Origin of the sequence: Paraburkholderia antibiotica, assembly GCF_012927125.1 — a bacterium.
GTDB lineage: Bacteria > Pseudomonadota > Gammaproteobacteria > Burkholderiales > Burkholderiaceae > Paraburkholderia > Paraburkholderia antibiotica.
The window spans coordinates 402,505-516,269 of record NZ_JABBFZ010000003.1; the positions used below are offsets into that span (position 1 = coordinate 402,505).

Annotated in this window: 90 protein-coding genes, 1 tRNA gene, 1 other RNA gene and 1 riboswitch (1 of these 93 running past the window's edge); of the genes, 50 read left to right on the plus strand and 42 right to left on the minus strand. The window is 65.4% G+C overall.

Features of this window, described 5'->3' with window-relative positions; genetic code table 11:
• Positions 1-1,600 carry the 5' portion of a hypothetical protein gene (locus HHL14_RS08665; RefSeq protein ID WP_169497172.1) on the minus strand. It extends 419 nt beyond the left edge of the window, so the window shows 1,600 of its 2,019 coding nt (coding positions 1-1,600); the start codon lies at positions 1,598-1,600; its stop codon lies beyond the left edge, outside the window.
• Here HHL14_RS08665 and HHL14_RS08670 point away from each other — a divergent pair.
• The gene (locus tag HHL14_RS08670; RefSeq protein ID WP_169497173.1) at positions 1,599-1,844 is read left to right on the plus strand and encodes a hypothetical protein; all 246 of its coding nucleotides are present in this window, start codon (positions 1,599-1,601) and stop codon (positions 1,842-1,844) included. The two genes, HHL14_RS08665 and HHL14_RS08670, sit on opposite strands and share 2 nt — an antisense overlap.
• 440 nt (positions 1,845-2,284) lie before the next feature.
• Here the strand turns inward: HHL14_RS08670 and HHL14_RS08675 are convergent, their stop codons facing one another.
• The 4 genes from HHL14_RS08675 to lptF all read right to left on the minus strand — a co-directional run bounded on the left by HHL14_RS08675 (position 2,285) and on the right by lptF (position 7,733).
• Positions 2,285-4,519, minus strand: a complete 2,235-nt coding sequence (locus HHL14_RS08675) for a hypothetical protein (protein ID WP_169497174.1) — start codon at positions 4,517-4,519, stop codon at positions 2,285-2,287.
• Positions 4,520-5,061: 542 nt separating this feature from the next.
• The gene (locus tag HHL14_RS08680) at positions 5,062-5,442 is read right to left on the minus strand and encodes a sirohydrochlorin chelatase (protein ID WP_169497175.1); all 381 of its coding nucleotides are present in this window, start codon (positions 5,440-5,442) and stop codon (positions 5,062-5,064) included.
• A gap of 41 nt (positions 5,443-5,483) precedes the next feature.
• Complete coding sequence (lptG, locus tag HHL14_RS08685) at positions 5,484-6,632, minus strand: LPS export ABC transporter permease LptG (RefSeq protein WP_169497176.1); 1,149 nt, start codon at positions 6,630-6,632, stop codon at positions 5,484-5,486.
• A 3-nt stretch (positions 6,633-6,635) separates the two neighbouring features.
• Positions 6,636-7,733 carry an LPS export ABC transporter permease LptF gene (lptF, locus tag HHL14_RS08690; protein ID WP_169497177.1) on the minus strand — a complete coding sequence of 366 codons (1,098 nt, stop codon included), beginning with the start codon at positions 7,731-7,733 and terminating at the stop codon, positions 6,636-6,638.
• Between the two features lie 137 nt (positions 7,734-7,870).
• Here lptF and HHL14_RS08695 point away from each other — a divergent pair, with 137 nt between their 5' ends.
• From HHL14_RS08695 to HHL14_RS08705, 3 genes are all read left to right on the plus strand, one after another.
• Positions 7,871-9,382, plus strand: a complete 1,512-nt coding sequence (locus HHL14_RS08695) for a leucyl aminopeptidase (RefSeq protein WP_169497178.1) — start codon at positions 7,871-7,873, stop codon at positions 9,380-9,382.
• An 88-nt stretch (positions 9,383-9,470) separates the two neighbouring features.
• On the plus strand, positions 9,471-9,893 hold the full coding sequence (locus tag HHL14_RS08700; protein WP_169497179.1) for a DNA polymerase III subunit chi: 423 nt from the start codon (positions 9,471-9,473) through the stop codon (positions 9,891-9,893).
• 221 nt (positions 9,894-10,114) lie between these two features.
• The gene (locus HHL14_RS08705) at positions 10,115-10,963 is read left to right on the plus strand and encodes a DUF2486 family protein (RefSeq protein ID WP_169497180.1); all 849 of its coding nucleotides are present in this window, start codon (positions 10,115-10,117) and stop codon (positions 10,961-10,963) included.
• A gap of 171 nt (positions 10,964-11,134) precedes the next feature.
• Here HHL14_RS08705 and HHL14_RS08710 read toward each other — a convergent pair whose 3' ends face one another.
• Both HHL14_RS08710 and ilvD read right to left on the minus strand, forming a co-directional pair.
• Positions 11,135-11,473 (minus strand): c-type cytochrome, encoded by a 339-nt coding sequence (locus HHL14_RS08710; RefSeq protein WP_169497181.1) that lies wholly within the window; start codon positions 11,471-11,473, stop codon positions 11,135-11,137.
• A 191-nt stretch (positions 11,474-11,664) separates the two neighbouring features.
• Complete coding sequence (ilvD, locus tag HHL14_RS08715) at positions 11,665-13,338, minus strand: dihydroxy-acid dehydratase (RefSeq protein WP_169497182.1); 1,674 nt, start codon at positions 13,336-13,338, stop codon at positions 11,665-11,667.
• A 219-nt stretch (positions 13,339-13,557) separates the two neighbouring features.
• Here ilvD and HHL14_RS08720 point away from each other — a divergent pair, with 219 nt between their 5' ends.
• Both HHL14_RS08720 and lgt read left to right on the plus strand, forming a co-directional pair.
• Positions 13,558-14,598, plus strand: coding sequence for a LysR family transcriptional regulator (locus HHL14_RS08720; protein WP_169497183.1), 1,041 nt, complete (start codon positions 13,558-13,560; stop codon positions 14,596-14,598).
• Between the two features lie 186 nt (positions 14,599-14,784).
• The gene (gene lgt / locus HHL14_RS08725) at positions 14,785-15,690 is read left to right on the plus strand and encodes a prolipoprotein diacylglyceryl transferase (protein WP_169497184.1); all 906 of its coding nucleotides are present in this window, start codon (positions 14,785-14,787) and stop codon (positions 15,688-15,690) included.
• Positions 15,691-15,847: 157 nt separating this feature from the next.
• Here lgt and HHL14_RS08730 read toward each other — a convergent pair whose 3' ends face one another.
• The 5 genes from HHL14_RS08730 to HHL14_RS08750 all read right to left on the minus strand — a co-directional run bounded on the left by HHL14_RS08730 (position 15,848) and on the right by HHL14_RS08750 (position 18,316).
• On the minus strand, positions 15,848-16,573 hold the full coding sequence (locus tag HHL14_RS08730) for an SIMPL domain-containing protein (RefSeq protein WP_169497185.1): 726 nt from the start codon (positions 16,571-16,573) through the stop codon (positions 15,848-15,850).
• A 139-nt stretch (positions 16,574-16,712) separates the two neighbouring features.
• Positions 16,713-17,171, minus strand: coding sequence for an EVE domain-containing protein (locus HHL14_RS08735; RefSeq protein ID WP_169497186.1), 459 nt, complete (start codon positions 17,169-17,171; stop codon positions 16,713-16,715).
• Between the two features lie 151 nt (positions 17,172-17,322).
• Positions 17,323-17,504, minus strand: a non-coding RNA gene (gene ssrS, locus HHL14_RS08740) — 6S RNA.
• A 141-nt stretch (positions 17,505-17,645) separates the two neighbouring features.
• Positions 17,646-17,960: a cell division protein ZapA gene (locus HHL14_RS08745; protein ID WP_169497187.1), complete on the minus strand. Its 315-nt coding sequence runs from the start codon at positions 17,958-17,960 to the stop codon at positions 17,646-17,648.
• Positions 17,957-18,316, minus strand: coding sequence for an ATPase (locus HHL14_RS08750; protein WP_169497188.1), 360 nt, complete (start codon positions 18,314-18,316; stop codon positions 17,957-17,959). Before HHL14_RS08750 ends, HHL14_RS08745 begins: the two co-directional genes overlap by 4 nt.
• Before the next feature lie 218 nt (positions 18,317-18,534).
• Positions 18,535-18,793: riboswitch (cobalamin riboswitch) on the plus strand.
• A gap of 88 nt (positions 18,794-18,881) precedes the next feature.
• Between HHL14_RS08750 and HHL14_RS08755 the strand changes: the two genes are divergently transcribed.
• The 6 genes from HHL14_RS08755 (at position 18,882) to cobC (ending at position 25,547) form a co-directional block, all read left to right on the plus strand.
• Complete coding sequence (locus HHL14_RS08755; RefSeq protein ID WP_169497189.1) at positions 18,882-20,873, plus strand: TonB-dependent receptor domain-containing protein; 1,992 nt, start codon at positions 18,882-18,884, stop codon at positions 20,871-20,873.
• Between the two features lie 51 nt (positions 20,874-20,924).
• On the plus strand, positions 20,925-22,001 hold the full coding sequence (locus HHL14_RS08760; protein ID WP_169497190.1) for a FecCD family ABC transporter permease: 1,077 nt from the start codon (positions 20,925-20,927) through the stop codon (positions 21,999-22,001).
• Positions 21,998-22,852: an ABC transporter ATP-binding protein gene (locus HHL14_RS08765; RefSeq protein WP_169497191.1), complete on the plus strand. Its 855-nt coding sequence runs from the start codon at positions 21,998-22,000 to the stop codon at positions 22,850-22,852. Before HHL14_RS08760 ends, HHL14_RS08765 begins: the two co-directional genes overlap by 4 nt.
• Before the next feature lie 40 nt (positions 22,853-22,892).
• A complete protein-coding gene (gene cobT, locus HHL14_RS08770; protein WP_169497192.1) occupies positions 22,893-23,954 on the plus strand; it encodes a nicotinate-nucleotide--dimethylbenzimidazole phosphoribosyltransferase in 1,062 nt (353 codons plus the stop codon).
• Between the two features lie 241 nt (positions 23,955-24,195).
• Positions 24,196-24,972: an adenosylcobinamide-GDP ribazoletransferase gene (locus HHL14_RS08775; protein WP_169497193.1), complete on the plus strand. Its 777-nt coding sequence runs from the start codon at positions 24,196-24,198 to the stop codon at positions 24,970-24,972.
• Entirely contained in the window at positions 24,957-25,547 is a 591-nt protein-coding gene (gene cobC / locus HHL14_RS08780; protein WP_169497194.1) for an alpha-ribazole phosphatase, read from the plus strand. The genes HHL14_RS08775 and cobC overlap by 16 nt, the downstream gene beginning before the upstream one ends.
• Positions 25,548-25,778: 231 nt before the next feature.
• Here the strand turns inward: cobC and HHL14_RS08785 are convergent, their stop codons facing one another.
• From HHL14_RS08785 to cobU, 4 genes are all read right to left on the minus strand, one after another.
• Positions 25,779-26,735: a cobalamin-binding protein gene (locus tag HHL14_RS08785; protein ID WP_230412960.1), complete on the minus strand. Its 957-nt coding sequence runs from the start codon at positions 26,733-26,735 to the stop codon at positions 25,779-25,781.
• A 212-nt stretch (positions 26,736-26,947) separates the two neighbouring features.
• Complete coding sequence (gene cobD / locus HHL14_RS08790; protein ID WP_169497195.1) at positions 26,948-28,162, minus strand: threonine-phosphate decarboxylase CobD; 1,215 nt, start codon at positions 28,160-28,162, stop codon at positions 26,948-26,950.
• Positions 28,155-29,096, minus strand: coding sequence for an adenosylcobinamide-phosphate synthase CbiB (gene cbiB / locus HHL14_RS08795; protein WP_169497196.1), 942 nt, complete (start codon positions 29,094-29,096; stop codon positions 28,155-28,157). Before cbiB ends, cobD begins: the two co-directional genes overlap by 8 nt.
• The gene (gene cobU, locus HHL14_RS08800; protein WP_169497197.1) at positions 29,096-29,650 is read right to left on the minus strand and encodes a bifunctional adenosylcobinamide kinase/adenosylcobinamide-phosphate guanylyltransferase; all 555 of its coding nucleotides are present in this window, start codon (positions 29,648-29,650) and stop codon (positions 29,096-29,098) included. The genes cbiB and cobU overlap by 1 nt, the downstream gene beginning before the upstream one ends.
• Positions 29,651-29,841: 191 nt before the next feature.
• Here cobU and HHL14_RS08805 point away from each other — a divergent pair, with 191 nt between their 5' ends.
• Positions 29,842-31,374: a cobyric acid synthase gene (locus HHL14_RS08805; protein ID WP_206002261.1), complete on the plus strand. Its 1,533-nt coding sequence runs from the start codon at positions 29,842-29,844 to the stop codon at positions 31,372-31,374.
• 122 nt (positions 31,375-31,496) lie between these two features.
• Here HHL14_RS08805 and HHL14_RS08810 read toward each other — a convergent pair whose 3' ends face one another.
• On the minus strand, positions 31,497-31,916 hold the full coding sequence (locus HHL14_RS08810; protein ID WP_169497198.1) for a PaaI family thioesterase: 420 nt from the start codon (positions 31,914-31,916) through the stop codon (positions 31,497-31,499).
• Positions 31,917-32,170: 254 nt separating this feature from the next.
• Here HHL14_RS08810 and HHL14_RS08815 point away from each other — a divergent pair, with 254 nt between their 5' ends.
• A complete protein-coding gene (locus tag HHL14_RS08815; RefSeq protein WP_169497199.1) occupies positions 32,171-32,824 on the plus strand; it encodes a ParA family protein in 654 nt (217 codons plus the stop codon).
• A gap of 305 nt (positions 32,825-33,129) precedes the next feature.
• Here the strand turns inward: HHL14_RS08815 and panD are convergent, their stop codons facing one another.
• The 4 genes from panD to HHL14_RS08835 all read right to left on the minus strand — a co-directional run bounded on the left by panD (position 33,130) and on the right by HHL14_RS08835 (position 35,941).
• Positions 33,130-33,516 (minus strand): aspartate 1-decarboxylase, encoded by a 387-nt coding sequence (gene panD / locus HHL14_RS08820; RefSeq protein WP_008924033.1) that lies wholly within the window; start codon positions 33,514-33,516, stop codon positions 33,130-33,132.
• Between the two features lie 42 nt (positions 33,517-33,558).
• Positions 33,559-34,392 carry a pantoate--beta-alanine ligase gene (gene panC / locus HHL14_RS08825; protein WP_169497200.1) on the minus strand — a complete coding sequence of 278 codons (834 nt, stop codon included), beginning with the start codon at positions 34,390-34,392 and terminating at the stop codon, positions 33,559-33,561.
• Positions 34,393-34,842: 450 nt separating this feature from the next.
• Positions 34,843-35,736 carry a segregation and condensation protein A gene (locus HHL14_RS08830; RefSeq protein WP_169497201.1) on the minus strand — a complete coding sequence of 298 codons (894 nt, stop codon included), beginning with the start codon at positions 35,734-35,736 and terminating at the stop codon, positions 34,843-34,845.
• Between the two features lie 19 nt (positions 35,737-35,755).
• On the minus strand, positions 35,756-35,941 hold the full coding sequence (locus HHL14_RS08835) for a DUF3460 family protein (protein WP_169497202.1): 186 nt from the start codon (positions 35,939-35,941) through the stop codon (positions 35,756-35,758).
• Between the two features lie 308 nt (positions 35,942-36,249).
• Here HHL14_RS08835 and HHL14_RS08840 point away from each other — a divergent pair, with 308 nt between their 5' ends.
• Positions 36,250-38,106 (plus strand): autotransporter assembly complex protein TamA, encoded by a 1,857-nt coding sequence (locus HHL14_RS08840; RefSeq protein ID WP_407945271.1) that lies wholly within the window; start codon positions 36,250-36,252, stop codon positions 38,104-38,106.
• Between the two features lie 42 nt (positions 38,107-38,148).
• On the plus strand, positions 38,149-42,588 hold the full coding sequence (locus HHL14_RS08845) for a translocation/assembly module TamB domain-containing protein (protein WP_169497203.1): 4,440 nt from the start codon (positions 38,149-38,151) through the stop codon (positions 42,586-42,588).
• Positions 42,589-42,758: 170 nt separating this feature from the next.
• Here HHL14_RS08845 and metG read toward each other — a convergent pair whose 3' ends face one another.
• Together metG and HHL14_RS08855 are read right to left on the minus strand one after the other, a co-directional pair.
• Positions 42,759-44,891: a methionine--tRNA ligase gene (gene metG / locus HHL14_RS08850; protein WP_169497204.1), complete on the minus strand. Its 2,133-nt coding sequence runs from the start codon at positions 44,889-44,891 to the stop codon at positions 42,759-42,761.
• Between the two features lie 426 nt (positions 44,892-45,317).
• The gene (locus HHL14_RS08855; RefSeq protein ID WP_169497205.1) at positions 45,318-45,971 is read right to left on the minus strand and encodes an OmpA family protein; all 654 of its coding nucleotides are present in this window, start codon (positions 45,969-45,971) and stop codon (positions 45,318-45,320) included.
• Between the two features lie 345 nt (positions 45,972-46,316).
• Here HHL14_RS08855 and apbC point away from each other — a divergent pair, with 345 nt between their 5' ends.
• The 5 genes from apbC (at position 46,317) to HHL14_RS08880 (ending at position 51,987) form a co-directional block, all read left to right on the plus strand.
• Positions 46,317-47,405 carry an iron-sulfur cluster carrier protein ApbC gene (apbC, locus tag HHL14_RS08860; protein ID WP_169497206.1) on the plus strand — a complete coding sequence of 363 codons (1,089 nt, stop codon included), beginning with the start codon at positions 46,317-46,319 and terminating at the stop codon, positions 47,403-47,405.
• Positions 47,406-47,558: 153 nt separating this feature from the next.
• Positions 47,559-48,095, plus strand: a complete 537-nt coding sequence (locus tag HHL14_RS08865; protein ID WP_169497207.1) for a superoxide dismutase family protein — start codon at positions 47,559-47,561, stop codon at positions 48,093-48,095.
• A gap of 206 nt (positions 48,096-48,301) precedes the next feature.
• Positions 48,302-48,871, plus strand: a complete 570-nt coding sequence (gene dcd, locus HHL14_RS08870; RefSeq protein ID WP_169497208.1) for a dCTP deaminase — start codon at positions 48,302-48,304, stop codon at positions 48,869-48,871.
• A 90-nt stretch (positions 48,872-48,961) separates the two neighbouring features.
• On the plus strand, positions 48,962-51,247 hold the full coding sequence (locus tag HHL14_RS08875) for an arginine/lysine/ornithine decarboxylase (RefSeq protein WP_169497209.1): 2,286 nt from the start codon (positions 48,962-48,964) through the stop codon (positions 51,245-51,247).
• A gap of 2 nt (positions 51,248-51,249) precedes the next feature.
• The gene (locus HHL14_RS08880) at positions 51,250-51,987 is read left to right on the plus strand and encodes a lysozyme inhibitor LprI family protein (protein ID WP_169497210.1); all 738 of its coding nucleotides are present in this window, start codon (positions 51,250-51,252) and stop codon (positions 51,985-51,987) included.
• 25 nt (positions 51,988-52,012) lie between these two features.
• Here the strand turns inward: HHL14_RS08880 and HHL14_RS08885 are convergent, their stop codons facing one another.
• The 4 genes from HHL14_RS08885 to zwf all read right to left on the minus strand — a co-directional run bounded on the left by HHL14_RS08885 (position 52,013) and on the right by zwf (position 57,421).
• On the minus strand, positions 52,013-52,939 hold the full coding sequence (locus HHL14_RS08885; protein WP_169497211.1) for a bestrophin family protein: 927 nt from the start codon (positions 52,937-52,939) through the stop codon (positions 52,013-52,015).
• A gap of 183 nt (positions 52,940-53,122) precedes the next feature.
• A complete protein-coding gene (locus tag HHL14_RS08890) occupies positions 53,123-55,039 on the minus strand; it encodes a bifunctional transcriptional regulator/glucokinase (protein ID WP_169497212.1) in 1,917 nt (638 codons plus the stop codon).
• Positions 55,017-55,715 carry a 6-phosphogluconolactonase gene (gene pgl, locus HHL14_RS08895; protein ID WP_169497213.1) on the minus strand — a complete coding sequence of 233 codons (699 nt, stop codon included), beginning with the start codon at positions 55,713-55,715 and terminating at the stop codon, positions 55,017-55,019. The genes HHL14_RS08890 and pgl overlap by 23 nt, the downstream gene beginning before the upstream one ends.
• 242 nt (positions 55,716-55,957) lie before the next feature.
• A complete protein-coding gene (gene zwf / locus HHL14_RS08900; protein ID WP_169497214.1) occupies positions 55,958-57,421 on the minus strand; it encodes a glucose-6-phosphate dehydrogenase in 1,464 nt (487 codons plus the stop codon).
• A gap of 623 nt (positions 57,422-58,044) precedes the next feature.
• Between zwf and HHL14_RS08905 the strand changes: the two genes are divergently transcribed.
• The 4 genes from HHL14_RS08905 to HHL14_RS08920 all read left to right on the plus strand — a co-directional run bounded on the left by HHL14_RS08905 (position 58,045) and on the right by HHL14_RS08920 (position 62,513).
• Positions 58,045-59,292, plus strand: coding sequence for an ABC transporter substrate-binding protein (locus HHL14_RS08905; RefSeq protein ID WP_169497215.1), 1,248 nt, complete (start codon positions 58,045-58,047; stop codon positions 59,290-59,292).
• A gap of 226 nt (positions 59,293-59,518) precedes the next feature.
• Positions 59,519-60,457: a carbohydrate ABC transporter permease gene (locus tag HHL14_RS08910; protein ID WP_169497216.1), complete on the plus strand. Its 939-nt coding sequence runs from the start codon at positions 59,519-59,521 to the stop codon at positions 60,455-60,457.
• Positions 60,447-61,304, plus strand: a complete 858-nt coding sequence (locus tag HHL14_RS08915) for a carbohydrate ABC transporter permease (RefSeq protein WP_169497217.1) — start codon at positions 60,447-60,449, stop codon at positions 61,302-61,304. Before HHL14_RS08910 ends, HHL14_RS08915 begins: the two co-directional genes overlap by 11 nt.
• A 93-nt stretch (positions 61,305-61,397) precedes the next feature.
• Positions 61,398-62,513 carry an ABC transporter ATP-binding protein gene (locus tag HHL14_RS08920; RefSeq protein ID WP_169497218.1) on the plus strand — a complete coding sequence of 372 codons (1,116 nt, stop codon included), beginning with the start codon at positions 61,398-61,400 and terminating at the stop codon, positions 62,511-62,513.
• A 125-nt stretch (positions 62,514-62,638) separates the two neighbouring features.
• On the opposite strand, the gene HHL14_RS08925 is transcribed toward HHL14_RS08920, so the two are convergent.
• Positions 62,639-63,559 carry a LysR family transcriptional regulator gene (locus HHL14_RS08925; protein ID WP_169497219.1) on the minus strand — a complete coding sequence of 307 codons (921 nt, stop codon included), beginning with the start codon at positions 63,557-63,559 and terminating at the stop codon, positions 62,639-62,641.
• A gap of 202 nt (positions 63,560-63,761) precedes the next feature.
• Here HHL14_RS08925 and HHL14_RS08930 point away from each other — a divergent pair, with 202 nt between their 5' ends.
• Positions 63,762-64,910, plus strand: a complete 1,149-nt coding sequence (locus HHL14_RS08930; protein ID WP_169497220.1) for a hypothetical protein — start codon at positions 63,762-63,764, stop codon at positions 64,908-64,910.
• 57 nt (positions 64,911-64,967) lie between these two features.
• Here the strand turns inward: HHL14_RS08930 and HHL14_RS08935 are convergent, their stop codons facing one another.
• The 3 genes from HHL14_RS08935 to trxB form a co-directional block, all read right to left on the minus strand.
• The gene (locus HHL14_RS08935) at positions 64,968-65,627 is read right to left on the minus strand and encodes a glutathione S-transferase family protein (protein WP_169497221.1); all 660 of its coding nucleotides are present in this window, start codon (positions 65,625-65,627) and stop codon (positions 64,968-64,970) included.
• Between the two features lie 392 nt (positions 65,628-66,019).
• Positions 66,020-66,796 carry a Smr/MutS family protein gene (locus HHL14_RS08940; protein ID WP_169497222.1) on the minus strand — a complete coding sequence of 259 codons (777 nt, stop codon included), beginning with the start codon at positions 66,794-66,796 and terminating at the stop codon, positions 66,020-66,022.
• Between the two features lie 235 nt (positions 66,797-67,031).
• Positions 67,032-68,033 (minus strand): thioredoxin-disulfide reductase, encoded by a 1,002-nt coding sequence (gene trxB, locus HHL14_RS08945; RefSeq protein ID WP_169497223.1) that lies wholly within the window; start codon positions 68,031-68,033, stop codon positions 67,032-67,034.
• A gap of 338 nt (positions 68,034-68,371) precedes the next feature.
• Here trxB and HHL14_RS08950 point away from each other — a divergent pair, with 338 nt between their 5' ends.
• The 4 genes from HHL14_RS08950 (at position 68,372) to HHL14_RS08965 (ending at position 72,467) form a co-directional block, all read left to right on the plus strand.
• Entirely contained in the window at positions 68,372-70,678 is a 2,307-nt protein-coding gene (locus HHL14_RS08950; protein ID WP_169497224.1) for a DNA translocase FtsK, read from the plus strand.
• A gap of 118 nt (positions 70,679-70,796) precedes the next feature.
• Positions 70,797-71,546 (plus strand): outer membrane lipoprotein chaperone LolA, encoded by a 750-nt coding sequence (gene lolA, locus HHL14_RS08955; protein WP_169497225.1) that lies wholly within the window; start codon positions 70,797-70,799, stop codon positions 71,544-71,546.
• A gap of 296 nt (positions 71,547-71,842) precedes the next feature.
• Complete coding sequence (locus HHL14_RS08960; protein ID WP_169497226.1) at positions 71,843-72,073, plus strand: hypothetical protein; 231 nt, start codon at positions 71,843-71,845, stop codon at positions 72,071-72,073.
• Between the two features lie 166 nt (positions 72,074-72,239).
• A complete protein-coding gene (locus HHL14_RS08965; protein WP_169497227.1) occupies positions 72,240-72,467 on the plus strand; it encodes a hypothetical protein in 228 nt (75 codons plus the stop codon).
• 172 nt (positions 72,468-72,639) lie between these two features.
• Here HHL14_RS08965 and cytX read toward each other — a convergent pair whose 3' ends face one another.
• On the minus strand, positions 72,640-73,956 hold the full coding sequence (gene cytX / locus HHL14_RS08970) for a putative hydroxymethylpyrimidine transporter CytX (RefSeq protein WP_169497228.1): 1,317 nt from the start codon (positions 73,954-73,956) through the stop codon (positions 72,640-72,642).
• Between the two features lie 309 nt (positions 73,957-74,265).
• Here cytX and HHL14_RS08975 point away from each other — a divergent pair, with 309 nt between their 5' ends.
• The 3 genes from HHL14_RS08975 to HHL14_RS08985 all read left to right on the plus strand — a co-directional run bounded on the left by HHL14_RS08975 (position 74,266) and on the right by HHL14_RS08985 (position 77,221).
• Positions 74,266-75,579 (plus strand): replication-associated recombination protein A, encoded by a 1,314-nt coding sequence (locus HHL14_RS08975; protein ID WP_169497229.1) that lies wholly within the window; start codon positions 74,266-74,268, stop codon positions 75,577-75,579.
• Between the two features lie 64 nt (positions 75,580-75,643).
• Complete coding sequence (serS, locus tag HHL14_RS08980; protein WP_169497230.1) at positions 75,644-76,939, plus strand: serine--tRNA ligase; 1,296 nt, start codon at positions 75,644-75,646, stop codon at positions 76,937-76,939.
• 191 nt (positions 76,940-77,130) lie between these two features.
• A tRNA-Ser gene (locus HHL14_RS08985) sits at positions 77,131-77,221 on the plus strand.
• Between the two features lie 318 nt (positions 77,222-77,539).
• Here the strand turns inward: HHL14_RS08985 and HHL14_RS08990 are convergent.
• Entirely contained in the window at positions 77,540-79,081 is a 1,542-nt protein-coding gene (locus tag HHL14_RS08990; protein ID WP_169497231.1) for a methyl-accepting chemotaxis protein, read from the minus strand.
• A 325-nt stretch (positions 79,082-79,406) separates the two neighbouring features.
• On the opposite strand from HHL14_RS08990, the gene HHL14_RS08995 reads away from it, so the two are divergent.
• The 11 genes from HHL14_RS08995 to HHL14_RS09045 all read left to right on the plus strand — a co-directional run bounded on the left by HHL14_RS08995 (position 79,407) and on the right by HHL14_RS09045 (position 89,875).
• Positions 79,407-79,850 (plus strand): (2Fe-2S)-binding protein, encoded by a 444-nt coding sequence (locus HHL14_RS08995; RefSeq protein WP_169497232.1) that lies wholly within the window; start codon positions 79,407-79,409, stop codon positions 79,848-79,850.
• Entirely contained in the window at positions 79,831-82,113 is a 2,283-nt protein-coding gene (locus tag HHL14_RS09000) for a xanthine dehydrogenase family protein molybdopterin-binding subunit (protein ID WP_169497233.1), read from the plus strand. The genes HHL14_RS08995 and HHL14_RS09000 overlap by 20 nt, the downstream gene beginning before the upstream one ends.
• A 70-nt stretch (positions 82,114-82,183) precedes the next feature.
• On the plus strand, positions 82,184-82,546 hold the full coding sequence (locus HHL14_RS09005) for a c-type cytochrome (protein WP_169497234.1): 363 nt from the start codon (positions 82,184-82,186) through the stop codon (positions 82,544-82,546).
• Between the two features lie 141 nt (positions 82,547-82,687).
• Entirely contained in the window at positions 82,688-83,761 is a 1,074-nt protein-coding gene (locus HHL14_RS09010) for a porin (protein WP_169497235.1), read from the plus strand.
• 39 nt (positions 83,762-83,800) lie between these two features.
• Positions 83,801-84,784 (plus strand): AraC family transcriptional regulator, encoded by a 984-nt coding sequence (locus HHL14_RS09015; RefSeq protein WP_230412962.1) that lies wholly within the window; start codon positions 83,801-83,803, stop codon positions 84,782-84,784.
• A gap of 413 nt (positions 84,785-85,197) precedes the next feature.
• Positions 85,198-85,983, plus strand: coding sequence for a type I methionyl aminopeptidase (gene map / locus HHL14_RS09020; RefSeq protein ID WP_169497237.1), 786 nt, complete (start codon positions 85,198-85,200; stop codon positions 85,981-85,983).
• A 179-nt stretch (positions 85,984-86,162) separates the two neighbouring features.
• Positions 86,163-86,696 carry a GNAT family N-acetyltransferase gene (locus tag HHL14_RS09025; protein WP_169497238.1) on the plus strand — a complete coding sequence of 178 codons (534 nt, stop codon included), beginning with the start codon at positions 86,163-86,165 and terminating at the stop codon, positions 86,694-86,696.
• A gap of 366 nt (positions 86,697-87,062) precedes the next feature.
• Positions 87,063-87,908 carry a septum site-determining protein MinC gene (minC, locus tag HHL14_RS09030; RefSeq protein ID WP_169497239.1) on the plus strand — a complete coding sequence of 282 codons (846 nt, stop codon included), beginning with the start codon at positions 87,063-87,065 and terminating at the stop codon, positions 87,906-87,908.
• Between the two features lie 103 nt (positions 87,909-88,011).
• Complete coding sequence (minD, locus tag HHL14_RS09035) at positions 88,012-88,827, plus strand: septum site-determining protein MinD (RefSeq protein WP_167036735.1); 816 nt, start codon at positions 88,012-88,014, stop codon at positions 88,825-88,827.
• A gap of 14 nt (positions 88,828-88,841) precedes the next feature.
• Positions 88,842-89,096, plus strand: a complete 255-nt coding sequence (gene minE, locus HHL14_RS09040; RefSeq protein ID WP_090542927.1) for a cell division topological specificity factor MinE — start codon at positions 88,842-88,844, stop codon at positions 89,094-89,096.
• 467 nt (positions 89,097-89,563) lie between these two features.
• Positions 89,564-89,875: a YXWGXW repeat-containing protein gene (locus tag HHL14_RS09045; RefSeq protein ID WP_169497240.1), complete on the plus strand. Its 312-nt coding sequence runs from the start codon at positions 89,564-89,566 to the stop codon at positions 89,873-89,875.
• Positions 89,876-90,135: 260 nt separating this feature from the next.
• Here the strand turns inward: HHL14_RS09045 and HHL14_RS09050 are convergent, their stop codons facing one another.
• Positions 90,136-91,641: a chloride channel protein gene (locus tag HHL14_RS09050; RefSeq protein WP_230412963.1), complete on the minus strand. Its 1,506-nt coding sequence runs from the start codon at positions 91,639-91,641 to the stop codon at positions 90,136-90,138.
• 325 nt (positions 91,642-91,966) lie between these two features.
• Here HHL14_RS09050 and waaC point away from each other — a divergent pair, with 325 nt between their 5' ends.
• Both waaC and HHL14_RS33520 read left to right on the plus strand, forming a co-directional pair.
• A complete protein-coding gene (waaC, locus tag HHL14_RS09055; protein WP_169497241.1) occupies positions 91,967-92,980 on the plus strand; it encodes a lipopolysaccharide heptosyltransferase I in 1,014 nt (337 codons plus the stop codon).
• A 584-nt stretch (positions 92,981-93,564) separates the two neighbouring features.
• Positions 93,565-93,696 (plus strand): hypothetical protein, encoded by a 132-nt coding sequence (locus tag HHL14_RS33520; protein ID WP_256701762.1) that lies wholly within the window; start codon positions 93,565-93,567, stop codon positions 93,694-93,696.
• A gap of 69 nt (positions 93,697-93,765) precedes the next feature.
• On the opposite strand, the gene HHL14_RS09060 is transcribed toward HHL14_RS33520, so the two are convergent.
• The 6 genes from HHL14_RS09060 to ppc form a co-directional block, all read right to left on the minus strand.
• Entirely contained in the window at positions 93,766-93,945 is a 180-nt protein-coding gene (locus tag HHL14_RS09060) for a hypothetical protein (RefSeq protein ID WP_169497242.1), read from the minus strand.
• Between the two features lie 148 nt (positions 93,946-94,093).
• The gene (locus HHL14_RS09065; RefSeq protein WP_169497243.1) at positions 94,094-95,401 is read right to left on the minus strand and encodes an MFS transporter; all 1,308 of its coding nucleotides are present in this window, start codon (positions 95,399-95,401) and stop codon (positions 94,094-94,096) included.
• Between the two features lie 498 nt (positions 95,402-95,899).
• The gene (locus HHL14_RS09070) at positions 95,900-96,337 is read right to left on the minus strand and encodes a TonB family protein (RefSeq protein WP_407945272.1); all 438 of its coding nucleotides are present in this window, start codon (positions 96,335-96,337) and stop codon (positions 95,900-95,902) included.
• A gap of 551 nt (positions 96,338-96,888) precedes the next feature.
• Complete coding sequence (argH, locus tag HHL14_RS09075; protein ID WP_169497245.1) at positions 96,889-98,295, minus strand: argininosuccinate lyase; 1,407 nt, start codon at positions 98,293-98,295, stop codon at positions 96,889-96,891.
• Positions 98,296-98,503: 208 nt separating this feature from the next.
• On the minus strand, positions 98,504-99,316 hold the full coding sequence (locus HHL14_RS09080) for a helix-turn-helix transcriptional regulator (RefSeq protein ID WP_169497246.1): 813 nt from the start codon (positions 99,314-99,316) through the stop codon (positions 98,504-98,506).
• A gap of 227 nt (positions 99,317-99,543) precedes the next feature.
• A complete protein-coding gene (gene ppc, locus HHL14_RS09085) occupies positions 99,544-102,828 on the minus strand; it encodes a phosphoenolpyruvate carboxylase (RefSeq protein ID WP_169497247.1) in 3,285 nt (1,094 codons plus the stop codon).
• Between the two features lie 553 nt (positions 102,829-103,381).
• Between ppc and hemC the strand changes: the two genes are divergently transcribed.
• From hemC to HHL14_RS09105, 4 genes are all read left to right on the plus strand, one after another.
• Complete coding sequence (gene hemC, locus HHL14_RS09090; RefSeq protein ID WP_169497248.1) at positions 103,382-104,389, plus strand: hydroxymethylbilane synthase; 1,008 nt, start codon at positions 103,382-103,384, stop codon at positions 104,387-104,389.
• Entirely contained in the window at positions 104,389-106,392 is a 2,004-nt protein-coding gene (gene hemDX, locus HHL14_RS09095) for a fused uroporphyrinogen-III synthase HemD/membrane protein HemX (RefSeq protein ID WP_169497249.1), read from the plus strand. Before hemC ends, hemDX begins: the two co-directional genes overlap by 1 nt.
• A gap of 2 nt (positions 106,393-106,394) precedes the next feature.
• Positions 106,395-107,585 (plus strand): heme biosynthesis protein HemY, encoded by a 1,191-nt coding sequence (locus tag HHL14_RS09100; RefSeq protein WP_169497250.1) that lies wholly within the window; start codon positions 106,395-106,397, stop codon positions 107,583-107,585.
• Positions 107,586-107,904: 319 nt separating this feature from the next.
• Complete coding sequence (locus HHL14_RS09105) at positions 107,905-110,676, plus strand: HAD-IC family P-type ATPase (protein ID WP_169497251.1); 2,772 nt, start codon at positions 107,905-107,907, stop codon at positions 110,674-110,676.
• Here the strand turns inward: HHL14_RS09105 and HHL14_RS09110 are convergent.
• Together HHL14_RS09110 and HHL14_RS09115 are read right to left on the minus strand one after the other, a co-directional pair.
• Positions 110,597-111,478 (minus strand): hypothetical protein, encoded by an 882-nt coding sequence (locus HHL14_RS09110; protein WP_169497252.1) that lies wholly within the window; start codon positions 111,476-111,478, stop codon positions 110,597-110,599. The genes HHL14_RS09105 and HHL14_RS09110 overlap by 80 nt on opposite strands.
• Before the next feature lie 29 nt (positions 111,479-111,507).
• On the minus strand, positions 111,508-113,765 hold a 2,258-nt coding region (locus HHL14_RS09115), incomplete at its 5' end, for a type VI secretion system Vgr family protein (protein WP_169497253.1).

Below are 113,765 nucleotides of genomic sequence, written 5' to 3' on the forward strand. Positions count from 1 at the left end.
CGACGCCGACGCCGTTGTCCATCTCCTGCGCACCCTTGAGCACATACAGGAAGTTGCGGATCGGCTCGGTGCGGCCGCTGACCTGATAGAGGTTGTCGAGCAGGCCATACGCGTATTGCCAGTCGACCGGCAGGTGCACGTTGTGCGCGCCCGAACCGGGATTGAGCAGAATCTGCAGGTAGTACCACTGGTTCGACTTCACGTATTGCGCGACCGAGCTGCCGAACATGCTATTGGCGGTGGGGAAGTTCAGGATATGCGGCGACACGTTGAAGATGACGCGCCAGTAGCCGCACCAGCCGCGCGCTTCCGGTTTCGGTGCGTGCTGGAGATTGACCCATGCGCTCGGGCAGCTCTGTTCGAGCGAGTACTCCTGCGCGAGCTCCCACGACTTCAGCAGTTGCCATTGCGCGGTGCCGTAAAGGTTCTCCTGCTGTGCGATCGTGTAGCTGCCGTTCGTGCCGGCATTGGGCGGCGCGAATTGCTCGCCGAACGCGATGCCCCAGCTATACAGGTCGTTGAAGATGTTGCCGGTCTTGCCTTGCGCGTAACTGGCGCCGCCCTGCGCCAGTTGGGTCTTCATGTTGAAGGTCGCGCTGCCGCTGCCTTCGCCCGCGTACAGCTTGTTCAGATTGCTGTTGGTGAAGTAGTCGCCCCACGCGTCTTTCGGATGGATGCGCGGCACCCAGTGATTCCAGTCGGGCAACTGCAAGCCGATCGGAATCTCGCGCAGGTTGATCTGGCCTCTGGTCGCGACCACGCTTCTGTCGACCACGCCGTTCGGGAAGATCGCGGCCAACGTGTCGAGATCGTTCTCCGACACGGCGCCGAGGCCCGCGCCGCAGGTCCAGTCGCTGAGCGGCGCCGAGTCGAGCCCGGGACCGGGTTGATACGGAGGATTCCACGGCCGGCAGTTGGCTCCCGGCGTCGGATACCGGTTCTTCAGGCTGCGGATATAGCTTGCGATCTGCGCGCCCTGAATGGCGCTCAGCCCATGAAACTGGCTGCGTACGATGATCGAATTGTTCGAGTAGTTGAACTTGAACAGGTCGCTGCCGCTCGCGCTATGACAGTCCATGCAATGCGCGCGTAGCTGATGGCTCGGGTTGATCGGCGATTCGTTGAGGGTGGCGCTTTGCCAGAGTTGCTTGCCGGTGGCGACATCGCTCGCGTTCGCGAGCGGCGCGGTCCACGCGGTCGGGTCGTCCTGCGTGAAGCTCGACGCGGCAATCAGTGGATTGCCGGCGCTATCGAGCAGATTGAACGACAGCACGCGATAGCCGGAACTCACGCCGTCAGTGCCATTGAAACGGAAGCTGATCGTGTTGGTGCCGTTCACCGCGCCTGTGATCGGCACGTTCAGGCTGATCGTGTCGTAGCCGCCGCCGATGCCGCCATACAGCTTCGCGTTGCCGAGCACGGTGACGCTCGCGTTGGTCAGCGTGATCCAGCTGCCGCCGTTGATCTGAACGGAAGCCTTGCCGTCGTACGACAGGTTGTTGACCTGCATCGTCAGCACCTTCGCCGATGCGCCCGCCGAAATTTTCAGCGTGGCGCTGACGGTCTGGCTGCTGCCCGCGCTCATGACTTCGAGCGGCATGACGATCGTGCTCGACGACGGGCGCGTTCTCGATGACGAGGACATGGCGTGGTCGATGGGCGTGTCGACTGCGCCGCTGCTGACGCTCGCATTGCTTTCGCCCCCGCCGTTTGCGCTGCCCGCGCCGTCCCCGCCGCTTGCGCCGCCTCCACCGCACGCGCTCAACAAGGTTTCGCTCAATACCGAAATGACGACCATACGATTAAGTCGTTTCATTATTTGCCTCTCGCAGAGAAAGCGGTAGCGCGGCATTACGTAAATGCCGTATCGCTTGAAACGATGAGTAAAGAGGATCGCCCGATTAAATTAATTATCGGGAGCAATACTCGACAGAATCAGAGGACGCAAAGAGTGCGTCGCGCGGCTGCGCGAAAAGGATAGAAGGTCGTGTGGCGAGGCACGCGGAACGCGCCTCGCCAGTTGACATTGCCTCGTATAGGTATGCACTGCATATTAGCCAATTTCCGCCAATTTCAAAGAAAAATTAACACTTTTCTTTGTCATTCGCGTAATGCGATGATTCGAATTTATTGGCCGGTTGAGTGGCGATTTGATTGATTTAACATTCGCCTCAATTAGGAATTGGGATTGCGGTTTTGAGATGAATGAAAGCCGCGAATTATGGTCGACCGCCCGCAATTGCGCGGGCGGTTCTTTTGGTTTTGTCGCGGCTCCGACGACGCGTCAGTTGCCGAGCAGATTCGAATAGTTACCGCTCGGGTACGCCGAATTGAGCCACGTGACGAGCCGGTTCAGTTGCGTGCCGTCGACTCCTTCGCCGCGCATCAGCGGCACCTTATTCCACATCCAGGTCGGGAAGTTTTCGACCGTCCCGCCCGATAACGTGCCGGGCACGTAGTCGAGCGCGCACAGGCTGCGAATGCTCCAGCCGCACGTCGTCTCGTAACTCACCGTATTCGGTTGGCCTTCGCGCTGCCAGTCGCTCAGGTTGAAGCTCGTCGTCGTGTCGACCCAGTTCGCGAGGAACGCGTTGACGACCGCCTGCTCGGTCGCGACGCTCGTGCCTTTCCACACGCCGTTCTGGCCGCCGCTCCAGACGTCGAGCGGGCTCGTGTCGCGCGTGGTCCAGCCCTGGTTGACGTTGGCGACGCCGACGCCGTTGTCCATCTCCTGCGTGCCCTTGAGCACGTAGAGGAAGTTGCGGATCGGCTCGGCACGGCCGCTGACCTGGCGGAGGTTGTCGAGCAGGCCATACGCGTACTGCCAGTCGACCGGCATCTGCACGTTGTGCGCGCCCGAACCGGGATTGAGCAGAATCTGCAGGTAGTACCACTGGTTCGACTTCACGTATTGCGCGACCGAGCTGCCGAACATGCTATTGGCGGTGGGGAAGTTCAGGATATGCGGCGACACGTTGAAGATGACGCGCCAGTAGCCGCACCAGCCGCGCGCTTCCGGTTTCGGTGCGTGCTGGAGATTGACCCATGCGCTCGGGCAGCTCTGTTCGAGCGAGTACTCCTGCGCGAGCTCCCACGACTTCAGCAGTTGCCATTGCGCGGTGCCGTAGAGGCTTTCCTGCTGCGCGATCGTGTAGCTGCCGCTTGTGCCTTCGTTCGGCGGCGTGAAGTTGTCGCCAAACGCGTCGCCCCAGTAGTACAGGTCGTTGAAGATGTTGCCGGTCTTGCCTTGCGCGTAGCTGACGCCACCCTGCGCCAGTTGGCTTCGCATGTTGTACGTCGCGTTGCCGGTCCCTTGGCCGGCGTACATCTTGTTCACGTTGCTGTTGGTGAAGTAGTCGCCCCATGCGTCTTTCGGATGGACGTGCGGCACCCAGTGATTCCAGTCGGGCAGTTGCAGCGCGATCGGAATTTCGCGCAGATTGATCTGGCTTTTGGTCGCGACCAGGCTTCTGTTCACCGCGCCGTTCGGGAAGATCGATGCGAGCGTGTCGAGATCGTTCTCCGACACGGCGCCGAGGCCCGCGCCGCAGGTCCAGTCGCTGACCGGTGCGGAGTCGAGTCCGGGACCGGGCTGGTAGGGCGGATTCCACGGCCGGCAGTTGGCGCCCGGCGTCGGATACTGGTTCTTCAGGCTGCGGATATAGCTCGCGATCTGCGCGCCCTGAGTGGCATTCAGCCCATGAAACTGGCTACGCACGACGATCGAATTGTTCGAGTAGTTGAACTTGAACAGGTCGCTGCCGCTCGCGCTATGGCAGTCCATGCAATGCGCCTGTAGCTGATGGCCCGCATTGATCGGCGATTCGATGAGCTGCGCGCTTTGCCACAACTGCTGGCCGGCGGCGATATCGCTCGCGTTCGGCAGCGGCGCGGTCCACGCGGTCGGGTCGTCCTGCGTGAAACTTGAAGCGGCGATCAGTTTGTTGCCGCCGCTATCGAGCAGATTGAACGACAGCACGCGATAGCCGGAGCTCACGCCGTCGGTCGTATTGAAGCGGAAGTTGATTGTGTTCGCGCCGTTCACCGCGCCGGTGATCGGCACGTTCAGGCTGATCGTGTCGTAGCCGCCGCCGATGCCGCCGTACAGCTTCGCGTTGCCGAGCACAGTGACGCTTGCGTTGGTCAGCGTGATCCAGTTGCCGCCGTTGATCTGGATCGAGCCTTTGCCATCGTACGACAGGTTGTTGACCTGCATCGTCAGTACCTTCGCCGCGGCGCCCGCGGGCACCTGAAGCGTGGCGCTGACGACCTTGCCGCTGCCCGCGCTCATCACCTCAAGCGGCATGATCAGCGCGCCCGAGGCGGAGAGCTGCGCGATCGTCGGCGAGGAGTCGGTCGAGCCCGTTGCGGCGGGCGATGCGATCGAACTGCCGCCCTGCGAGCTATCCGTGCCACCGTTGCCACCGCCACCGCCACCGCCGCATGCGCTTAGAACCGTCGCACTCAGAAGTGCGATGCTCCATACCTTAACTATTAAAACGCGATCGAGTTGTCTCATTAATTGTCTTTTGGAAAATTGGGCGGTATGGCATCACGGATGCCGTATGGCCAGCGGAGTTAAATGGCAAGCGTTGTCCCACGCAATTGCTTCTCGCGAAGCAGTGCTCAAGGGCGCTAATTGACGGGAAATTGCATCACGCGAATGCACGCAATGACGGACGACCGTCGCGGCAGCGCAAGCACGATGTGCCGTGCCTTCTGGCGCGGCTTGGCCTGAAGTCTACGTACCCTTTGTGTCAGATCGAGTACGGCATCTTAGATAACTTCGATTCGTTTCAAAAAAAGAAAATTGTATCTTTTCTTAAATTCGCATAATGCGATGATTAAATCCAATTTATCTCTAAAATTTAAATGGAATTAATTTTATGTTTGGAGATATTCGAATTGGTGAATTGATTTTGAGATGAAAGAGGTTTGAAACTTCTTTTGCGGATTCATTGTGGGTCATTGTGCGGCCTATTCCGGTCCATTCCGGTCGCGTCAATAGGGCGGGGGGCGCCCCGCGAGCGTGGCGCCTCGACGACCGGAATGGAAAGGGAATCAGAGTTGCCGCAGGCAGTACTGCGCGAGCGCATCCAGCACGGCGTCATCCTCGCCGACCGCCACCGCGCAGCGGATCTCGACGGCGGGATGGGTGGCGCGGCATTGATCGATGAGCGCCGGCAAATCCTTGCGAATGTGGCCGCCTTGCCCGAAGAACACCGGCACGACGGTGATCGTGTCGCAGCCTTGCGTGATGAGTTGGGCGGTGGCCGTCGGCAGATCGGGTTCCATCAATTCGAGGAAAGCGACAGCGACGGCCTGCGCGTCGCCGCTCGCCGCGCGCGCGGTGCGCAGCTTGTCGGCGAGTCGCTCGAACGGCTCGCGCCAGCGCGCATCGCGCGCGCCGTGGCCAAACAGAATCAGTCCATGCATCGCCATCGTGTCGACTCCCGATTCCGATGAGGGTCTCGCGGCCTGCCTCAGTGCCGGTCGACCCACTTCAGGCCGACGAGCCCGAGCACCAGGTAGATGAGCCCCGGCGTTGCCGCCGTCAGTGGTGCGGGCCACGTATTGAGCGTGCCGATATGCGAGAACAGCGTGTTGAACAGCTGGAAGCTCATGCCAAGCATGATGCCGCCGAACACCTTCACGCCGACCACGCCGGCGCGCGTATGCAGATACGCGAACGGCAGCGACAGCACCAGCATCACGAACACCGCGAACGGATACAGGATCTTGCGCCACAGCGCGATTTCATAACGCTGCGTGTCCTGATGGTTCTCGGTCAGATGCTGGATGTAGCGGAACAGATTGAACATCGACATCCGGTCCGGCGACACCAGCAGCACCGACAGAATCTGCGGCGTCAGCTCCGAGCGCAGCGAATACTCGGGCAACGTGACCTGATTCGCGCGATACACCGGATTGAGCGCATCGGCGGGCGTGCTCGAAGGCGGCGGCACGTCGACCAGTTGCGTGTCGGTCACGCCGGTCAGCAGCCAGTGGCCCGGCGGCTGATAGCGGCCGCTTTGCGCGATCCGCACGTTCGAGAGCCGGAATTTCGAATCGAATTCGTAGATGCGCACGTTGCTGATCGTTGCGTCGGGCCGCAGTTCGCCGACGTTGACGAAGCGCGTGACCTGCTCGCCGTCGGCGCGCTCGGTCAGCGTGTCCTTGACCCACACGCCCGACTGGAAGTTGCTCGACACCGACGAGCCGAGCGCCTCGAGCCGCACGCGCTCGGACAGCTGATCCGTGTACGGGCCGACCACTTCGCCGATCAGGTAGGTGAGGAACACGAGCGGAATGCCGATTTTCAGCAGCGAGCGCAGCGCCCGGTTGGTCGCGAGACCCGATACGCGGAAGATCGTGTATTCGGAGTTCGCGGCCATCTGCGCGAACACGTAGATCGCGCTGATCAGCGCGGCGACCGGAATGATTTCGTAGAAGCGCGACGGCGTTTGCAGCGCGACGCGTAGCACCGCGTACTGGAACTTGTAGTTGCCGTGGCCGATCGAATTCAGTTCGTTGATCAGGTCGAAGAAAAAGAACAGACCCGAAAAAGCAAACAGGATGAAGACGAACGTGAGATAGATCTGACGCGCGAAATACCTTTCATAAATGCGCATCGGTCAGGCTCCCTGCGAACGGCTGAACATGGCGCGCGTGAAGAGCGGCCGGTTGCGCACGCGTAGCCAGAAGATGACCGTGACGATCGCCGCGACGATCACGTGCAGGATCACGAGCCCGAGCCCGAACGACATCTTGCCCTGCTCGATCCACGCCTGCACGACGTTCAGCAGGTTCGAATAGGTGAGGTAGATCAGCACGGCCATCACGAGGTTGATCGTGCGGCTGCGCCGCGGATTCTGGTGGGCGAGCGGAATCGCCAGCAGCATCAGGTTGATCGCGATCAACGGCAGGCCCGCGCGCCACGCGAATTCGGCGAGATTCTCGTTGGTCGGATTGCGCAGCAGCGTGAGCGTCGGCAAGCCGGTGGTGGTCGGCGTATTGACGACCGGCTGGCTCTGGATCTTCACGCCGTAGCGCTCGAACTCCATGATGCGGAAGTCGGGGTGGCCCGGCTCGCCGTCGTAGCGGCGGCCGTTTTCCAGCACGACGAAGCGGTCGCCGTTCTTGTGCGTCTCGACGTGGCCATTCTTCGACACCACCACGTTGACCTTGCCGCCCTCGGTGCTGGTCACGAACACGTTTTCGACGTGCCCCTGGTCGGGCGACATCTTCTCGATGAAGAACACCCGGTGCGTGGTGGGCGATTCGCGGAATTGCCCCGGCGCGAGCAGCGAGACCTCGTCGCGCTGCTGGAAGCGCGCGCGGATCAGCTTGCTCTGCTGGTTCGACCACGGCCAGCCGACGAACACGAAGAAGCAGATCAGGATGATGATCGGCGTGGCAAAAATACCGATCGGCTTGATGAATTGCGTGAGACTCACGCCCGAGGACAGCCACACGACCATCTCGGAGTCTTTGTACCAGCGCGTGAGCACGAACAGGATCGACACGAACAGGGTCGCGACGAGCATGATGGCCAGATAGCCGATCACGGTGAGGCCGATCAGGACCAGCACGTCGCGCGGGTCGATCTCGCCCGAGGCCGCGAAGCCGACGATGCGGATCATCATCGTCGTCAGCACGAGCGTGAGGAGAACCATGAACACGGCACCCGCCGTGTACGCGAGTTCACGCTGAAGGGAGCGTTCGAAGATCATTATTGATGACGAGAGGGGGCGCTCACGGCAACGCGCGGGTTCGGTCCCGTCACGCCTCCGGTGCAGCCGCCGCGGGAAAAATAGCGGATAATTGCGGCTTTCATCCTAAGCCCTGATTTTATCCGAGGACAAGCGCGATGGACTTTAGCATAAAAGCCTGTGATTGGACCAAAGGCTCGACGAACGGTTTCCTGACCGGGAAATCCGATTGCATCGTGATCGGTGTGTTCGAGTCGCAAACGCTCTCGGGCGCTGCGCTGGAGATCGATGAAGCGACGCGCGGCCTGCTCACGCGCATCATCAAGGCGGGCGACATGGACGGCAAGGCCGGCACCACGCTGTTCCTGCACGAAGTGTCGGGCATCGGCGCATCGCGCGTGCTGCTCGTCGGTCTCGGCAAACAGGACGCGTTCAGCCAGAAAGCCTACGGCGACGCGGTGCGCGCCGCGTGGCGCGCGCTGCTCGGCACGAAGATCGTGCAGGTCACGTTCACGCTCGCGCAACTGCCGGTGCTCGAGCGCGGCTCGGACTGGTGCGTGCGCGCCGCGATCCTCGCGCTGCGCGAGCTGACCTACCGCTTCACGCAGATGAAGAGCAAGCCGGACAACACGCCGCGCGCGCTCAAGCGCATCGTCTTCAGCGTCAACACCGGCGACGAAAAGGCTGCCAAGCTGGCCGCGAAGCAGGGCGCCGCGCTCGCCAACGGCATGGACCTGACGCGCGACCTCGGCAATCTGCCGAGCAACGTCTGCACGCCGACCTACCTCGCGAACACCGCGAAGAAGCTCGCGAAAGACTGGAAGCTGAAGGTCGAAGTGCTCGGCGAGAAGCAGTGCGAAGCGCTGAAGATGGGCTCGTTCCTGTCGGTCACCGCGGGCGCGGTCGAGCCGGCGCAGTTCATCGTGCTGCAGTACCAGGGCGGCGCCGCGAAGGCCGCGCCGGTGGTGCTGGTCGGCAAGGGCGTCACGTTCGATACCGGCGGCATCTCGCTGAAGCCGGGCGAGGGCATGGACGAGATGAAGTACGACATGTGCGGCGCGGGCTCAGTGCTCGGCACGCTGCGCGCGGTCGCCGAGATGGGCCTGAAGATCAACGTGGTCGGCATCATTCCGGCCGTCGAGAACATGCCATCGGGCACGGCCACCAAGCCGGGCGACATCGTCACCAGCATGAAGGGCATCACGATCGAGGTGCTCAACACGGACGCCGAAGGCCGCCTGATCCTGTGCGACGCGCTGACCTACGCGGAGCGCTTCAAGCCGGCCGCGGTGATCGACATCGCGACGCTGACGGGCGCCTGCATCATCGCGCTCGGCCATCACAACAGCGGGCTGTTCTCGAAGGACGACGCGCTCGCGGGCGAGCTGCTCGATGCATCGCGCGAAGCGTCCGACCCGGCATGGCGCCTGCCGCTCGACGACGAGTATCAGGACCAGCTGAAGTCGAACTTCGCGGATGTCGCGAACATCGGCGGACGTCCGGCGGGCAGCGTGACGGCGGCGTGCTTCCTCGCGCGCTTCACGGACGCGTACCCGTGGGCGCACCTCGACATCGCGGGCACCGCGTGGAAGAGCGGCTCGGCGAAGGGGGCGACCGGCCGGCCGGTGCCGCTGCTCGCGCAGTTCCTGATCGATCGCGCCGGGCAATGACGCAGTGCGGTAAGCGCGCGCACGGCGCGCGGCAAGCGAGGCGTCAAGCCGGGCATCAGGCTGAGCATCAAGCGGGGCGGAGCGGCCGATGACGAGAATCGACTTTCACTCGAACGTCGGCGATTCGCTGCTGTACGCGTGCCGCCTCGTGCGCAAGGCGTATCTGGCGGGCCAGCCGCTCGTCGTGCTGGCCGAGCCCGCGCGTCTGCGGGCCTTCGACGAAAAGCTGTGGACCTTCTCGCCGCTCGATTTCATCCCGCACTGCATGGCGGGAACGCCGCTTGCGGCCGACACGCCGGTCGTGCTGGCCACGAATCTCGACGACGTGCCGCATCACCAGGTGCTGCTCAATCTCGGCGCGACGGTGCCGGCGCAGTTCGCGCGCTTCGAAAGATTGCTCGAAGTGGTCGGTAACGCACAGGACGAACTGGTCGCGGGCCGGGATCGCTATCGCTTCTATCGCGATCGCGGCTATGCTTTGAACAACTACAAGCAGGGCGGCGACGCGTGATTTTTCGCGCGGCGCGGCGGGTCCGGTAGCTTGACGGGCCGGCGCGTAGCACGAGGTCCGCCCTGTCCGGCATTGCCGATACCGTCTGTTATTCCGCGCTGCACCTATCGTCGGGCGTCGCTGCTGCGAGGTGATGACGTCTGAGGTGGCGCTAGCGGTGGCTGCGGCGCGCGGCATGCGGACAGCCCGCTTTGGCTTCGACTCAAACACGGAGAGCGCACGTGTCCGATCCCAACGACAATTCGATTCCAGTCCTGAACGAGGTCATCGTGCCGGGTCGCGCGTCACAGACGCGCGATACGTCGGCCGATGCCGGCGCAGCGGTCGCGCCTGCAGCCCAGTCGGGCGCTGAACCCGCCGCTCAGGCCGTTCCCCCGTCTCCGACACCGCGCGAGCCGACGTTTCGCACGGAGCCCGCGTTCGTGCCGCCTCCGGCGCAACAGGCCGAACCGGTGCTCGCGCCCGAGCCCGTGCTCACGCCGGAACAGATGGTGTCGCCGGCGCCTGTGCTGGCGCCGGCGCCGCTGTCCACGGCGCCGGCCGTGCATCAGGACCGGCCGCCGGCATCGACCGAGGCGCAAGCCGAGCTGCATCAGCCGCACGTGGCCGATCACACGCATGCGAAACAGCGCCAGCGTCCGCATCACGGTGTGCATGTCCGCCATGGGCATGAAGACGTGCATGAAGACACGTCGGTGTCGCCGGGCGTGTTCGATCGGACCGAGCCGGCGATCCCGCTCGAAGCCGGCGCGACCGTGCCACCCGATGTCGGCAGCGAGGCCGCGCAAGACGTGCCTCGTGACGTGCCTCAAGACGCCGCGCAAGCCGCCGAGCCGCCGCTCGATACCGACGCGATCGCCGAACGTCTGCGTGGCCGCTTCGCGAGCTTCCTGACGGGCGACGGGCGCGGCATCATCGAGGCGCGTTGCCGCGATGCGTTGCAGCAGCACACGAACCTGCTGGTGACGCAGATCACCCGCGAAGTCGCGCAGACGCTCGAAGCCGAGATGACCGGCTGGGTACGCGAAGCGGTGGAAGAGGAGCTGGCGCGGCACGCGGGCCGCGCGTGAGAGCGTGGGAAGGGGCTGCGGGAAGGATTACCTGAAGGACTGCCTGAAGGATTACCTGAAGGACTACCCGAGGCGGAGCAGGGAACGGCGCAGCCGCCGGGCGCCGTGAGCAAATCACGTCATTCGGCGGTCGTGCGCCTTTATCGCAACTTTTCCATCAACACGCCGCAATTACTTCAGCGTCAACACCCAGGCCGCCAATGAGGCCGCCTGATCGGGCGTCAGCTGCGTATTCGCGGGCATCGGCACCTGGCCCCACACGCCGGTGCTGCCGTCGAGAATCTTGTGCTTCAGGTAGGTGGCCGCGTCCTCGCGTCCCGCGTATTTCATGGCGACGTCGTGCAGCGCGGGCCCCATGAACGGACGCGTGACCGAGTGGCAGCTCATGCAGTTCTTCTGCTGCGCGAGCGCGAGGCCGGTGGCGGTCTCTGCATGGGCGGGACGGGCGACGCTCAGGGCGGCGGCAAGCGCAACAGCGGCGGCTACGGCTGCATACGACAGCGATTTCATTGTGGTCTCCGCCGGTGCGAAAGCCCGGCCTGTGGTGCACGCATTATAAGAGCAAAGGGGCGCACGTTTTTTTCGTGCGCCCCTTTGCATTGTGGCGTCGCGCGACGGTGGCCGGCGCCGCTTTGGGCGCTTTGTTCGGCACTGTTATCGGCTGTGGTTGACCTCGCTCAACCCGCCGTTCAATTCACCTCTCAACCCGTCACCGCCCCCCGGTTCGCCGGCTGCGCAAGCGTGAAGTACTTCGCCATCACGCCGCGCGTGTAACGCGGCTGCGGCGCCTGCCATGCGGCGCGGCGGCGCTGCAGTTCGGCGTCGTCGATGTTCAGTTGCAGCAGCAGTTTGTGCGCGTCGATCGTGATCGAGTCGCCCTCCTGCACCAGCGCGATCGTGCCGCCGACGAACGCCTCAGGCGCCACATGCCCGACCACCATGCCCCACGTGCCACCCGAGAAGCGGCCGTCGGTGATCAGGCCGACCGTCTCGCCGAGCCCCTTGCCGATGATCGCCGAGGTCGGCGCGAGCATCTCCGGCATACCGGGCCCGCCCTTCGGGCCAAGGTAGCGCAGCACGACGACATCGCCGGCGACGATCTTGTCCGCGAGGATCGCTTCGAGCGCGCTCTGCTCATCGTCGAACACGCGCGCCGGGCCCGTGATCACCGGATTCTTCAGCCCGGTGATCTTGGCGACCGCGCCGTCGACGGCGAGATTGCCTTTCAGGATCGCGAGGTGGCCCTCGGCGTACAGCGCCTTATCGATCGGGAAGATCACCTGCTGATCGGCGCGCGGTTTGCTGGGCACGTCCTTCAGTTCTTCGGCGATTGTCTTGCCGGTGATCGTGATGCAGTCGCCGTGCAGCAGGCCCGCATCGAGCAGGATCTTCAGCACCTGCGGGATGCCACCGGCCTTGTGCAGATCGGTCGCGACGTACTGCCCCGACGGCTTCAGGTTGCAGATCACCGGCACCTTCTTGCGCATCCGCTCGAAGTCCTCGATCGTCCATTCGACCTCGGCCGCATGCGCGATCGCCAGGTAGTGCAGCACCGCGTTGGTCGAGCCGCCGGTCGCCATGATCAGCGCGACCGCGTTTTCGATCGACTGCTTCGTGATGATGTCGCGCGGCTTCAGATCCTTCTTGACCGCTTCGACGAGCACGCGCGCCGACTCGGCCGCCGAGTCGACTTTCTCCTGGTCGGGGTTGGCCATCGTCGATGAATACATCAGCGACATGCCGAGCGCCTCGAACGACGAGCTCATCGTATTGGCCGTGTACATGCCGCCGCACGAGCCGGTCGACGGGCACGCGTTCTTCTCGATGCCCTCGAAGTCCTCCTCCGACATGCGTCCGGCGGTGAATTCGCCGACCGCCTCGAACGACGACACGATCGTCAGATCGGTGCCTTTCCAGTTGCCCGGGCGGATTGTGCCGCCATACACGTAGATGCCTGGCACGTTGATGCGGGCAAGCGCGATCATGCCGCCCGGCATGTTCTTGTCGCAGCCGCCGATCACGACCACGCCGTCCATCCATTGCCCCTGCACGCAGGTTTCGATGCAGTCGGCGATCACCTCGCGCGACACCAGCGAATATTTCATGCCCTCGGTGCCCATCGACATGCCGTCCGAGATCGTCGGCGTGCCGAAGGTCTGCGGGTTCGCATCGGCGCGCCTGATCGCGGTGACGGCCGCGTCGGCGAGGCGCTGCAGGCCGGCGTTGCACGGCGTGATGGTGGAATGGCCGTTGGCGACGCCGATCATCGGCTTGTCGAAGTCTTCTTTCTGGTAGCCGAGCGCGTAGTACATCGAGCGATTCGGCGAGCGTGCGACGCCCTGGGTGATGTTTTTCGAACGACGGTTGTAGGCCATGGGGAAGCTCCAAGTCTGTCGGTTCTGTTGGTTCTGTCGGTTCCGTTCGTCAGTCAGCCGGGCCGCGTGGGGACCTGCGGCTGCGTCGGGGGATGCGCGCGGCGGGTGCTCGCGCGCGCATCCGTTCAGTGTAGTGCCGCCAGGCGTCGCGGACAGACGGTTTTGCGTAGCGCGTGCCGCGTGTATTATTCGCCCTTATTCAGGTCGAAAAAAGTATTAATGCTGCCGACGATTCCCGATCTGCGCCAGTTGCGCTACTTCGTTGCCGTCGCCGAGGAAAAGCACTTCGGCCGCGCGGCCGCGCGTCTGTCGATGACGCAGCCGCCGCTGTCGCAGGCGATCCGCGCGCTCGAGGAGACGCTCGGCGTCGAGCTGTTCGCGCGCACCAAGCGCTCGGTCGAGCTGACGGCGGTCGGCGCCGATCTGCTGCCCGAGGTCCAGCGGCTGCTGGCGGCCGCGGAAGGGCTGCGGCCGCTCGCGCAGAGCCTTGCGCGCGGCGAGGCGGGGGTGCTGTCGCTCGCGTTCGTGTCGACCGCGGACTACGGGCTGTTGCCGCTGTTGCTGCGCGATTTCGGCGTGCGCCATCCGCGCGTGCGGCTCGAGCTGACCGAGGCGACCAGCGACGTGCAGATCGAAGAGCTGGTGGCCGGGCGCATCGACGCCGGTCTCGTGATCGCGCCGCTGCCGTCGCGTCACGCGGCGCAATTGTCGTGGTTGCCGCTCGCGCGCGAGCCGCTGGTGATCGCGATGTCGACGGAGCGCGCGGCGCGCTTGCAGAGTGGCGCGCAAGCCGACGGCAAGGGCCGGGCGAAGGGGAGCGGCAAAGGCAGCGTTAAAGGCAACGTCGAAGACAACGCTGCCGTCGCTCAGGACCCCACAGCCGAATGGCTCGACGTGCCGGTGAGCCTGCGCGATCTCGCCGACGCGCCGCTCGTGATCTTCCCAAGGCGTCTGGCGCCGGGCTTTTATGACATCATTATGGATTGCTACGGCGTCGCGGGCCTCACGCCGCGGATCGGCCAGGAGGCGATCCAGATGCAGACGATCGTCAGCCTCGTGTCCGCCGGCATGGGCGTCGCACTGGTGCCGCAATCGTTGCGTAACCTGCGCCGCACGGGCGTGGTGTATCGGCCGCTGTCGGAGTCGGTGCCCGCGATCGAGACCGGTCTCGTCTGGCGCACGGACGAGGTGAGTCCGGTGCTGGCGGGCTTCATCGAGATCGTGCGCGCGCATGCGGCGACGGTGGCCGCGCGTCTCTAGTCGTGCCGCCGCGAACGCAATGCGAACGGCGGCGTCCAATGCAGGCACGCGGCGCGTGCTAGCGTCGTGCCCGCTGCCGCTGCTTGCGGGGCAAGTGGCGTGCCGTCGTTGATCATTCTGTAAGGCCGCTGCGGTAAAACTGCCGCTGCAAAACGCTTCTGAACCTGAACTGCCCATAACTACACGATGCTCATTCACCCCAATTTCGACCCCGTCGCCATTCATCTGGGGCCGCTCGCCGTGCGCTGGTATGGCCTGATGTACCTCGTCGCGTTCGTCGCGGCGATCGTCGTCGGCCGGTTGCGGCTGCGCTTGCCGTACGTCGCCGCGCAGGGCTGGACCGCGAAGGATATCGACGACATGCTGTTCTACGGTGTGCTGGGCACGATCCTCGGCGGCCGGCTCGGCTACGTGCTGTTCTATAAGGCGAGCTTCTATTTCGCGCATCCGCTCGACATCTTCAAGGTGTGGGAAGGCGGCATGTCGTTTCACGGCGGCTTCCTCGGCGTGACGCTCGCGATGGTCCTGTTCGCGTATCAGCGCAAGCGCTCGTGGCTGCAGGTGACGGACTTCGTCGCACCGATGGTGCCGACGGGTCTCGCCGCGGGGCGCCTCGGCAACTTCATCAATGGCGAGTTGTGGGGCCGCGTGACCGATCCGTCCGCGCCGTGGGCGATGCTGTTTCCGGGCGCCGCGCCCGACGACGCCGCGTGGCTCGCCGCGCATCCGCAACTGGCCGCGCAATGGCATCTGAATGAGGTGTTCGCGCAATATCACATGCTGCCGCGGCATCCGTCGGAGTTGTATGAGATCGCGCTCGAAGGCGTCGCGTTGTTCTTCGTGCTGATCTTCTTCGCGCGCAAGCCGAAGCCGCTCGGCGCGATTTCGGCGATGTTCCTGATCGGTTATGGCCTCGCGCGCTTCACGGTCGAATTCGCGCGCGAGCCGGACGACTTCCTCGGCCTGCTCGCGATGGGGCTGTCGATGGGGCAATGGCTGTCGCTGCCGATGATTCTCGTGGGCATCGGTCTGCTGGTATGGGCGTATCGCCGCGGCCGCCGCGAGCCGACGCAGGCGGTGAGTGCGAGCTGAACCACCGCGCAACCGTAGCTGAGCGGCTCGGCGGATCGCGTTGATCACGCAATGAGCCGTCTGCAATGAAAAACGCCACGGCATGTATTCATGCCGTGGCGTTTTCTATTGGCGCGCGTGCATCAGCGCACGCGTTGCCGCTCGCACGGCGCACGCATCACTTCATCTGCACCGAGCCGGACACGTTGACCGTTACCGTCGACGTACCGCCTTCTAGCGGCATCGGCGCGGACTTCGCGTCGGCACCCATCGCGCGCGCGCTCATCATCATCACCGGACGCGGCATCACGCCGCTGTGATTCACGTTGACCTCGCGGATCGAATAGCTGCTAAAGCCGAATGCCTGCGACGACGACGCGGCCTGCTCGCGGAACGACTTGATCGCCTCGCCGGTGAGCCGCTGCTCGGCGGCGCGCTGCGCTTCCGGCGACAACGAAAAACTCACGTTGCCGACCTGCATGATCGATGCCATCTGGCCGGCCAGTTTCGAGGCCGCCGCGAAGTCGCGCGATTCGAGCACGACTTCCGTGCGGCCGCGCCACGCGGAAATGCGGCCGTCGCGATCCGTCGACGGGAAGATCGAGAACGCGCCCGAGCGCGCGGTCACGCCGCTCACGCCGCGCGCTTTCTGCAATGCCGCGTCCGCGCGTTGGTTCAGCGTCGAGGTCAGCGACGACGGATCGCTCGCTTCCTGCTCATAAAACAGCGTGATGTCGACGACGTCCTGCGGTACTTCAGCGCTTGCCTGCGCGTTCAGCGACAGCACGCCCGCCGGCTGCGGCATGACGCTCTGCGCGCGTGCGACGGTTGGACTCAGCGCGAGCGCGACCGATGCAGTGCAGGCGAGAGCGAGTGCGAGGGCCCGTGCGGCTTTTTTCGTCATTACTGGACTCCTTGTTGGAACAGGTTGTGCACATTTGACGCCAGCGCCGAGGTGGCGCAAGGATTGCGGTTTCGCCGGGCGCGGCACGTGGAACGCCGCACGCGACTCCAGCGCAAACGGAATTACCTCTAATTCGCCTTTAAACAAGCTGTTTAGTGATGAAGCGCCATTCGGCTTCGGTGACGGGCGTGATCGACAGACGGTTGCCTTTCGCGAGCACGCGCATGTCCTGCAACTCCGGATGCTCGCGCAGCGCGGCAAGCGGAATCAGCGGAATCTTTTTCTTGAACACGACGTCGACGAGCATCCAGCGCGGCGTTTCCTGCGACGACTTCGCGTCGTAGTACGGGCTCTTCCTGTCGAACTGGGTCGGGTCCGGATACGCGCCCGACGAGACTTCCGCAATCCCCGCAATGCCGGGCTCGGGACAGCTGGAGTGGTAGAACAGCACACCGTCGCCGAGCTGCATGATGTCGCGCATGAAGTTGCGCGCCTGATAGTTGCGCACGCCGGTCCACGGCAATGTGCGATGCGGGGCGTTGGCGAGATCGTCGATGCTCGCTTCGTCCGGTTCGGACTTCATCAGCCAGTAGCGCATGAATCGAATTGAACGTTAGAGATGAGCGTTAGAGAGTGAACGACGCGAAGCAGGAAACAGGCGCCCGCACAGAAAGCCTCAGCGGCCACCGGAAAAAACGGCGCCCAAAAAGAAAAACGGCATCGAACCGAAGTCCGACGCCGTTCCAGATAAGGTCCCCGCCTTAGCCGCTAGGCCGGCATCCTGAACCGAGGGTTCAGAATTGGTCGCAGTTAGCAACACTTCGGGTACATCAGACAGAGTGACGCGCACACCCGTGCTACAAATTTCCGCAACCGTGCACATGGCATTGGTTCAAGGAATATATGACCTTGGCGAACCAGGCAGGGAAGCTAAACCGATGAAGCTACTTCTATTCAAACTTTAGCAACTGAATTCAAACGTTTGCCGCGAACTGTTCACTCACTTCACAAGCATTGTATTTGAAGCTACTTCGTTGAATACGTGACCGGTGCAAACCGGTCGACAACTTATTTACTGCAAGCTGTACTGCTCAATCACAGTACCCAGCTGTTCGTTCATTTGCTGCATTGTACGCCGGATTTCTTCAGCAGGAAATGCTTCTCCGTGACGCACGCTGTTTTGCAGCTTAAGCAGTTCCGATGCCAGCGACAGCGCAGCCATGACCGCAATACGATCCGTGCCGCGCACGTTGCTGTTGTTGCGGATCTTCTTCATTTCCGCGTCGACGCGCGCGACCGTTTCAAGCAGCGCGCCTTCCGTTTCCGGCGAGCAGGCGAGACGATAGGGGACGTCGAGAATCGAGACTTCGATCTGCTTGGTGCTCATGCGTTTTCTCCGTGGCGGCTTACGTCGCTTTCCGCTTCCTCGCCTTCGGGCTGAGCGGCCTCGAGCAGATCGAGCTGGTTATCCGGTTCGCTGCTTGCGCGGGCACGCGGCAATTTTTCGAGAATCGCATTCAGGCGCACCTGAGCGTCGTCGATCTTGGCGGACAGCGCGTCGCGTTCCGCTTGCAGCGCGTCGCGCTCTTCGCGCAATTGCGCGAGTTCCGCACGCGTAGCGTCTGCGTCCGCGCGCGATTGCGCGAGCTGCTCTTCGAGCGCGAGCCGCGCTTCGTGGTGGCGTTGGCTGATCGCTATCAGCTTGCCGATATTCTGGGAGAGTGATTCGAGTTCGGTGAGCATGTGCTGCGTCCTCTAAAGACATCGCATTTTAGCGCGGAATATTGCAGGTTCCGACAATTGTCTCGTTTCGAGACGTAACAACATTGCTTCGTGCAGGTTCATCGCGCCGCGTGGGTCGACTGTCGGCGGAAAAAGCAGGGATCCATCGGACAATAATCGGTGCTTAACGGAACGCATTGCGCGCGATTGACCTTTCTTGACGCTGTGCGACGCCGCTCCTAAACTTCCCGCACTCTGGTGCCAGTGCGCGTTTTTCGGCGCGCACAGTTAAACGGGAAGCAGGGCGCGCGTGGTCTCGAGACCGCTGGCGCGAACCTGCGCTGCCCCCGCAACGGTAAGCGACCGCATGAACTCATGCAGGTCGGTCCTGATCGCAGGTTCGAAGTTCAAGGTGCGAGTGTGCCACTGCGCGTCAAGCGTGGGAAGGCTGGACCGATGTGTCGTAGCCCGGATACCGGCCAGAGAAGAGGGACGTCCCCCGCGAAAACGTTAAACAAGGGACGCCTCGTGACGCGTCGGCCTGCGGGGAAGCAGGCCGCGCATGCTGCCCACAGGAACTTCACCGATGTTGTCCCCTATCGCCCGCGCGGCGCTGCTCGCCTTCGCGAGCCTGCCGCTCGTCGTGCACGCGCAAAGCGCCGAGCCCGCGGCACCTGCCGCGTCTTCGTCCTCCTCAGCGTCGGCGGTCGACGCAAACGTTGCAACGGATGCGCCAGCCGGCGCAAACACCGGCACCGCAAACGCCGGCACCGCAAACACCGGCACCACAAATGCAACGACAGCCGTCGCCCCGGCGATCGTGCTCTCGCCGGTCGTCGTCACCGCCGGGCGCGGACCGCAAGCGCTCACCGACGCGATCCCGCAAACCACGCTGTTCGATCAGCAGGATATCGCCGACACCACCGCCACCGATCTGCCCGGCCTGCTGCAACTCGCGCCCGGCGCGCAAATCACGCGTACCGGCAGCCCCGGTTCGACGACGAGCCTCTTTCTGCGCGGCGCGTCGTCGACGCAATCGCTGTTGTTGATCGACGGCGTGCGCGTCGATTCGGTGGGCCTCGGCTCCGCGCAACTCGCGCAGATTCCGCTCGATCAGATCGAGCGCGTCGAAGTGGTGAACGGCAACGTGTCCGCGTTGTACGGCTCGGGTGCGATCGGCGGCGTCGTGCAGGTGTTCACGAAAGACGGTGGCGATCATCCGCCGCGTTTCAATTTCTCGGTCGGCTACGGCAGCTATCACACGCAGACGCAAACCGCCGGCGTGAACGGCGCGCTCGATCAGGACGGCCGCACGACCTTCAGCATTTCGCTCGCGCGCAGCAAGACCGACGGCTTTTCGTCGCTCAATCCGAACGAGGCGCCGGCCGCGAATCCGAATGCGAACGGCTATCTGAACGAGAGCATCTCGGCGTCGCTGCGTCATAAGTTCAATGACAATTGGGATGCGGGCGTGCGCTATTTCCAGTCGAACGGCAACAACAGCTACGACAACGCGTACGGCGAACCGACCGATCTGAACAACCTGTATAGCAAGGTGCGTCAGGTGTCGGTGTTCGCGAACGGCAAGCTGACCGACTGGTGGACCACGCACTTCACGATCGCCGAGGGCGACGACCGCAGCGTGTCGAACACCAACGGCATCTACAACGGCCGCTTCGATACCGACAATCGCCAGTACACGTGGCAGAACGATTTCGCGCTCGCCGCGAACCAGAAGCTGCAGCTCGGCTACGAACATCTCGACCAGAGCCTCGACTCCGACACCTTCGCCGCGCCCGACCGACACGTCGATTCGGTGTTCGCGGGCTATACGACGCGGTTCGGCCGCAACCAGATTCAGGCCAACGTGCGGCGTGATCAGTATTCCGATTTCGGCGGCGCGAACAGTTACTATCTCGGCTACGGTTTCGACATCACTTCGCACTGGAAGGCAACCGCAAGCTATTCGGACGCGTTCCGCGCGCCGAGCTTCGACGATCTGTACTATCCGTACAGCGGCAATCCGTCGATTCAACCCGAGCGCAGTCATTCGGTGGAGGCGGGCTTGCAGTACGCGTCGACTGCGCTCGGCGTGCTGCGTTTGAACGCATTCCAGACGCGCTATACGAATCTGATCCAGTACGTGCAGACGATCCCCGGCATCTATCTGGCCGAGAATGTCGGCCATGCGAAGGTGCAGGGACTCGAAGGCTCATGGAGCGGTCATGTCGGCAAGACCGACGTGCGCGCATCGGTGACGCTGCAAAATCCGGTCGATCTCGACAACGACGTCGACCTCGTGCGACGCGCGCGGCGCTTCGCGTCGTTCGCGGTGAATCGCAGCATCGACGGCTGGCGCGTGGGCGGCGAGTGGATCGTCAGCGGGCCGCGCACGGATACGGCCGGCAATCTCGGCGGCTACGGCATCGTGAATCTGTCGGCGCGCTACAACATCACGAAAGCGTGGTACGTGAGCGCGCATATCGACAATCTGCTGAACAAGGACTATGAGACGGTCTACTCGTATAACTCGCCGCGACGCGGTGCGTACGTCACGCTCGGTTGGCAGCAGCAGTGATGCACGCGCGGTCGTGCGTGTCGCTATGCGCACACGCGTGAGCACTCGCGGATGAACCGTGCGTCCGCGTCGCTGCCCGCCACCGTGCGCTCGCCGCCGACGATGAGCGCGAAGCGCGCGGCCGCGATCTGGCTCGGGCTCGCGCTGGCCGCGCTGGCGGTGCTGGCTGCGTCGCTCGCGCTGGGCAGCGTGCCGCTCGCGCCGTCGCGCGTGTTCGCGGCATTGATGCCTTCGCATGGCTTCGGTAGCGTGGTCGGCGGTGCAGGGGCGGACGATCTGGCCGGCGAAATCGTGCGCACGCTGCGCTTGCCGCGCGCGCTCGCCGGCTTTGCGTGCGGCGCCTTGCTCGCGCTCGCCGGCGCGCTGCTGCAGGTGCTGCTGCGCAATCCGCTCGCGGAGCCGTATGTGCTCGGCGTATCGGGCGGCGCGGCGACGTTCGCGCTGGTCGCGATGATCGCGGGCGGCGCGTGGTGGATCGTCGACGCCAGCGCATTCGCGGGCGCGTTCGTGTCGATCCTGCTGGTGCTCGGTCTCGCGCGCCGCGAGTTGTGGCGCGGCGAGCCGCAGGACACGTCGCCGCGTCTGCTGTTGACCGGCGCGGTGCTCGCGGCCGGCTGGGGCGCGCTGATCACGCTGCTGCTCAATCTCGCGCCCGACAGCCGTCTGCGCGGCATGCTGTTCTGGCTGACCGGCGATCTCAACGGCGGCGCGCTGCCGTGGCCCGCGCTGCTGGCGCTGGCGTTCGCATTGTTCGCGATCGTGCCGGTCGCGCCGCGTCTGAACGTGCTGCTGCGCGGCGACGCGGCCGCGCAGGCGCTCGGCGTCGCGGTGATGCCGCTGCGTTTGCGCGTGTACCTGGTCGCGTCGCTGGCGGCGGCTGCCGCGGTGACGACCGCGGGCACGATCGGTTTCGTCGGCCTCGTGGTGCCGCACATGCTGCGGCTTGCGTTCGGCAACGATCAACGCATGCTGTTGCCGGCGGCCGCGCTCGGCGGCGGCGTCGCGGTGATGGGCGCGGATCTGATCGCGCGCACGGTGATTGCGCCCGCGCAATTGCCGGTCGGCGTGATTACGTCGCTGGTCGGCGTGCCGGTGTTCCTGTGGATGCTGCTCAGGCGTCGCCGATGATACGCGCCCACTCCACCTCGTCGGTCGCGATGCTGAGCGCGCAACGCGTTACCTTGCGCGCCGGCGCGCGCACCTTGCTCGACGCGTTCACGCACACCTTCCACGCGGGCGAAATCTGGTGCATCGCCGGACCGAACGGCGCGGGCAAGACGACCTTGCTGTCGACGCTCGCGGGCCTGCTGCAGCCGGCAGCGGGTCATGTCGAACTCGAACGCGTGCGGCTCGCCGACTGGCAGCCGCAGGCGCTCGCGCGGCGTCGCGCGTTGATGCCGCAAAGCGCGACCGATGCCTTCAGCGCCAGCGTGCTCGACATCGTGTTGCTGAACCGTTTCCCGCATCTGACCGGCTGGGGCTGGGAGCGCGACGAGGATCGCGCGGCCGCGCGGGCGTCGCTCGATCTGCTCGGCCTCGCGGAATTCGCCGCACGCGACGTGCTGTCGTTGTCGGGCGGTGAGCGTCAACGGGTCGCGCTCGCGGCGGTGCTGTGCCAGGACGCGCCGCTGCTGCTGCTCGACGAACCGCTGTCGCATCTGGACCTGCATCACCAGATCGACTGTCTCGACGCACTGCGTGCATGGACGCACGAGACCGCGCAGCAATTGCCGCGCTGCGTGCTGTTCTCGTGCCACGATCTGAACCTCGCGCGCCGTTTTGCGACGCATGCGTTGCTGCTCGATGGCGCCGGCGGCGTGTATGCCGGCCCGGTGCGCGACGTGCTGACGCCCGAACTCGCGAGCCGCGCGTTCGGCTATCCCCTGATTCTGATTCGCGATGGCGAGCATGAAGCGCTGATTCCCGCGCCGCGCTCGCATCGGGAGTCGCAGGTCGGCCATGACACGAAGTCAGGCTGACCTTTCCCCGACACTCTCTTTTCCGGTTTCGCTGATACCTATGACTCGCTTTCCCTGTCCCGCCGGTTTGCCCGCCGTCGCGCCGCTCGATCAGTCGCTGCGCGCGGAGCTGCAGCAGATCATCGATACGCGCACCAAGCCGCCCGGCAGCCTCGGCCGGCTCGAAACGCTCGCGCGGCAGATGGGCCTGATCCAGCGCAGCACGCGGCCCAGCGTGCAACGTCCGGTGATGATCGTGTTCGCCGGCGATCACGGTATCGCCGCCGAAGGCGTGAGCCCGTATCCGCAGGCGGTGACCGCGCAGATGGTCGCGAATTTTCTCGCGGGCGGCGCGGCGATCAACGCGTTGAGCCGCGTCTCCGACGTCGCACTCGAAGTGGTCAACGCGGGCATCGCGACGCCGTTGCCGTCGGCTGAGGGGCTCGTCGACATTCCGGTGGCGAGCGGCACGCGCAACTTCGCGCACGAGCCGGCGATGACGCACGACGAAGCGCTCGCCGCGATGCACGCGGGCGCCGCGCGCGTGCGTCATCACGCGGCGCTCGGCAGCAACGTGATCGGCTTCGGCGAAATGGGGATCGCGAATACGTCGGCGGCCGCGTGTCTGATGAGCCGTCTGTGCGGTGTGCCGATCGACGAATGCGTGGGCCGCGGCACCGGTCTCGACAACGCCGGGCTCGCGAGAAAGCGCAACGTGCTGGCCTCGGCGCTCGAACGGCACGCCGATGCGCGCGCGCCGCTCGACGTGCTCGCGACCTTCGGCGGCTTCGAGATCGCGATGATGGCGGGCGCGTATCTGGCGGCCGCCGAAGCGCGCATGACGATCCTCGTCGACGGCTTCATCGCGACCGCGGCGCTGCTGGTCGCCGATGCGTTCCAGCCCGAGGTGCGCGAGTACTGCGTGTTCGCGCATGCATCGAACGAGGCGGGGCATCGGCGCATGCTCGATTATTTCGGCGCGCAGCCGTTGCTGTCGCTCGACATGCGTCTGGGCGAAGGCACCGGCGCGGTGCTCGCGGTGCCGTTGCTGCGCGCGGCAGTGGCCTTCGTCAATGAAATGGCGAGCTTCGATTCGGCGGGTGTGGCGGATCGCGACGCGTGATGAGCGATACGTGATGCGGCGGTTGGCGGATGTCACGGACGTTATGGCGATGTCGTGCAGGCTTGCGGATCGCAAATCGCGAGCCGCTTGCGAGCGCTTGCCGATCGCCTGCAAACCGTGAGCCATGGTCAATCAACGAACTGCCACTCAGCACCGGCAAAACACCGGTAAATAAGCAACCCGCGAATCGATCGTCGCACCTCCCAACCGTCATCGCTTCTCACATGTCTTCGCTCCGTTCATGAATCCGCTCGCGGAATTGCGCTACTTCTTCACGGCACTCGGTTACTTCACGCGCGTGCCGGTGCCGCGCTGGGTCGGCTACGAGCCGCACTATCTGAACGCGGCGGCGCGCTACTTTCCGCTCGTCGGCGTATTGATCGGTGGATTCAGCGCGCTGGTCTATCTGGCCGCGCTGCGCGTGTTTCCGGCGGGCGTCGCGGTGCTGCTGTCGATGGCCGCGTCGCTGCTCGTCACCGGCGCGTTCCACGAGGACGGTCTCGCCGATTGCGTCGATGCGTTCGGTGGCGCCTATACGCGCGATGATGCGCTGCGCATCATGCACGACTCGCGCATCGGCGCTTTCGGCGCCATCGCGCTCGTGATCGCATTGGCGATGAAGTGGCAAACGCTCGCGGCGTTGCCGCCTTTGCGTGCCGCAAGTCTGATGATTGCGGCGCACGGCGCGAGTCGCGCATGCGCAATCAGCTACCTGGCCACGCTCGACTACGTGCGCGCCACGGGCAAGGCGAAACCGGTCGCGCAGCGCCTGAGCGGCCCCGCACTGGTGTGCGCGGCGCTGTTCGGCCTGCCATGGCTGCTGTGGCCGAATGGCCCCGGCGCGCCGGACTGGCGTTTCGCCGCGCTGGTGTGCGCGGTGCTGTTCGTGCTGCGTCTGGCGATCGGCCGTTATTTCGTCAGGCGCATCGGCGGCTATACCGGCGATTGCCTCGGCTTCGCGCAGCAGATCTTCGAATTGACCATCTACCTGGCGGGACTCGCATGGATATCGTCCTGATTCGTCATCCGGCCGTCGCGCTCGACGCGGGCGTCTGCTACGGCCATAGCGATGTCGCGTTGGCCGAAAACGCCGAAGTATCGTCGAACGCGCTCGCGATGAAACTCGCGACCTTGCAGGTGCCGGCGCCGCGCGTGCTGATCTCGAGCCCGCTCACGCGTTGCGCGGCGCTCGCCGCCGAGATCGCGAACGACTTCGGCTGCGTGGTCAGCCACGACGAGAACCTGAAGGAAATGAATTTCGGCGATTGGGAAACGCAGCGCTGGGACGCGATCGATCGCGCGCAACTCGACGACTGGGCCGCCGATTTCGAGCACGCGCGCACGCACGGCGGCGAGAGCGTCGCGCAGTTCGTCGCGCGCGTGCAGGCGTGGTTCGATGCGTTCGCTCAGACGCGCGAGCTGTCGCCGGCCTACGTGGTCACGCACGCGGGCGTGATGCGCGCGATCGCGTCGTGGGTGCTGGAGGTGCCGCTCTCGCGCTGCCTGCAGTGGCCGCTCGATATGACGGGGATCGTCTGGCTGCGACGCGACGATGAGACGCGGCAGTGGGCGCTGGTGCGGTGGAATGCGTGAGGGCATCGACGCTTGCCATGCACTGCTTTCGCGTGGAGAGCGTGCTGGTTTACTGTGACGAGCGTCGTACGGACAACTGACTGATGGTTGTGGCGGTAACGCGGTGCGCGGTCGATGCCCGTAGCGCGGGCAGCCGCGTTTCGCGTGGTCGAGGAAGTCCGTATGGCCCGCATGGTTGGTCCGCACGATTGGCACGAGACTGTGCCCAACATTACGGCACTACCGCGCGGGCTATTTTCTACGCGAGCGCGCGAGTTCGAGATCCCCGCACAGCTGTCGCGCGCCTTGCGCGATACGCGGCGCGGGACGGTTGATCAGATCGCCGTCGATTGCGAACAGATTGTTGTTCGCGACCGCGGCGAGGCGTGGCCACGCGCGCCACGTATCGAGTTGTGGCAGCGTCGTGTCGGGCCGCGTCGCGCCGGGCGCGGCGGTGACGATCACCTCCGGATTGGCCGCGAGCACCGCTTCGGTCGACACCGTCGGCACCAGCGGCTGCAGGTTCGCGAACACGTTGCGACCGCCGCAAAGCGCGATGACGTCGCTGAGCATGTGCTCGCCGTTGAGCGTCATCAACGGCTTATCCCAGACCTGATAGAACACGCCGACGGCCGGTCGCTGCGCGTAACGCGCGCGCAATCGGGCGATGTCGTCGCGATACGCGCTGGCCGCCGCATCGGCGGTCGCCGAGGTGCCGAGCAGTTGCCCGAGTCTCGTCAGCGAACTGGCGACGTCGTCGAGATGGTGCGGCTCGCTGAAAAAGAGTGGCACGTGCAGTTCGCGCAGACGATCGAGTTGACGCTGCGCATTGCCATGACGCCACACGACGATCAGATCGGGCTTCAGCGCGACGATGCGTTCGAGGTCGAGCGCCTTGTTATCACCGACGCGCGGCAACTGCTTCGCTTCGGGCGGGTAGTCGCTGTACGACACCGCGCCGACGATCTTCGAGCCACCGCCCGCCGCGTAGAGCAATTCGGTCACGTGCGGCGCGAGGCTGATCACGCGCTGCGCGGGCGCGGCGAGCGTGACGGCGGCGCCGCTGTCGTCGGTGACGGTGATGGCGGCGTGGGCGGTCAGTGCGGCGAGTGCGATCAGTGTGCCTGCGGCGAGCGAGGCCGCGCTGGCCGGGCGGATCGGGCTGATGAGGTTGGCGGCGGAGCGGTGCAGGCGAGCGAGGCGGATCATCGGGTTGGGTGGGTTAGGTCAGCGCGTTGGCGTACGTAGCGTGGGTGGGCGCGGTGTGTGTGCGTCGTGGGCGTGAGCGTCAGGTGGGTAACTGGCGAGTGCGGAACGAGGCGGAAGTTGGTGGCGGGTACGTGGCAAGTGCGTAATGAGCGTGAGCGCGCGATGCGAACGGCACGAGCGGAGCACGTCGCGCCCCGCGCGAACACACCACGCTAACCCGCGTGTCCGCCATCGATCTCACCCACCGCTTCGCGCAACTGCTGCTCGAAGCGGATCCATTCGGCTTCATTCCCTGGCAGCCCGAAACGAACACTGCCCATCGGCGCGATCGACGATGCCGCGAACAGCCGCGTCCACACCCCGCGCCGCGCGAGCGCTTGATGCAACGCGGCGGCGCGCGTGTCGTCGGTCCATGCGAACAACGGCGTGCCGCGCGTCGCGAAACCATGCGCGTGCAAGAGCCCAACCAGTCGCGCGCTTTCGTCGGCGAGTCGCGCGCGCATTTGCGTCTGCCATTCGATGTCGGCGAAGGCGGCGCTCACCGCATGACGCGCGGGACCGCTGACCGTCCACGCGCCCAACGTATCGCGCAACGTCGCCAGCAACGCGGGCGCGGCCAGCACGAAGCCGGAACGCACGCCCGCGAGGCCGAAGAACTTGCCAGGCGAGCGCAGCACGATCAGCCCGTCCAGGTACGTGTGCGCGGCGAGCGACGCAGCCGATGTCTTTCCTTCACTCGCACGCGGCAGCGTATCGGCGAAGGCTTCATCGACGAGCAGGCTGCCGCCGCGCTCGCGCAGTTGCGCATGCCAGTGCAGCAGCCTGGCGGCGTCGAGCTGCGTGGCGGTCGGGTTGTCGGGATTGACGATCGCGACGTGCGTGAGCGTCGCGGGCAACGTGTCGCATTGCGCGTCGAGCGGCGCGACCGCGTGTCCGGCGCGCGCGAACGCGGGCGCGTATTCGCCGTACGTGAGCGTCGCGATGCCGACTGTCGCGCGCGGCAGCAGCGCGGGCAACGCGCGAATCGCCGCCTGGCTGCCGGCAACCGGCAGCACGTGCGCGGCATCGGGCGCGCCGTAGTAGTGCGCCGCGCGCGCGGCGAAGCCGTCGCCGTTGTCGGGCAGACGCCGCCATGCGTCGGCGGGCAGCGGTGGCACTGGATAACCGTGCGGATTGATGCCCGTCGACAGATCGAGCCACTGCGCGTACGGAATGCCGTAGCGCGTCGCGGCTTCGTGCAGGTTGCCGCCATGCGCGATCGGGCCGGCTGTCGTGTTCGACTGGGGCTGAGGCTGTTGCGGTGGCGTGGCGGTGGTCACGCGTTCATCGGAATGTGCGTCGACGTGCACCTCGCGGCATGCGTCACGCTCGCGTGCGGGGATGCCGGGCGCGAGGCCATCGCGCGCAGGGTCGTGACGCTCAACCATGGAATGGCACGCTCAGCAGCGCCAGCACGATCAGCACGGCCAGCCACAGAATCACCGTGCGCTCGACCAGCATCAACGCGGCGCCGACGTGCCGCGTCTCGGCGGGATGGCCGAAGCCGAGCGTCGGTCGTGATTCGAGCGTGCCGTGATAGACCGCCGCGCCGCCGATCAACACATTCAGACTGCCCGCGCCCGCGGCCATCACCGGGCCCGCGTTCGGGCTGTCCCAGCGCGGCGCCTGCTCGCGCCAGCAGCGCCACGCGGTGTGGGTGTCGCCGAGCAGCGCGTAGCTCGCGGCGGTCAGGCGCGCGGGAATCCAGTTGAGCACGTCGTCGAGGCGCGCGGCGGCCCAGCCGAAGCGCAGATAACGCGGCGTGCGATAGCCCCACATCGCGTCGAGCGTATTGGCGAGGCGAAAGCCGAGCGCGCCCGGGCCGCCCGCGATCGCAAACCAGAACAGCGCGCCGAAGATCGCGTCGTTGCCGTTCTCCAGCGCGGATTCGACCGCGGCGCGCGCGAGCGCGGCTTCGTCGGCCTGCGCGGTGTCGCGCGACACGATCCGCGCGGTCAGCTCGCGCGCGGCGGGAAGATCGTGTTGACCGAGCGCCCGCGCGATCGGCGCGATGTGATCGCGCAGGCTGCGCGCGCCGAGCGCGAACCACAGCAGCACGACGTGTAGCACGCAGGCCGCGAAAAGCGGCAGCACCGCGACGAGCCCCCACGCGATCAACACCGGCGGCAGTACCGCCAGCATCCACGCGGCGAGCCCCTTGAGCCGTAGACGCCGACCGTGATTGAAGCGCGCCTCGATGCGCGCGGCCCAGTTGCCGAAGCCGACGAGAGGATGCGCGCGGCGCGGCTCGCCGAACCAGCGGTCGACGGCCACGCCCGCGACCGCGAGCGTCGCGATCAGCGGCATCGTCAGCGTCGACATCACGCGCGGCCCGTGCTTTTCAGCGCGAGCGGCAGGCCGGCGACCAGTAGCGTCGCCGTGCTGCTCAATGCGGCGATGCGCTGGTTGAGGCGGCCGAGTTCGTCGACGTAAAGACGCGTGGCCGCGCCGAGCGGCACCACGCCCAGGCCGATTTCGTTGCTGACCACGATGAGCTTGCCGCGCGCGCCGGCGAGCGCCGTTTCGAGCGCGGCGGCCTGCGTGTGATAGTCGGCGAGCGATGGCGCGGCGCCGTCGGCGGGACACAGCAGGTTCGCGAGCCACAGCGTCAGGCAGTCGATCAGCAGGCACTGGCCCGGCGCGTCGTGGCGCGCGATCGCGTCCGCCAGCTCGCGGTCGGCTTCGACGAGGCCCCAATGCGCGGGCCGCCGCTCGCGATGATGCGCGATGCGCGCGCTGAATTCGGCGTCGTCGGTGACGCGGGCGGTAGCGATGTAGGTGACGGGCAGGGCGCTGTCGCCGGCGAGCCGCTCGGCGTGCGCGCTCTTGCCCGAGCGGGCGCCGCCGAGAACGAAGGTGAGGTCGCGGGAAGTCATCGCAAGATTGTACCGGCGCGGTGGGATAATGCCGCTCGATTCCCGGTGCGCTGACTGCCTGTTCAGCGCCCAATCATCGTTCAATCTCCGCCGATTCACCACCGATTCACCGCCACTTCCAACCCGACCGTCTTGCCGTGACCCGAACCTCGATTCCCTTCGACGCCTTGCCCGTGCCGCGCGGCACGCTGATGATCCAGGGCACCACGTCCGACGCGGGCAAGAGCACGCTGGTCGCCGGTCTGTGCCGCCTCGCGCGGCGCGCGGGCGCGCGGGTCGCGCCGTTCAAGCCGCAGAACATGGCGTTGAACAGCGCGGTGACCGTCGACGGCGGCGAGATCGGCCGCGCCCAGGCGTTGCAAGCGGTGGCGGCCGGCATCGCCGCGCATACCGACCTGAACCCGGTGCTGCTGAAGCCGACCAGCGATCGCGGCGCGCAGGTGATCATCCACGGCAAGGCGCGCATGAACCTCGACGCGCGTGCATATCACGAGTACAAGCCGGTCGCGTTCGAGGCGGTGCTGGAGTCGTACGCGCGGCTGCGCGCGGCCTATGACACGGTGTTCGTCGAAGGCGCGGGCAGCCCGGCCGAGATCAATCTGCGCGAGCGCGACATCGCCAACATGGGCTTCGCGGAGGCGGTCGATTGTCCGGTCGTGCTGGTCGCCGACATCGACCGCGGCGGCGTGTTCGCGCACCTGACCGGCACGCTCGCGTGTTTGTCGGCGAGCGAGCAGGCGCGTGTGCGCGGCTTCATCATCAACCGGTTTCGCGGCGACCTGAGCCTGCTGCAACCCGGCCTCGACTGGCTCGAAGCGAAGACCGGCAAGCCGGTGCTCGGCGTCGTCCCGTATCTGCACGGCCTCACGCTCGACGCCGAGGACATGCTGCCGCCCGAGCTGCGCGCGGCCGGTCGGGGCGACGCGGGGCGGCTGTTGCGGGTGGTCGTGCCGGTGCTGCCGCACATCAGCAATCACACCGATTTCGACGCGCTGCGCGTGCATCCGCAGGTCGATTTTCACTACGTGCGCAGCGGCATGCCGATGCCGCCCGCCGACCTGATCGTGCTGCCGGGCTCGAAGAACGTGCCGGGCGACCTCGCGTTTCTGCGCGAGCAGGGCTGGGACGAGGTGCTCGCGCGGCATCTGCGCTACGGCGGGCGGGTGATCGGTATTTGCGGCGGCATGCAGATGCTCGGCCGCGAGATTGCCGATCCGCATGGCGTCGAGGGTGCGCCGGGCACGGTCGTGGGGCTCGGCTGGCTCGATTATGCGACGGTGCTCACGCGCGAGAAGACGCTGAAGAACGTGACCGGCCGGCTCGCGCTGCCGGGCGCGCCGGAGGTCGCCGGCTATGAGATTCACATGGGCGAGACGCACGGGCCGGCGCTGGACGCGCCCGCGCTGCGGCTCGACGGCGAAGCAGCAGTGAAGGGCGTGGAGAGTGTGGATAGCGTGGCGGGCGCGCTGGCCATGGAGCGTGCACGAAGCGCGGACTCTGGCCGCCCCGACGGCGCGCTATCCGCCGATGGCCAGATCCTCGCCACCTACGTGCATGGCCTGTTCGACACGTCGGCCGCATGCGCGGCGCTGCTCGGGTGGGCGGGCCTGAGCGATGCCGAACAGATCGACTATCCGGCGTTGCGCGAGGCGTCGCTGGAGCGGCTGGCCGATACGCTTGCGAGCCATCTCGATCTCGAGCGCCTGTTCGCCGCGGTGCGATAAAAAAAGCACGCGCCGTAGCGGCCGCGTGCTTTGTCTGTTCTTCCCGCGAGCCGGCTCAGGCGCCGCCGACCCGGGTTGCATAACCCGACTCGGTCCGACTCGATCGGGCTCGACTCAGTACCTCAGTACAAGACCATCTGCGTGCAACGGAACAGTGCGATCGTCCTGCCGTCCGGAGCGGTGACGGTCGCGTCCCACACCTGGGTGCTGCGCCCCAGATGCACGCCTTTCGCGACCGCGCGGATCGTGCCTTCCGTGGCGGTGCCGAGGAAGTTGCTCTTCAGCTCGATGGTGGTGAAATTGCGCGCGTTCTCCGGCAGATGCGCGAGGCACGCGTAGCCGCAGGCGGTGTCGGCGAGGCCGATCACGGTGGCCGCGTGCAGGAAGCCGTTCGGTGCGAGCACTTCCTCGCGCACCGTCAGCTCGGCGACCAGCGTGTCCTGGTCGACGGACAGCACGTGCACGCCGAGCAGATCGGGCAGCTTGCCCTTCTGACGTTCGCGCAGACGTTCGACGGTGTATTCCGGGCGCAATTTGCTCATGAGATTCAGGTCCTTGTCGAAAAAAACGGCGGGTTCGGCTGGCCGATTCGCGCTACGGGGCTTCGGCCACGCTGGATTTGTCGATATTATCAACGGCTGGACCCGCGGGCGACTCTCGCGAGTGAACCCGCAGCCTAGGGTTTGCCCGTTGTGCTTGCCGAGGTCGGGGCAGATCGGACGCGGCAGCACAGGCAGCAATGGCAGCAGCGCGGCAAACCGGCTGGCGGCGTCCAGCCTTCTTTCCGGGAGATTTCATGTCGGTGATCGTGGTGGCGAATCCGAAGGGCGGCGTGGGCAAGAGCACGCTATCGACCAATCTGGCCGGCTATTTCGCGTCGATCGGCGAATGGGTCGCGCTGGCCGACCTCGACAAGCAGCAATCCGCGCACGCGTGGCTCGATCTGCGGCCCGCGACGCTGCCGGCCATCGAGACCTGGGAGGTCAATCCCGACGTGCCGGCGAAGCCGCCCAAGGGGCTTGAGCACGCGGTCATCGATACGCCGGCCGGGCTGCACGGCAACCGCCTTGGCATCGCGCTCGATCTCGCCGACAAGGTGATCGTGCCGCTGCAGCCGTCGATGTTCGACATTCTCGCGACCCAGGAATTTCTCGAGCGGCTCGCGAAGGAAAAGGCGGTCAGGAAAGGCGCGATCGAGGTCGGCGTGGTCGGCATGCGCGTCGATGCGCGCACGCGCTCGGCCGAGCAGCTGCATCGTTTCGTCGAGGGGCTGAAGCTGCCGGTGCTGGGCTTTCTGCGCGATACGCAGAACTACGTGCAGCTCGCCGCGCACGGGCTGACGCTGTGGGACGTGGCGAAAAGCCGGGTCGAGAAGGATCTGGAGCAGTGGCAGCCGATCATCGAGTGGACGAATGGGGCGGCGAAGAAGGGCGTGGGCGAGAAGGGCTGAGAGGGTGGCAGGTTTGGCCTTCGCGGCGGGCGTGGAGTCAGATGGGCCACGCCGCGCCACGCCGCGCCACGCCCGCGATGGCGCCACCTTGGCTTTAACGCCGCAGCTTTAACGCGTCGATGCATTGCCAGAGCGCCGACGCAAAAACGGCCGCCGATAGCCGAAGCCGCGGCGGCCGTCATGGGCAAGTACCTACAAGTTCACAGCCGGCGCAATGCCTGGCGGATCACTTGCCGAATTACCCCGCGAAACCTTGAAAAAACTGAACCGGCCCGACCCAACCTGGGCGAGCCGGCGTGGCCGGCTTAGTTCCAGGCCTGCGTCGGCACGTGATCGCGGCTGCCCTTGATCTTGTTGTTTTCATCGACGAACACGAGGTCCGGCTTCCAGCCTGCCTTCAGTTCCGCCTCGTCGACCACCGCGAATGCCGCGATGATGACCAGATCGCCGAGTTGCGCGCGGCGCGCGGCCGAGCCGTTCAGCGAAATCATGCCGCTGCCGCGCTCGCCCTTGATCGCGTAGGTCGAGAAACGCTCGCCGTTGTTGATGTTCCAGATGTCGATGCGCTCGTTTTCGACGATGTTCGCCGCTTCGAGCAGATCTTCGTCGATCGCGCACGAACCTTCGTAGTGCAGTTCGCAGTGGGTGACTGCGACGCGGTGAATCTTCGACTTCAGCATGTTGCGTTGCATGACCAATCCTGTGTGACTTGGGTGACGCCGGCGAGGGCGGCGTCAGATTTCGAGGTTGTCGATAAGCCGGGTCGCGCCGAGTTTGACGGCGGCCAGCACGACGAGCTGGGCGTCGGCGTCCTGCGCGCCCGGCGCGATCAGGTTCGAACGCTTGCGGATCGCGATGTAGTCGGGCTTCCAGCCGCGCGCGGCGAGCGCCGCCTTGGCGGCTTCTTCGAGCTTCGCGAAGTCGCGGTCACCGGCAAGCACCGCATCGCGAATCCGGTTGAGTTCGAGCGCCAGCATCGGCGCCTCGGCGCGTTCGGCGGCCGACAGGTAGCGGTTGCGCGAGCTGAGCGCGAGGCCGTCGGCGTCGCGCACGGTTTCGGCGGCGATGATCTCGGTCGGCAGCGCGAACTGATGGCACATCTGGCGCACGATCATCAACTGCTGGTAATCCTTCTTGCCGAACACGGCGACACGCGGCTGCACGCACGACATCAGCTTCATCACCACGGTGCAGACGCCATGGAAGAAGCCCGGGCGGAATTCGCCTTCGAGGATGTCGCCCAGATCGTGCGGCGGATGCACGCGATACTCCTGCGGCTCCGGATACATGTCCCTTTCGGTCGGCGCGAACAGCACGTAGACGCCTTCCTTCTGCAACTTGTCGATATCGGCTTCGAGCGTGCGCGGATATTTGTCGAAATCCTCGTTCGGGCCGAACTGCAGCCGGTTGACGAAGATGCTCGCCACGACCGGGTCGCCGTGCTGGCGCGCAAGGCGCATCAGCGACAGATGGCCCTCGTGCAGGTTGCCCATGGTCGGCACAAAGGCCGTGCGATTCTGGCCGCGCAACTGGTCGCGCAATTCATGGATCGAGCTGATGACTTTCATGATCGGACAGGGATGGATTCGCGCTGCGCGCAATCCGGTGGGCGCAGGACTTCACGAAAAAACGCGCGGACCGGCGCCTTACCGGCGATGACGGGTTCGGAGCGCGGATTGTAGTGGATTTGCGAGCCGGGCGCACCGAAACGCCGCCCCCATCGGGCATTGGCCGCGATGCGTGCGTCGCCGGGCCGTCTCGCATAGGCCGCGGAGGCCCGCCAGGCCTTGCGCTGGCGGCCGGGGCGCGGTTTTCCCTGGGGTGGTGCGTGAAACGGACGCTTGTGCTGGGGGGGGCGGCCGGGTGTTGCGGTGCGTTCCAGTGCGTTGCGGCCCGTTTCGCAGGCAGGCCGGGCTGCCGGGCGCCGTCGGACCGAACCCGGGCCGTAAAGAGTCGAATCCGGTGAGGCAAGCCCTACGCGGCAAATCCAGAGGCCGAAAGGCCGAGCCCGACCGGATTCAGGTCGGCAGATAGGCGAGCCGGACGTAGATCGGCGCGAACGGCTCTGCCTGGGTGATCTCGACCAGCGATTCGCGGCACAGCTCGAGCATCGCGATGAAGTTCACGACGACGACCGGCACGCCCCGGCTCGTGTCGAACAGCTCGGAAAATTCGATGAAGCGCGCGTTCTGCAACTGCCGCAGGATCAGGCTCATGTGCTCGCGCACCGACAGTTCCTCGCGCGAGATCTTGTGATGCTGCACCAGCTTCGCGCGCTTGATCACGTCGGCCCACGCGGCGCGCAGGTCTTCGCTGTTCACGTCCGGGAAGCGCGGCGTGATGCTCTGCTCGATATAGACCTCGGCGCGCAGGAAGTCGCGGCCGAGTTGCGGCAGTTGATCGATGCGTTGCGCGGCGAGCTTCATCTGCTCGTATTCGAGCAGGCGGCGCACCAGTTCGGCGCGCGGGTCTTCGGCTTCCTCGCCGGTGTCGGCCTTCTTGACCGGCAACAGCATGCGCGACTTGATCTCGATGAGCATCGCGGCCATCAGCAGGTACTCGGACGCGAGTTCGAGATTGGTCTTGCGCAACTGCTCGACGTAGCCGAGATATTGCTCCGTGACATCCGCCATCGGGATGTCGAGCACGTTGAAGTTCTGCTTGCGGATCAGGTACAGCAGCAGATCCAGCGGCCCCTCGAAGGTCTCGAGAAACACCTCGAGCGCGTCCGGCGGGATGTATAGGTCGCTCGGCAGCTTGAACAGCGGCTCGCCGTACAGACGCGCGAACGCGATGCCGTCGACCGTGTTGGGCGTCGAATCGGTGGCGGGCGTGGAAAGCGCGGCGTCGGTCGGCGCCGGGCCTTGAACGGGTCCCTGACCCGGGCCGTGTGCCTCGTCGGCGTGGCTCATCGTCGGCGTGACTGGGCGCTTAGAAGTTCTGATAGTACTGGTAAGACGTCTGGGCGACGCGCGAAGCCGTCTGCTCGGCGCGCTCTTCGAGGTCGATCGGCTGCTTGTCCCACAGGAGCGCGCGGCCCTTGCGTTGTTCGGCTTCCAGATTGGGCTTTTGTTGCTTGAGCTGATTCAGGAACTGCGTGATGTCCGATTGATACATGGCTCGAGGTCCGTGATGGGTAAAGTGGCGGCCGACCGGCTGGCGTCCGCTGCACGCGCGCTGTGTTTATAGCTGCGTGCGAGGGGCTGGCGGGATGCGCAGGAGGTGGCGCCGTCGTCCGCGATTTTACCGCATGCGTCGCAGGTGGGCGAAAAACGCCGCGCGCCGTTTTTTTTCGGGACGATGCATGGGGCGTAAGCCGATTCGCGACAAGGTCCCGAGGCGGTCCCGATGTGGTCAAATAGCATGCCTCGATCGCGCTTTGCGGCCGCGGGCAAGAATCTATCCATTGTGGGCGGAGGTCCTGTTTGGCGGGAGGTACGATTGACCAGCCGCGTGCGTGGCACGGCGAGACCGGCCTGAGGCGAGGGCACGCCCGGGCGCGCCACGCTTTGGCGTGGCGCTGGCTGCGCGTGTCGCTCGTCTTCGGCTTCGGGCTCGGCCTGATGCTGCTGCTGATGGCCGGCGAGGCGCAGGCCAAACGTACGCCGCCGAGCTACAAGGTCGACGTGATCGCCGAGCCGCGTTCGTTGCGCCGCTTGCTCGAACAGCATCTGGACGTCTCGCGGTTCGCGAAGCGGCCCGACATCAGCGACGACCAGTTCTCGTTCCTGATTACCGCCACGCCGCAGCAGGTGCGCGACCTCGCCGCGACCCAGGGCTATTTCTCGCCGATCGTCAGCACCGACGTGCGCACTGTCGACGGCGAGCGGCACGTCACCGTGCGGGTCGAATCGGGGCCGCAGACCATCGTGACGTCGGTCGACCTGTCGTTTCGCGGCGCGGTGCTGACCGAAGACCCGGCGCAGGAAAACGCGACCCGCTTCGCGTTCTCGCTGCATGAGGGCCAGCCCTTTTCGCAGGGCGACTGGGACGACGCGAAAAACGCGTCGCTGCGCCAGCTGCAGTCGCGCCGCTATCTGGCCGCGAAGATCTACCATTCCGAGGCGCTGATCGATCCGCGCACGCACGAGGCGAAGCTGTCGGTCATCTACGACAGCGGGCCGACCTTCACGATGGGCGCGATCGACGTCTCCGGCACGCGCCGCTATCCGGAGCGCATCGTCCATAACGTCAATCCGATTTCGCCGGGCGACATCTACGACACCCGCACCGTCGCCGAGCTGCAGCGGCAGCTGCAGAACACGCCGTATTTCGCGAGCGTCGCGATCGACCTCGACAACGACCCGAACAAGCCCCTCGACACGCCGGTCCACGTAAAGGTGTCGGAATTTCCGTATCACAGCTTCCGCGGCGGTGTCGGCTATTCGACCGACAACGGGCCGCTCGTGCAGGGCGCGTACTCGTACCTGAACACGTTCGGCATGGCGTGGCCGTTCACCGTCGAAGGCCGCGCCGACCGGACCCAGCAATACGGGCAGGTCCAACTGTCGATGCAGCCGGGCCCGCGCGGCTGGACCAATAGCGTGCTCGCGTCCTACACCACCACCGACGTCTCCGACACGCGCATCTACAGCGTGCGCGGCGGCGTGCAGCACGCGCGCACGTCGCAGTTCCTCGACTACAACTACTCGCTGCTGTTCTATGACGACCGGCTCGACCAGAACGCCGCGCCGCCGACCAATGCGCGCGCGCTGGTGCCGGCGTGGTCGTGGACGCGGCGCGACACCGACGACCCGTTGTTCCCGCGGCGCGGCAACCTGATCCACGTCGAGGCGGGCTTCGCGGTGAAAGGCCTGCTCGCCGACCAGTCGTTCATCCGCGGCTATGCGCGCGGCCAGCAGTACTTCCCGATCGGCGCCGACGACATCGTGCTGATCCGCGCCGAACTCGGCGGCGTGTTCACGGGCGGCAGTTCGAGCGGCATTCCGGCATCGCTGCTGTTCCGCGCGGGCGGCTCGAACTCGGTGCGCGGCTACGGCTTCCAGAGCATCGGTAACGACGTCGCCGGCTCGATCCTGCCGACCAAATACCTGGTGACGGGCGCGGCCGAATACCAGCACTGGTTCTCGCACAGCTGGGGCGCGGCCGCGTTCTTCGACATCGGCACCGCGACCGATACCTGGGGCGACAAGGTCTTCTACCCGGGCGTCGGCGTCGGCGCGCGTTGGCGCAGCCCGGTCGGCCCGGTCAACGTCGACATCGCGTACGGCATTCGCAATCACAGCGTGCGGCCGTATCTGACGCTCGGCATCGCGTTCTGATCAATCGATGACAATTCGCCACCTTCCTGACCCGACTCACGCATGACCACTGACGTCACCGATCCGCCCTCCGCGCAGCCACCCGGCGATACGCCGGGCGGGCAGCCGCCTGAACCGCCGCCGCCGAAGCGGCGCTGGGGCCGGCTGCTGCTGAAAACGGTCGCGAGCACGGTGATCGTGCTGGTGCTGCTCGCCGTGCTCGTGGTCGGCCTCCTGTACGGCGCGCTGACCACCGAGCGCGGCACCGCGTACGCATGGCATGCGGCGGTGAAGCTGCTCGGCGGCCGGCTCGGCGGCACGCTCGACGGCGGCACACTCGCGAACGGCGTGCAGTTGCGCGACGTGCGCTGGCGCAGTCTCGATGGCAGCGGCACCGATATCCAGATCGACCGCGCGGCCGGCCGCTGGGCGCTCGGGCGCGAGCCGTGGCGCTTCACGATCGAGTATCTGCACGTCGGCACGATCGACGCGCGCATCGGCGCATCGTCGTCGGGCAGCAGCGAGCCGCTGAAGTTGCCGCAGGATCTGCAACTGCCGATGCAGCTCGAGATTCGCGACGTGCAGGTGGCGCGGCTGCTGCTGCATCAGGGCGCGTCGACGACCGAGCTGTCGGACTTCGCGTTTCATGGCCGCAGCGACGGGCGCCATCACGAGGCCGCGGTCGACCGGCTCGACACGCCGTTCGGCGCGCTGACGGCGTCGGCGAAACTGGACGGCGTGAAGCCGTTCCCGCTGTCGGGCGAGGTGGGCTATGCGGGCAAGGTCAACGACGAGGCGGTGCAGGTGGGCGGCCATCTGAGCGGCACGCTCGAAGACCTCGTGGCCGAGCTCGACGCGAGCGGGATGAAGCTCGCCGGCCACGCGCGGATCGAGGCGACGCCGTTCGCTGCGGTGCCGCTGCAACGCGCGACGCTGAGCTTCGATCACGTGAATCCGCAGGCATTCGCGCCTGGCGCGCCGCTCGCGGATCTGGCGGTGCGGGCGGAGTTGCAGCCGGTGGAACTGGCGGGAGCGGGTGGTGCGGATGCGGTGCGGGCGGCGAGTGGGGCTCTCGCGGGTAGCGGGGCGAGCGGGGTAGCAAGTGGTGCAACAAGTGGGGCAACAGGCGGCCCGACCGCCTCGGCCATCGCGGCCAGCCCGGCACATCGCGGCGCCGCGGCCAGCGCGGGCCACGCAGACCATCACTTCAGCCTCGGCCATCACCACGCCGCCGCGAAACCCGACGCGGGCTTCGCGGTCGCGGGCCATGTGTCGATCGTCAACGCGAAACCCGGCGCGATCGACCAGAACCTGCTGCCGCTGATCGACGCGAATGCCGACGTGCGTCTCGACGCGCGGGCGCAAAGCATCTCGAACCTGAACGTGCGGCTCGTGCGCAACGCGGCCGTTACCGGCGGCGGCACGCTGAGCGGGCGACGCGGCCAGTTCGATCTGAACGTCGCGCGGCTCGACCTGAACGCGTTGCAGGCGACGGTGCGGCCGACGCAACTGTCCGGTCCGATCGGCATCCGTCTGAACGACGACATCCAGACCCTGACGCTCGATCTCGCCGACCCCGCCGCCGCACTGCGAGCCCAGGGCAAGGTCACGTTCGATCCGGCGCGGATCAGCTTCAACGATCTGCGCATCACGTCGGGGAGCGGGCGTATCGATCTGTCGGGCGCGCTCAAGCACGACGCGAATTCGACCTATAACCTGAAGGCGCAGCTGACCGATTTCGATCCGTTGTCGCTGACGTCGCAGATGCCGTCGCGCACGCCGGCCACGGCATCGTCGGCATCGACGTCATCCTCGGCCGCTGGGGCGAGCAGTGCGCAGCGCGCGCGCCACGCGCAGGCCGCCGCACTCGCGGGCAGCACGGCCGGCGCGAAGAGCGCGGCGCCCGGCGATCAGGCCGCGGCGATCGCGAAAAACACCGCCAAAGCGGCGGTGCAGACCGAGGTGCTGGAACGCAAGACGCCGCCCGCGGCCCATCGCGCCGCGCCGAAGGTCGCGGCGCCGGCACGCAGGATCGAAGCGCGCGTGAACGCCACGTTGAGCGCGACCGGCGTGCTCGCGCCGACCTTCACGACCCGCGCCGAATTCAAGCTCGGCCCGAGCGTCTACGACAACCTGCCGTTGACAGGCGGCGGCACGATCCAGCTGGCCGGCTCGCGGATTCTGCCGAGTCACGCGAACCTGTCGGTGGCGGGCAACCAGGTCGATCTGCAGGGCAGCTTCGGCGCGGTCGGCGACCGGCTGCGTTTCCGTATCGACGCCCCGCAGCTCGACCGGCTCGGCTTCGGCCTCGCCGGCCAGCTTGCCGCCGATGGCGACCTGACCGGCTCGTTCGCGCATCCGAACGTCACGCTGAACTACAAGGCCGAGAGCGTCGCGTTCGGCGAGAACCGTGTCGGTCACGCGGAAGGCCATGCCGAGTTGCGCGACGGCGCGAACGGCGCGCTCGCGTTCACGACCGACGCGCGCAATCTGAGCGCGGGCGGCGTCGAGCTGAACACGCTGACCGCGCGTTTGTCGGGCACGCGCGCGAACCACACGCTCGAAGCCGCCGCGGTCGGCAAGCTGCAGGATCGGCCGCTCGATCTGACGCTCGCGGCGCACGGCAAGCTGACCGATTCGCGCGACGGCACCCGTTGGGACGGCACCGTCACGCGTCTGCAGAATCGCGGCACGCCGGCGCTGAACCTCGAATCGCCGCTCGCGCTGAGCGCCGGGCCGGGGCATCTGACGCTCGGCGCGACGAAGCTGACGATCGAAGGCTCGGTGCTGAATCTGAAGTCGTTCGCGTTCGACCACGGCCGCATCCAGTCGGCCGGCAGTCTCACGGACGTATCGCTCGCGCGCTTGCAGGAGCTGCGCCACGAGATTACCGGCGAGCCGCCGCCCGTGCGCACCGATCTGATCTTCGATGGCGACTGGGACTTTTCGCTCGGCGCGACGGCAAGCGGCCACATCGAGCTGAGCCGGCGCAGCGGCGACGTGACGGTCGAAATCGGCCGCGGGCTCGCGTCGATGGGCATTACCGCGATGCGCGCGCGCGCCGAGTTCACCGGCGGCAACCGCCTGAACGCGACGCTGCACGCGCAGGCGAGCCGCGTCGGCGTGATCGACGCCGAGGCGCACACGCCGCTCGTGATGCGCGACGGCCTGTTGACCGTCGATCCGCAGAGCGCGCTGTCGGGCAGCGTGAACGCGAACGTGCCGTCGCTGCGTACTACCGGCGGCCTGCTCGGCCCGAGCTATCTGCTCGACGGCCATCTCGCGCTGAAGCTCGCGCTCGGCGGCACGGTCGCGAAGCCGAACGTGACCGGCTCGCTGGTCGGCGACGGCCTGTCCGCGACGGTGGTCAGCCAGGGCGTGCAGTTGAAGGACGGCGTGGTGCGCATCGCGTTGTCGGAGAATATGGTCGACTTCCAGCAGGTCGAGTTCCACGGCGCGAGCGGTACGCTGCGCGCAACCGGACGGGTGCGCCTCGACGGTGCGGAGCCCGATCTGACCGCGAGCATCGTCGCCGACAAGCTCGATGTGTTCGCGTCGCCGGACCGTCATCTGTCGTTGTCGGGCAGCGCGAGCGTCGGCAGTAGTGGTGCGGAGCACGGGATGGCGATCAACGGCAAGTTCGTGGTCGACAGCGCATTGTTCGATCTGCCCGAGCAGGCCGCGCCGAGTCTCGGCGACGACGTCGTGATCATCCGCCCGGACGGCACGCGCTCCGGCGGCCAGCCGCGTCCGACCGAAGGCGCGGCGCGGCCGGCCAGCCCGTTTGCGCCGCGCGCCAACATCGAGATCAACCTCGGCAACAACTTCCGCTTCCGCGCGCAAGGCGCCGATCTTGGCCTCGCCGGCACGATCACCGCGATGAGCGCGCCGAACACGCCACTGCGCGCGGTCGGCAACGTGCGGGTGACGCCGGGCTCGACCTACACCGCGTTCGGCCGCAAGCTGGCGATCGAGAACGGTTTCTTCACGTTCAACGGTCCGGTCACGAATCCGGGCATCAACATTCTGGCGATGCGCCGCAACCAGCAGGTCGAGGCGGGCGTGCAGGTGACGGGCACCTTGCAGTTGCCGGTCGCGCGCCTCGTGTCGGAGCCGAGCGTGCCGGACAACGAAAAGCTCTCGTGGCTGCTGTTCGGCCACGGCACCGACCAGGGCAACAACCTCGGCCAGCAGAGCACGATGACGACCGCGCTCGCGCTGCTCGGCAGCGCCACCGGCAAGCGGATCGCGCAGACGGTCGGGCTCGATGAGTTTTCGATCGGCCGCAGCGACGTCGGTCTGACCGATCCGCAGGTCGTGATGGTGTCGAAGGCGATCAACGAATGGCTCGTGATCGGCTACGAGCAGGGGCTGCAGTCGGCGAGTAACGCGATCAAGGCGACCGTCAATCTGACGCGGTACTGGTCGCTGGTCGTGTATGGCGGGACGTTCTATGGCGCCGACGTGCTGTACACGCGACGGTTCGACCGGATCAAGTGGTGAGGATCGGCGTAGGAGCAACCGCTGCAGCCGACTTGGCTGCCACGCGTTGGCGTTAGCGCAGGCGCGGTGCGGCAAAAAAACGGCACGCTGTGAAGCGTGCCGTTTTTTCATGTTTGCCGTCGCCGCGTGCGCCACGCAGGGCGCCGCCGCCGCGTTATTGCGCTACTGCATTACTTCACGCGCATGCCCGGCTTCGCGCCGCTATGCGGCTCGAGCACGTACAGACCCGGCTCGGCCTTCTCGTTCGCCGCCGATGCCGCCAGCACCATGCCTTCCGACAGACCGAATTTCATCTTGCGCGGCGCGAGGTTCGCGACCATCACGGTCAGCTTGCCGATCAGCTGTTCCGGCTGATACGCGGACTTGATGCCCGAGAACACGTTGCGGGTCTTTTCCTCGCCGATGTCGAGCGTCAGTTGCAGCAGCTTGTCCGAGCCTTCCACCGCCTTGCAGTCGACGATCTTCGCGATGCGCAGGTCGACCTTCGCGAAGTCGTCGATCGAGATGATGCCGGGTTCTTCTTCCTTCGCGGCCGGTGCCTTCGCGGCTTTCTTCGAGGCGTTCTTCGCGTCGGCCGCGGCTGCTTCCGGCGTGGCCTGCAGCGAGTCGCGGTTGGCCGCGAGCAGCGCTTCGATCTGCTTCGGATCGACGCGCGTCATCAGGTGCTTGTACGCGTTGATCGGACGGGTCGAGCTGAGCGGCAGGTTCGCGTCGGCCCACTTCAGCGGCTCGATCGCGAGGAACGCCTCGACCGCTTCGGCGAGCTTCGGCAGCACCGGCTTCAGCGCGAGCGACAGCAGGCGGAACGCCTCGATGCTGACGCTGCAGGTTTCATGCAGCGCGACCGCGTTGGCCGGATCCTTCGCCTGATCCCACGGCTTCGCGGTGTCGACGTACGCGTTGACCGCGTCCGCCAGTTCCATGGTCTGACGCAGCGCGCGGTTGTACTCGCGCGCTTCGTAGTTCGCGGCGATCTGCGGGATCGCGGCGCGCAGCGTGTTGAGCAGCGGATGATGCATTGCGCTGTCCTGCACACGGCCATCGAAACGCTTGATCAGGAAGCCGGCCGCGCGGCTCGCGATGTTCACGTACTTGCCGACCAGGTCGCTGTTCACGCGCGCCTGGAAGTCGTCGAGGTTCAGGTCGAGGTCTTCCATCGTGCTGTTCAGCTTGGCCGCGAAGTAGTAGCGCAGCCATTCCGGATTCAGGCCGGTGTCGATCACGCTTTGCGCGGTGATGAAGGTGCCGCGCGACTTCGACATCTTCGCGCCGTCGACGGTCAGAAAGCCGTGCGCGAACACGTTGGTCGGCGTGCGATGGCCCGAGAATTCGAGCATGGCCGGCCAGAACAGCGTGTGGAAATACAGAATGTCTTTACCGATGAAGTGGTACTGCTCGGCCTTCGAGCCCTTGCGGACCCATGCGTCGAAATCGAGGCCGCGCTTCTCGGCGAGATTCTTGAAGCTCGCGTAATAGCCGACCGGCGCGTCGAGCCACACGTAGAAATATTTGCCCGGTGCGCCCGGAATTTCGAAGCCGAAGTACGGCGCGTCGCGCGAGATGTCCCAGTCGGCGAGCTTGGCTTCGCCGGCGTCGCCGAGCCACTCGCGCATCTTGTTGGTCGCTTCCGGTTGCGCGAGGCCGCCCACCCACGCGCGCAGGAAGTTTTCGCAGCGCGGGTCGGACAGGCGGAAGAAGTAGTGCGTCGAGGTTTTGCGGATCGGCGTGGCGCCCGAGACCACCGAATACGGATTGACGAGTTCGGTGGGCTGGTAGGTCGAGCCGCACACTTCGCAGCTGTCGCCGTACTGGTCTTTGGCGCCGCACTTCGGGCACTCGCCCTTGATGAAGCGGTCCGGCAGGAACATTTCCTTGACCGGGTCGTACGCCTGTTCGATTTCGCGCGCGTCGATCAGGCCCGCTTCCTTGAGCGCGAGGTAGACGCTTTCGCTGAGGACACGGTTTTCTTCGGAATCGGTCGAGTAGTAGTTGTCGAACGAAATGCCGAAGCTGTCGAAGTCGCGCTTGTGCTCCTGCCACACGCGGTCGATCAGCTGTTTCGGCGTCAGACCTTCCTTTTCCGCGCGCAGCATGACCGGCGTGCCGTGCGTGTCGTCGGCGCCCACGTAGTAGACCTCGTGGCCGTGCATTCGCAGCGCCCGGACCCAGATGTCCGTCTGGATATATTCGACCAGATGGCCGATATGAATCTGCCCGTTCGCATACGGAAGGGCCGACGTGACGAGGATCTGGCGATGGCCGGACGGCGCGGCTGCGGTGAGATCGGTGGCGGGTGCTGACATAAGGATCGTGGGTGCCTGCGGTGGGACGAAACGGTGATTTTAGCAGGGCGCACGCCTCACGCGGCGCGCGCCGGGGCCGGCTGGACGGGCGGCGAGATGCGGGTTGCGGCTGAATGACGAAGCGGGGAATGTACGGCGCGAGCGTGCAAAGCTAAAAAGCACGGAGTCGTACAAATTGAGCGGGCAAAAAAAACCGGGGTTGAAAACCCCGGAGCAACAACGACAAGAGGAGAATGGTGACGTGGCGGCTTCGCCAACCACGTACCGTAAAGACAGACCGCGGATTTCTGGCAGAGTTCGAAATTTTTTTCGCTTCTCCAGGAAATGGTTCCGGAACGGTATGTCTTCAGCCAGCGGGTGGGTGACAGGCTGGCAGCGCCGCCAGCCCTGGTCAGCCCGACTGGGCGTGCTTCTCCGGGCTCGTCCTTATTGCGGTGCGTGCTGGGCCGTCGCGCGCAGATAGATTTCCACGCGACGGTTCGCCGCACGGCCGGCTTCGGTGTTGTTGTCGGCGATCGGCTGGGTCGGACCCATGCCGGTGGCGGACAGGCGCTGCGGCGCGACGCCGTGCTGCGCGAGGTAGCCGGTCACGCTCTGCGCGCGGTTAACCGACAGCGTCTGGTTGTACTGCGCCGAGCCGGTGCTGTCCGTATGGCCGACGACCGATGCGACGATTTCCGGGTTCTGCTGCATCGTCTGCACGAGCTGGTCGAGCACCGGTGCGAACGACGGCTTGATCGCGTAGCTGCTGGTGTCGAACGTGACCGAACTCGGGATGTTCAGCTTGAGCGAGCCGTCCGGCTGCTCGGTGATCTGCGTGCCGGTGCCCTTGGTCGCGCCCGTCATGCGATTGCGGATCGCTTCCCAGTTGTAGCCGGTGACGCCGCCGACCGCCGCGCCGACGCCCGCGCCGATCGCCGCACCCTTGCCGCCGCCGAAGATGGCGCCCAGCGCCGCGCCGGTGCCGGCACCGACGCCGGTGCCGACTGCCGTGTTCGTGCCCTGTTGGGTCGCGCAGCCAGCCAGCACCGAGCCGGCAACGGCGAACACGGCCAGGCGAGTCATAATTTTTGCATTCATTTTCGATCCTTTTTAGTGAAGCGAATAGACCAGCGGTAGCGGTCAATCTATCCAGCGAACGTGACGGCTGTGCTGCAAACTACTCGAAAATCCTTGAATGACGGAATGCTACGCCTTTCTCCGCGCGGTCCGACAACGAAGAAGGGTCTTCGGGGCAGTGCCTGCCGTCAGACACTACAATAATGCCTGGAAACACGCAGTGATGCGACCCCATGCGTTCCGCCTGCCCGAAGGGTGCCCGGCGCGTCCGTTTTTCGCAACGCTAGATAACAATTTCTTTCAAATTCCGCCGCGTGGCCGATTTCGCGATCGCACCGCGCCGCACGTCTTCCCCACGGAGTATCAATGAGTATCGATCGGGCTTTGGTCGACGCCGCCATCGCGGCCGTCACTGACCCCAACACCGGCGCGCCGTACGCGGCCGCGAAAAACATCCGCAACGTGGCCGTGGACGGCGACACCGTCAGCCTGGAGGTGGTGCTCGGGTATCCGGCGATGAGCCAGTTCGAGGCGATCCGTCAGCAGTTCGCCGACGCGCTGCGCACGGTGCCGGGCGTCGCCAACGCGCGTATCGCGGTGTCGCAGCAGATCGCCGCGCACACGGTGCAGCGCGGCGTGAAGCTGCTGCCCAACGTGAAGAACATCGTCGCGGTGGCGTCCGGCAAGGGCGGCGTCGGCAAGAGCACGACCGCGGTGAATCTCGCGCTCGCGCTCGCGGGCGAGGGCGCGTCGGTCGGCATTCTGGATGCCGACATCTACGGTCCGTCGCTGCCGACCATGCTCGGCATCGAGGGTCGCCCCGAATCGCCCGACGATAAATCGATGAACCCGATGAGCGGTCACGGCGTCCAGGCGAATTCGATCGGCTTCCTGATCGAGGCGGATAACCCGATGGTGTGGCGCGGCCCGATGGCGACCTCGGCGCTCGAGCAGCTGCTGCGGCAGACCAACTGGCACGACCTCGACTATCTGATCGTCGACATGCCGCCGGGCACCGGCGACATCCAGCTGACGCTCGCGCAGCGCGTGCCGGTGACGGGCGCGGTGATCGTCACGACGCCGCAGGACATCGCGCTGCTCGACGCGAAGAAGGGCCTCAAGATGTTCGAGAAGGTCGGCATTCCGATCCTCGGCATCGTCGAGAACATGGGCCTGCACATCTGCTCGAACTGCGGTCACGCGGAGCATATCTTCGGCGCCGGCGGCGGCGAGCGGATGGGCAAGGAATACGGCGTCGACGTGCTCGGCAGCCTGCCGCTCGACATCACGATCCGCGAGCAGGCCGACTCGGGCAAACCGACGGTCGCGGCGGACCCGAACGGGCGCATCGCGGAGATCTACCGGTCGATCGCGCGCAAGGTTGCGATCCATATCGCCGAGCGCGCGCGCGACATGACCTCGAAGTTTCCGAACATCGTCGTGCAGAACACCTGAGCGAGCCTCGGCGGAAACCCGGACAAGCCGTTCGGATAAGGGATCTCGGGGCATCGAGGTCGCTATTTGCGCGTGGTCTCGCGGTATCATGTCGACTTCACAGGTTCGGCTCGGCGGCCGCAGGGGTGGCCGCCAGGCCGGCAAGAGGATCGCATGGGAAAACGAATCGACGGGCAGGCGGTGCATGCGTTCATCGTTCTGACTGCCGGCTGCGTGCTGTTGAGCGGCTGCGGCGTGTTCCTGAGGCCACAGGAAAAGCGCGCCGACGCGCAGTTGCTGCCCACCGTGGGCAATCAGGCGCACGGCCTCGTGAGCTTCATCGAGCGCTCGGACGGCGTCCAGGTCACCTACAATCTCGCGGGCTTGCCGCCCAATAGCGATCACGCGCTGCAGGTCCACGAGCGCGGCGACTGCAATGCCGCCGACGGCTCCAGCACCGGCCCGGTGTTTTCACCGGCGGCCGAACGGCTCAAGGCCGGCGCGCGCGTCGAGGGCGATCTCGGCAATATTCATGCGGACGCGAACGGCGTCGCCACCGGTTTCATCGTTGCGCCGGACGCGTCGCTCGACGGCATCCGCTCGGTCCTGCAACGCGCGGTCGTGCTGCATCACGACGCGACCGACCCGTATGCGTATCCGCAGCATGGCGCGGGCGTCGCGCTGGCGTGCGGCGTGATTCGCCAGCAATGAGCGGTTTTTGCCTCGTGGCCGGCGAGCCGTCCCGAAGCCTGGCCTGTGCGGCTACCGGCGCGGGGCATTGCGCGATCGGCGGCGGCATCTGCGTGATCGCGTAAAATAAGCGCCTTTGCCGGCCGGCCAGATTGTGCGGCGCCGGCCCGGCGGTTCCTTTCTCTTTCGTCACACCTGTCATTCTTCACGTCGAGCAGCATTCACCTATGACCATCAAATCCGACAAGTGGATCCGGCGCATGGCCGACTCGCACAAGATGATCGAGCCGTTCGCGCCCGATCAGGTTCGCGTCTCCGAAGACGGCCGGAAGATTGTCAGCTACGGCACCTCGAGCTACGGCTACGACATCCGCTGCGCCGACGAATTCAAGATCTTCACCAATATCAACTCGACGATCGTCGATCCGAAGAACTTCGACGAGAAGTCGTTTGTCGATTTCAAGGGCGACGTCTGCATCATCCCGCCGAATTCGTTCGCGCTCGCGCGCACGGTCGAGTATTTCCGCATCCCGCGCAGCGTGCTGACCGTGTGTCTCGGCAAATCGACGTACGCGCGCTGCGGGATCATCGTCAACGTGACGCCGTTCGAGCCGGAATGGGAAGGGCACGTGACGCTCGAATTCTCGAATACGACACCTTTGCCTGCGAAAATCTACGCGAACGAAGGCGTCGCCCAGGTGCTGTTTTTCGAAAGCGACGAAATTTGTGAAACGTCGTACGCGGATCGCGGCGGCAAATATCAAGGTCAGCACGGCGTCACGTTGCCGAAAACGTGACGCCCGCAGCGTCTTGACCCATCAGCTATTCGGGTGACCGCTGCGATTACGACATAACGCAGCGGTCGTTTTCTTTTTGGAGAATCGCCCATGAAGTTCCGTTTTCCCGTCGTCATCATCGACGAAGATTTCCGCTCCGAGAACATCTCGGGTTCCGGCATCCGGGCTCTCGCCGAAGCCATCGAGAAAGAAGGCGCGGAAGTGCTCGGGTTGACGAGCTACGGCGATCTGTCCTCGTTCGCGCAGCAGTCGAGCCGCGCGTCGTGCTTCATCCTGTCGATCGACGACGACGAGCTGCTGCCGTACGTCGATAACGTGGTGGTCGAAGGCGAGACGCCCGAGCTTGCCGCCGCGATCGTCGCGCTGCGCGCGTTCGTGACCGAAGTGCGCCGCCGCAACGCCGACATTCCGATCTTCCTGTACGGCGAAACGCGCACCTCGCGCCATCTGCCGAACGACATCCTGCGCGAGCTGCACGGCTTCATCCACATGTTCGAGGACACCCCGGAGTTCGTCGCGCGTCACATCATCCGCGAGGCGAAGGTGTACCTCGACGCGCTCGCGCCGCCGTTCTTCAAGGAGCTGGTGCAGTACGCGGACGAAGGTTCGTACTCGTGGCACTGCCCGGGCCACTCGGGTGGCGTCGCGTTCCTGAAGAGCCCGCTCGGCCAGATGTTCCACCAGTTCTTCGGCGAGAACATGCTGCGCGCGGACGTCTGCAACGCGGTCGACGAACTCGGCCAGCTGCTCGATCACACCGGTCCGGTCGCGGCCTCGGAGCGCAACGCCGCGCGCATCTTCAGCGCTGACCACGTGTTCTTCGTGACCAACGGCACCTCGACCTCGAACAAGATCGTCTGGCACGGCACGGTCGCTCCGGGCGACATCGTGCTGGTCGACCGCAACTGCCACAAGTCGATCCTGCACGCGATCACGATGACCGGCGCGATTCCGGTGTTCCTCACGCCGACGCGCAACAACTTCGGCATCATCGGCCCGATTCCGCGCAGCGAGTTCGAGCCGGAAAACATCCGCAAGAAGATCGAGGCGAATCCGTTCGCGCGCGAAGCGCTCGCCAAGAACCCGAACCTGAAGCCGCGCATCCTGACGATCACGCAAAGCACGTACGACGGCGTGATCTACAACGTCGAGATGATCAAGGAAATGTTGGGCGAGTGGCTCGACACGCTGCACTTCGACGAAGCGTGGCTGCCGCACGCCGAATTCCACGAGTTCTACCAGGACATGCACGCGATCGGCGCGGGTCGTCCGCGCATCGGCGCGATGGTGTACGCGACGCACTCCACGCACAAGCTGCTCGCCGGCATCTCGCAGGCCTCGCAGATCGTCGTGCAGGACTCGAAGAACAGCCGCTTCGACAAGCACCGCTTCAACGAGGCGTATCTGATGCATACGTCGACGAGCCCGCAGTACGCGATCATCGCGTCGTGCGACGTGGCCGCGGCGATGATGGAAGCGCCGGGCGGCACCGCGCTCGTCGAGGAGTCGATCGCTGAAGCACTCGACTTCCGCCGCGCGATGACCAAGGTCGACACCGAATACGGCGACGACTGGTTCTTCAAGGTGTGGGGCCCGGACCAGTTCGCGGAAGAGGGCATCGGCTCGCGCGAGGACTGGATGTTGCGTCCGGACGACGCGTGGCACGGCTTCGGCCCGCTCGCCGAAGGCTTCAACATGCTCGACCCGATCAAGGCGACGATCGTCACGCCGGGTCTGGACATGGACGGCGGCTTCGGCGAAACCGGCATTCCGGCCGCGATCGTCACGAAGTACCTGGCCGAGCACGGCATCATCGTCGAGAAGACCGGGCTGTACTCGTTCTTCATCATGTTCACGATCGGCATCACGAAGGGCCGCTGGAACTCGATGGTGACCGAGCTGCAGCAGTTCAAGGACGACTACGACACCAACCAGCCGCTGTGGCGCGTGCTGCCCGAGTTCGTGCAGCATCATCCGATGTACGAGCGCGTCGGCCTGCGCGATCTGTGCCAGCAGATCCACAGCGTCTATCGCGCGAACGACATCGCGCGTCTGACGACCGAGATGTACCTGTCGAGCATGGAGCCGGCGATGAAGCCGTCCGACGCGTTCGCGAAGCTCGCGCACCGCGAGATCGACCGGGTACCGATCGACGAACTCGAAGGCCGTGTCACGTCGATCCTGTTGACGCCGTATCCGCCGGGCATTCCGCTGCTGATTCCGGGCGAGCGCTTCAACAGGACCATCGTCAATTACCTGCGTTTCGCGCGCGAGTTCAACGAGCGCTTCCCGGGCTTCCATACGGACATCCACGGGCTCGTCGGCGAAATGATCAACGGACGCATCGAATATTTCGTCGATTGCGTTCGCGTTTGACGATGCAGCGGGTGAAATTCCTGCCGGACCTGTCGGGCTGGCGGCGCGCAAGCCGCGTGCTGGCCGGCGCGCTGACCGCCGGCGCCGTGGTGCTCGGCGGCGTGGCGAGTCCGGCGGCGCATGCCGAGGTGGCCGCCGCCGATCCGATCGACGCGTCGATGCGCACGTGCCTCGCGCGCGCCGACATGTCGACGACGCTCGGGCAGGTGCAGTGTATGGACAACGCGCGAATCGGCTGGAAGGCCGCGGTCGATAGCGCGTATCAGCAGGTGCTGGCGAAGCTGCCGCCGGCGCGGCGCCGGTTGTGGCAGAAGAGCCAGGCGAGCTGGCTCGCGTCGCGCGATGCGGAAAAGCCGCTGCTTGCCGCGGTGTTCGCGACCACCCAGGGTTCGATGTACGTGCTCGCCGAAGCCGACATGCAGTTGCAGCCGGTGCGCGACCGCGCGCTGGTGCTGCGCAGTGCGCTCGCCAATGCGAGCGGGCCGGCGCCGCGCCGGCCGCGCGCGTGCAACGCGGACGCGCGTTGCGAACACGCGATGTTCGATCTGAACCGCTACTACCGCGTGCTCAATTCAAAGATGCCGGCCCAGGCCCGGTCGATACTGGTGCGCGCACAACGCGAGTGGCGCGCGTATCTGGAGGCATCGACGCCGCTCGTCGACGAGCACGGGCGCATCGACATCATCGGCGCGCGTGTCGCGACGATCAAGCGACTGTCGGAGACGGTCGGCAATCACTGACGGGCGCGCCGCCCCGCGCGCATCTTCAATCCAGCTGATAACTCTCGCGTTGCGGGAGCGGCGCCGCGAGCGCCGGTTCACCGCGCAGATCGCGCAGCGCATCTTCGATCATCGCCGACATCGTGTTGAGTGCGAGGTCGTTGTCGTCGGTGCCGAACGGCTCTTCGAGCTGCGAGGCGATCGCCTCATGCGCCATGAACGTGTACGCGACGAACACCGCGAACACCGGCGTAAAAATGCCGATGCTGTCGACGAGACCGAACGGCAGCGACGCGCAGAAAAAATACACGGTGCGGTGAATCATCACCGAATACGCAAACGGCAACGGCGTCGACGCAATGCGCTCGCAGCCGCCGATCACATCGGACAGTCCATTCAGATTGCGGTCGAACGCGAGCACGCTCATCGAATCGAGCGCGCCCGCGCGTGCCTGACGCCGTACCCATTCGCCGAGGCACAGCATCAGCGTGGCCGGCTTGTAGCGCGCCTCGATCACACGGTCGAACAGCGCCGCGGGCAGCCGCGCGGCGAGGTCGTCGCGCGGGTCGGTCTTGCGTAGCTGATGCCGCAGCGCATGCGGCAGCGCGCTCAGCAGCGCGAGAAACTCGGCGGTCTCCTCGCTGGGCAGCTCGCGCGACGGCAGCATCATCACCTGGCGCGTCAGCGAGCGCGACTCGTTGAGCAACTGCCCCCACAGCTTGCGCGCTTCCCACCAGCGGTCGTAGCTCGCGTTGTTGCGAAAGCCGAGGAACACCGCCAGCGCAATGCCGATTAGCGAAAACGGCGCGGTCGTGTTCAGGTTCAGATTGACGGGAAGCAGATGATCGTGCGCGGCGAGCGCGACGATCGCGATGCAGAAAATCAGGAACAGGCGCGGCAGCAGTTGCGGCAGCACCGAGCCGCGCCACGCGAGCAGCATGCGGAACCAGTGGAGATGTGGGCGGATGATCATGGAGCGGGCGTGTCGCGGGCCGATAAGGCCTCTATTATCGATCGCTTTTCACGCCGCATAGGCCGCATGAAAAAGAAAACCCGCGCGGCACGCTTCGTATTCGAAGCACACCGCGCGGGTTGATTGACTGCGCAAGGCAGGCGGCCCGGGTTTGGCCGCGTGCGGGGACTCGCGTTCAGTCGTTCAGTCGCGCGCCGACGAAGCCGCGCCGTGGCTCAGCCAGTCGAGCACGGCGGTGGCGTCGTCGTCGGCGCCTTCACGCGCTTTCTCGACCGTTTCCGCGACGTCGTCGCTCGGCACCGCGCGGCGAATCGCGACGCCGACCGCGAGAATGTCGATCATCACGAGGTGCAGGATGCGCGAGATCATCGACAGCTGCGACTCGCGAATCTCGATGTGATCGGTCTCCAGCGCGACGGTCGCGCGTTTCGCGAGCGGCGTGTTGCTCGACGTGATCGCGATCACCTTCGCGCCAGCCTGCATCGCGACGTCGAGCACGCGCAGCAACTCGGGCGCGCGGCCCGACTTCGACACCGCGACGATCACGTCGCCCTTGCCGAGCAACGCCGCGGACGCCGCCTGCATGTACAGGTCGCCGTACGCAATGGTCGGGATGCCGAAGCGGAAGAACTTGTAGTGCGCGTCCTGCGCGACGATGTTCGAATTGCCGAGCCCGTAGAACTCGATCCGACGCGCGCCGTTCAGCAGATCGATCGCGCGCTCGACGTGCTCGAAGTTCAGATGCTCGCGCAACTGCAGGATCGCGGAGATCGTGTTGTCGAGCACCTTCGCGCCGAAGTCGGTCGCGGTGTCGCCCAGATGCACCTGGCTGTGGCTGACCGGGATCGTGCCGGTCAGGCCGGTCGCGAGCTTCAGCTTGAAGTCCGACAGACCCTGGCAGCCGAGCGAGCGGCAGAAGCGGATCACGGTCGGCTGGCTCACGTCGGCCTTGCGCGCGATGTCGACGATCGGATCGTTGATGATCGAGCGCGGATGGTTCAGCGCGAGCTCGGCGACGCGGCGTTCGGCCGGCGTCAGCGCATCGCGCATCTGGCGGATCCGCTCGAATACCGCCGACGAACTGCCGCCCGCGCGGTTCGACAGTTGCTCCGCGAGAATCGCCGACACGCCGAGAAACGCCGGATATTCGGCGGTAATCACATAGGTCGGCACGTTCTGCAGATACGCTTCGAAGCGGCCCTTCGCCTCGAAGCGCTTACGGAACGACGAGCGCGCGAAGAACTCGCCGAGGCGCGGCACCACGCCGCCGCCGATATAGATGCCGCCGAGCGCGCCAAGCGTCACCGCGATATTGCCGGCGAAGGTGCCGAGAATGCCGCAGAACACGTCGACCGATTCGGCCGCGAGCGGCTCGCCTTCGAGCGCGCGCTTGACGATCTCGATCGTGTCGACGTTGGCCGCCACGCGTTTCTTGTCGCGGCCCGCGAGCGCACGGTAGATGACTTCGATGCCGGGGCCGGCGGCCACGCGTTCGAACGACACGTGCGACCACTTCTTGCGCGCGTACTGCAGCACGATGTCCTCGCGCTCGTCGGCCGGCGCGAAGGTCGCGTGGCCGCCTTCGCTGCCGAGCGCGATCCAGCGGTCGTCGGCGGGAATCAGGCCGGACACGCCCATGCCGGTGCCGGGACCGAGCAGGCCGATCACGCTGTTCGGACGACGCGCGCCGCCGCCCACCTGCACGCGCTGCGCGTCGGTGAGGCCGGGCAGCGCCATCGCGAGCGCGGTGAAGTCGTTGACGACCAGCAGCGTGTCGAAGCCGAGCGCGCGGCGCGTCGCTTCGATCGAGAAGGTCCAGTCGTGATTGGTCATGCTCACCTGGTCGCCGTCGACCGGGTTCGCGATCGCGATCGCCGCGTGATTGACGCGGCCGATCTTGTTGTCCTTCAGGTACTTCTTGATGACGTCGGCGACGCTCGGATAATCCGCGCACGGATAGATCTGCACCGAGCCGATCTCGCCGGGGCCCGTCTCGAGCGCGAAGCGCGCGTTGGTACCGCCGATGTCGGCGAGCAGCCTCGGTCCGTCGGCGTGCTGGCCCGCGCCCGGCACAGCTTTAGTTTGCACACCAGTAGACATCGAGTCTCACTCCCTTGTCGTTTGCCAACTGCGAGATGGCATTTTTTTGTAGCGAAGCGGCGGCTGCATTGAGCACGTCCATCTTGCGCGGTCCCGCGATCAGCAGAAACAGATGTTTGACTTCCTTCAGCGCGGACAGTGACCAGCTCACCCGCGCATGCTGCGCCGCGCCCGGATGCACGGCGACGAAGCGCTCGGTCGTGGTGATCGCGTGATCCCATTCGGGCGCGTCGGCGAAGATCGAGGCGGTGTGGCCGTCTTCGCCCATGCCGAGCACCGCGACGTCGGGCACCGCGGCAAAGCGCGCGTCGGCGTTCAGCGCGGCGACGTGCGCGTGCAGATCCTGCGCGGTGTCGACGAGCGGCCAGAACGTTGCGTCTTTGGCGGCGTTCTGCAGCAGCGTGGCGCGCGCGAGTTGCGCGTTGCTCGCGCTGTCGGTTTCCGGCACCCAGCGGTCGTCGACCAGCGTGAGCGCGATGCGCGGCCAGTCGAACGCTTGCGTGGACAACGTTTGCAGGAACGGGCGCGGACTGCTGCCGCCGGACACGGCCAGCATGGCCGGGCGCGCGTTCGCGGCCGCCTGTGCGGCCAGCGACGCCTGTAACGCGTCGCCCACCGCTTGCGCCAGGGCGTCGGATTGGGCGCGCTGGTCGTCGAAAGCGTGAAGCTCGATCACTTCTCCTCCGTGCTGCTTTCTTGTTAGATCAGCGGAATCAGCGTTGCTGCTCTCGCGCGATGCCTGCGGGGCGGGGTGGCCTGCAAACGTGATACGCGATACCGGCGCGATTCCGTTCAGTTCGTCGGTGGTGTTGCCGGCGCCGCGTGAGCCGTTGCCGCGCTGCGTTTGCCACAAAGCATGGCCGCAACGCATGGCCGCTCTCGCGCGACGCCGTCCATCAGTTCATCAGTCCATCAGGCTCAATTCTCTTCCTCGAGCCAGCAGGTGCCGTGCTGCGCGAGCATCGCGCTCGCCGCGGCCGGTCCCCACGTGCCCGCCGCGTACGGCTTCGGCGGCTTGTGCGAGGCTTGCCATTCGTTCAGGATCGGTTCGACCCAGCGCCACGCGGCTTCCTGTTCGTCGCGCCGCACGAACAGCGCGAGCCTGCCGTGGATCACGTCGAGCAGCAGCCGTTGATACGCTTCCATCTGACCTTCGCGGAAGAACTGGTCGAACGCGAGATCGAGATGCACGCTCGCGAGGTTCATGCCCTCGCCGGGCTGTTTCGCGAGACAGTACAGACGGATCGTCTCGTTCGGCTGCAGGCGGATCACCAGACGGTTCGCACCGGCGCGCAGCGCCGACGCGCCGAGCGCCGAATGCGGCACCGGGCGGAAATTCACGACGATCTCGGCGACGCGATCGGCGAGCCGTTTGCCGGTGCGCAGGAAAAACGGCACGCCGGCCCAGCGCCAGTTCTCGATTTCGACCTTCAGCGCGACGAAAGTTTCGGTGGAGCTATCCGGCTTCACGCCGTGCTCGGTCGCGTAGGCCGGCACCGCGGTGCCGCGAATCACGCCCGAATGATATTGGCCGCGCACCGCGACCTTGCCGATTTCCAGCGGCTCGATCGGTTTGAGCGCGCGCAGCACGCGCAGCTTTTCGTCGCGCACCGAGTCCGAATCCATCGAATGGGGCGGCTCCATTGCAACGATCGATAACAGTTGCAGCAGGTGATTCTGCACCATGTCGCGCAGCGCGCCGGTGTTGTCGTAGAAGTCGCCGCGCGCTTCGACGCCGAGCTCCTCGGCGATCGTGATCTGGATGCTCTCGACCCACTCGCGGCGCCACAGCGGCTCGAAGAGGGCATTGCCGAAACGCAGCGCGAGCAGGTTCTGCACCGGCTCCTTGCCGAGGTAATGGTCGATCCGGTAGATCTGCTCTTCCGCGAAGATTTCGCCGACCGCATCGTTGATCGCGTTCGACGACTTCAGGTCGTAGCCGAGCGGCTTTTCGAGCACAATGCGCGCGTTGGTGTTGAGCCCGACCGCCGCCAGCGCATGACAGATCGGCACGAACAGCGACGGGCCGGTCGCCAGATAGAACACGCGGATGCCGGGCAGGTCCTGGATCGCGTCGCGCAATTGCGTGAAGTCTTCCGGCTTGCCGAGGTCGATCTTCACGAACTCGATGCGCGCGAGGAAGCTCGCCCACGCGCTTTCGTCGAGCCCCTTCTTCGACACGTGCGGCTTGACGTGCTCGTCGACCCACTGCAGGTATTCGCCGCGATCCGCGACGTGTCGCGCCACCGCCACGATCTTGCCGCTGTCGGCGAGCATGCCGCCGGCGCGATGCGCCTCGAACAGCGCGGGCAGGATCTTGCGCATCGACAGGTCGCCGGTTCCGCCGAAGAGAACGAAGGTGAAACTTGAATCGGTTTGCATGAGTCTCCGTCGATGTCCTGAGGGTGTCCTGAAGGGGCCGCGGCGCCGACTGGACACTGACGCGCAGCGACCGGGAAGAGCGACCGTAGTCCGATAAAATATTTTTTGACACTGAATTGTAGTTTAACTACAATCCAAATCAAGAGGTAGCGCTAATTCGATGAAAAAAGCGTGTGCTGCGAAGCAGAATGCACGTACTTTTGCGGATCGGCGGGCGGCCCTGCATGTTAATGGACAGCGGGAATCATGCTCGTCGGCGCGCACCAGTTGGGCTCCGGTAGACCTCACGGAAAACCGGGGGAGTCGACGGGCCGGCGGGGTCGTTGTCCGCGGCTCGGGTGACGGGCTGGTATCGGGTTGGCGTGGTCGACGTATGAGGCACCTCGAGTCTGCCGCGCGAAGCGGGCAGGCAAAAATCAAAAGAGGAGACAGTCAGTTGCATCCCGAACCACTCACCTCTTGAGCGTCCAGCGGCCGGACATCGGTCCGCCGGCACATGCCTTCGCGCATGCGCCCGACCGTGCTCGATCGCCCAGTGTTTTGCCTGTTTGAACCAACCACAGCACCCTGGCGACATCAGGGGCCATTCGTTTTTTTGTTCAGGTGTCTGGAGGAGATAAGCAATGAAATTTCGCGCGATCATGGGCGCTCTGTGCGCTGCGGGTCTGATGTGTGGCGTGTCGGCGGTGCAGGCTGCCGAGTCGGTCGAAGTTCTGCACTGGTGGACTTCGGGCGGTGAATCGAAGGCCGTCGGCGTCCTCAAGGACGACATGACGAAGCAGGGTTACACGTGGAAGGACTTCGCGGTCGCGGGCGGCGCAGGCGCGGCAGCGATGACGGCACTGAAGACGCAGGTGATCTCGGGCAACGCACCGAGCGCCGCGCAGATCAAGGGTCCGCTGATCCAGGACTGGGCTTCGCAGGGCGTGCTGGTGCCGATCGACTCCGTCGCGGGCGACTGGAAAAAGAACCTGCCGCCGGAAATCGACAAGATCATGCATGCGGACGGCCACTATGTCGCCGCACCGTTCTCCGTGCACCGCGTGAACTGGCTGTACATCAACAAGGCTGCGCTCGACAAGGCCGGCGGCAAGGTGCCGACCACGTGGCCTGAATTCTTCGCGGTCGCCGACAAGATGAAAGCCGCGGGCATCCAGCCGATCGCGATGGGCGGCCAGCCGTGGCAAGACCTGACGCTGTGGGAGGACGTGGTGCTGTCGCAAGGCGCGGACTTCTACAAGAAGGCGCTGGTCGACCTCGACGAGAAGACCCTGACCTCGGACAAGATGGTCGGCGTGTTCGACACGGTCCGCAAGATCCAGGGCTACTTCGACGCGGGTCGCACGGGCCGTGACTGGAACCTCGCTACGGCGATGGTCATCAACGGCAAGGCCGGCATGCAGTTCATGGGCGACTGGGCGAAGGGCGAATTCACCAACGCCGGCAAGAAGTCGGGTTCGGACTTCATCTGCGCAGCCGTACCGGGCACCGAAAAGGCCTACACGTTCAACGTCGACTCGTTCGTGTTCTTCCAGCAGAAGGGCCAGAAGGCAGCAACGCCGGGACAGCTCGCGCTCGCGAAGACGATCATGTCGCCGGCGTTCCAGGAGCAGTTCAGCCTGTACAAGGGGTCGATCCCGGTGCGTCTCGGCGTGCCGATGGACAAGTTCGACGATTGCGCGAAGAAGTCGTACGCGGATGAGCAGGTCGCGATCAAGGCCGGCGGCTATGTGCCGTCGCTCGCTCACGGCATGGCTCAGCCGGACGCCGCAGCCGGCGCGATCTCCGACGTCGTCACGAAGTTCATGAACTCGCAGCAGGATTCGAAGACCGCGGTTCAGGCGCTCGCGAAGGCAGCGAAGACGAAGTAAGCGCCCGGTAAGCGCAACAGGCGAAGCAGGGTGCCCGGTAGTTGTTGTATGACGCGCCGGGCGTCCGCTTCGGGCCGCCGCGCGCGGACCCTCGTGCGGTATCGGTAGCGAGGTTCGGCGCACGGCGGCTTTACCCCGGTTTTATGAAGTCACATCCAGGCCGTCGCGGTCTCGCGCCATGCGCGCGCGAAGCGCCACACGGCACAGTTTCAGCAGGAGTCGAGTAGTGACTGCTTCCATCAGCGGAAACGGGAAAACGGCCTCCGCCGCCCGCCGCGCGTCGCCCATGGCGGCCCTTGCCGATCGCTATATTCCGAAGCTGGTGCTCGCGCCCAGTGTCATCATCAGCCTGATCTTCGTGTATGGCTTCATCGCCATTACCGGCTATCTGTCGCTGTCCACCTCGCGGCTGATGCCGCGTTGGGAGTTCGCCGGTCTCGACCGCTATCGCGAACTGTTCGACAACGACGTGTTCTGGACCTCGGCCGCGAATCTCGGCTGGTTCGGCATTCCGTTCATCGCTATCTGTATCGGTCTCGGCCTGTTCCTCGCGATCCTGCTCGATCAGCAGATCCGCAACGAAGGCGCGCTGCGCGCCGTGTTCCTGTACCCGATGGCGCTGTCGTTCATCGTGACCGGTACCGCGTGGCAATGGATTCTGACGCCGAGCATCGGCATCGAGAAAGTGTTCAACGACTGGGGCTGGACGAGCTTCTCGTTCAACTGGCTCGGCGACCCTGACAAGGCGATCTTCTGTATCGTGATCGCGGCGGTCTGGCAGTCCACCGGCTTCGTGATGGCGCTGTTCCTCGCCGGTTTGCGCGGCGTCGACGGCGAAATCTTCAAGGCCGCGCAGATGGACGGCGCAGGCTTGCCGACCATCTATCGCAAGATCGTGATTCCGAGCATGCGGCCGGTGTTCTTCTCCGTGCTGCTGATTCTCTGCCACATCACCATCAAGACCTTCGACCTCGTCGTCGCGCTGACCGCGGGCGGCCCGGGTACGTCGTCGTCGCTGCCGGCTATCTTCATGTACACGTTTTCGTTCAATCGCGGGCAGCTCGGCGTCGGCGCGGCCTCGTCGATGATGATGCTCGCTACCGTGGTGGCCGTGCTCGTGCCGCTGATGTATCTGGAATCGAGGAGCACCCGCAATGCAGCCTAAGATGACGATGAGCCGTGCCGTCATTTACGCGGCCCTGATTCTGTTCGCCCTGTATTTCCTGTTTCCGCTGTACGTGATGCTGTCGACGTCGTTCAAGGACATCGACCAGTTGCGCAGCGGCAACCTGCTGACGCCGCCGTCGCACTGGACCTTTGCGCCGTGGATCAAGGCGTGGAGCGGCGCCTGCACCGGCGTGCGCTGCGACGGCATGCAGCCGTTCTTCATGAACTCGGTGCGCATGGTGATTCCGGCCGTGCTGATCTCGTCGATCATCGGCGCGTTCAACGGCTATGTGCTCACGCACTGGCGTTTCCGTGGCGCCGATCCGATCTTCACGATGCTGCTGGTCGGCTGCTTCATTCCGTTCCAGGCGATCCTGCTGCCGATGGCGCGCTTCGAAGGCATGATGGGCCTGTCGAACACGACGACGGGCCTGGTGCTGGTGCACGTGATCTACGGGATCGCGTTCACCACGATGTTCTTCCGCAACTTCTACGTCAGCATTCCTGCCGAACTCGTGAAGGCCGCGCGGATCGACGGTGCGGGTTTCTTCACGATCTTCACGAAGATCCTGCTGCCGGTGTCGCTGCCGATCTTCATGGTGTGCCTGATCTGGCAATTCACGCAGATCTGGAACGACTTCCTGTTCGGTATCGTGTTCTCCGGCGTCGATTCGATGCCGATCACGGTGGCGCTGAACAACCTCGTGAACACCTCGACCGGCGTGAAGGAATACAACGTGGACATGGCCGGCGCGATCATCGCGGCGCTGCCCACGCTGCTCGTCTACATCATCGCCGGACGTTACTTCGTGCGCGGCCTGACCGCGGGCGCGGTGAAGGGCTAAATCATCCTGGAGCGACGGCGGTGCACGGAACCCGTGGCGCCGTCGCCTGACAAGACGTTTTCAGGCAGTACCAGAAACTAGAGGATTCACAGCATGGCAAGCCTTTCCATCCGTGACGTGTACAAGACCTACCCGAACGGGGTGCCGGTTCTGAAGGGTGTCAACATCGACATCGAAGACGGTCAGTTCCTGATTCTGGTCGGCGGCTCGGGCTGCGGTAAGTCGACGCTGCTCAACATGATCGCCGGTCTCGAAACCGTGACCAAGGGCGAGATCCAGATCGACGGCAAGACGGTGAACAACCTGTCGCCGAAAGATCGCGACATCGCGATGGTGTTCCAGTCGTACGCGCTGTATCCGTCGATGACGGTGCGCGAGAACATCTCGTTCGGCCTGAATATCCGCAAGGTGCCGAAGCAGGAGCAGGCGCAGATTGTGGACCGCGTGTCGAATACGCTGCAGATCACGCACCTGCTCGATCGCAAGCCGGGTCAACTGTCCGGCGGCCAGCGCCAGCGCGTGGCGATGGGCCGTGCGCTCGCGCGCGATCCGGTGATGTTCCTGTTCGACGAGCCGCTGTCGAACCTCGACGCAAAGCTGCGTATCGAGATGCGCTCGGAAATCAAGCTGCTGCATCAGCGCCTCGGCACGACGATCGTCTACGTGACGCACGACCAGATCGAAGCGATGACGCTCGGCGATCGCATCGCGGTGATGAAGGACGGCATCGTCCAGCAGTTCGGCGCGCCGCAGGACATCTACGACTCGCCGTCGAATCTGTTCGTCGCGGGCTTCATCGGCGCGCCGCCGATGAACTTCATCGAAGGCAAGCTGGTCGAGCAGGGCTCGGGCGTTGGCATCGAACTCGATACGGGCGTCGCGCGCAAGGTGCTGGTGCTGCCGTTCGAGTCGTCGAAGGTGCGCTCGCACATCGGCAGCAACGTGATTCTCGGCCTGCGCCCGGAACGCATCACCGATGCGCGCGGCGCGCACGGCGATGACGGCAAGCTGCAGCGGATCGAAGTGAAGGTCGACGTGATCGAGCCGACCGGCCCGGACACGCTGGTGTTCGCGCAGATCAACGGCAAGCGCGTGGTGAGCCGCGTGCACCCGGCGTCGAACCCGCAGCCGCTCGCGAACGCGACGCTGCTGTTCGATACGTCGAAGGCGGTGCTGTTCGATCCGACCAACGAAGAGCGGATTGCGTAAGCGTTAGCTGTATCGTTGCTTCCGTCGCTTCGGCACGGACGAAGAAAAACCCCATGCGTTGAAGAGCGCGTGGGGTTTTGTTTTTGTGGCCGGTGCGGTGCGGTGCGCGGCGCGGCGTGAACGCGTTACGCCGTTTCGGGCAGACGCAGATCCGGATGATTGCCCGCGAGCTCGCTGACCCAGTCGATGAACGCGCGCAGCCGCGAGCTCAGATTGCGGCGATGCGCGTACAGGATCGACAGTGGCGTGCCGGGGCTCGGGTAGTCGCCGAGAATCTCGGTAAGCGCGCCTTGCTCGATCAGCTCGGCAACCATGAAGCGCGACGGCTGGATGATGCCGTGGCCGAGCACGCCGGCGGTGATGTACACGGAGCCGTCGTTGACCGCGAGCGTGCTGCTCATCGCGACGCGCTCGATCTCGCCGTTCACTTCGTATTCGAACGGGAAAGTCCGGCCGCTGCGCGCTGACACGTAATTCACCGCGCGATGTGCGGCGAGTTCGTCGAGCGTCGTCGGCGTGCCGTATTTCTTCAGGTACGCGGGCGACGCGCACGTGACGATGCGCGCGAGGCCGATGCGTTTGGCGACGAGGCTCGATTCCTCCGGCGTGCCCATCCGGATCACGCAATCGACGCCGTCCTGGATCAGATCGATGTTGCGATCCGCGAGTCCGAGGCGTACGTCGATCTGCGGGTACTGGCCGTAGAAATCGTCGAGTGCGGGCAACAGCAGCGAGCGCGCGAGCGTGCCCGACGTATCGACGCGAATCGTGCCGGCCGGATTCTCGCGTTTGTTCGACAGCGACGATTCCGCGTCGGCGACGTCGGCGAGGATGCGCACGCAGCGCTCGTAGAACGACGCGCCGTCTTCGGTCACGCTGACCTGGCGGGTCGAACGGTTCAGGAGCCGCACGCCGACGTGTTCCTCGAGCGCCTGGATCGTGCGGCTGACTTTCGCGCGCGGCAGGTCGAGCGATTCCGATACCTTGGTGAAGCTGTTCGCTTCGACCACGCGCGTGAAGATCTCCATCGCTTCGAAACGGTCCATGGCGTGCCTTGTGGTGGTGGGTGAAAGCCTGCGGGTTACCTGGCGATGCGAATTGAGTGCGATATTTGCCCCGTTTTCGCGGTGGGGCATGCCTGCGGCATAAAGAGTACTCAGATTGGCGGGAACAGTCACGTTTCGTGCGGTTTTGCGATGGAGATTGCGGTAGATTGGTCGGCCGCTCCCACCACAAAAAGGTATTCGAATGCTGGACGACAGAGACGTTAGCGCGAGAGTGCGGGACATTCGCGACACGCTGGCGCAATACTACGAAGCCTCGCAGGAGGCGTTGCAGCAGCACGCCAGCCTGCCGGACGAGGATGACATCGCCGATCACATCGAGGCCGATCCGGTGCGCGAGGCGACGATCGACGGCTGGAAGTCCGAGCTTCACAAGCTCATGCATGTGCTTCAGGAGAGCATCGACGCGCAGTTGACGGCGAACGGCCCGAACGACTCGGAAGTCGAGCGTTTGCAGATAGAACTCGACGCCGCCGAAGAGTTGAACGACGGGCTCCACTCCCGCAATTACGGTCTGCTCGGCGATGGTCCGGAAGACGAAGAGCTGCTGGAAGCAGATGCTGCGGACGAAGAGCCGGACGACGAAGAGCCGGCTTGCACCGCGAGCGCCGGCGCCGACCGGTCCTTTGAAACGATGTCGCGGCTGTCTATCACGGCATTCAACGCGCTCGTCAAGGAGCCGCTGCAAAAGCTGCTGCAGGGCGAGATTTTCAGCGTCGAGGCGGAAGCCAACGGCGGCAGCGCCGTCGCGAAGGTGTTGGACCAGTCCGCTTCGTCCGATCTCGTCGTGCGATACAGCCAGGCCGGCGCGTTGTACACGGCGGCCAGCCGGATCCGCTTTCTGAAGCCGCGCACCGGTACGGGCAAAAAGCCGTTCGAGGCGTCGGTGACGCTGAGAAATACGGTCAAGGGTTCCTATGACTTCACCGAGATCAACAAGCTTTACCGCGCGGTGAAGCTGTTCCGGTCCGGACATCCGGTCATCCTGCCGCGCTACCTGTGCGCCGCGCGGGTGTTCAGGGACGCCGCCGGCGAGCCCGAGCGGCTTTACGATTTGCTCGTGCTGGAGACGGTGCCGTTCATCGAACATTGCTTCGAGACAAACGCGCTCGATTTGCCGAAGCTGCGCCGGGACTTCGAGCTGAAACTGAAGGCTCTCAGCTGGAAGCAAAAAAACGATCCGAAACGCAAAGACATCGAAGTGAACCTCGAGCCGAAGCAGAGGGAATGGGTGGGAATCCGCGAGTTCGATGGCAACAGTTTCCTGTTCGTCAATAAAACATACCTCGAACAGAACGGGCTCCCGCACCTGTATCAGGTGGTTGCGCAATAGGCATCGCGCCGGGGCGAGCTGGGCGCGCGGGCCGCGCGCGTTGGCGCAGCCTTTCGCTCAATCCCGATCCGGCGCGCCCAGCGGAAACAGCGGCCGGTACGGCCGCGCTTCATCGACCGCGCGCGCGAACGACGGCCGCGCGAGCAGCCGTTGCCGGTACGCGCGTACGTGCGCGAACGCCGGGTCGATCGGATGGGTCCAGTCGGCGTAGAACAGGAACGGCGCGGCGGCGCAGTCGGCGAGGGTGAAGTGCTCGCCCACGGCCCATTCGCGCCCGGCCATCCGTTTGTCGAGCCATGCGTACGCGGTGTCGAGCATCGCGCGCGCATCGGCGACGCCGCGCGCGTCGCGTTCCGTCGCCTCGCGCATGCTGTCGAAGACGATCTTCTGCTGCGGCGTCGAAATGTAGTTGTCGAAGAAGCGGTCCATCATGCGGACTTCGAGCGCGACGCGCGGATCGGCCGGCACGAGCGCAACCGGCCCCGGGTGATACAGGCCCAGATATTCGATGATGATGCTCGCCTCGATCACGGTGCGCTCGCCGTCGACCAGCACCGGGAAGCGCTTGATCGGCCACAGCGCGGCGAATTCGGCCATGATTTGCGGGTCGTCGTACGCGAGCTTGCGCATCTCGAACGGCGTGCCGTTTTCGTAGAGCGCGGTCAGGGCCTTCTGGCAGTACGAGGAGAACGGGTGGGCATAGAGTTGCAGGGGCATCGCGATCACCTTTGATGGTTGCACTGCGCACTGTACGCGGTGGCCACGACGGCCTTCGCGCAACGGCCACCATGGCCGTTTACCCGACGACGAACGACGGCTGCGAAAATCGACAGCTTTTGCAAAGAGTACTGGCGCCGATGCGCCGATGTGCCGATGTGCCGATGTGCCGATGTGCCGATGTGCCGATGCGCCGATGCGCCGATGCGCCGATGCGCCGGATGCGCCGGATGCGCCGGATGCGCCAAACGCGCCAAACGCGCCAAACGCGCCAAACGCGCCAAACGCGCGCGAGACTGCGCAGATCAAGGCCGACGCATAGCGCCGTGCCTGATCCGGCGATTCACCGTGTCCAGGCTCGCTCGCGGCTACGGGCCCGGCGGTTCCAGCGTTCAGCCCTTCGCTTGCGTTCCCTGCACCCCGTGCGCCGGCAATGCCCCCGGCTGCAACAGCACGACCACCGCGCCGGCGCCCCCATCGTGCGGGCGGGCCTGGCAGAACGCGATGACCTCCGACTTCTGCACGAGCCACGCGCGCACCTTGCCCTTCAGCACCGGTTCCTTGCCGATCGACCCGAGTCCCTTGCCATGAATCACGCGCAGGCAACGCAGGCCGCGCTTCACCGATTCGCGGATGAATTCCGCGAGCGCCTCACGCGCTTCCTCGCGCCGCATGCCGTGCAGGTCGATCTGCGCCTGCACGATCCAGTCACCGCGCCGCAGCTTGCGCACGACGTCGCGGCTAACGCCCGGGCGGCAATACGATAGCGTCTCGTCGGTTTCGAGCAGCACTTCGGGGTCGAATTCGTCGGAGATCGCTTCGTGCAGCACCGCTTCTTCGTCGAGCAGGGTTTGCACCGGCAGCGGCGGCGGGGGATTGCGTGTGAGCGTGGCGCGCGGCGGCATCGCCAGCGGCGCGACTTCACCGATCTCGCGGCGGAACAGATCGGCGTCGGCGGCTGCTTCGCGCTGCGCCGCTTTGGCCATGGCCTGCTCGCGTTCGCGGCGCTGCGCATCGCCCTTCAACGCGTCGCGCAACGCGCCGAGCCCGGCGAGTCCCGTCGCGCGTTCGAGCTTCGGCGCGGCGGCGGGCGCAACCGGCGCGGGCGCGGGTCGCGCGGCGGTAGGCGGGCGTTTCGGTTCGTTCGGATGGGGCTGGTTCTTCGGCATGGCGGCAATACGGGCGGAAAGGTCAATCGATGGCGCGGGGTTGCCGGGCGCGGCGTCGGATGCGTTGCGAGAGCAAAGCGCGAAAAAACGAAAGCGCCGTGCGCATGCCGGGCGTCCACGTACCGCGCAACCGCGACGAACATAAAAAAAGCCGCGGACATTGCAGCCGCGGCCTTTCTATCGAGCAGACGGCCGGGCTACGCCTCGCCGTCATTTTACCGTTGCGCGCAGCGGATCAGCGGTCCGCTTCCGCGCTCATCGCGTGCTCGCCGGCCATCTCGTTGATGGTTTCGAGGTAGCGTTGCGCGTCGAGCGCGGCCATACAGCCGGTGCCCGCGCTCGTGATGGCCTGGCGGTACACGTGGTCCTGCACATCGCCCGCGGCGAACACGCCCGGCACGCTGGTGGCGGTCGCGAAACCGTTCAGGCCGCCCTTCGTGATGATGTAGCCGTTCTTCATCTCGAGCTGACCTTCGAAGATGTCGGTGTTCGGCTTGTGGCCGATCGCGACGAACACGCCTTGCAGCGCGATGTCGGTGGTTTCGCCGGTTTGCGTGTGCTTGACGCGCAGGCCGGTCACGCCCGACTGGTCGCCGGTCACTTCGTCGAGCACGTGATTCCATTTGATCTCGACGACGCCTTCCTTCTCCTTCGCGAGCAGACGGTCGATCAGGATCGGCTCCGCGCGGAACTTGTCGCGGCGATGGATCACGGTCACTTTCTTCGCGATGCCGGCGAGATACAGCGCCTCTTCAACCGCGGTATTGCCGCCGCCGATCACAGCGACGTGCTGCTGACGGTAGAAGAAGCCGTCGCAGGTCGCGCAGGCCGACACGCCCTTGCCCATGAACGCTTCTTCCGACGGCAGGCCGAGATACTGCGCGGATGCGCCGGTCGAGATGATCAGCGAATCGCACGTGTATTCGCCCGAATCGCCGATCAGGCGGATCGGCTTTTCGTTCAGCTTGGCCGTGTGGATGTGGTCGAAAATGATTTCGGTGTTGAAGCGCTCGGCGTGCTCGAGAAAGCGCGCCATCAGTTCCGGGCCTTGCACGCCGTTGGCGTCCGCGGGCCAGTTTTCGACGTCGGTCGTGGTCATCAGCTGGCCGCCCTGCGCGAGACCCGTGACGAGCACGGGCGCCAGGTTGGCGCGCGCCGCGTAGACCGCCGCCGTGTAGCCGGCGGGACCGGAACCGAGAATCAGAACCTTGGCGTGTTTCGTTGCAGTAGCGGGCATGATCGAATCCTTGTACGGCGCGCGGCTCGCTCGTGCGAAGCCGTGCGGTTTTTGAGCTGAAACTATAGATGGGTGTCAGTCCGCCATTATAAAGGGCGGGGCGCGCGGCTGCGCCATCAAGCTTTCTGATCGCCGCGATAGGCGTTGGCGGCGCGGCGAGGTGGCCAAACCGTCAAGTTACCGTCATTTACAGCCTTGCGCGGGGCGCAGCGTTTACAATAGGCCGGATCGAAGTTTCCGGTAGCCGGGAACGGGCCCGAAGCCGCGCGCGGCGTGGCCCGGCGCCTTGCTCCCGGCGGCAGTTCAGCCTGAACCGGCTACCCCAGGCAACAGGATCAATGGCAAAAGCTCCTTATTCCGCGAGCGCGCAGGCATTGCCGCATCGCATGTCGCGCCTCTTCACCGAAATCCGCTGGATTCTGCAGGTGGCGCTCGGCGTGTTCCTGCTGATGTCGCTCGTCAGCTACAGCAGACACGACCCGAGCTGGACCCATTCCGCGCAGACCGACCACATCGCGAACTGGGCGGGTCGCGTGGGTGCGAGAACCTCGGACGTCATGTTGCTGCTGTTCGGCCTGTCCTCCTACTGGTGGATCGTGCTGCTCGGCCGTCACATTTCCGCCAACTATCGCCGTATCAGCCGTCATGAGGACGATCAGGAAGACGTGCCGCGCGGCGTGAGCTGGCTGGCCGACGCGTTTGCGTTCGTGCTGGTGCTGCTGTCGTGCAGCGGCGTCGAAGCGCTGCGGATGTGGTCGCTGAAAGTGCAGTTGCCGGGCAACACCGGCGGCGTGGTCGGCGAGGCGGTCGCGCGCGGCGTGTCGCATGCGCTCGGCTTCACCGGCGGCACGCTCGCGCTGTTGCTCGGGCTCGCCATCGGGCTGTCGCTGTACTTCCGTTTTTCGTGGCTGTCGGTGGCGGAGAAGGTCGGCGAATCGCTCATTTCCGCGGTCACGTTCGCGAAACTGCGCCGCGAGGCCGGGCGCGATCGCAAGCTCGGCGAAGCGGCCGCGGTCAAGCGCGAAGGCAAGGTCGAGAAGGGCCGCGTGCGCATCGAGGAGCACGAGCCGGTGGTGATCGTGCCGCCGCTCGCCACGCCGGTGAAATCGGAGCGTGTCGAAAAAGAACGGCAGGTGCCGCTGTTCACCGATCTGCCCGGCGATTCGACGCTGCCGCCCATCTCGCTGCTCGACCCCGCGCCCGCCGCGCAGGAAACCATCTCCGCGGACACGCTCGAATTCACGTCGCGTCTGATCGAGAAGAAGCTGAAGGACTTCGGTGTCGACGTCAGCGTGATCGCTGCCTATCCGGGCCCGGTCGTCACGCGTTACGAGATCGAGCCGGCCACCGGCGTGAAGGGCAGCCAGGTCGTCAATCTCGCGAAGGACCTCGCGCGCTCGCTGTCGCTCGTGTCGATCCGCGTGGTCGAGACGATTCCCGGCAAGAACTACATGGCGCTCGAACTGCCGAACCAGCGTCGGCAGACCGTGAGCCTGTCGGAGATTCTCGGCTCGGCCGTGTATGCGGATGCCGCGTCGCCGTTGACGATGGGCCTCGGCAAGGACATCGGCGGCAAGCCGGTGTGCGCCGACCTCGCGAAGATGCCGCATTTGCTGGTTGCCGGTACGACCGGCTCGGGCAAGTCGGTCGGCATCAACGCGATGATTCTGTCGCTGCTGTACAAGGCGAGCGCCGAGCAGGTTCGGATGATCCTGATCGACCCGAAGATGCTCGAAATGAGTGTCTACGAAGGCATTCCGCATCTGCTGTGTCCGGTCGTGACGGACATGCGCCAGGCCGGCCACGCGCTGAATTGGGCGGTGGCCGAAATGGAGCGCCGCTACAAGCTGATGAGCAAGCTCGGCGTGCGTAACCTCGCCGGCTACAACAACAAGATCGACGAAGCGACGAAACGCGAAGAGAAGCTGCCGAATCCGTTCAGCCTGACGCCGGACGATCCGGAACCGCTGACGCGCCTGCCGAACATCGTGATCGTGATCGACGAGTTGGCCGACCTGATGATGGTGGTCGGCAAGAAGGTCGAAGAACTGATCGCGCGGATCGCGCAGAAGGCGCGCGCGGCCGGTCTGCACCTGATCCTCGCCACGCAGCGTCCGTCGGTCGACGTGATCACCGGCCTCATCAAGGCCAACGTGCCGACGCGGATGGCGTTCCAGGTGTCGTCGAAGATCGACTCGCGCACGATTCTCGACCAGATGGGCGCAGAGTCGCTGCTCGGCATGGGCGACATGCTGTATCTGCCGCCGGGCAGCGGTTTGCCGGTGCGCGTGCATGGCGCGTTCGTGTCGGACGACGAAGTGCATCGCGTCGTCGACAAGCTCAAGGAGCAGGGCGAGCCGAATTACATCGAGGGCATTCTCGAAGGCGGGGTGAGCGGCGAGGGCGACGAAGGCTCGGCGGGAACCGCGTCCACCGACGGCGAGTCGGACCCGTTATACGATCAGGCGGTCGACGTGGTGCTGAAGAATCGTCGCGCGTCGATCTCGCTGGTGCAGCGGCACTTGCGCATCGGCTACAACCGGGCGGCGCGTCTGCTCGAACAGATGGAGAATTCGGGCGTGGTGTCGGCGATGTCGTCGAACGGCAATCGCGAAATTCTGGCACCGGCGCGGGAAGCGGAGTAAGCCGCGTCCATTGCCGCCATCGTGAGTGCGGGTGTGTACTGCCCGCGTGATGCCCGGGTGCCGCTTATGTGTCACTCCAGCGCACCCAATACCGAATCCAGTCAAGGGAGAAAACCATATGCAAGCAATCGCGCAGCAGCAGGCCCGCGAGCGTCGTGAGCATCGTGAGTGTCAGACGGACCGTCTGGGCCGGCTCGTGCGTCGTGTCGTGCGTGGCGCGGGCAGCGTGGCTATCGGCGCATCGCTGCTGGTCGCGTCGCAGGCCTTCGCGAGCGGCACCGAGCAACTGAAGGCGTTCGTCGCGCAGGTTCATGCCGCGCGCGGAACCTTCGTGCAGCAGGAAGTGCGCGCGCCGAGCAAGGCGCAGGGCGCGAGCGGCGCGCTGTCCACCGCGAACCCGGGCAAGCCGACCACGTCGAGCGGCACGTTCACGTTCGCGCGGCCCGGCAAGTTCATCTGGCAATACGAGAAGCCCTACGCGCAATTGCTGCAGGCCGACGGCGACAAGCTCTACGTGTACGACAAGGACCTCAATCAGGTCACGGTGCGCGCGCTGGGTAACGCGCTCGGCGCGAGCCCCGCGGCGATCCTGTTCGGCAGCAACGATCTCGACAAGAACTTCACGCTGCGCGACGCGGGCGTGAAGGCGGGCATCGACTGGCTCGAACTGACGCCGAAGGCGAAGGACACGCAATTCGAGCGCGTCGGGATCGGCTTCAAGGACGGCAATCTCGAAGCGATGGAATTGCACGACGTGTTCGGCAACGTCACGCTGTTGACCTTCTCGAACATCCAGAAGAATCCGCAACTGCCGGCCGATGCGTTCAAGTTCACGGTGCCCAAGGGCGCGGACGTGATCAACGGATAAGCCGTGTCGCGCCGCGAGCCGGCGCCGTCGATGAAGGCTGATGAAGCCGCGCTTTCGGGCGCGGCTTTTTTATTGCCCGCACGCATTTGTCAGCGCCGGGTCGGCGTCAGCAGAGGTCCTGGTTTAGTGCGAGACTGAGCGATTGACGCCGGCAGCGGGCCGGGCGTCGTGTCTTGATTATTTTTTAAACTTTAGTCAGCACTCTCTAACACTTTTTTGCTGCGTCGCAACAAAATAACGCCTACACTGAACGGAATCAGTAGTCGCATCGAAAGTTTGCAAAGGTGAGGCATGTCATGAACTCGTCTTCGTCACATGAATTGAGTCGGTCTCCGTCGCTGCACGTATTCGAGCAGGAGGGCGGATGGCATTGGGGTATTACGGTTCCGCGGCCGGTCGGCAGCGGCTTCAAGGTGGTCGCCTATAGCGACAAAACCTTTTTCGATGAAGCCGAGGCGCATCGCGAAGGTAATCGGGCGCTCGCGCATTTCGCCGACGTGCCCATGGCTGCGTTAGAGCGGCAATAACGCGGGTATCCGTGCGGAAAACGGCAAGCCAATAAGATGTTTCACGGAGCAATACACGCAGTCGAAAATCGGCAATAACTTCATATGCAATAGTTTGCATATTTATTTGACTTTATCGGGGTCGAAGCGATAATGAGAATCTTCTTTTTGAGATGTCGCTTTTACCTTGGCTTTAGCGGAATATGAAACCACGCATGCGCTGAGCGTGGAGCTGGACGGCGTGAACTACGCCGGTACTTATCGCGTGATGACCGGCACGGTCATCGTCCACTTCGAAAACGAAACCAGGTTTGCGCCGTACGCGCCGAATCGGCCGGAGACGGTCGCGCGCTGGCTGCTGACGGACCTGTGCCGCAAGGTCGAATCGCGGCGGCGCAAGGCTGCAAAGAATTAACACCGCGTCGACAACAGACCGATATTCGGCGTAGGCGTGCGGTCTTTTTCCCGCTCTGTTCGACGCATAAAAAAAGACCTGCAATTCGATTTGCAGGTCATTTTCATTTTCAGGCGTTGCCGCGCTTCAGGCAGTCACGGCCGCGGCCGCAACCGCGTCTGATATCGCGCACTCACGCATACGCGGTCTTGCGCGCCGACACGAACACGAAGTAGCACACCGCGCCGATCGCGAGCGACGGCAGCGTCGCGCCGAGATTCGGCAGCCACTGGTTGATCACCTGATACGACGCGATGCCGATCGCCCACGCGACGAACGCGCTCAGATGCCAGCCGCCCGAGAAGCCATAGCGGCCGCGCACGTCGGCGAGCACGGCGGCGTCGATGCGGCGCTTGCGCACGATGAAGTGATCCATCAGCACGACGCCGAACAGCGGCGCGAACACGGAACCGATCAGCAGCAGGAAGTTCTGATACTTCGCCATCGGCACCAGCAGCGCGATCAGCGTGCACAGCGCGCCGAACGCCGCCGACAGCAGCGGCACGCTGGCGCGTGTCCAGAACGTACCCGTCGATACCGCGGCCGAGTGGATGTCGGCGAACGCGTTGTCGATTTCGTCGATCAGGATCAGCAGCAGCGCGAGGCCGCCGCCCGCTTGCGCGAGCGCGCCGGTCAGCAACGCGTCGCCGCCGCCGGCCGCGAGGCCGTAGACCGCGCCGAGCGCATAGAACCAGATGTTGGCGATGCCATAGCCGTACAGCGTGCCGCGGAAGGTTTCGCCGGCACGGCGGCCGAAGCGTGTGTAGTCGGCGATCAGCGGCAACCACGACAGCGGCATCGCGACCACGAGGTCGATGGCGCCGCCGAACGACATCTCGCCGGTGCCGGGACGTTGCATCAGCTCCGCGAGGTTGTGACGCGCGAGCAGATTCCACGTGAGCCACGCGGCGCCCGCGAGCAGCAGCCAGATGCCCCATTTGCGCAGAAAGCGCCGCACGAACGACAGCGGGCCGCTGATCGCGAGCAGCGTCGCCAGCAGGCCGAAAATCACCGTCCACACGAGCGGCATCGACAGACCGAATGCCTGCTTCGCGAGTGCGTCGGCGGAATCGCGCATCACGATCACCTCGAACGAGCCCCAGCCGACCAGCTGCACCATGTTCAGCACCGCCGGCACCGACGCGCCACGCACGCCGAGCGTCGGCCGCAGCGACGACATCGCCGCGAGCCCGGTGTCGGTGCCGATCACGCCCGCGAGCGCGAGCAGCACGACGCCGATCACGCTGCCGAGCACGATCGCGACAAGCGCGTGCGGCAGCGAGAGCCCCGGCACCAGCAACGCGCCCGCCTGGGCGACGAGCAGGCCGATGCCGAGGGAGAACCACAGCGCGAACGCGTCGCCGGTGCGAAACGCGCGACGCGCTTCGGGCACCGGCGTGAGCGGTGCGTAAGTGGAGCCGGCGTCGCCGGCGACTGAATCTTGTGCCATCTGATGTTGTTCCTGTTGGTGTTGCTCTAGTTGCTTTATGTGTTACGGCGAGTCTTTGGCAGGAATCGTTGCCGTGAAGCCCGGGCTGCGAAGCGGTGGCCGTAGCCGCGGCCCTCGTTTGGCCGTCGTCGCTGTCATAATGCAGCGTCGTCCCGCAGCTTCGCGCGGCCTTCGCCTTGCTTCGCCCGCGCGAACGGGCGTTGCGCTTCTGCTTCGAGAAGCGGCCGCCGCGCACCCCGTGGGCCATGCCTGAAAGGGTTTCGAAAGGTTCGGAAAAGCCCGGAAAGCCGAGATTATCCCCAAAACGTCATGTTTGAAGAAACCCGTGCCAATGTTCCGCTCGCCGAACGCCTGCGGCCACGCAATATCGACGAAGTGATCGGCCAGACGCATCTGCTCGGTCCGAACAAGCCGCTCAGGGTCGCGTTCGAATCGGGCGAGGCCCATTCGATGATCCTGTGGGGTCCGCCCGGCGTCGGCAAGACCACGCTCGCGCGGCTGATGGCCGATGCATTTCACGCGCAGTTCATCGCGCTGTCGGCGGTGCTGTCGGGCGTGAAGGATATCCGCGAGGCGGTCGAGACTGCGCAGATCCATCGCGCGAATGGCCACCAGACGCTGGTGTTCGTCGACGAGGTGCATCGCTTTAACAAGAGCCAGCAAGACGCGTTCTTGCCGCACGTCGAGTCGGGCCTGTTCGTGTTCGTTGGCGCGACCACCGAGAATCCGTCGTTCGAAGTGAATAGCGCGTTGCTGTCGCGCGCCGCGGTCTACGTGCTGAAGAGCCTGACCGACGACGAACAGCGCGAGCTGCTCGACCGGGCGCAGAAGGAACTCGGCGGCCTGACTTTCACCGACGAAGCGAGCGCCGCGCTGATCGGTTCCGCCGACGGCGACGGCCGCAAGCTGCTGAACAATCTCGAGATCGTCGCGCGTGCGGCCGCTCAGCAGAAGACCACCGAGATCGACGGCGCGCTGCTCGGCAGCGCGCTTGCCGAAAACCTGCGCCGCTTCGACAAGGGCGGCGACGCGTTCTACGATCAGATCAGCGCGCTGCATAAATCGGTGCGCGGCAGCAATCCGGACGGCGCGCTGTACTGGTTCTGCCGGATGCTCGACGGCGGCGCGGACCCGCGCTACCTCGCGCGGCGCATCGTGCGGATGGCGTGGGAAGACATCGGACTTGCCGACCCGCGCGCCGCGCGCATCACGCTCGATGCCGCCGAAACCTACGAGCGGCTCGGCACGCCCGAAGGCGAACTGGCGTTGGCGCAGGCGATCATCTACCTCGCGGTCGCGCCGAAATCGAACGCCGGGTACAACGCGTACAACGAGGCGCGGCGCTTCGTCGGCAAGGACCAGTCGCGCGCGGTGCCGGTGCATCTGCGCAACGCGCCGACCAAGCTGATGAAGGAACTCGGCTACGGTCACGACTACCGCTACGCGCACGACGAACCCGATGCGTACGCGGCCGGCGAGACCTATCTGCCGGATGGCATGCGCGAGCCGCATTGGTACGAGCCGACGCCGCGCGGGCTCGAAGGCAAGATCGGCGAAAAGCTCGCGCGCCTCGCCGATCTCGATGCGCGATGGCGCGCGGAGCACAAGCCGAAGAAGGCTTGAGACGTGGCGGCCGTGCCGGTGCGCTAAAATTGCGGTTTCATACAACGAACATCCGTCCCATCCCATGCTCGACATCCAGTTGCTGCGCAAAGACCTCGACGGCGTCGCAAAACGCCTCGCCGACCGCGGCTATATCCTCGACGTCGCGGCCTTCACCGCGCTCGAAGCGGAACGCCGCGATACCCAGACCCGTACCGAAGAAATGCAGGCGCGCCGCAACAGCCTGTCCAGGCAGATCGGCGCGATGAAAGGGCGGGGCGAAGACACGTCGGCGGTGATGGCCGAAGTCGGCGGCCTCGGCGACGAGATGAAGGCGTCGGCGGTGAAGCTCGACGAGATCCAGAAGCGTCTGTCCGATCTGCTGCTCGGCGTGCCGAACCTCGCGCACGAAAGCGTGCCGTTCGGCAAAGACGAAGCCGCCAACGTCGAAGTGCGCCGCTGGGGCACGCCGCGTCAGTTCGACTTCGAGGTGAAGGATCACGTCGACGTCGGCACGCCGCTCGGCCTCGATTTCGAGACCGGCGCGAAGCTGTCGGGCGCGCGCTTCACGATGCTGCGCGGCCAGATTGCGCGGCTGCATCGCGCGCTCGCGCAGTTCATGATCGACACGCACACGCAGCAGCACGGCTATACCGAAATCTACACGCCGTACATCGTCAATCCGGACATCCTGTACGGCACCGGCCAGTTGCCGAAGTTCGCCGACGACATGTTCCGCGTCGAGAAGGGCGGCGGCGAAAATACGATCACGCAGTATCTGATCTCGACCTCGGAAATTTCGCTGACGAACACGGTGCGCGAGAGCATCGTCGAAGGGGATGCGCTGCCGATCAAGATGACCGCGCATTCGCCGTGCTTCCGCTCGGAAGCGGGTTCGTATGGCCGCGACACGCGCGGCATGATCCGCCAGCATCAGTTCGACAAGGTCGAGATGGTGCAGATCGTCGCGCCGGACGCATCGTATGAGGCGCTCGAACAGATGGTCGGCCATGCCGAGGCGATCCTGCAGAAGCTGGAGTTGCCGTATCGCGTGATCACGTTGTGCACGGGCGACATGGGCTTCTCGGCCGCCAAGACTTACGACCTCGAAGTGTGGCTGCCCGCGCAGAACACCTATCGCGAAATTTCGAGCTGCTCGAATACCGAGTCGTTCCAGGCGCGTCGGATGCAGGCGCGCTTCCGCAACGCGCAGGGCAAGCCGGAACTCGTCCATACGCTGAACGGTTCGGGCCTCGCGGTGGGCCGCACGCTCGTCGCGGTGCTCGAAAACTTCCAGAACGCCGATGGTTCGGTGACGGTGCCCGCGGCGCTGCGTCCTTACCTCGGCGGTGTGGAGCGGCTGGAAGTGCCGGCGGCCTGAGCGTCGCTGCGAGCCGGCGCGGTGTCGTCGCGTGGGTGACGATGCCGCGGCTGGTATCGAGGCCTCGCGAAATTTTTTTGAAGTTTTTTCGCCGAGGGGCTTGGAAAACTTATTCGAGCTGTTTTATAATCTTTTTCTCCCAAGCAACGACCCGCTTGGATCCGACAAAGCAACAGCAAGTTGGAATACCCGGAAAGGTGGCAGAGTGGTCGAATGTACCTGACTCGAAATCAGGCGTACGGTTTCCCCGTACCGTGGGTTCGAATCCCACCCTTTCCGCCAAATTCAGAAAACCCCTTGGTCTCATCGAGATCAAGGGGTTTTTGCTTTGGGCGGTCGAATGGCTTTGCCGAGGCAATTCGAAAGTATCATGCTCAACGGCACCGCATTGAATCCGTCGTATAACGCGTTCGCGAGCTTCGCGGCGAGCCACTGAGTGCGAGGCGGCGCTTCGGCAATTCGCGGCGACTCGCGGCGTAATCAGTTCTACGAATCGACCCCGACGTTTCCGCGAAACCATCTGCCAAAGATTTCCGGGCGCCGATAGTCAAGTCCACTCCACTCCTTCTGTCAGCTTGCCGAACAGCAGGAGCGAGCACTTTACGTCACCCTGAACCCCTCCATCACTTCCCGCAACGCCCGCGCCTGATCCGCGAGCGATGCGGCCGCCGCCGCGCTTTCCTCGACGAGCGCCGCATTCTGCTGCGTGACCTCGTCCATCTGCGTGATCGCAATCCCCACTTGCTGGATCCCGTCGCTTTGTTCGCGCGACGCCTGCGCGATCTCGCCGACGATGCCCGTTACGCGCGCGATCGCCGTCTCGATCTGCTGCATCGTGCCGCCCGCGTCTTCGACCAGACCCGCACCACGTTCGACCCGCGACGTCGAATCGGCGATCAGCGCGCCGATCTCGCGCGCCGCGGCCGCCGAGCGTTGCGCGAGGCCGCGCACTTCGCCGGCCACCACCGCGAAGCCGCGGCCTTCGTCGCCGGCGCGCGCGGCTTCGACCGCCGCGTTGAGCGCGAGGATATTCGTCTGGAACGCGATGCTCTCGATCGTGCCGATGATGCCCGTCATCTGCGACGAGCCGGTGTGGATCGCGCGCATCGTCTCGATCATGCTGCCCACCGCGTCGCGGCCATGCGCGACGAGGTTCGATGCGCCGCGCGCGAGTTCGCTCGCCTGTTCGGCGTTGCTCGCGTTCAACTGCACGGTCGCGGTGAGTTGCTCCATCGCCGACGCCGTTTCGCCAAGCGAGGCCGCCTGCTTCTCGGTGCGTTGCGACAGGTCCTGATTGCCCGCAGCGATCTGCTGCGTCGCCGATGCGATCGCCGTCGATCCCGAGCGCACCGCCGCTACCGTGCCGAGCAACTGCTGCTGCATCGCCGCGAGCGCGCGCAGCAGCGTGCCCATCTCATCGTTCGCGTGGACCGTTGCGCGCGTGCTCAGGTCGCCCGCGGCGATCGCGTCGAACTGATGCATCGCGCTCGCGAGCGGTTGCATGATCGCGCGGCGTAGCGAACGCCAGCTCAGGAACGCGACCGCGAGCGCGAGCACGATGCTCGCCGCGCAGGTGGCGAGCATCGCGTGAAAGAGCGCGTTGGAGCGCGCGCCGGCCGCGCTCGCCTGACTGTCGAGGTAGCTCTCGAGCTTGCCCTGGCTCGTGTTCATCGCGGTGTACAGCGCGATCAGATGCTGCGCGCGGCTCTCGTCCATCCAGCCAGTGTCGCCGCCGCGGATCGCGTCGATCAGCCTGTCGATGCCATCGTGGCGCACCGCGTTGCGCTTCGCGTCGAGATCGTCGGTCAGGGCGGCCAGATCGGCGGCCTTCGGCAGCGCACGGAATTCGGCCCAGCGCCGATCCGATTCCGCGAGCAGGCCGTTCGCGCGATCGAGCTGCATCGCTAGCTGCGGCGAGTGCGGATTGGCCATCGCCCAATCGAGCCCGAAGCGCGCCCGCGACATCGCGGTACCCGACTTGCCCAGCGCGACCACCGACGCGTAATGCACCGCATACGCGTCGCGTTGCGCGCGATTGCTTTCGGCCATGCCGACGATGCCGATCGCGCCAGTCGCGATCAGCAGCACAGCGAGGAATGCAATCGTGGCGGCGATGCGCGCATTGAGCGTGAGATTTTTCATGGAAGGGAGGAGTCAGGTTGCCGTAATGGTTTAATTCGTTTCTTTAGTGAAACAAATATCCATTTGTGGAATGAATAGTCGTCTTTAACGGCATCGAAGAGCGAACTATTTAGGCCTCTGTGCGGCGCTGCTTCAGAGCCAGTCGGCATTCCAGGGAAAACGCGAGGTTTGGCCGTTTTCGGGCACTTCGGGATACCCGCGAGACGATCGGCAACCTATTCGGGCGGCTGTGTCATTGCCGCACATTTTGTCCGCCTCAAGAATCCCACTCATCGCGTTCGTCGTGACGGACACCTCGGGCGGCGATTTTTGGGAGAGACCGAGCATGCAATTCACACTGAACGGAAAACCGTTCGATTTCGACGGCGATCCCGACACGCCGCTCCTGTGGGTGATCCGCGACGCCGCGGCGCTCACGGGCACCAAGTACGGTTGCGGTATCGGCGCGTGCGGTGCGTGCACCGTGCATCTGGAAGGCGAGGCGACGCGTTCGTGCGTGCTGCCGGTGTCGGCGGTGGCGGGGCGCAACATCACGACGATCGAGGGACTGTCGGCCGACGTCACGCATCCGGTGCAGCAGGCGTGGATCAAGAAAGACGTGCCGCAATGCGGCTATTGCCAGTCGGGCATGGTGATGGCCGTGGCGGCGCTGCTGCGCCAGCATCCCCATCCGACCGATGCGCAGATCGATCAGAGCGTGACGAATCTGTGCCGCTGCGCGACCTATCACCGTATCCGCGAGGCCGTCCATGTCGCAGCGAATTCCTGAGCTTCTCGCGGCGTGCGCGGCGGCGCAGATCGACGAGCCCGCGCCTGCGCCGCGTAGCGAAAGCCGTCGCGCGTTCCTGAAGAGCGGCGCCGCGACCGGTTTCGCGATCGCCGGCAGTCTCGTGTTGCCGCTCGCGTGGAGCACGCACGCTGAAGCGGCCGCAGCAGCCGAAGCGGGCGAGAGCGCGCATGGTGCGGCAAGCACCGGCGCTTTCCACGAAATCAACGACTGGGTCCGTGTCGATCCCGACGGCCGTACGATCATCGGCCTGTCGCAATGCGAGGTGGGGCAGGGTGTCTACACCGGCTTGCCGCAGGTGCTCGCCGACGAGATGGATGCCGACTGGCGCCGGGTGAGCGTCGAGTTCGTCACGGGCCGCGACGCGTACCGTATTTCCGCCGCGAACGAGATGCCGCAGCAGTTCGTCGGCGCATCGATGTCGGTGACGATGTTCTACATGCGCTTGCGCACCGCCGGCGCGCAGGCGCGCGCGGCGTTTCTGAAGGCGGGCGCGCAGCATCTCGGCGTGCGCCCGACCCAATGTACGGCGAAAAGCGGTCGCGTGATTCACGTGCAGACGGGGCGCTCGGTCGGCTACGGCGAATTGCTCGACGCGGTCGCGAAGCTGCCGCTCGATCCGCAGCCGCGCCTGAAGCCGGAGTCCGCGCACACGCTGATCGGTCAGTCGCTCGGCAAGCTCGACGCGCCTGCGAAAGTGAGCGGCCGCGCGCAATTCGGCGTCGACGTGAACGTGCCCGGCATGCTGAACGGCGCGGTGAAAATGGCGCCGACGCTCAACGGCAAACCGGTGGCCGTGCGCAATCGCGACGCGGTGCGCGCGATGCCGGGTGTCGTCGAGATCGTGCAGGCGAAGGACGCGATCATCGTGGTTGCCGCGACCTACTGGCAGGCGAAGAAGGCGAGCGATGCGCTCGACGTGCAATGGGACGACGCCGGCACGCCGTCGTTCGATAGCCCGACGATTCTCGCGCAACGCAAGGCCGCGCTGATGTCGGAGCACGCGGTGGTCGCGACGCGGATAGGCGATGCCGCCGCGCAATTCGTCGGCGCGCAGCGGGTCGTCGAAGCGGACTACCACACGCCGTACATCGTTCACGCGACGATGGAGCCGGTCAACGCGACCGTGCACGTGCGCGAGCACGACATCGAAGTGTGGGGGCCGATCCAGGGGCAGGACAAGGTGCGCTGGACGCTCGGCGCGATTTTCAAAATGCCGGCCGACAAGGTGATCGTCAACACGACGTTCCTCGGCGGCAGCTTCGGGCGCAAGTACGTGCCGGACTTCGTGATTCACGCGGCGGTGGCGTCGAAGGCGGTGGGGCGGCCGGTCAAGGTGATCCGCTCGCGCGAGGACGACATCCGTCACGGCTTCTACCGGCCTTGCGCGTCGGCGCGTATGCGCGCGGTGCTCGGCGCCGACGGCTATCCGCAGGCGATGCATATCCGCGTGGCCGGACAGTCGCTGTACTGGTCGATCAAGCGCGACTACTACGAAAAGGCGGGCGGCTGGGACGAGACGATGCTCGACGGTCTGTACGACCTCGGCTATCGCGTGCCGAATCTGCTGGTCGATTCGGTGAACGTGAACCAGCCGATTCCGGTGAGCTTCATGCGCAGCGTCGGCAGCACGTCGAGCGTGTTCTTTCTCGAGAACTTCATCAACGAACTCGCGCACGCCGCGCATATCGATCCGCTCACGTATCGCCGCACGCTGCTGCGTGACGATCCGCTCGCGCTGCGCGTGCTCGATCGCGCGGCCGCCAAAGCGGGCTGGTCGAGCAAGCCGGCGCCCGGCGTGCATCGCGGCATCGCTTATTGCCTCTACACCGGCCGTGGCGGCGCGTTCACGACCTACGTCGCGCTCGTCGTCGAACTGAAGATGGTGAACGGCAACGCGAAGCTCGAACGCGTCGTCTGCGCGGTCGACTGCGGCCGCGCGATCAATCCGATGCTGATCCAGCAGATGATGGAAGGCGGCATCGGCTTCGCGCTGACCAACACCTTCAAGAGCGAGATCACGTTCAAGGACGGCGCGGTCGAACAGCAGAATTTCGCCGACTATCCGCTGCTTTATCTCGCGCAGATGCCGAAGGTCGAGGTCGTGATCGTCGACAGCGATCGCGTGCCGCAAGGCTGCGGCGAGGTGGTGCTGCCGCCCGTCGCGCCCGCGGTGGCCGAGGCGCTGTATCAGGCGAACGGCACCCGGCTGCGCACGATGCCGCTCGATCAACCGCTCGCCTGAACCTCTTCACGTCGCACCCGCTTCATACCCGCTTCATACCCGATTCACACCGATAAATAGAAGACACCTCATGATTCGCGCATTGATCGTTCCTCTCGTCGCTGTTCTCGCCGCGACCTCGGTATCGGCGGCCCAGGCCAAACCCGCCGAACCAGTCCAACCCGCCGTCGATGCCGCGCGCGCTCAGGATCTCGCCAAACAGCACGCGTGCTTCGGCTGCCACGCGGTCGACAAGAAGCTCGTCGGCCCCGCCTATCGCGACGTCGCCGCGCGCTACGCCGGCAAGCCGGGCGCACTCGCGACGCTCGTCGCGCACGTGCAGAACGGCACCTCCGGTGGATGGGGCGCGGTGCCGATGCCGCCGAACCAGATCAGTACCGCCGACGCGCAGACCGTCGTGCAATGGATTCTCGCCGGCAGCAGGAGCAACTGATTCCAGTCAGCCAGGACCCCGGCTCGCAGCACCCCCGCAATACCCCTGCAGTACCAGATCGCAGTAAAAACCGGATCCGCCGCAGAGCTCGGCAGGATTTCACATTAATAAGTACTACTTTAATTCGGGTTGGAGATTGAGATGAAGAAGTTCTGCGCGGCAGCCGTGCTTGCAGGCACGGCGGGGCTGGCTTTCGGCCAGAGCAGTGTGACGCTGTACGGTATCGTCGATACCGGCGTCGAGTACTACAACAATGCGGCCAAGGGCGGCAGCTTCGTCGGCATGCCGACGCTCACGGGCGAGGTGCCGTCGCGCTTCGGCCTGCGCGGCGTCGAAGATCTGGGCGGCGGCTACAAGACCTTCTTCGTGCTCGAGAACGGCTTTGCGACTTCGACCGGTGGGCTGAACTACGGCGGTCGTCTGTTCGGCCGTCAGGCGAACGTCGGCGTGAGCAGCGACTACGGCACGATCACGCTCGGCCGGCAGATGAACATGTCGATGTACGTGTTCCTCAACGCGGACGTGATCGGCCCGTCGATCCATTCGATGGCGAACTTCGACAGCTATCTGCCGAATGCGCGCAGCGACAACGCGGTCGGCTACCTCGGCAAGTTTCACGGCGTGACGGTCGGTGGCACGTATAGCTTCGGTCGCGACGCGGCGGGCCCGGCGGGTCCGTCGGCGACCAACTGCGGCGGCCAGATCGCCGGCGATTCGGTCGCGTGTCGCCAGTACACGGCGATGGTCGCGTACGACAGCGGCTGGGGCGGCGCGGCGGTTTCGTACGACGAGATGAACGGCGGTCCGGGTGCGAGCGCGCCGCTCACGAGCCGCGACGACACCGACAAGCGGCTGATCGTCGACGGCTACCTGACCTACCAGGGCGGCAAGGTCGGCGCCGGCTGGATCCGTCGCAACACGTCGGCGGCGGTGCATCAGCAGACCGATCTGTTCTTCCTCGGCGCGAACTACTTCGTCACGCCCGCGCTGTCGTTCGACGCGCAGGGCATCCGCTACATCGTGCGCTCGCAGTCTAGCTCGACGATGGTGGTCGGCCGCGCGAACTATCTGCTGTCGAAGCGCACCACGGTATATTCGTCGGTAGCGTACATGTTCAACAGCCCGCTCGCGGCGAATTCGGTCGCGGCGGCCGGCACGGTGACGCCGGGCGCGAACCAGCTCGGCGTGATGGTGGGCATCCAGCAGCGCTTTTAAACCACGATACGGAGACAGAGGGAAATGGCGGCGGACCTGTTGAGCGACACTCTCGCGGATTTGCGCGCGGACGCGGTCGTGACCGGCCATTTCTCGCTGACCGCGCCGTGGGCATTCCTGAAAGGGGCCGTCGACGGCGCGGCGTTTCGCACCGTCTTCGGCAGCCCGTTTTACATCATCGTGGAAGGGATGGAGCCGGTGCGCGTCGAGACCGGCGACTTCGTGCTGTTGCCGCATGGGCACGAACACGTGCTCGCGTCGTCGCCGGAAGTCGTGCCGGTGCCGTTCGACAATCTGATGGCCGACCAGGGCATCCGGCCGAGCTTCGATACGCCGCTGCATTTCACCGCGGGCGGCGGCGGCTCGGTCAGCGATCTGTACACCGGGATTATGACGTATCGCGAGGCGATGCGCAGTCCGCTCTTCAGCGTGCTGCCGCCGCTGATTCACGTGCGCGCGAACGATCCGGCCGTCGGGCCGTGGCTCGCGAGCACGCTGATGGCGTTCATCCGCGAATCGATGGCGGCGCAGCCGGGTTGGGCCGTCGCCGCCGCGCGTCTCGCCGACGTGCTGTTCGTGCAGCTGCTGCGCGCGCATCTGGCGTCGGCGATCAATCACACGGGCTGGCTGCGCGGGCTGATGGACCCGCAGATCGGCAAGGCGATCGCGCTGCTGCATCGGCAGCCGGAGCGGGGCTGGACCGTCGAATCGCTGTCGGCAGAGGCGGGCATGTCGCGCTCGCGCTTCAGCGCGCGCTTCGTCGAGCTGGTCGGCGACACGCCGATCGGCCATCTGACCTCGTACCGCATGTATCTGGCGAGCGGCGCGTTGCGCGATCCGCGGCGACGCCTGATCGAGATTGCCGAGAGCGTCGGCTATGCATCGGAGAAGGCGTTTATTCGCGCGTTCCGGCGCTGGTCGGGAATGGCGCCGAAGCAATACGCGCGCAATCAGCGTGATCCGTACGATATGGCGCGAAGCGGCGCGGCGAGACTGGAAGAGGTGGGCTCGAAATTTAGTTAGAAAGACTAAGTGAGTTGCGGGGCGGCGATTCGTTTCAGCGTGCTTCAGGCCTTCAAAGCCGGTGTTTTTTTCGCACGCCCTGGTCCGCCCGCATCGACACACCGCCGGAACGAAGCCGCGGAAAAACCCCGGCAAAATCTCGACTGCCACCGCCCAACCGTCCGCCGTATCGTTTGCGCGGTCGCTGTAAACAGGCCCGATAGCGGCGCCCGCCGCACCGCTCGCCACCTCTTCGCCGGGCGCGCCATTCGCGCTTTCTTATCCCCGCTTTAGCCAGTTTGAGTCAGGTCCGGCCGCGATCCTCTGTACAATTGCCCAAAATCGCCCGAGCGGGCGGCGGTTGCGGGCCGCCCGGCATTCGACCCCGGCGGATCGTTTCGCGCTTCATCCCGCGACTCACATCGACAGAATTCATGGCCATTACCTACAAGACCCCCGACGACATCGCGAAGCTGCGCATTGCCGGCCGCCTCGCCGCCGACGTACTGGCGATGATCGGCGAACACGTCAAGGCCGGCGTGTCCACCGACGACCTCGACGCGCTGTGCAACGACTACATCGTCAACACGCAGAAGGCCATCGCCGCGAACGTCGGCTATCTGGGCTTTCCGAAGACCGTCTGCACGTCGGTCAATAGCGTGGTGTGCCACGGCATTCCGAATCGCAACGAAGTCCTGAAGGACGGCGACATCATCAATATCGACGTCGCGGTCATCAAGGACGGCTATTTCGGCGACACCAGCCGCATGTACTGCGTCGGCCAGCCGAGCCCGGTGGCACGCCAGCTGGTCGACACGACCTACGAGGCGATGGTGGCCGGCATCCGCGAGGTGAAGCCGGGCGCGACGCTCGGCGACGTCGGCTATGCGATCCAGAAGATCGCGCAGCGCGACGGTTTTTCGATCGTGCGCGACTACTGCGGCCACGGCATCGGCAAGGTCTATCACGAGGATCCGCAGGTGCTGCACTACGGCCAGCCGGGGCAGGGCGTGCGCCTGAAGCCGGGCATGGTCTTCACGATCGAGCCGATGATCAACGCGGGCCGCGCCGGCACTTCGGTGCAGCGCGACGGCTGGACCGTGATCACCAAGGACCGCTCGCTGTCCGCGCAATGGGAACACATGGTCGCCGTGACCGACGACGGTTATGAACTGCTGACGCCGTGGCCGGACGGCACGGGTCTTTACGAGGCGCCGTAAGCGCGCCCGGTTCGCCCGCGAAGCTTGCAGCCGATGCGGGTCGCATCGACCGCCGCGCCGCGGGTTCGGCGCCGATGCGAACACGTCGCGCGGCTGCCTATTCTGGTCAATAATAAATTTGACTCTCCGGCCGGTTCGGTTAAAGCTACGCGTTAGGGTTTTCAGGGGTTTTCGTCTGCATGAGTCCGTCATTGACCGTTCGCCGCATCACTGCCGATCAGGGCGCCGTTTTTCGCGAGCTCCGTACCGCGTCGCTGCGAGAGGCGCCGTATGCCTTCGGCGCGACACTCGAGGACGCGTTGTCGGCCGATGCGGCCAGTTTCAACGCCACCGCGGCGGATCACGCGGTGTCGCTGTCCGTCAGTACTTTCATTCTGTACACCGAGGGCCATCCGGCTGGGCTGATCGAGGCGCATGTCGACGACGCCGAGGTGCGTCGCGCGTTCGTCTGCGAACTGTGGGTCGCGCCGGCGGTGCGTCATCTGCGGGGCGGCGAGCTGCTCGTCGACACTGCTAGCAACTGGCTCGCCAGTGTCGGCGCGACCGAAATCTACGCGTGGGTCGCCGACGCGAACCGCACCGCGATGCGCTTTTACGAGGCGCTCGGTTTCGGTCCGGCCGGCGAGCATCGGCGCGTCGAGCGCGCGGCCGATCAGGTCGAAAGTTTGCTGGTGCGGCACGTGCCGACCACTTCGCAGGTGTTCCAGCAGTGAGCCCGCGAGCGGCGCCGGGGCGGCGTTGTGGTTTCGCTGCGTGACCGGCTTTGCTGCACGGTCTTCGCTTTACAGACCTGGCCTCACAACCTCCGCTTCACCCTCTCCGTTTAGCAGTCGCTGCTATAAAGCCCCCCCGGTCTCACCGCCGCGACTTCACAATCTCCGCTGCAACGCTTTCTTCCACCCGCACCGCGCACTTTCCAGCCGCTTCCCGTACGCTTTTCGCGAGGTACGCGCGAGCCATCGGGCGTCGCCTTTCGCGGGTCTTGCGGCGTCGCATGCGCGTGCGCCGATTCTTCCGGCAAAAAAACTGGTAGTGCGCGTGTACGCCTGTAAAATACGCAAAAATTTTTGCCGAACGCTATGTCGCCCAAGAAATCGCCCTTTTTCGAACTGCGCAGCGGCTCTGTCGACACGCTGATGTTCGTGGTCAAAACGACCGACCTCGACGCGATGCGTGCCGAACTGACGCGGCGCTTCGAGGCGACCCCCGAATTTTTCGCTAACGACGTCGTCGCGATCGACGTGCGGCGTCTCGCCGCCAACGAACGCGTGCCGCTCGCCGAGATCGCGCAACTGCTCGACAGCGTGCGGATGCGCCCGATCGGCGTGGTCGCGAATGCGGAGCAGGCGTGGGCGGCGGAGTCGGCATTGCCGTTGCTCGAAGCGCGCGACCGCCGTGGCGCGGCTGCGAAGCAGCCCGACGAAGACAGCGTGGCGGCAGCGGCAAACACGGCCGCAGGCGCCGGCACGGCAGCCGCGGCAACCGGCAACGCGAGCGAATCCGCCGACGAGTCTGAAAGCACGGCCACCGCCGCCGCAATCGAACCCGCAGCCGCATCCGTGGCCGAACCGGTGCGGCTCGCCACTTCGCCGCAAACGATGGTGATCGACAAGCCGCTGCGCTCCGGTCAGCGCATCTACGCAAAAGGCGATCTGGTCGTACTCGGTCTCGTCAGCTACGGCGCCGAGGTGATCGCGGAAGGCAACATCCATATTTATGCACCGCTGCGCGGCCGCGCATTGGCCGGCGTGCAGGGCAATCACGACGCGCGGATCTTCTGCACGTGTCTGGAGCCGGAACTCATTTCGATCGCGGGCATCTATCGAACGACCGAGAACCCACTGCCTGCCGACGTACTCGGCAAGCCGGTGCAGATCTGGCTCGAAGAAGAAAAATTAATGATTGAACCACTGCGGCTCACCTGAGAGACGCGACGCGCGCGTGGCCCCGGCATGGTCCGGCGTACGGCGTTTCGCGGAAAAAAGGCCGCAGATAACTGATGCATTTGACGAACACAGGGTAAGGGTAATGGCAAAAATCATTGTGGTGACTTCGGGCAAGGGCGGCGTGGGCAAGACGACCACGAGCGCGAGTTTTGCATCGGCCCTCGCATTGCGTGGCAGCAAAACCGCCGTGATCGACTTCGACGTCGGCCTGCGTAACCTCGACCTCATCATGGGCTGCGAACGCCGGGTCGTGTACGACCTGATCAACGTGATCCAGGGCGAAGCGAATCTGAACCAGGCGCTGATCAAGGACAAGAAGTGCGAAAACCTGTTCATCCTGCCGGCGTCGCAAACGCGCGATAAGGATGCGCTGACGATGGAAGGCGTCGAGAAGGTCATCAACGACCTGATCGCGATGGACTTCGAATACATCGTCTGCGATTCGCCGGCCGGTATCGAATCGGGCGCGCTGCTGGCGATGCACTTCGCCGACGAAGCGCTGATCGTGACGAACCCGGAAGTGTCGTCGGTGCGCGACTCCGATCGCATTCTCGGCATCCTGTCGTCGAAGACCAAGCGCGCGATCGAAGGCAAGGAGCCGATCAAGGAACACCTGCTGATCACCCGCTACAACCCGAAGCGCGTCAACGAAGGCGAAATGCTGTCGTTGACCGACATCCAGGAAATTCTGCGCATCGATCTGATCGGCGTGATTCCGGAATCGGAAGCGGTGCTGCACGCGTCGAACCAGGGTCTGCCGGCTGTGCATCTCGACGGTACCGACGTGGCCGAAGCCTATAAGGACGTCGTGTCGCGTTTCCTTGGCGAGCAGAAATCGCTCCGCTTTGTCGATTACCAGAAGCCCGGGCTGCTGCAGCGCCTCTTCGGCACCAAGTAAGGGGAGCGCACGTAATGTCGATTCTTTCGTTTTTGCTGGGCGAGAAAAAGAAGTCCGCGTCGGTAGCGAAGGAACGCCTGCAGCTGATCATCGCGCACGAGCGCGCCGGCGGCCATCCGCCCGCCGATTATCTGCCTGCGTTGCAACGCGAACTGGTGGCCGTGATTTCGAAGTACGTGAAGATCTCCGACGACGACATTCGCGTGAGCCTCGAGCGTCAGGACGATCTCGAGGTGCTCGAAGTCAAGATCGAAATCCCGCAGGCCTGATCGGACAGGCCGCGCTTTCGACGCGGCCGTTCCGGTTTCAACGCCATGCAGGGCGCCGCAGGGTAGCGCGTGGTTGGACGACGCGATGCTCTGTGGCTTTCGTGTGCGCGTTTGCTTGAGCGGCATTGGTGGCGTCAGTTGCGCGTTCGGGCTTGCCGGCTCTTTAGTGCCGAGTGCCGAATGCTGCTGCTTCGGCGCAGCGTTGTCGCCACGATGCCTCGGCGGTGGCTTTCCGATAGCCGCCTTCCGCATGCTGTTCTTCCTTCGCTACGCTCTCCATCGGGCTTCGACACAGAAGCCTCGTCTCTGCGCTTTGCCGCACGCCGCATTTTTCGCCGTTCGCGCTTCAGTCGAAATAATCCGTTGCACTTCAGCGGCCGCCGTTACACGCGCGCGGTCAGCGTTGCGTCGCCCTCGCGCATTAAACCGGTAACGCCGGATCCGGTGTTCAACCAAAGAGGGAAATCATGAACAGAACCTTTCGTCTGCTGCTCGCCAATACCGTTCTGATCGCCGCTGGTGCGGCCGCGATGGCCTCGGCTTCGGCCGCGGAGGTCGTGATCGTCGCGCCTTCGGCGCCGCCGGTGGCGCGCTTTGAAGCGGTGCCCGCGCCGCGTGCCGGCTATGTGTGGGACCACGGCCACTGGCGTTGGGATCACGGCCGCTACGTGTGGGTCGCCGGACACTGGCAGGCCGAACGCGTCGGCTATCACTGGATGCCGGGTCACTGGGTCGAGCATGGTCCGAACTATCGCTGGGTGCCGGGCCACTGGGCTTGATGACGGCATCGACGACGCAGCCGCGTCGACCAGACCGCGGCGCGTGGCGTAGCGCCGCGATCGACATCGCCTGCGCCGCGCGCTTCGACTGGATCACTGAGGCGCCGACGACCGCGCGCCGCTGAACATGGATGTGGAGAAAGACCCGATGAAAAAGAATCTGCTCGTGCTCGCCGCGTTGGCGGTGATGCTCGCCGGCTGTGTCGTCGTACCCGCGCGGCCGATGTATGTGCACGCGCCGCGCGTGGTGGTCTACTGACTTACTGACGCGGTGGTGTCGTAGTGTCTTCCGACGTGTTGGTGGAGACGTCGGTGGACGTATCGGTCGCGGCGTTTCCGATCGTGTCCGCGGCGGTAGAGGTGGTAGAGGCGGTGGCGTTGCCGGCGGCCTGTTCAGCGTCGCGATCACCGTCACCGTCGGCATGGAGCGCTGCGGCTTCAGCTTCGGGTTCGAGCGCCTCGACCTCGGGCACTTCCGGCACGGGTGCCGGCGCCGGCTGCGGCAGCGGCGCCATATAGCGCTGCGCGAGCGAGTCATAAAGCGGCGGCGCGAACAGGCGCGACACGCGGCTCGCAATCAACGCGGTGGCCATCAGCGAAATCACCAGCGCATGGCCATCGATCATCTCCATCACGATCACGAACGACGTGATCGGCGACTGCGTGACCGCGGCGAGATAGCCGACCATCGCGAGCGCGATCAGCATCGGCAACTGCATCGAGCCGAACACCATGTGCAGCAGATTGCCGAAGCCCGCGCCGATCGACAGCGACGGCGCGAAGATGCCGCCCGGAATGCCGGGCAGGTACGAGCCGATCATCGCGATCATCTTCAGGAACGGATAGAACATCGACAGTTGCTCGTGTCCATCGAGCAGCCCGCGCGCTTCCGAGTAGCCGCTGCCGAAGGTCGTGCCGCCCGAGATCAGGCCGACGACTGCGATCGCGAAGCCGCACAGCGCGGCAAACGCGACCGGCCGCTCGCCATGCAACTGCCGCAGCGGGGCCGGAATCCAGCGCGCGGTGTTGAGCAGCAGCCAGCCGAATATGCCGCCCGCGATGCCCGTGACGAGCGCGGTGAGCAGCACCGCGAGCGCGAGCAGATCGGGGAAATGCGCGCCGATCTGGATCGTGCCGAAATACGTGTAGTTGCCGTTGAGCCCCAGCGCGATCACGCCGGCGATGATGATCGCGGTAATCAGCACGCCGCTCGCGCGCGCCTCGAAGCTGCGCGTGAGTTCCTCGATCGCGAACACGATGCCGGCGAGCGGCGTGTTGAATGCCGCCGACAAGCCCGCGGCCGCGCCCGCCAGCACGAGTTGCCGCTCGATCGCCGCGTTCGAGCGCGGATAGAAGCGGCGCAGATTGAACATCAGCGCGGCGCCGACCTGCACCGTCGGTCCTTCGCGGCCGATCGTGAAGCCGCCGAGAATCCCGAGTAACGACACGCCGATCTTGCCGATCAGAATCCGCAGCGACAGCAGTCGCGTGCCGGATTCGCCGGTCTTCGTATGCAGGGTCGCGATGACCTGCGGAATGCCGCTGCCCTCGGCGCCGCGAAAGAACGTGCGCGTGAGCCATACCGCGAGCGCGGCGACTGCCGGCGTGATCAGCAGCGGTGCCCACAGATAGCGATGCTGCAGGTCGCGAAACGCGTCATAGCCCCAGTCGATCAGACGCGCGTACAGCACCGCGACGAGACCGACCGCGATCGCACCGAGCCAGAAGACGCCATATTGTCGCCACAGGCGTTTTGCGCGGCGCATGACGGTAGACGGGCGGAAAGAGAAGGACTGGGGCATGGCGGCTAGCGGGACAGGCAAGCGAATAGGGAACGCGCGGGGAAACGTGCGGAAACTCGGTGCGGAAACGCGCGTAAAGGGGCCAAGTATAAAACGCGGGGCGCGAACGGATCGGCGACGGATGTAAGAAAGTATTTTGAAATAGAAAATATGGCTAATTGTCGGGTAATCTGGGTGATTCGCTGTAATGCGCCGTATTCAGCGCCTGACCACGCGGGCTGCCCGTTTGGCGGGGCCTTGCGGAATCGTCAGCTAAAATAGCCTCAATCTCGAACAACGAACACTCTCAATGAAGCGAATCCTTATCGTCAAGGTCACTTCACTTGGCGACATCGTGCAGGCCTTGCCGGTCGTCGCCGACATCAAGCGCGCGTTTCCCGGCGTGCAGGTGGATTGGGCCTCGGACGAAGCCTTCGCCGAGGTCGTGCACTGGAGCAAGGGTGTGGATCGCGTGCTGTGCGCGCCGCTGCGCCGCTTCAAGAAGGCGCGCCGCTGGGGCGACCTGAAGGCGATCTGGGCCTCGATCGCCGAACTGCGCGCGTATCGTTACGACTACATCATCGACATTCACGGCGTCTATAAGAGCGCGATTATTGCATTTCTCGCGCGTTCGTCGCGGCGCATCGGGTATCAATCGCAGGATCTGGGCGAGCGCGGCGCTGCGTTCGCGTACAGCGGTCGCTTCGGACCGCGTCCGCAGTGCAATGCGTGGCACGGCATGCGCATCAGCACGGGCGAGGCGCTTGGCTACGAAGTCGAGGGGCCTCCCGTCTACAATCTGCGCCTGCCCGAGCCGCCCGGTCCGGTCGCGCAGTCGGTCGCCGACGAAGCGGCACCCGTCGCGGCGTTCTTCCATGCGACCTCGAAAGACGACAAGAAGTGGCCACTCGTGCACTGGATCGAAGTCGGGCGCGAGTTGACCGGGCGCGGCTTTCGCGTGGTGCTGCCATGGGGTTCGGCCGGCGAGCGCGCGGAGGCCGAGCAGATCGCCGCGCAGGTGCCGGGAGCCACGGTACTGCCGTCGATGAGCGTCACCGAAATCGCACAGATGATCGAGGCATGCGCGCTCGTCGTCGGTACCGATACGGGCTTCGTGCATCTCGCGCATGCGCTGCAAAAGCGCACCGTGATGATCTTCGTCGCGACGTCGCCGTCGCATTGCGGCGTCGACGCGCCGCATCGCTCGATCTCGATCGGCGACGGCCACTCGGTGCCGCCGGTCAGCGAGGCCCTCGAAGCGATCGATTACGTGTATGCGGACGCGCCGATGTTCGCGCTGCAGCACGGCACAGCCGCGGCCTGAATCGCCGTTTTCCCACGTAGCGCAATCGTTTGCGCAAAAGAAAAGAGGCACGACGCGCAGTCCGCCCTCGCGGGCGGCGCATGCCTCGTCGCGCCTCGAAGAACGCCCGTGTCGGGGAACGACGGGCGGAGAGGAATCGCGGATGAGTCGATGAGTCGCTAAAGTCGATTACACGGCTGTTAAATCTGTCGCTTTTCGTTGGGCGCTTAAGCGTTTCGCGCGAGCCGCGTCAGACCGCTGCGTCGTTGCGCAACGACGCGTCTATATCTATTGCCCGCGCCCGCAGCGGCTTCATCGCGCCATATGCGCATCTTCAGCACGCCGCCTGTGCGCCGCCGCCACGTCCCAGCGGGGCTCGCATCGCGACAGCACGTTCAACGCAGTATAGGCGGTGTTTTCCGCCATGTCGGTGCGATCTGGTCGGGGCGATGCGCAGCGACGGAAGAGGTCGGCTCGCGGCATCGATCCTGTAACACCCCGGTGATCTTCCCTTACAAATGGCAACGTTCGCCCGGGGGCGGATCGTGTCCAATCGGGTCATTCGGGGATTCGACTCGAATCAATCTGACTCGATGGAGAACAACATGAAACGCTTGATCCTGACTCTGATCGCCGGCACGGTCCTGGCCTCGGCACTGGGCGGCTGCGTGGTCGCACCGGCGCCGGGCTACTACTACGGCGGCGGCCCGTACTATCACCACGGCTATTACCGTTGAGCCTGACACCGGGTAGCGCCTGAGCCGCGCGGCGGTTCAGGCCGTTCGCGCACCAGGCCGCGAGCCGTCCTAGGCCACCAGCATTTCGAATGCGATGACCGCGGCAATCGCGGCGGCGTTCGCGGCGATTGCCTCGACGACGATGCCTCTCCATGTCGACGGACGGAAGCGCAACGCGAGTAGCAATGCGCCGAGTAGCGCCAGCGCGATCATCACCACGATGTCCGCATTGTGAAGATGGACGTTCATGAGAGTCCCCCTGCTGGTTATAGGGTTATGACAGGGAGTATAGGCAGGCAAAAAAGACGCGCAAGACCGGGGATTTACCCAGGCTGGCGGAGGGAAGGCGGCACATCGCGCGGCGGCGGAACATCCCGTTCCGCCGCCGCGCATCACATCATTTCATCAGGCTTTCATCGCGCGTTTCGCGCATGCACAGCACACCGATCAGGCTCACCGCCGCGGCCGTCGATACATACGCGCCGACCCACGGCAGCCCGCCGTGCGCGGCCAGCACCGAAGCGATATACGGCGCCACCGATGCGCCGAGAATCCCGCCGAGGTTGTACGCGACCCCGGCGCCGGTATAGCGCACGTTGGTCGGGAACAGCTCCGGCAGCAGCGCGCCCATCGGCGCGAACGTGACGCCCATCAGGAACAGCTGGATCACGAGGAACAGCAGCACGAGAAGCGGCTCGCCGCTACCGAGCAGCGGCGCCATCGTGAAACCCGACAGGATCGCCGCGATGATGCCGACGATCAGCACCGGCTTGCGGCCGAAGCGATCGCTCGCGCGGGCCGACAGCGGCGTCGCGAGCGCCATGAACACGACCGCGATGCACAGCAGGCCGAGGAAGGTCTGCCGCGGAATGTGCAGCATGCTGACGCCGTACGACAGCGAGAACGTCGTCGCGTTGTAGAACAGCGTGTAGCAGACCACCATCGCGAGCGCGCCGAGAATCGTGGGCACCCAGTGCTGCGAGAACAGTGTCGCGATCGGCACGCGCACGCGTTCCTTGCGCTCGATCGCGGCCTTGAACGCCGGCGTCTCGGCGATTTTCAGGCGCACGTACAGGCCGAGCGCGACCAGCACCGAGCTGACGAGGAACGGCACGCGCCAGCCCCAGCTGCGGAACTGCTCGTCGGAGAGCGACAGCGCGAGCGCGAAGAACAGGCCGTTGGACGCGAGAAAGCCGATCGACGGCCCCAACTGCGGGAACATGCCGAACCAGCCGCGCTTGCCGGCCGGCGCGTTTTCGGTGGCGAGCAGCGCGGCGCCGCCCCATTCGCCGCCGAGGCCGATGCCCTGGCCGAAGCGCAGCACGCACAGCAGGATCGGCGCGAGGCTGCCGATCGAGTCGTAGCCCGGCACGAAGCCGATCAGCGTGGTCGACAGGCCCATCACGAGCAGCGACGCGACCAGCGTCGATTTACGGCCGATGCGGTCGCCGAAGTGACCGAACAGGAACGAGCCGATCGGCCGCGCGACGAACGCGATGCCGAACGTGACGAACGCCGACAGCGCCTGCGCAGTCGCCGAGCCGTGCGGGAAAAATACCGGTCCGATCACGAGCGCGGCGGCGGTCGCGTAGACGTAGAAATCGTAGAACTCGATCGCGGTGCCGATGAAGCTCGCGAAGATGATCCGCGCGCTGCTCTGTTGCCCGCTTGCGGGCTGAGCCGCGGAAATCGGCGATGTGGACATGCAGGGTCTCCAATTGTCGTGAGGCCGCGGGTGTCGTGCCGTCGCGGCGGCATCGCCCGGACGTGCAGTGCGACGCGCACAGGTGGCGCGCGAGGCGGCGGCCTCGTTGAGGTTATCTGCGATGCCCGTTCGCGGATGGCGCCGCGGCAGCGCATTCGGCCCAGGCGCCGCGCCAACGGGTGTGCGGGCGGCGTGAGCGAGACCGGAAGGCTCCGGCGGGGAATCGGAAAATTATAGCGAGCGCGCTTGTTATGCGGCAATGGCGGCGTAAGGTCGTGGGCGCTGGATGAGGTGAGTGTTGCGCGTGTTGGTGCAGGGCGGTGATGTAGTCGGCGTTGCGCAAAGCCATGCACAAGGCGATCAGCGGCGCGCCGCATGGAAATGACGCGTGGAAGAAATGATGCACGGAACGACGCGCGGCACGCAGCATGACCTGATGCGTGAGCTATGCCGGAAGGACCCCGCGCAATAAAGCGCAGCGCCCCACGCCACCCATGCTCAATCGAACGTTTCCGCCTGCGGCGCCGCGAGCTCGCGCAACTGGAATTTGCCGTTGTCGTTGAACAGCCAGTCTTCGAACAGCTCGAGCTGTCCACGGCTGTTCAGCAGTCGACCGGGCGGCGTCGGCAGCGGTGCCGAGCGGCGCAGCGTGGCGAGCGCGGTGCTCTCGGCCTCGTCGTCGCCATTGGTGCGATACACCGACGACTGCACGATGTGTCCGTTGCGATCCACCGTGAACGACACCACCACGAGCGAGCGCAGCATCGCCTGCGGCTTGCCTTGCAGCACATACGACGGATTGCGCTCGACGATGCGGCGCGCGACCGCGTCGCGGTATTGATCGAGCGTCGCGCTGTTGATCGCGGCGACCGGCGTGTTGACGGTCTCGTGTCGCGGCAGCGGCGTGAACGTGCAGCCGGCGACGGTCATCGTCATGGCGGCGGCTAGCGTGATCCACCACGCGGCGAGCGGCGCGCGCGGTCGGCGCATCGAGTGCGATGAACTTGCGCGTGCCGTGGCGACGAAGCATGAAGCGATGCGGCGAAGCCGGGGAAGAGCAGGTGTGCGGTAGGGCATCGTCGACGACCAGCACGAAGAGGGTGTGATTCGATGGTAGTCAAAAACCGCCGGGATTCAATCCGCGTTCGCCCGTCGTGCTTGAAGTGTGGGTAGCTGTGCATGTGCCGTACGTGAGCCACGCATGCGTTGCTAGCGTCGATGTAACGGCAGGAAATATGCATCGCATTGGTCGGCGCGCGAAACGGGCCTACACTTTGAAGGCCTCGTCCAGAGGCATCGGTGGAAGTCTTTTCGGCCCGCTTCTAGCGGGCTTTCTTTTACCTTCGATCACGCTTCGATACACGTTTCACGCAGCCCCGCAGCGGCGAAAAAAAAGCGAACCACCAACGTGGTTCGCTTTTTTGTCCGCATGCAGCGCGGCCTGTCGACACGCTGCAAGCTCGCGCCACAGCCCGCCTCAATACCGCTTACTTCACTGCCGCGCGCGCCGCTTTCACTGCCGCGAGCACCTGCTCCGGCGCGGTGCCGCCCGGATGATTGCGGCTCGCCACCGAGCCTTCGAGCGTCAGATACGAGAACACGTCGTCGCCGATCAGATGCGCGACGTTCGGCAGTTCGCTGCGCATTTCGTCGAGCGTCAGGTCGGCGAGATCGCAGCCGCGATCCGCGCACACGCGCACCGCGAGCGCGACCGCTTCGTGCGCGTCGCGGAACGGCAGGCCGCGCTTGACCAGATAGTCGGCGAGGTCGGTCGCGGTCGAGAAGCCTTGCAGCGCGGCGTCGCGCATGGCCTGCGGCTTGACCGTGATGCCGGCGACCATTTCAGCGAAGATGCGCAGCGTGTCGGCAACCGTATCGACGGTGTCGAACAGCGGCTCCTTGTCTTCCTGATTGTCCTTGTTGTACGCGAGCGGCTGGCCCTTCATCAGCGTGAGCAGCGCCATCAGATGGCCGTTCACGCGGCCGGTCTTGCCGCGCGCGAGTTCGGGCACGTCCGGGTTCTTCTTCTGCGGCATGATCGACGAGCCGGTGCAGAAGCGGTCGGCCAGATCGATGAAGCCGACGCGCGGGCTCATCCACAGCACGAGTTCTTCGGAGAAGCGCGACACGTGCGTCATCACGAGCGCGGACGCTGCTGTGAATTCGATCGCGAAGTCGCGGTCGGAGACGGCGTCGAGCGAGTTTGCGCAGATGCCGTCGAAGCCGAGCGTCTTCGCGACCGCGTGACGGTCGATCGGATAGCTGGTGCCGGCGAGCGCGGCCGCGCCGAGCGGCAGACGGTTCACGCGCTTGCGGCAATCGATCATGCGCTCGGCGTCGCGCGAGAACATTTCGACGTAGGCGAGCAGGTGATGGCCGAACGTGACCGGCTGCGCGACCTGCAGGTGTGTGAAGCCCGGCATGATGGTCGATGCGTTCTGCTCGGCGATGTCGAGCAGCGCGACGCGCAGCTCGGTCAGCAGGCCGCCGATGCGGTCGATCTCGCCGCGCAGCCACAGACGGATGTCGGTCGCGACCTGGTCGTTGCGCGAGCGGCCGGTGTGCAGGCGCTTGCCCGCGTCGCCGATCAGCGCGGTCAGGCGCGCTTCGATGTTCAGGTGCACGTCTTCGAGATCGAGCTGCCACTCGAATTCGCCGCGCTCGATTTCACCCTTGATCTGCGCCATGCCGCGCTGGATGGCGGCGAGGTCGTCGGCGGAGATGATCTTCTGCGCGGCCAGCATCGAGGCGTGCGCGAGCGACCCTTCGATGTCGACGAACGCCAGACGCTTGTCGAAGAAAACCGACGACGTGTAGCGTTTGACGAGCTCCGACATCGGCTCCGAGAAGCGAGCCGACCAGGCTTCGCCTTTTTTGTGCAGTTGGGACGTCATGGTGTTGGGCGGTTAAAAGCGAGCGGTGAAGAGGCTGACAACGCGAGTGCACGAGCCGTGCAGAAGCGCCGCCGCGGCGAAGAAAGACTGGGATTTTAACACCGGGCGGGCGTGCTTAAGCCGCTGGCGGCCGCGCGAGCGGTGGTGGCGCGGGGTGGTGCGCTGTTCGGGTATGGGCAGCGCGCAGCCCGCCGTTATCGATCCGCCGCTATTCGCGCACCAGCACGACCAGCTTCAGATCCTCGCGATGCGCGGGCTTGAAGGTGATCTGATCGTAGACGATGCGGCCATCGCGCGGATGGTTGAACTCGCGCCGTCCCCCTTCGCGGCCGCCGACATCCTGCGACGCCCAGTAGCGCGCGAAGTCGTCGCTCGCGGCGGACAGCGAATCGATCAGCGCACGCGTGGGCGCATCGTTCAGATGGCGGATCGAATCGGCGCGAAACTCGGCGGCGAGGCGCCGCGCGCGCGTTTCCCAATCGACGATCAGTTCGCGCGCGACCGGCTCGGTGAACGTGTAGCGCAGCAGGTTGCGGTCGTGCGTGCCGTCGAGCCAGCCGACGAACAGATCGGCCGCGCGTTCGTTCCACGCGAGCGCGTTCCACTGCCGGTCGAGCACGTAAGCCGGCGAGTCGACCAGCTGCACCGTGTGCAGCAGCGTGGTGGGCGCATCGGCGGCAGCGGGGTCGGGCTCGGCCGGATCGCGCTGCGCGGCCAGCTCGAACAGATACGCGCGTTCGGCGCGCGACAGCTGCAATGCCACCGCGATGCGCGCGAGCGCGTCGGCCGATGCGGACACCGGCCGGCCCTGCTCGATCCACGTGTACCAGGTCGGGCTCACGCCGCAAAGTTGCGCGACTTCCTCGCGCCGCAGCCCAGGCGTGCGGCGGCGCGGCCCCGGCGGTAGACCGACCGCCTGCGGCGACAGCCGCTCGCGATGGGCGCGGATGAAGTCGCCGAGCGCGCGGGCCGGCGTGGCGTCGAGCGGCGGCGGGTGATCGGCGGAGGGCGGCGTGGTCATGCTGGGGAACGCGTGCAGGGGTAATGGAGATACCAGAATAATCGCATGATCTGTACTGGTACACGGCGGCCTCTATTGTAGCGGCAGCCGATGCATGGCGCGTTGCCGGCACCTTACCAGCCGGCCCGAGGGCGACGCGCAATAAAAAAACCGGGCGCGGCCTTCGCTGGCCACGCCCGGTTTTGCGTCACTTCAACGCCGATCCCGGCCGGCGATTCAACCCGTCATCAACCGGTATTGCGCAGCCCCGCCGCGATCCCGTTGATGCTCAAGTGAATCCCGCGCCGCACGCGCGCGTTGGTGTCGCCCGCGCGGTAGCGCTTCAGCAGTTCGACCTGCAGGTGATTGAGCGGGTCGAGATACGGGAAGCGGTTCTTGATCGAGCGCGCGAGCAGCGGATTCTCCGCGAGCCGCTCGCTCTTGCCGGTGATCTCCGACAGCACTTTCGAAGTGCGCTCCCATTCCGCGACGATCCGCTCGAACACGTGCTTGCGCAGCTTCTTGTCGGTGACGAGCGCGGCGTAACGCGAGGCGACCGCGAGATCGGTTTTCGCGAGCACCATGTCCATGTTCGACAGCAGGTTCGCGAAGAACGGCCAGCTCTTGTGCATCTTCCTGAGCAGCGCGAGACGGCGCGCGCGCTCGGCGTCGGAGGGCGCGCCGTCGAGATGCTCGGCGACCGCGCTGCCGAAGCCGTACCAGCCGGTCAGCAGCAGCCGGCATTGACCCCACGAGAAGCCCCACGGAATCGCGCGCAGATCTTCGATCTTGCGCTGCTTCGGGTCCTGCAGCTTGCGCGAAGCCGGACGGCTGCCGATATTCAGTTCAGCGATCTCGGCGATCGGCGTCGACTCGAAGAAATACTCCTTGAAGCCGGGCGTTTCGTAGACCAGCGCGCGATACGACGCCATCGCCGTATCGGAGAGCTGCTGCATGGTTTCCTCGAACGCCGGCAATTCGGCGGGCAGATGGCCGTGCGGCAGCAGCGACGCTTCGAGCGTCGCGGCCACCACCGTTTCCAGATTGCGTCGGCCGATCGCCGGGTTCGCGAACTTGCTCGCGATCACCTCGCCCTGTTCGGTCAGGCGGATTTGACCGTCGACGGTGCCGGGCGGCTGCGACAGGATCGCCTGATAGGTCGGGCCGCCGCCACGGCCGACGGTGCCGCCGCGTCCATGGAACAGGCGCAGCGTCACGCCGCGTTCGTTGAAGAGGGCCACCAGCGCAAGCTCCGCGCGATACAGCTCCCAGTTCGAGGTCAGGAAGCCGCCGTCCTTGTTGCTGTCCGAGTAGCCGAGCATCACTTCCTGCTCGTTGCCCTGATGTTCGATCAGCGCGCCGACGCCCGGCAGCGCGATCAGGTCGCGCATGATGTGCGGCGCGTTGCGCAGATCGGGGATCGTCTCGAACAGCGGGATCACCATCAGGCCGGCGCGCGCGGGATCGTGCTCGTCGCCCAGACGGCCGCGCAGCAGGCCGGTCTCCTTCTGCAGCAGCATCACCTCGACCAGATCGCTGACGGTCTCCGTGTGCGAAATGATGTAGTTGCGCACCGCGCGCGCGCCGAATTTTTCGCGGGTCACGCGCGCTTCTTCGAGCACGCCGAGCTCGCTCTTCACGAGGTCGGAATACTCGGCGTACGGCACACGCAGCGGGCGCGGCTGCGCGAGTTCACGCAGCAGCACGGTCAGTTTGTCGGCTTCGGAGAGCGCCGCGTAATCGTCTTCGACGCCCGCGCGCTTGAGCAACTCGGCGATCACCGCTTCGTGGATGTCGGAGCTTTGACGCAGATCGATGCTGGCGAGATGGAAGCCGAACACTTCGGCCGCGCGCGCGAGCGGCGCGAGACGCGGTGCGGCGAGCGGCGCGCCATGATGCTCGGCGAGCGAATCGATCAGCACGTGCAGGTCGCGAACGAAGTCGGCGGAGTCGTCGTACGGAATCGCGCGGATCGGCGCCGCGCCACGGCCGGCGCTGCGCAGCGGCACGCTGCCTTCGCCGAGGCGCACGCGCGCGCTCGCCGCGAGCCGCGTGTAGATGCCGATCAGCGCGCGCCGGTACGGCTCGTCGGTGCGGTGCGGCGACTGGTCGGGCGAGATCGCCGCGAGTTCCTTCAGCGCGTCGCTCGCGCCGGCCAGCAGGTTCGACACCGACAGCTCGGCGCCGAGCTTGTGCACCTGCTCCAGATAGTGCTCGAAGATCACCGCGGCCTGACGCGTGATCGCGTTTTCGAGCGTTTCGGCGGTGACGTTCGGATTGCCGTCGCGGTCGCCGCCGATCCAGCTGCCCATCTGGAAGAACGGCGGCAGGCGCGCGTCGAGACCGTGCTCCTTCAGCGCTTCCTCGATGTCGGCGTAAAGCGCCGGCAGCTCTTCGAGGAAGGTGCTGCGGTAGTACGACAGCGCGTTTTCGATTTCATCGGCGACGGTCAGGCGCGCGTCGCGCAGCATCCGCGTCTGCCACAGCGACGTGACGCGTGCGCGCAGCATCGCTTCGTTGTGCGCTCGCTCGCGGTTCGTTAGCGGCTGGTCGCGTTCGGCCAGCAGTCGCGCGATGTCGTGCTGCGCGTCGAGAATGCTCTTGCGCTGCACTTCGGTCGGGTGCGCGGTCAGCACCGGCATGATCAGCGCGTCGTTGAAGAACTGCTGCAGCACCGGCGTTGCGGCCGCGCCGGCGGCGGCGAGCCGTTCGAGTGCGAACGCCATCGTGCCCGGTTGTGACGCCGAGCCGGCGAGCGCGTGAATCCGATGCCGACGGTTGCGGTGACGATCCTCGGCAATGTTCGCGAGGTGCGAGAAATAGCTGAACGCGCGCACCACGCTGACCGTCTGCTCGGGCGTCAGCGAGCGCAGCTTCTTGTCGAGTGCCTGCGCGGCGGCGCTGTCGTCCTCGCGACGGAAACGCACGGCGTTCTGCCGGATCGTTTCGACGACGTCGAACACCGCGTCGCCTTCCTGCTCGCGCAGCACGTCGCCGAGCAGGCGGCCGAGGTAACGGATGTCCTGGAACAGCGGATGGTCCTTGTTCTCGCGCGCACGGGCGGCGCCCTTCGTGACGGCTGTGGCGGGCACGGCGGCGATCGCTTCCGGCGCCACGGCTGGCGGCACGGCCTGAAGCTTCGTCTTTTTGGTGGCGCGCGGGGTGGTCGCAACGGTGCTCTCGCTCGCGACAGCCTGCGTTTTCGCGTTCGCGGCCTTGGCCGGTTTGCGCGCGCGGGGCGCGTCGGCGGTCGCGGCGGGCTGCTCGGCCTTGCCGGCTTTAACAGTTTTCATCGCTTTTCCCGCCTTGACGGGCACGGCGGTTTGCGCGGCCTTCGACGCCTTGGTGGCCTGCGCGGCGAGCGTGCGTTGACCGGTGCGCGGTTCGGCGCGCGGGTCCTTGCGTGGCTTGCCGCGCGGGACGGCGTTCGACGGCGTGCCGGGGGCGACGACGGGGAGGTCGGCGTCGGCCGGGCTGACGGTGGGCGATTGAGTGTTGCGGCGCGCGGCGCGCGCCGATCCGGAAGACGTCACGATGGGTTCCTCAGGGAAGCCTGTTGATTGATGAACTGCGACTGCGGAACTGCAACCAGCAACTGCAACGTGAACTGCGTGCGACGGGGACTGCGAGCGGACTGCTACGGCGAGGACAAGCGACTGCGAACGGCGCTCGCGAAAAGGTGACAACAACGGCGAGCGCGGCGGACTACAACTGCAACGGCGAACACGGCAGCCAGAGCGACCACCGGGCGCCCCGCACGCAGGCACTTGCATGCGGGCCACGGGATACCGTGAGACCGACGTCGGAGAAGGGAGGCGGCGCGGGACCTACGGGGTCCGCTCGCCCATCCTGAAAATGCGGCGTACCGTCAAATCCGGCGCCGCCGCACTGCATCATCCCGCATGCCGCCGCCCGCTGCGCGAACGACCGTGCATGACAAACCGGAATGGAGGCTTGCGCGCGTGACGCGAAAGCCCGTCTCCTCCGTCGATACCGCTCCGGCACTGCGCCCCCGTGGGCCTTGGGAACATAAGGGCGCGTGCTAACATTGATCGTTATTCCATCCCGAGTTCAAGCAGCAAGCTAATGAATACCGAGACGTTTTCCACGCCACCCCACACGCTTGTGATTGCGTCGCGAGAGAGCCGCCTTGCCATGTGGCAGGCCGAGCATGTGCGATGTGCGCTGCACAAATTATATCCATCTTGTGACGTAAAAATCCTCGGAATGACGACACGCGGCGATCAGATTCTCGATCGCACATTGTCGAAGGTTGGTGGTAAGGGCCTGTTCGTAAAGGAGCTCGAAGCCGCGCTCGCCGATGGCCGCGCCGACCTCGCGGTGCATTCGCTGAAGGACGTGCCGATGCAGCTGCCCGCCGGCTTCGCGCTGTCGACCATCATGGAACGCGAGGACCCGCGCGACGCGCTGGTCTCCAATCAGTACGACTCGCTCGCCGCGCTGCCGGCGGGTGCCGTGGTCGGCACCTCGAGCCTGCGCCGCGAAGCGATGCTGCGCATGCGTTATCCGCATCTCGAAGTACGGCCGTTGCGCGGCAATCTCGATACCCGTCTCGCCAAGCTCGATCGCGGCGACTACGCGGCGATCATTCTTGCCGCGGCCGGTTTGAAGCGTCTGGGTCTCGCCGAGCGGATCCGCGCGCTGCTCGATCCCGAGGACAGCCTGCCGGCAGCCGGGCAGGGCGCGCTCGGCATCGAGATTCGCGCCGATCGCAAGGATGTCGCCGCATGGCTCGCGCCGCTGCATCATCAACACACGGCGGCGGCCGTCGAAGCGGAGCGGATGGTATCGCGCGCGCTCGGCGGCAGCTGCGAGGTGCCGTTGGGCGCGCACGCCACGTGGCATGACGGCGCGCTGCATCTGCGCGGCATCGTCGCGACGCCGGACGGTCAGCGGGTGCTGAGCGCGCAGGCGTCGTCGCCGGCGCCGAGCGTCGAACGTGCACTCGCGCTGGGCAAGGAAGTCGCGGATGCGCTGGTGCAGCAGGGCGCGCTCGATATCGTCCGCGCGCTGAGCACCGCGAGCGGTCCCGCCGCAAACAACCCCGCGCCCGGCGCGGCGACCGGCGAGTGATGACGGCCGCCGCCCCGCAAACGCCCTTCACGGTCGTGATTACACGGCCGGCGGGCCAGTCGGGCGAGCTGACCGAACAGCTCGCAGCGGCCGGCCTCGCGACCCTCGACTTCCCGCTGATCGACATCGCGCCCGTGATCGACGACGCGCCGTTGCGCGCGGCGCTCGCCTCGCTCGAACGCTATGCGCTCGTCGTGTTCGTGTCGCCGAACGCGGTCGATCAAACCTTCGCGCGCCATCCGGGCATCTGGCCGCACGCGCTGCCGATCGGCGTGGTCGGCCCGGGCAGCGTGCATGCGCTCGCGCGTCACGGCATCGCCGCGCCCGAGCACCGGGTGATCAGCCCGGTCGTCAGCGCCGCCGACGAAGCCACCAGCTTCGACTCCGAAAGCCTGTACGCGGCGCTGGAAGCCGCGCTCGGCGAAACGGGCTTCGAAGGCAAGCGCGTGCTGATCGTGCGTGGCGACGGCGGCCGCGAGTGGCTCGCCGACCGGCTGCGCGAAGCGGGCGCCGAAGTCGAGGCGGTCGCCGCGTACCGGCGCGTCGTGCCGGAGCCGTCGATCGGCGCCTGGGCGCGCGTGCACGAACTGCTCGCCGGCACGCCGCACGCGTGGCTGCTGACCAGCTCCGAGGGCGTGCGCAACCTGCAGGAGCTCGCGCACGACCACCTGAACGCCGGCGAAATCGCGCAACTCAAGCACGCGCCGCTCGTCACGCCTCACCCCCGAATCGCGCAGACCGCGCGGGCATTGGGTTTTGATAGGATTACGGTGTCCGGCGCGGGCGACGAGCGCATAGTTCGCGCCCTCGTCGAACTCGTTGCCGCCGTGCCTCCCGCCGTCCAACCGGTATCGTCCAACCCGGCTCATTCACCGGCTCAATCACGCATGACTGAAACGAACGCATCCACGAACCCTTCACCCCAGCCGTCCGCAACCGCACCGTTGCCGCCGAATCAACCCTTCACGCCGTACGAAGCGCAAAAGCGCCGCAGCGCGAGCGGACCGCTGCTGTGGTTGGTCGTCGTGGTCATCGCGTGCGCGGCGGGCGTGGGCGGCTATGCGCTGAACCGCAAGGTTGTGCGCACCGAGCAGCAGCTCACGCAGCGTCAGCAGGCCAACGATACCCAGGCCAACGAGTTGCGCATCAAGATCGACCAGGCGCTCGCCACCGTGCATCAGTCGGACTCGCAGGTCGCGCAGCTCGAAGGCAAGCTCGCCGATGCGCAGGCCGCGCAGCAGGCGCTGCAGCAGCAATACTCGGATCTCGCGCGCAATCGCGACGACTGGACGCTCGCCGAAGTCGGCCAGATGCTGTCGGCGGCGAGCCAGCAGTTGCAACTGACCGGCAACACGCAACTGGCGCTGTTCGCGCTGCAAAGCGCCGACACGCGTCTGGCCGCCTCGGATAGTCCGCAGGCGGTTGCGGTGCGCAAGGCGATCGCGCAGGACATCGACAAGCTGAAGGCCGCGCCGTCCACCGATCTGACCGGCCTCGCGATCAAGCTCGACAACGCGATCGATCACGTCGACAGCCTGCCGCTGTCCGGCGAAACGCCGGTCCCGCATGCCACGCCGCACGCGGCCACGTGGGCCGACACCGCGAAGGTGGCCGCGGCCACTGGCAAGCCGCGCTGGGAAGTGTGGTTCGACGAGGTCACGCACGGCATCGGCCAGCAGTTGACGAGCCTCGTGCAGGTGCGCCGTATCGATCACGCCGACGCGATGCTGGTCGCGCCCGATCAGGGCTACTTCGTGCGCGAGAATCTGAAGATGCGTCTGCTGTCGGCGCGCCTCGCGCTGCTGTCGCGCAACCAGACCACGCTGAAATCCGATCTGCAGGCATCGCAGGCGGCGCTCGCGCGTTACTTCGACGCGTCGTCGAAAGACACGCAGATGGTCATCGATCTGGTCAGGCAGGTGGACGCCGGTTCAGCCGCGGTCGAGTTGCCGAATCTCGACACGAGCCTGCAGGCCGTCAATCAATACCGGAACCGGGGTTAATCATGGCGATCCGGGGACTTCTTTGGCTCGCGGCGCTGTTCGCCGTCGCGGTGGTGCTCGCGGTCGGCGGCCGCTTCGACGCGGGGCAGATCATGCTGATCTATCCGCCGTATCGCGTCGACATGTCGTTGAATCTGTTCATCGTCGGGCTGGTGGTGCTGTTCATCGCGCTGTATGCGCTGCTGCGGATCATCCGCAACATCTGGCGCATGCCGCAGCGCGTCGCCGCGTATCGGGCGCGCTCGCGTGTCGCGAAGGCGCATGCGGCGCTGCGCGATGCGATCGGCAACCTGTATGCGGGCCGTTTCTCGCGCGCGGAAAAAGCCGCCAGGGACGCGCTCGCGAACGGCGACAACAAGGGCGCGGCCGGCCTGATCGCGGCGACGGCCGCGCATCGGATGCATGAGTACGCGCGGCGCGACGAATGGCTCGCGCAGATCGACGAAGCCGACTGGCAGGACGCACGCCTGATGGCCACCGCCGACATGCGCGCCGACGGCCGCGACGCGGACGGCGCACTGACCGCGCTGACCGAGATGCAGACGCAGGGCGCACGGCGCATTCACGCACAGCAGATCACGCTGCGCGCGCAGCAGCAGTTGAAGAACTGGGGCGAGGTGCTGAAGCTCGTGAAGACGCTGGAGAAGCGCGAGGCGATTCATCCGGCGGTCGCGGTGCGCTTGCGTCAGCAGGCTGCGGAGAATCTGCTGCGCGACCGGCGCCACAATGCCGACGCGCTGCTCGAACTGTGGAGTTCGCTGTCGGCGACCGAGCGTCATTCGCCGCGTCTCGCCGACGTGGCCGCCGAACTGCTGGTCGCGCTGAACCGGCCGCAGGAAGCGCGCAAGATCGTCGAGGAAGCGCTCGCGCAGAACTGGGACGCGCGCCTGCTGCGGCGCTATCCGGACACGGCGGGCGGCGACGCGTTGCCGTTGATCCAGAAGGCCGAGGGATGGCAGAAGGATCGGCCGGAGGATGCCGACCTGATGTTCGCGCTGGGCCGCCTGTGTCTGCATCAGCAGTTGTGGGGCAAGGCGCAGTCGTTCCTCGAACGGGCGCTGAAGCTCGCCGACAACGAGACGCTGAAGATTCGCTCGCATCGCGCGCTGGCCCGTCTGCATGAACAGCTGGGCGATACCGAGAAGGCGAGCCAGCACTATCGGGAGAGCGCGCTGGCGATGAATGTGACGTGAGGACGACGTCGCGTTGTCGCTAGTGGGTTCGGCGCCGCTGAATCCGCGATGAAAATGAAATGGCCGCAGCCGACGCTGCGGCCATTTTTTTGCGTGCTCGTTTCCGCGCAGCAGGCGTTGCTTCGGCTAAGCGAATTCGTATGCACGACGCACCCGATGGTCGAATATTCGCCGCAGTGCCGCATGCGTGACCTATTATCAAAAAGCTGAACAAAAAAATTCTGGGCAGTGCGACTGCAACTGCGATTGCAGTGGCGATGCTGCTCGTCGGGTTAGCGGCAACCTAGCACGGTCGGCGGGCCGACCGGGAGAGACGAGGATGAACTCAGCAGAGAAGGCGGCTTCTGTCGCCAACGCAGCGCCGTGGCACGCGCTACCGGCCGACGAGATCGAGCGGCAGCTCAACGTCGATCCCGCGCAGGGCCTCGATGCGGCAGACGCGACCAGGCGACTCGGCACCTATGGGCCGAACCGTCTGCCGCAAGGCAAGAAGAAGGGGCCGATTGCACGCTTTCTCGCACAGCTGAACAACATCCTCATCTACGTGCTGATCGCGGCCGGTTTCATCAAGTTCATGCTGGGCCTGTGGCTCGACGGCTCGGTGATTCTGGCGGTCGTCATCCTCAACTCGCTGCTCGGCTTCCTGCAGGAAGGCCGCGCCGAAAAAGCGCTCGATTCGATTCGCAACATGCTGTCCGCCGAGGCGCGCGTGCTGCGTGGCGGCGCGGTGCGGTTGATTCCCGCCGAAGAGCTCGTGCCCGGCGACATCGTGCTGCTGGAATCGGGCGACCGCATTCCGGCGGACCTGCGTCTCGTCGATACGAAGAATCTGCGCACCGAGGAAGCGGCGCTCACCGGCGAGTCCGTGCCCGCCGAAAAAAATTCCGCGCTGGTCGAGGAGAAAGCCACGGTCGGCGATCGCGAGAACATCGCGTTTTGCGGCACGATGGTTTTGTCGGGGCGCGCGAGCGGCATCGTCGTTGCGACCGGCAGCCAGACCGAACTCGGCCGCATCAACCAGATGCTCGCCGAGGTTAGCGTGCTCGAAACGCCGCTGCTGCGCCAGATCAAGACCTTTGGCTACGTGATCACGATCGTCATCGCGTGTGTCAGTGTGCTGCTGTTCTCGTGGGGCCACTGGCTCGGGCACATGACGTTCGTGCAGCTGTTCCAGGCGATCGTCGGGATCGCGGTGTCGGTGATTCCGGAGGGGCTGCCGGCACTCATCACGATCACGCTCGCGATCGGCGTGCAGCGCATGGCTCAGCGCAACGCGATCATCCGCCGTCTGCCGGCGGTCGAAACGCTGGGCGCCGTGTCGCGCATCTGCTCGGACAAGACCGGCACGCTGACGCTGATGGAGATGATGGTGACGTCCGTCGTGACGGCGGAGGCGGCTTACGACGTCACCGGCGACGGCTACGCGCTCGAAGGCGAAGTCAAGGCCGACGGCAAGCCGCTCGGCGCGGTGTCGGACGTGCTCAGGCGGATGGGGCACGTGTCGGTGTTGTGCAACGACGCCGAGCTTTTCGAGGAAGAGGGCAAGTGGAAGGTGGAGGGCGACCCCACCGAAGGCGCGCTGTATCCGTTCGCCGCCAAGCTGGGGATTGACCGTGCCGCCGAGGCTGTCGCCGCGCCGCGCATCGATGGGATTCCGTTCGAGTCCGAGCACAAGTTCATGGCGACGCTGAACCGCGCGGCCGATGGCGAGATGCTGCTCGTCAAGGGTGCGCCGGAAGTGATCCTCGATCACTGCGACCGGCAGCAGACCGCGCAAGGTCCGGCGCCGCTCGATCGTAGCTATTTCGCGCGCGAGGGCGACCGGCTCGCCGCGCAGGGCGAGCGCGTGCTGGGGCTCGCGTGGCTGCCGAACCCGGCGCTGCGTGCGGGCGGTAGCCTCGGGCCCGAGGACCTGCCGCGTAGTCTCGTGCTGCTCGGCCTCGTCGGTCTGATGGACCCGCCGCGCAAGGAGGCGATCGAGGCGGTGCGCGAGTGTCACGACGGCGGTATCCGCGTGACGATGATCACCGGCGATCACAAGATCACGGCGGCGGCGATCGCGCGCATGCTCGGTATCGGCGATGGCACGACGGCGGTGTCGGGTACCGAGATCGAGGCGATGAACGATGCGGCGCTGCAGGAGTGCGTGCGCGACGTCGACGTGTTCGCGCGCGCGAGTCCCGAGCACAAGCTGCGGCTCGTCAAGGCGATCCAGGCCAACCGCCAGGTCGTCGCGATGACGGGCGACGGCGTCAACGATGCGCCCGCGCTGAAGAAGGCGGACATCGGCGTGGCGATGGGCATCAAGGGCACCGAGGTGACGAAGGAGGCCGCGGGGATGATCCTCGTCGACGACAATTTCGCGTCGATCTCGGCGGCGGTGAAGGAAGGGCGCACGGTCTACAACAACATCGAGAAAGCGATGCTGTTCCTGCTGCCGACCAACGTCGCCCAGGGCGCGGTGATCGCGGTGGCGATCCTGTTCGCCTTCACGCTGCCGATCACCGCGCCGCAGATCCTGTGGGTGAACATGATCACGTCGGTCGCGCTCGGCCTGACCATTTCGTTCGAGCCTCACGAAGCCGACGTGATGCAGCGGCCTCCACGTGCGGTCGACCGGCCGATCGTCACGCGCTTCGGCATCTGGCGCATTCTGTTCGTCGGCGCGGCGCTCGTGCTCTATACGCTATCGACGTTCTTCTGGATGAAGTCGCACGGCGCGTCGGATCAGATGGCGCGCACGGCGGCCGTCAACGCGATCACGCTCGGGCAGGTGGTCTATCTTTTCAACATCCGCTATCTGCTCGATTCGTCGCTGTCGCTGCGTGCGCATCTGGGCAACCGCTTTCTCTGGTACGGGATTGCCGGCGTCTTTGTGTTGCAGATGCTGTTCACCTACACGTTGCCGTTTCATGCCATCTTCGATACCGAAGCGTTGCCGTGGGCGGCGTGGGTGTGGCTCGTCGGTGGGGCGATTCTGCTTTTCTTCGTCGTGGAGATCGAGAAGCTCGTTATTCGCTGCGTGCCCGCGTTGAAGGCGGCGGTGACGTCGCAGACGGGCGCGGGGGTGGGGGATGAGGTGGTGAGGTGAGGGGGCTGAGGGTGCTTGGGGCGAGGCGGCGTTGTTCGAGTTCTTCTGGTCTCAAATAGACCCGATCGATTTCAATGCTGCGCAGGTCGCGCGGATTTTGCAGGCTTCGAAATTCTGGGCCGTCGTGCTGGTATTCCCCTCTATAGGTCAGCGTGACATACACATCGTATGGAGAGTCAGGCCGCAATGGTTGGCGATAGACGAAATCAACGATATCGGGATCGCCTCCGATGAGGACACCCCGAGGCGCGAAATAAGAACCGCGCTCGACGCGCACTCCGTCGATCGATTCTCCCCGGACGACGCGATGCAGATTCAGCCTGACCTCGTAGCTTTCTTTCGGGATATCGGTTGTCGTCAGGCTATCGATATCGATCAGGGCCGTCTTGATACTGGGCTGTCCATCTACTGGGTACAACCTGTCGAACATGAATTTTATCGACACGTTATTGCCGAGAAAGTAGGTGTAGTCGACAGTATTAACTCCCGGTGTGTCGTATTTCTTTGGTTTTCCGAATTGCTCGACTATGTCGTCGAATGAACGCGTACCTGATGCCCAAGCCAACGCGGCTTCGAAGAACGGAAACAGTTGCTCCTGCTCCTGAGTTGACATGGATTTCGGAACGTCCTCCATGTCACTGCCCTCTGCTTGAGACAAGGTGGTCTTCGCCTGAGGACTCAGGGTGCTCATGAGCAAAAGCATAAGGAGCAGTGCAAAACGCATTCCCCAGCGCTCTGCTGAGCAGAGCGCATAGGTTGGAATTCGACCTGCGCTGGTGAGGCCGGTTTGATTAATCGCCACGATATGGCTGCACAACCTTGTGCGTACGTCTAACGGGCATTGGGCGAATGTTCCTGATCAGATGACTGGTCCATGTTTCGGGTCAATATCGATCGGTGTATCGAGGCGACCGTGCCATCTGCGCGCAACAAGGTGACGGATGCCATTTGCGTGTTATCGCTCATCGCAATAGATGTTTCTCCGAGTTCATTGCTGGTTCCTTTGATCACCTGTCCATCCGACAGTGTGATCTGGTAGCGCTGGTTCGGCATGATCCATCCTGAGATGTGCTCTACAAGCACGAAATGCTCCGCCACCTTCGCCTGCGTAACATCCGTCATGGGCATGACGAGCGGCATCGCGACTGGCTCGACCTCCCGATGACTCGCCGCATGCACGAGATGCTCGCCCTCGGTATAGACCCGATATCCCTGCGCATCGATCACCACTCTCGTGCCGCCCGCCTGAAACACGATCTCCCGGCTCGCCATCAGATTGATCGAACCGTCCCGGCTGATGATGTTCACGACACGCTGCGCAATGAGCTCGACGTCGTCGCGTTGCGCTTCGATCTGTACCTTGCCCGACGCTGCCTTCAGCCGGATGCCGAGGTTCTGCGCGAACACCCGCACGCCATCGACCGCCGACGCGAGCAGCGCTTTCACCGCCGCGACGCTGACGTGTCCTCCAGCGGTCAGCGCGATATGTTCGCCACTCGCGACGTGCGCACTCTCCGCTGCAGTCAGACCGATTCCAGCCGCGCTCGCGAGCACCATGTCCGGCCTGCGCAACTCCGGAAAGGGCCGCTCCGCACTCGCCACGCCCCCACGTATCGCGTCGTTCTGCGCGTCGATCGCCTTCGACACATCGCGCTGATCCGTCCGCGCTTCCTGCGCTTCGTGCTGTCGCGCGAGACCCGCGACGCGTTCATGGATATCGCGCGCCTGGCTTAGCCGCGCCACCGTCTCGCCCATGTCCTTCGCGGGCGCGCTCGCGCCTTCACGTGTCTCAGTCGTAATCAGCATGCCCTGGCCGGCGCGCGCGACACCCCATGCCTCGGTTGCCAGTTCCCAGCCGATGCCGCGCGCCTGCTGACGCCCCGCCTCGCGCACAATGCGCGTGTTGTAGCCGAGTACGAGGCGCGACTGCGCGTGATCGCTGGCGAGTTGTGTCTGCAGCTGGCCCGGTGTGTCGTCGAGCACAAGGTGACTGGAGCGACTGCCGGCGAGATCGCGACTGAGCATGCCCGACAGCGCCTGGTTATCCGGCAGCTTCCACGGCGGCTGATTCCACGCGTTGACCATCCGGTCCGATACGTACGGCCTGTCCGGATCGCCCTCGTGATAGCCGATCGTGACCTCCTGACCGGTGCGCGGCAGCCAGATCGCACCGAACCCGTTGCCCTGCCATGGCGAGGACACACGTAGCCAGCAGCTCGCGTGTTCGTCTTTTGCGCTCTCGCGGTCCCACACGAAGCGGACTTTCACGCGTGCATAACCGTCGACCCAGAGTGGCTGGTTCGACGGCCCCACCACGATCGCCGTTTCGCTCGCGCAGTGTGGCTTCTTCTTCGGTCTGTTCCGGAAGAACGTATTGGCTGGTTGCAGCACGAAATCGGTTATGCAATCGCGTGAGTTATCGTCATCGTCATCGCGCGCATCGGGAGAGGGCCGCTCTGTGCTCTGCGCGGCATTGCGGATATCGAGCGTCGTCGACACGACCAGATACTCCGCATTGATTTCCCGCTGTGGATGTTCTTCGAGCCAGAACGTCCGCCCCGTCGTCAGTGCGCGCAGATTGCCGCGGCCCTTCAGGCGCAGCCCCCGGCAGCGCATCGCATCGACGCGCACACTCGCGAGGTGCCGGGCTTCATCCTCGTAATTGTTTCGTTCACCGGACAATCCGCCGGCGCCGGCCAGCGGCTGAGCATACTCGCCCCATCCACGCTGTCCGATGTCGTCGTGCGCACTGTCGCTGTAGCTCGCGAATTCGCCCTCGAGCGATGCGCCCGGACGCGTGTAGTCGTAATCGGCGAGACTGACCTTGCCTGTCGTGATCCGGCGCGACACCCCGAGCCGGTAGATGTGCTCTTCATCGACATGACGGCTTTCGGGCGCGCGATAGCGCAGGCGGTCGTACGCATGGTCTTGCTGCCTGTGCGAGGCGGGCGAATCGCACAGTACAAGCGTCATGCCGTCGAACAGGTAGTAGAGCCCCCATTCCCGCCAGATGCGCGTGAGGAAATCGAAGTCGGACTCCCACATTTGCCGCACGTAGTCGCGCTTCGGGTAGCCGTTCCCGAAGTCAG

Coding starts and splice junctions, on each gene's coding strand:
- minD (WP_167036735.1), top strand. CDS start 88,012: ATGGCAAAAATCATTGTGGTGACTTCGGGCAAGGGCGGCGTGGGCAAG.
- HHL14_RS08950 (WP_169497224.1), top strand. CDS start 68,372: ATGGCAAAAGCTCCTTATTCCGCGAGCGCGCAGGCATTGCCGCATCGC.
- HHL14_RS08940 (WP_169497222.1), bottom strand. CDS start 66,796: ATGCCGAAGAACCAGCCCCATCCGAACGAACCGAAACGCCCGCCTACC.
- zwf (WP_169497214.1), bottom strand. CDS start 57,421: ATGCAAACCGATTCAAGTTTCACCTTCGTTCTCTTCGGCGGAACCGGC.
- serS (WP_169497230.1), top strand. CDS start 75,644: ATGCTCGACATCCAGTTGCTGCGCAAAGACCTCGACGGCGTCGCAAAA.
- hemC (WP_169497248.1), top strand. CDS start 103,382: ATGAATACCGAGACGTTTTCCACGCCACCCCACACGCTTGTGATTGCG.
- HHL14_RS08865 (WP_169497207.1), top strand. CDS start 47,559: ATGGGAAAACGAATCGACGGGCAGGCGGTGCATGCGTTCATCGTTCTG.
- map (WP_169497237.1), top strand. CDS start 85,198: ATGGCCATTACCTACAAGACCCCCGACGACATCGCGAAGCTGCGCATT.
- minC (WP_169497239.1), top strand. CDS start 87,063: ATGTCGCCCAAGAAATCGCCCTTTTTCGAACTGCGCAGCGGCTCTGTC.
- HHL14_RS33520 (WP_256701762.1), top strand. CDS start 93,565: ATGAAACGCTTGATCCTGACTCTGATCGCCGGCACGGTCCTGGCCTCG.
- HHL14_RS09060 (WP_169497242.1), bottom strand. CDS start 93,945: ATGAACGTCCATCTTCACAATGCGGACATCGTGGTGATGATCGCGCTG.
- HHL14_RS09080 (WP_169497246.1), bottom strand. CDS start 99,316: ATGACCACGCCGCCCTCCGCCGATCACCCGCCGCCGCTCGACGCCACG.
- HHL14_RS08810 (WP_169497198.1), bottom strand. CDS start 31,916: ATGAGCAAATTGCGCCCGGAATACACCGTCGAACGTCTGCGCGAACGT.
- HHL14_RS08785 (WP_230412960.1), bottom strand. CDS start 26,735: ATGATCCGCCTCGCTCGCCTGCACCGCTCCGCCGCCAACCTCATCAGC.
- HHL14_RS08815 (WP_169497199.1), top strand. CDS start 32,171: ATGTCGGTGATCGTGGTGGCGAATCCGAAGGGCGGCGTGGGCAAGAGC.
- HHL14_RS09045 (WP_169497240.1), top strand. CDS start 89,564: ATGAACAGAACCTTTCGTCTGCTGCTCGCCAATACCGTTCTGATCGCC.
- HHL14_RS08745 (WP_169497187.1), bottom strand. CDS start 17,960: ATGAGCACCAAGCAGATCGAAGTCTCGATTCTCGACGTCCCCTATCGT.
- cobC (WP_169497194.1), top strand. CDS start 24,957: ATGGATATCGTCCTGATTCGTCATCCGGCCGTCGCGCTCGACGCGGGC.
- HHL14_RS08890 (WP_169497212.1), bottom strand. CDS start 55,039: ATGTCTACTGGTGTGCAAACTAAAGCTGTGCCGGGCGCGGGCCAGCAC.
- HHL14_RS09025 (WP_169497238.1), top strand. CDS start 86,163: ATGAGTCCGTCATTGACCGTTCGCCGCATCACTGCCGATCAGGGCGCC.
- hemDX (WP_169497249.1), top strand. CDS start 104,389: ATGACGGCCGCCGCCCCGCAAACGCCCTTCACGGTCGTGATTACACGG.
- panC (WP_169497200.1), bottom strand. CDS start 34,392: ATGAAAGTCATCAGCTCGATCCATGAATTGCGCGACCAGTTGCGCGGC.
- HHL14_RS09105 (WP_169497251.1), top strand. CDS start 107,905: ATGAACTCAGCAGAGAAGGCGGCTTCTGTCGCCAACGCAGCGCCGTGG.
- HHL14_RS08720 (WP_169497183.1), top strand. CDS start 13,558: ATGCTGCCGACGATTCCCGATCTGCGCCAGTTGCGCTACTTCGTTGCC.
- cobU (WP_169497197.1), bottom strand. CDS start 29,650: ATGACTTCCCGCGACCTCACCTTCGTTCTCGGCGGCGCCCGCTCGGGC.
- waaC (WP_169497241.1), top strand. CDS start 91,967: ATGAAGCGAATCCTTATCGTCAAGGTCACTTCACTTGGCGACATCGTG.
- lolA (WP_169497225.1), top strand. CDS start 70,797: ATGCAAGCAATCGCGCAGCAGCAGGCCCGCGAGCGTCGTGAGCATCGT.
- HHL14_RS08680 (WP_169497175.1), bottom strand. CDS start 5,442: ATGGCGATGCATGGACTGATTCTGTTTGGCCACGGCGCGCGCGATGCG.
- HHL14_RS09005 (WP_169497234.1), top strand. CDS start 82,184: ATGATTCGCGCATTGATCGTTCCTCTCGTCGCTGTTCTCGCCGCGACC.
- HHL14_RS08730 (WP_169497185.1), bottom strand. CDS start 16,573: ATGACGAAAAAAGCCGCACGGGCCCTCGCACTCGCTCTCGCCTGCACT.
- HHL14_RS09010 (WP_169497235.1), top strand. CDS start 82,688: ATGAAGAAGTTCTGCGCGGCAGCCGTGCTTGCAGGCACGGCGGGGCTG.
- HHL14_RS08845 (WP_169497203.1), top strand. CDS start 38,149: ATGACCACTGACGTCACCGATCCGCCCTCCGCGCAGCCACCCGGCGAT.
- minE (WP_090542927.1), top strand. CDS start 88,842: ATGTCGATTCTTTCGTTTTTGCTGGGCGAGAAAAAGAAGTCCGCGTCG.
- HHL14_RS08915 (WP_169497217.1), top strand. CDS start 60,447: ATGCAGCCTAAGATGACGATGAGCCGTGCCGTCATTTACGCGGCCCTG.
- HHL14_RS08805 (WP_206002261.1), top strand. CDS start 29,842: ATGATCCAGGGCACCACGTCCGACGCGGGCAAGAGCACGCTGGTCGCC.
- HHL14_RS09000 (WP_169497233.1), top strand. CDS start 79,831: ATGTCGCAGCGAATTCCTGAGCTTCTCGCGGCGTGCGCGGCGGCGCAG.
- HHL14_RS08775 (WP_169497193.1), top strand. CDS start 24,196: ATGAATCCGCTCGCGGAATTGCGCTACTTCTTCACGGCACTCGGTTAC.
- cbiB (WP_169497196.1), bottom strand. CDS start 29,096: ATGTCGACGCTGACGATGCCGCTGATCGCGACGCTCGCGGTCGCGGGC.
- HHL14_RS08835 (WP_169497202.1), bottom strand. CDS start 35,941: ATGTATCAATCGGACATCACGCAGTTCCTGAATCAGCTCAAGCAACAA.
- argH (WP_169497245.1), bottom strand. CDS start 98,295: ATGACGTCCCAACTGCACAAAAAAGGCGAAGCCTGGTCGGCTCGCTTC.
- cytX (WP_169497228.1), bottom strand. CDS start 73,956: ATGGCACAAGATTCAGTCGCCGGCGACGCCGGCTCCACTTACGCACCG.
- cobD (WP_169497195.1), bottom strand. CDS start 28,162: ATGGTTGAGCGTCACGACCCTGCGCGCGATGGCCTCGCGCCCGGCATC.
- HHL14_RS08920 (WP_169497218.1), top strand. CDS start 61,398: ATGGCAAGCCTTTCCATCCGTGACGTGTACAAGACCTACCCGAACGGG.
- dcd (WP_169497208.1), top strand. CDS start 48,302: ATGACCATCAAATCCGACAAGTGGATCCGGCGCATGGCCGACTCGCAC.
- HHL14_RS09050 (WP_230412963.1), bottom strand. CDS start 91,641: ATGCGCCGCGCAAAACGCCTGTGGCGACAATATGGCGTCTTCTGGCTC.
- HHL14_RS08990 (WP_169497231.1), bottom strand. CDS start 79,081: ATGAAAAATCTCACGCTCAATGCGCGCATCGCCGCCACGATTGCATTC.
- HHL14_RS08735 (WP_169497186.1), bottom strand. CDS start 17,171: ATGCGCTACTGGCTGATGAAGTCCGAACCGGACGAAGCGAGCATCGAC.
- HHL14_RS08710 (WP_169497181.1), bottom strand. CDS start 11,473: ATGAAATCGCTGTCGTATGCAGCCGTAGCCGCCGCTGTTGCGCTTGCC.
- HHL14_RS08830 (WP_169497201.1), bottom strand. CDS start 35,736: ATGAGCCACGCCGACGAGGCACACGGCCCGGGTCAGGGACCCGTTCAA.
- HHL14_RS08905 (WP_169497215.1), top strand. CDS start 58,045: ATGAAATTTCGCGCGATCATGGGCGCTCTGTGCGCTGCGGGTCTGATG.
- HHL14_RS08765 (WP_169497191.1), top strand. CDS start 21,998: ATGATACGCGCCCACTCCACCTCGTCGGTCGCGATGCTGAGCGCGCAA.
- HHL14_RS08930 (WP_169497220.1), top strand. CDS start 63,762: ATGCTGGACGACAGAGACGTTAGCGCGAGAGTGCGGGACATTCGCGAC.
- HHL14_RS08960 (WP_169497226.1), top strand. CDS start 71,843: ATGAACTCGTCTTCGTCACATGAATTGAGTCGGTCTCCGTCGCTGCAC.
- HHL14_RS08880 (WP_169497210.1), top strand. CDS start 51,250: ATGCAGCGGGTGAAATTCCTGCCGGACCTGTCGGGCTGGCGGCGCGCA.
- cobT (WP_169497192.1), top strand. CDS start 22,893: ATGACTCGCTTTCCCTGTCCCGCCGGTTTGCCCGCCGTCGCGCCGCTC.
- lptG (WP_169497176.1), bottom strand. CDS start 6,632: ATGCGCATTTATGAAAGGTATTTCGCGCGTCAGATCTATCTCACGTTC.
- HHL14_RS08885 (WP_169497211.1), bottom strand. CDS start 52,939: ATGATCATCCGCCCACATCTCCACTGGTTCCGCATGCTGCTCGCGTGG.
- trxB (WP_169497223.1), bottom strand. CDS start 68,033: ATGCCCGCTACTGCAACGAAACACGCCAAGGTTCTGATTCTCGGTTCC.
- lgt (WP_169497184.1), top strand. CDS start 14,785: ATGCTCATTCACCCCAATTTCGACCCCGTCGCCATTCATCTGGGGCCG.
- HHL14_RS08755 (WP_169497189.1), top strand. CDS start 18,882: ATGTTGTCCCCTATCGCCCGCGCGGCGCTGCTCGCCTTCGCGAGCCTG.
- HHL14_RS09100 (WP_169497250.1), top strand. CDS start 106,395: ATGGCGATCCGGGGACTTCTTTGGCTCGCGGCGCTGTTCGCCGTCGCG.
- HHL14_RS08670 (WP_169497173.1), top strand. CDS start 1,599: ATGACGATCGTGCTCGACGACGGGCGCGTTCTCGATGACGAGGACATG.
- HHL14_RS08935 (WP_169497221.1), bottom strand. CDS start 65,627: ATGCCCCTGCAACTCTATGCCCACCCGTTCTCCTCGTACTGCCAGAAG.
- HHL14_RS08700 (WP_169497179.1), top strand. CDS start 9,471: ATGACGAGAATCGACTTTCACTCGAACGTCGGCGATTCGCTGCTGTAC.
- HHL14_RS08995 (WP_169497232.1), top strand. CDS start 79,407: ATGCAATTCACACTGAACGGAAAACCGTTCGATTTCGACGGCGATCCC.
- HHL14_RS08925 (WP_169497219.1), bottom strand. CDS start 63,559: ATGGACCGTTTCGAAGCGATGGAGATCTTCACGCGCGTGGTCGAAGCG.
- lptF (WP_169497177.1), bottom strand. CDS start 7,733: ATGATCTTCGAACGCTCCCTTCAGCGTGAACTCGCGTACACGGCGGGT.
- HHL14_RS08750 (WP_169497188.1), bottom strand. CDS start 18,316: ATGCTCACCGAACTCGAATCACTCTCCCAGAATATCGGCAAGCTGATA.
- HHL14_RS08875 (WP_169497209.1), top strand. CDS start 48,962: ATGAAGTTCCGTTTTCCCGTCGTCATCATCGACGAAGATTTCCGCTCC.
- HHL14_RS08975 (WP_169497229.1), top strand. CDS start 74,266: ATGTTTGAAGAAACCCGTGCCAATGTTCCGCTCGCCGAACGCCTGCGG.
- HHL14_RS08695 (WP_169497178.1), top strand. CDS start 7,871: ATGGACTTTAGCATAAAAGCCTGTGATTGGACCAAAGGCTCGACGAAC.
- HHL14_RS09070 (WP_407945272.1), bottom strand. CDS start 96,337: ATGACGATGACCGTCGCCGGCTGCACGTTCACGCCGCTGCCGCGACAC.
- HHL14_RS08675 (WP_169497174.1), bottom strand. CDS start 4,519: ATGAGACAACTCGATCGCGTTTTAATAGTTAAGGTATGGAGCATCGCA.
- ilvD (WP_169497182.1), bottom strand. CDS start 13,338: ATGGCCTACAACCGTCGTTCGAAAAACATCACCCAGGGCGTCGCACGC.
- HHL14_RS08855 (WP_169497205.1), bottom strand. CDS start 45,971: ATGAATGCAAAAATTATGACTCGCCTGGCCGTGTTCGCCGTTGCCGGC.
- metG (WP_169497204.1), bottom strand. CDS start 44,891: ATGTCAGCACCCGCCACCGATCTCACCGCAGCCGCGCCGTCCGGCCAT.
- apbC (WP_169497206.1), top strand. CDS start 46,317: ATGAGTATCGATCGGGCTTTGGTCGACGCCGCCATCGCGGCCGTCACT.
- HHL14_RS08760 (WP_169497190.1), top strand. CDS start 20,925: ATGAACCGTGCGTCCGCGTCGCTGCCCGCCACCGTGCGCTCGCCGCCG.
- HHL14_RS09065 (WP_169497243.1), bottom strand. CDS start 95,401: ATGTCCACATCGCCGATTTCCGCGGCTCAGCCCGCAAGCGGGCAACAG.
- panD (WP_008924033.1), bottom strand. CDS start 33,516: ATGCAACGCAACATGCTGAAGTCGAAGATTCACCGCGTCGCAGTCACC.